A 110783-nucleotide genomic window follows, 5' to 3' on the forward strand; every position below is an offset into this window, starting at 1 on the left:
AGCGCCTCCGAGAGCTCACGGCTCGCGTTGGAGGTGAGGACGACGAAGGGGCGGCGCGTCGCGGTGATGGTGCCCAGCTCGGGGACCGTGACCTGGAAGTCGCTGAGCACCTCCAGTAGCAGCCCCTCCACCTCGACGTCGGCCTTGTCGGTCTCGTCGATCAGCAGCACCGTGGGGTCCTCGCCCCGAATGGCCGTCAACAGCGGCCGGGTGAGCAGGAACTCCTCGCTGAAGATGTCGGTGCGCGTCTCGTCCCATGTCTCGTCGCGGCCCGCGCTGATGCGCAGCAGCTGCTTGGCGTGGTTCCACTCGTACAGCGCTCGGGACTCGTCGACCCCCTCGTAGCACTGGAGCCGTACCAGCCGTGCCTCCGCCACCTCGGCGACGGCCTTGGCGAGCTCCGTCTTGCCGACCCCGGCCGGGCCCTCCACCAGGAGCGGCTTGCCGAGACGGTCGGCGAGGAAGACGGTCGTGGCGACCGCGGGCGAGGCGAGATAGCCGGTCTCGGCCAGACGTGCGGAGACGTCGTCGACGGATGTGAACAACGGGGCCTCCAGCTCGGGGGCGACAGTCGGGGCGTGCAGGACGTGCATATCTAAGCGCTTGTTCACCGATGATGTCACGGGGGTTCCCTGGACCGGAAGGTGGTAGACCGATCGGTTTCCTCTCGTCCCGCGACGCGGTAACCTCGCCGGTATGGCCACCACAGACAAGGCGTCCACCAGGGACCGGCTCCTCGACGCGGCCGGCGAGCTCTTCTACCGCGAGGGCGTCTCCGTCGGCGTCGAGACGCTGTGCCGGACGGCCGGGGTCTCGAAGCGGTCCATGTACCAGCTCTTCACGAGCAAGGACGAGGTGCTCGCGGCGAGCCTGGCCCGTCGGCTGCCGACGTACGAGGCCCAGCTGGCGCCGGACACCCAGGGCGATGCCACGCCTCGCGAGCGGATCCTGCATGTCTTCGAGCGACTGGAGAAGGCGTCCACCGAGCCCGCCTACCAGGGCTGCCCCTACCTCGCCGCGCTGGTCGAGCTGAAGGACCCGGAACACCCGGCGAGTGTGGTCGCCGGCGGGGCGAAGGGATGGATGAAGGAGTTCCTGCGCGCCCGTGCCGAGGAGGGCGGGGCACGGGATCCGGAACTGCTCGCCCGCCAGCTGATGCTGGTCTTCGACGGGGCCAGCGCGCGGGCGGGGGCCCGGGTCGAGACACTGGACGGGCTGACGGTGGCGACGGTGACCACGCTGCTGGAGGCGGCCGGCCTGAAATGAACGGGAGGCGGCCGCCTTAATGACGGGAGGGCCGCCGCCTGCGGTTGCCGGAGCGTCTGCCGTCTCCGGTTGCCGAAGCGTCCGTCCGCCCCCTCCGGCCGCCGCCGCGACCGTCCCCCCAGCTGCCCAGCTGCCCGGCTCACGATGCCACCGCCGCCGCCACCGCCCCCACAGCCGGAGTCCCCAGCATCCGCCGGGCGGTGGCCAGGATCGTGCCCAGCGTCACCGCTGCCGCGACCGCGACGACCGCCGCTCCGATGCCGTAGACCTCACCCGGCAGCACTCCGTCGCTGCGGACCACGGTGAACGGGACGACCCCCGCCAGCGCGGCCAGCGCACCGAAGAAGACACCGGTGACCGTGAGGACCAGTCCCTCGACACCCACCGTCCCGAGCACCTGCCCCGGAGTCGCGCCCGCGAGGCGCTGCTGCCCGAACTCCCGGGCGCGGTAACTGGTCGCCGCATACAGCGAGTTGACCAGCATCACACAGACGAAGACGACGATGATGCCGACGACCGTGAAGTTGAGGGTCTCAAGCGTCTTGTCGTCGACCGACTTGGCGATGCCCCGGGCCTCGACGGTGTCGCTCTCCACCGCCTGCATCGTCAGCGTGGCCGTGGCCACCGACGTGAACAGGATCAGCGACATCAGGATCCCGGCCAGATGACCCGCCCGTTCCCGCAGATTCCGTACCGCCAGCCAGCCGCACGCCCCGTTCAGCGGCAGCCGGTTCAGCACAGCCTCCAGCAGCCGCGGCGCCATCAGCGCGAAGCCCACCGACAGCAGGATCGCCCCGTACGCCGGCGGCGCCATCAGGGCCGCGTCCGACGCCGAGAACGCGAAGGTGGAGGTGACGGAGACCGCACCGGTGAGCAGGGCGCCGTACGCGAGGAACTTCCGTGCCCCGCCCCGCCGTTGGTGCTCCCGTGTCGCACGCCGTACGGCGATGAAGGCGGCGCCCGCCGAGGCGAGCAGCGTGATGTCGATGCCCGTGATGAGCGCGATCGGACCGAAGGAATGATCGACGGACCCGGCGACCTGCCCGGTGTCCCGGAACATCTCCAGCAGTGCCCGGCCACCCAGCATCGCCGGGCCGATCGCCAGGGTCGCGCCCACCAGGGCCACGACCACGGCCTCACCGACGACCATCCGCTTGAGCTGCGCCGGAGTCGCCCCCGAGCAGCGCAGCAGCTCCAACTCCGCCGCTCGCTGACGGACGTTGACGGTCAGCGTCGAGGCGACGGCGAAGAAGACCAGCAGCGTGCCGTAGCCACCGACGACGCCGGCCGCCATGGACAGCGTCTCCGCGCCGGCGGAGTCGACGCCGTCCTGTCCGGCCGTGTCGTGCATCGAGTTGAACGTCATGATGATCGCCGCGCCCAGGAACGCGGACAGCAGCGTCGCGAGGAACCGTCCGGGCCGGTGCCGGATCGACCGCATGGCCAGCATGAACATCGCTCACACCCCCGCTGCCACGTCGTCGCCCAGGTGCGCCAGCCGCTCGGCCACCGCGTCCGGGGTCGGCGCGTCCATCCGCCCGGCCAGCCGGCCGTCCGCCAGGAACAGCACCGAGTCCGCGTGGGAGGCGGCGACCGGGTCGTGGGTCACCATCACGACGGTCCGGCCGTGCACCCGCACCGCCTGCTGGAGCAGCCGCAGCACCTCGCGCGCGCTGCGTGTGTCCAGGGCGCCCGTCGGCTCGTCCGCGAAGATGACCCGGGGTTCGGTGACGAGCGCGCGGGCGATGGCCACGCGCTGCCGCTGCCCGCCGGACAGCTGGCCGGGGAGGTGCCCGAGCCGGTCGCCGAGGCCGACGGAGGTCAGGATCTCCCTGGCCCGGCCGCGATCGACGCGCTGCCCCGCGAGTTTGAGCGGCAGCACCGTGTTCTGCGCGACGGTCAGCGTCTCCAGCAGGTTGTACTGCTGGAACACGAACCCGATCCGACCCCGCCGGAACTTCGTCAACTCCGCCTCGCCGCCCCCGGTCAGCTCGGTGCCGTCCACCCGAACGATGCCGCTGTCGGGCCGGTCGAGACCGGCCGCGCAGTGCAGCAGCGTGCTCTTGCCTGAACCCGACGGCCCCATCACCGCGGTGAAGGTGCCGCGCGCCAGACCGAGCGTGATCCCGTCCAGCGCGGTCACGGCACTGCCGCGCGAGCCGTAGGTCCTGGTGACCTTGACCAGCCGGAGCGCCTCGGCGGCGGGCCCCTGGTCCTGCGTGCGCCGCGAGCCTGCTCGAAACATCGTCATCGTCCTCCGTCCGGCACTCCCTGTGCCCTGCCGACGAAGCTACGGAGGCGGAGGGGGGACCGCATTGGGCGCAGAACCCGTATTGGCGGGTGTACTTGGCGACACCATCGAGGGGGGTCCGACGCCGACGGCCGACGGCGATGTCAGTGGTGGGCTGTACGTTCCGAGACATGGGGATCTATCTGGTGAGTGTCGGTGCGCGGGAGTGGTTCGGCGAGGAGGAGGAAGGCCGTGGGGACGTCGCCGCCGGGCTGAACGAGGAGTTGGAGCGGCGCGGGCTCGCGCCGTACACGAGCGTTCCCGAGGAGACGGGCTTCGCACCCGGTTCGGGGACGGCCTTCGAGGAGAAGCTCGTCCCACCGATGGACGGCTTCACCGCGCTGTGCCGGGCGCACCTGTCGAGGGCGGAGGAGGAGCTGCTCCTCGGCTGGACGGTGCTCGTGCCGGTGTCGCTCGACGAGGCGATCGAGTTGCCCGTCGAGTCCGCCTACGACGTGACGACGACCGTCGCCGGTGGCCCGCAGGTTCTCGCCCTCGCGGAGCGGCTGGCGGCGGCCGTGGAGCTGCCGTACGACGAGATACCGGCGACGTCCGACAATCTGGAGCTGACCGCCTGGTTCCTGGACGGGCCGGCGAAGCGGATCGCGGCGGCCCGGCCGGGACGGTGGGGCGACGACCTCGACGCGGCGTTCTACGTGGCGGTGTATCTGCGCGCCGCCCAGCACTCGATACGACGCGGCTGCCCGATCGTCTACTCCTGACGGTGGACGGCGGACGGCGGACGTCGGACGGCAGGGGGCAGACAGCGGACGCGGATCCGTTAAATCAGTGATCGCGTTAAATCAGCGACCGCGTGAAATCAGTGACCGTACTGGTGCCTTGGGAGACTTCCCCGCAGGGGACCGATGCCGGTACAGCTGTGGCCATGACGGAAAACGGGGGACGCCACCGGACCTGGTGGCGGGGAATGCGGGAGTCGGTCCAGGGGGCGGACACCGAGTTGTGGCCCGAAGGGCTGATGGAGATCGTGCCGGACGGCTTCGACCGTGACTATGTGCAGTTCGGCGAGCTGTATCCGGAACAGCAGCTGCAGTTGCAGCTCCTCTACGGCGCCTCGCAGCGTGCGTTCGAGCGCAGGACGCGCGTCTCGGCCCGGGTCACCGTGGTGCGGGTGCTGGGCAACGCCCTGAGCGACTCACGGCTGCGTGACGCCCAGCCGAACGCGCATCTGACCGAGTATCTCGACCAGGAGATCGCCGACTTGAGGGGTCGGCTCGCGCAGGACAGCGCGACCGCGGTCAGCCGGGGCCTCAACATCGGGCTCGCCATGGGCTCGGCCGCCGGACTGGCGCTGCTGATCGTGCCGCTGCTCTGGGGCGTCGACCTGCTGGGCGCCCTGGATGTGACGCTGAGCTGCACCAACCGCTGGAGCCTGCTCGGCGCGGTGGTGTGCGGTGGCGTCGGCGCGTTCGGGGCCGTGCTCAGCGTGCTGGTACGGCTGCGGGGCAGTGCGGACCAACTGGCGCGCCGGCAGACCAACGGGCGGGAGGGCGTCGTCGTGCCCGGCCAGATGGCCCGCAGCATGCGCCACGAGGGCGTGTACCGGGTGTTCGTCGGCTGGATCCTCGCCCTCGCCGTCTACTTCCTGCTCAGCGGCGGCATCGTCACCGTCTTCGAGCCGCCCGCCACCACGACCGAGATCTGCCCGGCCGCGGGGAGCGCGGGATCGGCCGCCAAGGGCACCGAGTACTGGGGCTTCTGGTGCGCCATCGGCTTCGTGGCGGGCTTCAACGAGCGGTGGGCCTTCGGCATCCTGAGCCGCGACTCCACCAGGAAGTCCAGCAAGAACACCTGATTCCGCTTTTGAACGGTTTCAACTCACCTTCTCCCACTGGGGAGTTCTGTTGGAATCTGCGAGGTGTTCGTCCTGATCCAACCATGGACACCTCTCACTTCTGCCACTAGCTTCAACCTTCGTTCGAGCTGAATCGTTACAACTCCGAAGAACTCCGAGCAGCCGAAAGGGACTACGGCATGAACGACGGAGTCGACAGCACGAAGGGCAGAGGGGTGCGTCGCAGGACCGTGCTCACCACGGCACTCGGCGCCGCACCGCTCGCCGTGGCAGGCGGGATCATCGGCGGCGGGCCCGCGACGGCCGCACCCACCTCGCATCGCACGGCCGTCGAGGGCCTGACGGTCGAGCACAGAACGAACCCCCTCGGCGTGGACGCCGAACACCCGAGGTTCGGCTGGCGCATGGCCTCCCCGGTGCGCGGCCGCCGCCAGTCGGCGTACCGCATCCTGGTGGCCACCACCCCCGACCGCCTGACCCCCGGCCGGGCGGACGTCTGGAACAGCGACCGCGTCACCTCACCGGATTCGGTCGCCGTGCGCTACGCGGGCCCCGCCCTGCACCCCGCCACCCGCTACCACTGGACGGTGACGGTCTGGGACGAGACCGGCCGCACCGTCCCCGCCGCCCCGACCGCACACTTCGAGACCGGCCTCCGCACCACCGACGGCATCGCGGGCTGGGACGGCGCCCAGTGGATCAGCATGGCGGGCAAGCAGCCCAACACCCCCGGTGCCCCGTTGCTGCGCCGACAGTCCCGGCTGACGGGACGTCAAATATCCGAAGCCCGGCTCTACATCACCGCCCTCGGGGTGTACGACGCCTATGTCAACGGCCGTCGCGTCGCCGTACCGCAGGGCGACGGCACCACCCACGAGCTCCTGACCCCGGGCTGGACCAACTACGACAGCACCGTCAACTACTTCACCTACGACGTCACGGACCTGGTAGCGGCGGAGCGGCGCCAGGGGCAGGTCACCCTCGCCGCCGTACTCGGCAACGGCTGGTACAACGGCCGTGTCTCCGACAACAGCGCCTACTACTCGGCCGACGGCAACCGCCTGGCCCTCAAGGCCAAGCTTCTGATCCGGTACGCCGACGGCTCCGAGCAGACGGTCGTCACCGCGACCGGCGGGGACTGGAAGGCCACGGACACCGGCCCCTACCGCGCCGACGACATCTACGACGGCCAGACCTACGACGCGCGCAAGGAACTCCCGGGCTGGACGGCGAACGGATTCGACGCCTCCGGCTGGGCGGGCGTCACCGAACACGACTTCACCTCCAGGTTCCCCGAAGCGAAGCTGGTCGCCTATCCCGCCGAGAGCGCTCGTCTGATACCCGAGTGGGACCGCCGCCCGCACTCCGTCACCGTCTACACGGGTGTGTCAGGCCAGGCCGGCAGCCCCAACGGCAAGGGCCGCATCGTCGTCGACGCCGCCCGCACGGTCACCGACCCGGCCACCGCGGCCACCACACCCGTGACCCTGCGCCCCGGCGACACGGCCGTGATCGACCTCGGCCAGAACATGGTCGGCGTGCCCCGCTACACCCTGCGCGGCCCGGCGGGCGCCCAAGTCGTCCTCAAACCCGGCGAGATGCTCAACGACGACAGCGAGGGCGCCGACGGTCCCGTCGGCTCGGTGTACCGCGCCAACCTCCGGGCCGCGAAGGCCACCAGCACATACGTCCTCAAGGGCGACCCCGACGGCGAGACCCACCAGGACTCGCTGACCTTCTACGGCTTCCGCTATGTCTCCGTCACCGCGACGGACACCGTCACCCTCACCCGGTTCACCGGCCGGGTCGCGACCTCCGCGCTCCGCGACATCGGCACGATCACGACCGACGATGCCGACGTCAACCAGCTGATCAGCAACGTCCGTTGGGGCCAGCGCGGCAACTACCTCTGGGTGCCCACCGACTGCCCGCAGCGCGACGAACGCCTCGGCTGGACCGGCGACACCCAGCTCTTCTCCAACACGGGCCTCTACAACGCCGATGCCGTCAACTTCCTCAGCCACTTCGAGGACATCCTGATCGACTCACAGAAGACCTACGGACAGGACGGCGCTCAGTTCACCTGGGTCGCCCCCGGCTCCCGCTACAACCAGCCGATCCCCGCGAGCGGTTGGGCGGACTGCGGGGTGGTCGTGCCGTGGACCGTGTGGCAGATGTCCGGCGACAGCACAGTGGTCGACCGCAGTTGGGCAGCCATGACGAAGTACATGGACTGGATCCGCGAACGCACCGGCGACACCTACGCCGGCCAGGGCGCGATCTTCGGCGACTGGCTGGCCTTCCAGGACACCAGCACGCAGCTCATCAGCGACCTCTACTACGGCTACAGCGCCCGGCTGATGGCGGACATGGCCCGTGCCACCGGCCGCACCGCCGAGACCGCCGCCTACGAGGACCTCTTCGCCCACATCAAGCGCGCGTTCATCACCAAGTACCTGGCCACCGATGCCGGCGGACAGGTGACCGTACGCTCCAGCCTCGGTGACGCGCCGCCGACCGGCGGCAAGACGGAGGACAACAGCCAGACCGCCCTGCTCTGGGTCCTCAAACTCGGCTTCTACGACACCGAGGCCCAACGCCGCACGCTGCTGGGGCACTTGGCGGACAACATCGGCAACGACGAGGCCTACAAGGAGGCCCACCCCGACAGCACCCGCGTGAGGTACGCCGAGAACACCCTCTCCGTCGGCTTCCTCGGCGTGAACGTCCTCGCCCCCGTGCTCACCGACGAGGGCCGTGTCGACCTGGCGTACAAGCTGCTCCACCAGGACGCCATGCCCTCCTGGCTCTACTCGGTGCGCAACGGCGCCACCACCATCTGGGAGCGCTGGAACTCCTACTCCAAGGAGGACGGCTTCGGCCCGGTCGACATGAACTCGTTCAACCACTACTCCTACGGCGCGATCATGGAGTGGATGTACGAGAGCATGGCCGGCATCGCCAAGGACCCGGCCCACCCGGGTTTCCGGCACTTCTTCCTCCGGCCGCATCTCGACCCGACCGGCAAGGTCACGCGGGTCGGCGGCACCCATCTCTCGCCCTACGGCGAGATCGTGAGCGAGTGGCACAAGGACGACCGGAAGCTGACCTACCGGGCCGCGGTGCCCGCGAACAGCACCGCGACCCTCTCCCTCCCCAGCACCGATCCATCGACCGTCCGTGCGGGCCGGACGCCCCTGGCCGAGGTCGAGGGCGTCGAGTACCTGGGCTTCACGGACGGCGTCGCCTCCTACCGGCTGCCCTCGGGCCGCTACGCGGTGACGTCCGCGCTCGCCTGATCGCCCACCAGCACCACCTCCAGGGTGCGCGGACCGTGCACCCCCTCGACCCGGTCCAGCTCGATGTCGCTGGTCGCCGACGGACCGGAGATCCATGTCAACGGGCGGGTCGGGTCGAGGCGTTCGAGGGCCTGCGGGACGGACGAGACGACCTGCTCCGGGACCCGTACGACACAGATGTGGTGGTCGGGGACCAGGGTGATGCGGCGGCGGCCCTGGTCGGGGGAGGCGTCCAGGACGATGGTGCCGGTCTCGGCCACCGCCACGGCACACGCCGTGACCACGCTGTCCACCTGGTCCAGCTCGTGCGGGGTGCTCTCCACTTGGTCCGGCACCCGCTCGGCGTCGCTCCCCGCCAACCACTCGGGGTTCAGACCGGGCGGCACGAGCACCGTCTTCGCACCGCGCGCCGCGAGCATTCCGGCGATCGTCGCCGCGAGATCGCCGGGGGCGCAGCGATGCACGATCGCCCGGTAGTCCGCCAGATTCTCCGCCAGCAACTCGACGGTCTCCGCGCCACCGCGCTCCCCGTGCTCGCGCAGATAGTCACGCGCAACGGCCTGCTCGTACGGCATCTCGTCACGAGGCACGTCCGCGAGGGCGCGCCGCACCCGGCCCAGGATCCGTTCCCTGCTGCTCACTTGGCGCCGTCCTTTCCGCCCTGCGTGCGCTGCCACCAGTCGCGGAACGGTTCCGCGGGTACCGTGGGGAGGTCGCGGCTGCCGCTCCACGCCTTGCCGGGGCCGGGCAGCGACCGGGGATGGACGCGCCGGGTGCGCGAGGCGAGCCGCTGCCCCGCGCGCAGGGCGCCCGGGTGGCTGAACGCCCAGCGTGCCGCCCGCATCGCCGCCCGCTCGGCGGCGTGTCCCTTCGCGGGCTTCAGCACCACCTTGTTGCCTTTCGTGGTCACCGGCCCGCCCTCGACGACCCGCTCCCGCAGACGCACCAGCACCTCGGGGATGTCGATGGCGACCGGGCACACCTCGTAGCAGGCGCCGCACAGCGACGAGGCGTACGGGAGCGAGGCGTCGATCTCGCTGGTCACGCCCCGGAGTTGAGGACTGAGGATGGCGCCGATCGGGCCCGGGTAGACCGAGCCGTACGCGTGCCCTCCGGCCCGTTCGTACACCGGGCACACATTGAGACAGGCCGAGCAGCGGATGCAGCGCAGGGCCTGCCGGCCGACCTCGTCGGCGAGGGTGTCGGTGCGGCCGTTGTCGAGCAGGACCAGATGGAAGTTCCGCGGCCCGTCGGCCGTCTCCGAGTCCGTCGTGCCGGTCCACATGGTCGTGTACGGGTTCATGCGCTCGGCGGTGGAGGAGCGGGGGAGTGTCTGGAGGAACACCTCCAGGTCCCGCCAGGTGGGCACGATCTTCTCGATGCCGACGACCGAGATCAGCGTCTCGGGCAGGGTCAGGCACATCCGCCCGTTGCCCTCGGACTCCACGACCACCAGCGTGCCGGTCTCGGCGACCATGAAGTTGGCGCCGGAGACGCCGACCTTGGCGCGCAGGAACTTCTCGCGCAGGTGCAGCCGGGCAGCCTCGGCGAGTTCGGCGGGCGTGTCCGTCAGGCCCTCGGGCGCCGGGCGGCCCCACTCGCCCATCTCGCCCCGGAAGATGTCGCGGATCTCGCCCCTGTTGCGGTGGATGGCCGGGACCAGGATGTGCGAGGGCCGGTCCTTGCCCAACTGCACGATCAGCTCGGCGAGATCGGTCTCGTAGGCGCGGATGCCCTCGGCCTCCAGGGCCTCGTTCAGCCCGATCTCCTGTGTGGCCATCGACTTGACCTTGACGACCTCCGACTCACCGGTCGCCTTGACGAGATCGGCCACGATCCGGTTCGCCTCGGCGGCGTCGGCGGCCCAGTGGACCGTGCCGCCCGCCGCCGTGACCGCCTCCTCCAACTGCACGAGATACCGGTCGAGATGACGCAGCGTATGATCCTTGATCTGTCTGCCCGCCTCGCGCAGTTCCGCCCAGTCGGACACCTCCGCGACGGCCTTGGCCCGTTTGGCGCGGATCGTGTGTGTCGCGTGGCGCAGATTGCCGCGCAGGGTCGCGTTGTGCACGGCCTCGTGCGCGGCCTCGGGAAAGGCAGGCATCCCCAGATACGTCCCGCTCATACGGCCGGTTCCTCCTCCGTGCTCGCCAGGATCTCCGCGATGTGCACCGGCCGCATCTCCGTCCGCAGCCGGGACATGGTCCCGCCGATGTGCATCAGACAGGAGTTGTCGGCCGCGCACAGCACCTCCGCCCCCGTCGACTCGGCGTTGCGCACCTTGTCGGCACCCATCGCCGCCGAGACATCGGAGTTCTTCAGGGCGAAGGTGCCGCCGAACCCACAGCACTCGTCGGCCCCCGGCAACTCCGCCAACTCCAGCCCCTTGACGGCCTCCAGCAGGCGCCGGGGCCGGTCGCCGAGCCCCAGCCCGCGCAGCCCGTGACAGGTCGGGTGATAGGTCACCCGATGCGGGTAGTAGGCCCCGACATCCGTCACCCCCAGCACATCCACCAGGAACTCCGTCAGCTCGTACGTCTTCGGCACCACGGGCGCCAGCGTCGCCGCGAGCGTGTCCCCGCGCCCCTCGGCCCGCGCCCGCTCACCCATCCGCGGATACAGCTCCCGCACCATCGCCCCGCACGACCCGGACGGGGTGACGATCGCCTCGTACTCCCCGAAGACATCGGAGAAATGCCGCGCCAGCGGCTCGGCCTCATGCCGATATCCGGTGTTGTAATGAGCCTGCCCGCAACAGGTCTGGTCCATCGGGAAGTCGACTTCGACGCCCAGCCTGGTCAGCAGCTTCACCACGGCACGCCCGGTGTCCGGATAGAGCGTGTCGTTGACGCAGGTCAAGAACAGGGCGACACGCATCGCGGCTCCTTGTGATCGATCATCGGATGAGTGCAGCGTAATGCGGTAACGCGCCCCGGGGGAGCCCCCCTCACGCCCGGGCGAGCCGGGCCTCTGCCTCCCGCCAGCGCTCCGCGTCCCCCCGTGGCTCGTACCGAGTGAGCGGCTGCGTACGGGTGAGCAGGCGCCGCCCCTCGGCGAGATCGCCGACCAGGCCGTGGGCCCGCGCCTGGACCAGCACGTTCCCGAGGGCGGCGGCCTCGGCCGGACCGGCCACCACCGGCAGCCCGCAGGCGTCGGCGGTCAGCTGGCACAGCAGGGCGTTGCGGGTACCGCCCCCTACGACATGCACGACGTCGACGGGATGGCCGGCCAGCGCCTGCGCGTCCCGCACGGCGCGGCGGTGGGCGAGGGCGAGCGAGTCGAGGATGCAGCGGGTGATCTCGGCGGGCGAGGCGGGCACCGGCTGCCCGGAGGCGCGGCAAGCCTCGGCGATCCGCTCCGGCATCCGCCCCGGCGCCAGGAACTCCGCGTCACCGGCGTCCACCACCGAGCGCAGCGCCGGCACCTCGCCGGCTGCCGACAGCAGGGCGCCCAACTCCGGTTCGCCCCAGGACCGTAGGCACTCCTGGAGCAGCCACAGCCCCATGATGTTCCGCAGATACCGGACCGTGCTGTCCAGCCCCAGCTCATTGGTGAAGTTGGCGGCCCGGCTCTCCTCGGTGAGCACGGGGGCGCCCAGCTCCAGCCCCGCCAGCGACCAGGTGCCGGTGCAGATGTACGCGAACCGCTCGCCCTCGGCCGGAACGGCGGCGACGGCCGAGGCGGTGTCGTGCGACCCGACCGCCGTCACCGGCACCGGCCCGGTGAGCCCGGTCTCCTCCAGCACCTCGTCGCGCAGCAGCCCCGCCGGATCGCCGGGCTGTCTGAGCGGAGCGAACAGACGCAGGTCGATGCCCAGCCGGGAGGAGATGTCGTACGACCAGTCACGCGTGCGGGGATCGATGAGCTGGGTGGTGGAGGCGTTGGTGAGCTCGGTGCCCTGCGCGCCCGTGAGCCAGTACGTCATCAGGTCGGGGATGAGCAGGAGCCGCTCGGCTTGGGCCAGTTGGGAGGACTCCCGCGCCGCGGTCAACTGGTACAGGGTGTTGAACGGCGCGTACTGCAACCCGGTCGCGGCATACAGCTCCCGGGCCGGGACGGTCGCCCACACCTTCTCCGCGACCCCTTCCGTCCGGGGGTCCCGGTAGTGCACGGGGTTGCCGAGCAGCGCCCCCTGGCCATCCAGCAGCCCGTAGTCCACGGCCCAGCTGTCGATCCCGACGGAGTCGACCTGCCCCGCCGCCCTGAGCCCCTCCAGCACCCCCGCGTACAGCCCGAGCACATCCCAGCGCAGCCCCTCGGGCACCCGCACGGGCCGGTTCACGAAGCGGTGCGCCTCGCTCAGCTCCAGGCTGTCGGGGCCGACGCGGCCGACCATGACGCGCCCGCTGGACGCGCCGAGGTCGACCGCGGCGTACGACTTCACGGACGCGCTCATCGCAGAAAGGCGGCCGCGACGCCGGCGTCGACCGGGATGTGCAGCCCGGTGGTGTGCGTCAGGTCCCCGCCGGTCAGGGCGAATACGGCGCCGGCGACATGCTCGGGCAGCACCTCCCGCTTGAGGAGGGTCCGCTGGGCGTAGAACTCACCCAGCTGCGCCTCCTCGACCCCGTACACCGCCGCGCGCTTCGCACCCCATCCGCCGGCGAAGATGCCGGACCCGCGCACGACACCGTCCGGGTTGATCCCGTTGACGCGGATGCCGTGCTCGCCCAACTCGGCGGCCAGCAGCCGTACCTGATGGGCCTGGTCGGCCTTGGTGGCGCCGTACGCGATGTTGTTGGGACCGGCGAACACGCCGTTCTTGGAGGCGATGTAGACGATGTCGCCCCCCACCCCCTGCGCGATCATCACGCGCGCCGCCTCCCTCGACACGAGGAAGGAGCCGCGCGCCATGATGTCGTGCTGCAGGTCCCAGTCCCTGGCCGAAGTCTCCAGCAGCGGCTTGGAGATGGAGATTCCGGCGTTGTTGACGACGAGATCGACCCCGCCGAAGGCCAGCACGGCCGCCTTGAACGCGTCGGCGATCTGCTCCTCGGACGTGACGTCCACCGTCACCGCGACGGCCTTGTCGGGACCGCCCAGTTCCTTAGCGACGGCCCGGGCGTTCTCGGCGTCGAGATCCGCGACCACGACACACGCGCCCTCGGCGGCCAGCCGATGCGCGATGGCCTTCCCGATCCCGCTGCCCGCGCCGGTCACCAGCGCGATCCGGGTCGCGAGCGGCTTGGGCCTCGGCATCCGCTGAAGCTTGGCCTCTTCGAGCGCCCAGTACTCGATCCGGAACTTCTCGGACTCCTCGATGGGCGCGTACGTGGAGACGGCCTCGGCCCCCCGCATCACATTGACGGCGTTGACGTAGAACTCACCGGCGACCCGGGCGGTCTGCTTGTCCTTGCCGAAGCTGAACATGCCGACACCCGGCACGAGCACGATCGCCGGGTCGGCGCCGCGCATGGCGGGGGAGTCGGGCAGGGCGTGCCGCCGGTAGTAGGCGGCGTACTCCTCGCGGTACTCGGCGTGCAGCTCCTTCAGCCGCGCGACGGCCCCCTCCAGCGGAGCGGTCGGCGGCAGATCCAGAACCAGCGGGCGCACCTTGGTCCGCAGGAAGTGATCGGGGCACGACGTGCCGAGCGCGGCGAGCCGAGGATGCTCGGCCCGAGCGAGGAAGTCCAGCACCACGTCGGAGTCATTGAAGTGCCCGACCTGAGTCCTGTCCTGCGAGGCGATCGCCCGCACGTACGGCGCCAGCGCAGCCGCCCGCTCCCGCCGCTCGCCCTCGGGCAGCGGCTCGTACCCCTCGATGACGCCCCCGAAGGGCTCGGCCTTCCCCCTGTCCGCCAGGAACTTCTCGGCGGTCCGGATGATGTTCAGCGAGTTCCGCTCGCACTCCTCGGAGCTGTCGCCCCAGGCGGTGATCCCGTGCCCGCCGAGAACGCACCCGATGGCCTGCGGATTGGCTTCCTTGACGGCCGCGATGTCGAGCCCGAGCTGGAACCCGGGCCGCCGCCAGGGCACCCACACCACGGTGTCCCCGAAACACTCGGCGGTCAGCTTCTCCCCGTCGGCGGCACAGGCGAGCGCGATCCCGGAGTCCGGATGCAGATGATCGACATGCGCCGCTTCGACGAGCCCGTGCATGGCGGTGTCGATGGACGGAGCGGCCCCGCCCTTGCCGTGCAGGCAGTAGTCGAAGGCGGCGACCATCTCGTCCTCGCGCTCGACCCCCGGGTAGACGCCCTTCAGGGCGTGCAGGCGGTCGAGGCGGAGAACCGCGAGACCGGATTCCGTGAGCGTCCCCAGGTCGCCGCCGGACCCTTTCACCCACATCAGAGGCACTTCGTGGCCGGTGACCGGGTCGATGTCGTTGCCCTTCGCGGAGGCGTTGCCGCCGGCGTAGTTGGTGTTGCGGGGGTCGGAGCCGAGCCGGTGGGACCGGGCGAGGAGGGCTGCGGCTTCGGGATGGGGGGCCATGAGAATTCAGTCCTAACTGAGTGAGGGTGCGGACACGCCCTCAGGGGCGCGGGGAACTGCGCGACCAGCCACATACAGCCTTGGGCCTGCACCGGTCGAACCTGGCAGACGAGATCCAGTGATCAGGCCCCCCAACCGGCTTGCTGCCCACCGACCCGCTCAGCCACGATCTTCTCGGCCCACCCGGACCGGCGATACGCGGCGATGGGATCGGCATCGAGCCCCATCTCCTCGCGCACCTCGGCAAGCAGCGGCCGCACATCGGTGTTGTACGCATCCATCAGCACGGCATTCGCGTCCAGCACGTCACCGGCGGCCTGCGCCGCGGCCAACGCCTCCCGATCGACGAGCAGCGCCTTGGCCGTGGCCTCCTGCACATTCATCACCGACCGGATGATCGCCGGGATCTTCGCCTCGATGTTGTGGCACTGGTCGAGCATGAACGCCACGTCGGAGGTGAACCCACCCCCACGCACGACCTCGTACATGATCCGGAACAACTGGAACGGGTCGGCCGCCCCCACCATCAGGTCGTCGTCCGCGTAGAACCGCGAGTTGAAGTCGAACCCCCCGAGCTTCCCCTCGCGCAGCAGCGTCGCGACGATGAACTCGATGTTGGTACCGGGAGCGTGATGTCCGGTGTCGACCACGACCTGCGCCTTCTCACCGAGCTTCAGACAGTGCGCGTACGCCGTGCCCCAGTCCGGAACATCCGTCGCGTAGAACGCCGGCTCGAAGAACTTGTACTCCAGCAGCATCCGCTGTCCCTCGCCCAGCCGCTCGTAGACCTCGCGGAGGCCTTCGGCCAGCCGGTCCTGACGCGCCCGGATGTCGTCCTGCCCGGGGTAGTTGGTCCCGTCGGCGAACCACAGCTTCAGATCCCGCGATCCGGTCGCGTCCATGATGTCGACGCACTCCAGCAGGTGATCGAGCGCCTTGCGCCGCACCGCCGCATCCGGATGACAGATGCTTCCGAGTTTGTAGTCGTCGTCCTGGAAGGTGTTGGAGTTGATCGCCCCCAGCTTCACCCCACGCTCCTCGGCGTGCTTGGCCAGCGCCGAGTAGTCGTCGACCTTGTCCCAAGGGATGTGCAGGGCGACGGTCGGGGCCACGCCGGTGAACGCGTGCACCTGAGCGGCATCGTCCAGCTTCTCCCGCGGCGTGCGGGGTACGCCCCGCTGCGCGAAGACCTTGAACCGCGTCCCCGAGTTCGCGTACGCCCATGACGGCGTTTCGACGGCCTGGGTCTTGAGTGCGGCCTTCACCGCGGCGAGCTCGGTCACTTCAGGGCTCCTGTGACGTCGGGAACGGAAGACGGATGGAAGACAGAAGGAAGACGGACGGGGACGGACCGGGATGGACGGTGGACGTCTGAAACGCTTCACTGTGAAACGATTCAAGACGGGAACGTATGGGCCTCCCGAAGGGGTGTCAAGCCCCGTGACCAAGGACGTTGCCTGTGACTCCCGCGTTACCTTGATTCATCGAAACTTTTTCGACACGGACCCATTGACGTGACATCGGCTCCATGTCTAACGTCCCGGCAACCAAGTTGAAACCTTTCACGACGTCGAGAGGCCCGTCCCGCCGGCGTCGTCGAGGAGCCCCCATGACCCACCCGTCCACCACGGGTCCGGCCCCGGTTCTGGCGCTCAGGGACGTCTCCAAGTCCTTCGGCGCGGTCCGCGCCCTGCGGGACGTCTCCCTGGAGCTGTTCCCCGGCGAGGTGCACGCCCTCGCCGGCGAGAACGGCGCGGGCAAGTCGACCCTGATCAAGACGCTCGCCGGCGTGCACCGGCCCGACGCGGGCCAGGTGCTGCTCGACGGCGCGCCCGTCGCCTTCCACGGCCCCGGCGACGCCCGTGACGCCGGCATCGCCGTGATCTACCAGGAGCCGACCCTCTTCCCCGACCTGTCGATCGCCGAGAACATCTTCATGGGCCGCCGGCCGCGCCGCGCCCTCGGCCGGATCGACCACAAGGCGACGCACACCGCGACCCTGGCCCTGATGACACGCCTCGGCGTCGAACTCGACCCCGACCGCCCCGCGCGCGGCCTGTCCATCGCCGACCAGCAGATCGTCGAGATCGCCAAGGCGCTCTCCTTCGACGCCCGTGTCCTGATCATGGACGAGCCGACCGCCGCCCTCACCGGCAGCGAGGTCACCCGCCTCTTCGGCGTCGTGCGCACCCTGCGCGAGCAGGGCGCCGCCGTTCTGTTCATCTCCCACCGGCTGGAGGAGATCTTCCGGATCTGCCGGCGGGTGACGACCCTGCGGGACGGCGCCTGGATCGCCAGTGAGCCGCTGGACGGCATGACCGAGGACGACCTGGTTCGGCGCATGGTCGGCCGCGACCTCGACGAGCTGTATCCCAAGCAGGATGTGAAACCGGGTGAAGTGGCGCTCAGCGTGCGCCGGTTGACCCGTGAGGGCGTCTTCACCGACGTCTCCTTCGACGTACGACGCGGTGAGATCGTCGGCCTCGCCGGGCTCGTCGGCGCGGGCCGTACCGAAGTCGCGCGGGCCGTGTTCGGCATCGACCGCTGGGACGCCGGCGAGGTCTCCGTCGCCGGCAAGGCCCTGACCAACGGCGCCCCGTCCACCGCCATGGCCTGCGGACTCGCCCTCGTCCCCGAGGACCGGCGCGCCCAGGGCCTGGTGATGGACATGTCCATCGAGCGCAACATCGGCCTCACCGGACTGCGTACGACCGTCAAGGCGGGGCTGATGGACCGTGGCGCCGAACGCAGCCGCTCGCTCGACTGGGCCGTCAAGCTCCAGGTCAAGTACGCGCGGATCGCCGACACGGTCAACACCCTGTCCGGCGGCAACCAGCAGAAGGTCGTCCTCGCCAAGTGGCTGGCCACCGGCCCCAGGGTGCTGATCGTTGACGAACCCACCCGGGGCATCGACGTCGGCACGAAGGCCGAAGTGCACCGACTGCTCGGCGAGCTGGCCGCCGACGGCGTGGCCGTCCTGATGATCTCCTCCGACCTGCCCGAGATCCTCGGCATGGCCGACCGTGTGCTCGTGATGCACGAGGGCCGCCTCACCGCCGAGATCCCGCGCTCCGAAGCCACCGAGGAAACCGTGATGGCCGCAGCCACCGGGAGGGCCGCCGTATGACGGTCGTCACTCCCAAGGAGGCTCCCGTGACCGACGTACCCAAGTCCAGCGGCACCCGCCTCGTCGACCGCGTCTTCAAGATGCGTGAACTCGCCATCCTGGCCGTCTTCGTGGCGATGATCGTCGTCACCCAGCTGGGCAACAGCGAGTTCCTCACCGAGCAGGGCATCAAGGACCTGCTGCTGAACGCGACGATCCTCGTCCTGGTCGCCACCGGCCAGTCCCTGGTGGTGATCACACGGAACGTCGACCTGTCGGTCGGCTCGACGCTCGGCATCAGCGCCTTCGCGGCCGGTACGTACCTCCAGGGCGGCGGGAACTCCGTCGTCGCCGTGCTCCTGGCGGTGCTGATGGGCATCGGCTTCGGTCTGCTGAACGGCCTGCTCGTCAGCCTCGGCCAGGTGCCCGCGCTCGTCGTCACCCTCGGCACGCTCTACATCATCCGCGGCATCGACTCCATCTGGGTCGGCTCCCGCCAGATCACGGCGGCCGACCTCCCGGACGGCTTCGTCGACTTCGGCTCCGGCGGCATCTCCGCGGTGCCCTGGCCGGCGTTGATCGCCCTCGTCGTCCTGGTGGCCACGGCTTACTACCTCAAGCACTTCGGCAGCGGACGCGAGCTCTACGCCCTCGGATCCAACCCGGAGGCCGCCCGTCTCGCCGGCATCGCGGTGCGCAAGCGGATCCTCGCCGCGTACACCTTCTGCGGTGCGCTGGCCGGCCTCGCGGGGGCCCTGTACCTCGCCCGGTTCGGCAACGTCGACTCCGGCACCGGCAACGGCTACGAACTCACCGTCGTCAGCGCGGTCGTGGTCGGCGGCGTCGTCTTCACCGGCGGCTCGGGCAGCGTCTACGGCGCGGCACTCGGCGCGCTGCTGCTGACCTCCATCAACAGCGTCCTGCCCGCCCTCGGCGTCAGCTCCGTCTGGGTGCTCGCCATCAACGGCGTCCTGCTCATCCTCGCCATCGCGGTCGACCGGATCGTCGCGCTGCGCGTGGCCAACGCCCTGAAGAAGAGGAACGCCCGTCATGGCTGACTTCTCGCTCGCGCGCGCCGTTCGCTGGGACACGGTGGTCGGCGCCCTCCTCGTCGTCGTGCTCCTGCTGTCGTTCGGAACGGTCGACGGCTTCGGGAACGCGCTCAACCTGTCGTTCCTGATCGGCAACACGCTGCCCATCGCACTGATCGCCCTGCCGATGACCCTGCTCGTGGTCTCCGGGGAGATCGACCTGTCGGTGGCCTCGACGGCGGGCCTGTCGGGCGCGGTCATGGGCGCCCTGTGGAACCAGGGCATGACGATCGAGACGATCATCCCGATCTGTCTGCTCCTCGGTGTGGTGTGCGGCCTGATCAACGGTCTGCTGGTGACCAGGCTGGGCCTGCCCTCCCTCGCCGTCACCATCGGCACCCTCGCCGCCTACCGCGGCATCGCGCAGATCGTGCTCGGCTCGGACGCGGTGACCGACTTCCCCACCCAGTACCTCGACTTCGCGGCCGGACGCATCGGCGACACCTTCATCCCGTACGCCTTCCTGCCCTTCCTGGTGCTGTTGGCCATCGCCGTGGTCGCGCTGCACGCCACGCCGTTCGGGCGGTCGCTGTTCGCGATCGGGGCGAGCGAGGAGGCGGCGAGGTTCGCCGGGATCCGGGTCAAGCGGCAGAAGTTGATCCTGTTCACGGTGACGGGGCTGATGGCGTCGCTCACCGGGATCTTCTGGGCGTTGCATTACGCGAGCGCCCGCTACGACAACGCCACCGGGCTCGAACTCTCCGTAGTGGCCGCCGTGTTGCTGGGCGGTATCGACTTCGACGGCGGCAAGGGGACGTTGGGCGGTGCCATCGCCGGAGTGTTCCTGCTCGGTGCGTTGCAGAACGTCATGAGCCTTCAGGACGTCTCCGCGCAGTCGCAGATCGTCGTCACGGGTGTGTTGCTCGTTCTTTCCGTCCTCGGGCCGCGGGTTGCGCGGCAAATCGCCGTTGCGCGGGCTCAATCGTCCGGCTAGAGGCCGCATGCGGCTGGTCGCGCACACGCGGCGGTAGCCGCATATCGAAACAGTCCCGCCCCCTGACGGGGCGCGTCCCTCAACCTCGTTCAAAGGAAACCGTCATGCGTAAGTCATCCCTCCGGCGTGCCTCTGTGACCCTCGCCGCCGTCACCTCCCTCGCTCTCGCGGCCACCGCCTGCGGCGGCACCACCAAGGAGGACGTCAAGAACGAGGGCGCCTCGGCCGCCACGGCCGGCAAGGCCGACCCGAACGCCGAGCTGAAGAAGGGCCTGACCGTCGGCTTCCTGCCCAAGCAGGTCAACAACCCCTACTTCACCTCCGCGGACAAGGGCGGCGAGGCGGCGCTGAAGGAGCTGGGCTCCGGCTACAAGGAGGTCGGGCCGTCCAGCGCGACCGACACCGCCGGGCAGGTCAGCTACGTCAACACGCTCACCCAGCAGCAGGTGGACGCGATGGCCGTCTCCGCCCAGGACCCGGGCGCCCTGTGCACCGCGCTCAAGCAGGCCATGAAGAACGGCATCAAGGTCGTCACCTACGACTCCGACACCACCGCCGACTGCCGCAACGCCTTCGTCTCGCAGGCCTCCGCCGAGGACCTCGGCCGCACCGAGGTGCAGCTGCTCGCCGAACAGATCGACTACAAGGGCGAGATCGCGATCCTGTCCGCCGCGCAGACCGCGACGAACCAGAACACCTGGATCGACTTCATGAAGGACGAGCTCAAGGACCCCAAGTACAAGGACATCAAGCTCGTCAAGGTGGCCTACGGCGACGACGACGCCCAGAAGTCCTTCCAGCAGACCCAGGGCCTGCTCCAGGAGTACCCGAACCTGAAGGGGATCATCTCCCCGACCACCGTCGGGATCAAGGCCGCCGCCCAGTACCTGTCGGGCTCGAAGTACAAGGGCAAGGTCAAGCTGACCGGCCTCGGCACCCCCAACGACATGCGCAAGTACGTCAAGAACGGCACCGTCGAGGCGTTCGAGCTGTGGGACCCGGCGAAGCTCGGCGACCTGGCCGCCCGCGCCGCCGTCGCCCTGGTCTCCGGTCAGATCACCGGCAAGGAGGGCGAGACCTTCAAGGCCGGCGACACCACGTACACGATCGGCAAGGACGGCGTGATCAGCCTCGGCAAGCCGACCGTCTTCGACGCGAAGAACATCGACCAGTTCAACTTCTGACATCCGGAGGGTCGTTGATGCAGCGCGTGTGCTTCCTGCTGAAGGTCAGGGCGGACCGCCTCGACGAGTACCGCGAGCGGCACGCCGCCGTGTGGCCCGAGATGCTCGAAGCGCTCTCGGCCACCGGCTGGCACAACTACTCGCTCTTCCTGCGTGACGACGGTCTGCTCGTCGGCTATGTGGAGACCGAGGACTTCGCGGCCGCCGTGGCCGGTATGGAAGCCACCGACGTCAACGCCCGCTGGCAGGCGGAGATGGCGCCGTTCTTCGAGTCACTGGACGGCGCCCGGCCCGACGAGGCCATGAAACCGCTCACGGAAGTGTTCCACCTCGCCTGAACCGCCCCTCCGCGCCGACCATGGAGCCCCCGAGATGAAGAGACGTACGCTGCTGGGCGCCGCCCTCGCTGGAGCCGTCATGACCCCCGCCCTCACCTCGGGCACCGCCCGTGCCGCCGACCCCGGCCCGTCCCTCACCCTGACCGGCACCACCACACTCGACACACAGGCCCTCTTCTTCGTGTCGTACGACGGCCTGGTCAACAACAACGCCTTCCAGAAGAACGGCCTGCTGACCTACAAGGGCTACCAGTACGCCGTCTGGTACACCGCCGACCGGGGCGCCGTCGTCGGCCGCCGCGCCCTCGGCGCCACCACCTGGTCCACGGTCAAGATCGGCCACACCCTGCGCTACGACGACTCCCACAACGTCATCTCCATGGGCGTCTCCAAGGTCGACGGCCGCCTCCACCTCAACATGGACTCGCACAGCGACGGCTTCACCTACGTCAAGTCGGTCGCCGGGCTGATGGACAACCCCGCCGGCCTCAGCTGGACCGCGAGCCGGTTCGGCGCGCCCCGGTCCACCCTGGACGGACTCGCGCTCACGTCGCAGTTCACCTACCCGCAGTTCGTCTCGACCCCCGACGGCAAGCTCCAGCTCAGCTATCGGGTCGCAGTCTCCGGAAACGGCCGCAACGCCCTGGCCGAGTACGACGGTTCGACCTGGACCGACCTCGGCGAGTGGAGCAGCTCCACGGGGACGTACACCAGCGAGCACGGCTCCTCGACGGCCCGCAACATGTATCTGCACGGCATCGACTACGACAAGAACGGCCGCCTGCACTCCTTCTTCACCTGGCGCGAGCAGAACGGCGCCGTGATGTGCAACGGCGGCGGCATCACCAACCACGACACCGGCTACGTCTACTCCGACGACCGCGGGCGCATCTGGCGCAACAACGCCGGCGCCGTCGTCGGCACCACCGGCGGCTCCGACAAGGTGGCCGTCACCGACAGCGGCCTGGTGATCGACGCGCTGAACCCGGACCACTCCCTGATGAACCAGGAGAGCCAGTTCACCGACTCCGCCGGCCTGCCGCACGCGATCATCAGTTACGTCCCCGGCCGATTCGGCCAGTGCACGACCGACTACGTCGCCGACCGCACCGCCAACGGCCGCGCCTTCCATGTGCGCAAGAACTCCTCGGGCGGCTGGCAGAAGACGGAGATCCCGGTTCCGCTGAACTCCAGCCAGCGCACCAAGCTGATCCTCGACAAGTACGACAACGCCTACGCGATCTTCCCGTTCTGCCGGATCGCCGGCGCCTCCAAGGCCTCCGGGTACACGGACTGGACCATGCTGTACGACGGCGTCACCGCCGGTCTGAAGGCTTTCGGCGAGGTCGTGATCGACGAGACGCGCGTCGGGCAGGACAACTTCCTGTCGATCATGTACCAGGAGAAGTCCAGCGGTACGACTCCGTCGGCGCTGCGTAACCTCAACTTCCGCCTGCCTGCCTGATCGAAGCCGTTGTGGGCGGCTTGACGGTAATGTTCCGTCCCGCCGTCCCCACGCTGTACGAGTCTTCCTGGAGGTCCCTGACCGATGACCCAGTCGGTGGGTATCAAGGACGTCGCCCGCGCCGCCGGAGTCTCCGTCGGCACGGTCTCGAACGTCATCAACCGTCCGGACACGGTCGCGACCGAGACCCGGGCGCGGGTGCAGTCCGCGATAGACCGGCTGGGCTATGTCCGCAGCGAGTCCGCGCGCCAACTGCGCGCGGGGCGCAGCCGGATCATGGGACTGCTCGTCCTCGACATGGGCAACCCCTTCTTCGTCGACGTGGCGCGCGGCGCCGAGCGGACCGCGCGTGACGCCGGTCTCGGCGTGATGGTCTGCAACAGCGCGCAGAGCGCGAGCGAGGAGGCCGACTACCTGTCGCTCTTCGCCGAACAGCGGGTCCGGGGCGTCCTGCTGACCCCGGCCGACGCGACGGGCCGCAACATCGAGACGTTCCGCCGGCACAACATCCCCTTCGTCCTCGTCGACCGGGTCGCCGAGGGCACCACCGAGTGCTCGGTCTCCGTCGACGACGTCGCGGGCGGCGCGCTGGCCGTGCGCCATCTCGTGGACGCCGGGCACCGCTCCATCGCGTACGTCAGCGGCCCGCCCGGCCTCAACCAGGTCCGCGACCGCCGCACCGGCGCCCTGAACGCGCTGGAGGAGGCCGGCCTCGGCCCCGAGAACCTGCGCGAACTGCCGACCGAGCGGCTCGACGTCGCCGCCGGGAGGGACGCCGGCGCCCGCCTGCTCGGCCTCGCCGAGCGCCCCACCGCCGTCTTCTGCGCCAACGACCTGCTCGCCCTCGGCGTCCTCCAGGCCATGTACGCCGCGGGCGTCGGCGTCCCCGACGACCTCGCGATCGTCGGCTACGACGACATCGAGTTCGCCGCCGCCGCGGCCGTCCCCCTCACCTCCGTACGGCAGCCCGCGGTCACCATGGGCACCCTCGCGGCGGAGATGCTGCTGGAGGAGACGGAGGCGGAGACCGGCGGGAAGAGGCACGAGCACCGGCGTGTCGTGCTCCAGCCGGAGCTGGTGGTGCGGCGGTCCAGCCTCTCGGCCCGCTGATCGACGATTCAGTACGATTTCATGATCCCAGGGCTCGGTCGGCGGACGAACATGTGCTGAACTGGGACGCGGCCCGAAAACCATTCGTCCCGGGAGCCCTGTTGACCGTCAGCTACCGCCAGCCCGGCGTCGTCCTCACCGACCGCCACTTCACCGTGCCCCTCGACCACGACGACCCGGCGGGGGAGACGATCGAGCTCTACGCCCGTGAGGTCGTCGCCGGCGACAAGGCGCACCAGGAACTGCCGTGGCTGGTCTACCTCCAGGGCGGCCCCGGCTTCGGGGCGAACCGTTTCGTCGGCAAGGGCGCCTGGCTCGGCCGCGCGCTCAAGGAGTACCGCGTCCTGCTGCTGGACCAGCGCGGCACCGGGCACTCCACGCCCGCCAACCGCCAGACGCTCCCGCTGCGCGGCGGTCCCGCCGCACAGGCCGACTACCTGACGCACTTCCGCGCCGACTCGATCGTCCGCGACTGCGAGGCGATCCGCCGCGAGGTGACCGGCGGCGCCCCCTGGACCGTCCTCGGCCAGAGCTTCGGCGGCTTCTGCACCGTCAACTACCTCTCCACCGCCCCCGAGGGCCTGACCGCCGCCGTCGTCACCGGTGGCCTGCCCTCCCTCGACGCACACGCCGACGACGTCTACCGCGCGGCCTACCCGCGCATCGAGCGCAAGGTCGCCGCGCACTACGCCCGCTACCCGCAGGACGTCGAGCGCGCCCGCCGGATCGCCGACCACCTCCTCGCGAACGAGGTGGTCCTGCCGAACGGCTACCGCCTCACCGCCGAGGCCTTCCAGTCCCTCGGCATCGTCCTCGGCGGCAGCGAGGGCAGCCACCGCCTGCACTACCTGCTGGAGGACGCCTTCGTCCGCACCCCGCAGGGCCTGGCCCTCTCGGACGCCTTCCAGGAGGAGGTCCAGGGCCTGCTGTCGTACGCGAGCCACCCGCTGTACGCCCTCGTGCACGAGGCGATCTACGGCCAGGACACCCGCCCCACCGCCTGGTCCGCCGAGCGGGTGCGCGCCGAGTTCCCGCAGTTCGACGCGGCCAAGACGCTGGCGGGCGACGGGCCGCTGCTGTTCACCGGCGAGACCATTCACCCCTGGATGTTCGACTGCGACCCGGCCCTGCGCCCGCTGCGGGAGACCGCCGAACTCCTCGCCGCCCGCACCGACTGGACGCCCCTGTACGACCCGGCGCGCCTCGCGGCCAACGAGGTGCCGGTCGCGGCGGCGATCTACCACGACGACATGTACGTCGACACGGCCCACTCCCTCGCCACCGCCCGCGCGATCCGCGGACTGCGCACCTGGGTCACCGACGAGTTCGAGCACGACGGCGTACGGGCCGGCGGGCCCCGTGTCCTGGACCGGCTGCTCGCGCTCACCCGTGACGAAGCGTGATGTCAGTGTCACGGGTTAGTGTGCGGGCATGACCGAGCCGACGATCACTCAGCTCCAGCCCATGCCGGACGACTGGCAGCGCGCGCTCGCCGTCGTCGCGCACCCGGACGACCTCGAGTACGGCTGCTCGGCCGCGATCGCCGCCTGGACCGACGCCGGCCGTGAGGTCTCCTACGTCCTGGCGACCCGCGGCGAGGCCGGGATCGACACCCTGGAACCCGCCCAGTGCGGCCCGCTGCGCGAGCGCGAGCAGCGGGCCAGCGCCGCTGTCGTCGGGGTGACGGCGGTGGAGTTCCTCGACCACCAGGACGGTGTGATCGAGTACGGCATCGCCCTGCGCCGCGACATCGCCGCCGCGATCCGCCGGTACCGACCCGAGCTGGTGATCACGCTGAACCACCGGGACACCTGGGGCGGCGTCGCCTGGAACACCCCGGACCACGTGGCGGTCGGCAGGGCGACGCTGGACGCGGCCGGCGACGCGGGCAACCGCTGGATATTCCAGGACCTGGCCGAGCAGGGCCTGGAGCCCTGGAACGGCGTCCGCTGGGTCGCCGTCGCCGGCTCCAGCACACCCACACACGCGGTCGACGCGACACCGGGCCTGGAGCGCGCGGTGCACTCGCTGCTCGAACACCGCACCTACATCGAGGTGTTGACGGACGAGGACCCGGAGACGTACGTCCGTGGCTTCCTCACGGCGAACGCCGAGACGACGGGGGAGCGGTTCGGCGGGAGGCCGGCCGTGGCGTTCGAGCTGTTCAGCAGGTAGTCCCGAGCGGCTGACGGAGAAAGACGGGGCATGGTGAAGGACACGGAACTGCTGGCGGACCGCTTCGAGGAGCACCGCGGCCGTCTCAAGGCGGTCGCCTACCGCATGCTCGGCTCACTGGCCGAGGCGGAGGACGCCGTCCAGGAGACCTGGCTCAAGCTGAGCCGGACCGACGCGGACGACATCGACAACCTCGGCGGCTGGCTGACCACCGTCGTCGGCCGGGTCTGCCTGGACATGCTCCGCTCGCGGACCCGGCGCCACGAGGAGCCGCTCGACGACACCTTCGTCCCCGACCCCGTGATCCGGCCCCTGTCGCAGATCGACCCGGAACAGGAGGTGCTCCAGGCCGACTCGGTGGGCCTGGCCCTGCTGGTGGTGCTGGAGACGCTGGAGCCCGCCGAGCGGATCGCGTTCGTGCTGCACGACATGTTCGCGGTGCCGTTCGACGACATCGCGCCGATCGTGGAGCGCTCCTCGGCCGCCACCCGGCAGCTCGCCAGCCGTGCCCGGCGCCGGGTGAAGGGCGCCACGCCGTCGACCGAGCCGGAGCTCGGCAGACAGCGGCAAGTGCTGGACGCGTTCATGGCCGCCGCCCGCGCGGGGGACTTCGAGGCGCTGCTCGCGGTCCTCGACCCCGGCATCACGCTGCGGGTCGACTCCGGACCGCTGGTCGGCGGTGTGGCGGCGTCCAAGGTCGTGCGGGGCGCGAAGCCGGTGGCCGAACAGGCGATGCTGTTCCGGCAGTTCGCGCAGTACATGCAGCTCGTGTTCGTCAACGGCACGGTCGGGGTGCTCAACGCCCCCGACGGGCGGCCGCAGTCGGTCATGGGCGTCACCATCGTGGACGGCCGGATCACCGAGATGTACATCCTGGCCGACGCCGAGCGGCTGGCCGGCCTCGATCTGCCGGACCTCGACGGCTGAGTCAGGCGGCCACGACCAGCGCGCCGACCGTGCGGTGCGGGCCGACCACCCGTCCGTCGGGCAGGAGCTCACCGGTGTCGTCGAAGACGATGGTGCCGTTGCACAGCAGGGTCCAGCCCTGTTCGGGGTGGGCCGAGACGATCACGGCGTCGCGGTGGTCCGGGCTGTCGGCGGCGGGGCACGGGGGCTGGTGGCTGCACATGACGTCTCTCCTCGGATTCCTCGATGCGGTGGCGCTCCAGCTTTCGCCGGCTCGTATCCCAGTGGTAGCGCAGCTTGTTTTCCGTTGTATGAGACGACGCCCACAGCGCCGGAAACCCATCGGTGAGTTCTGTCCCCGGGGCGGACATTAGGCTTATGACATGCAAGATCACCCCGGCCGTCTCACCGACCTGCGCGGAGACTGCGCGAACTGCTTCGGGCTGTGCTGTGTCGCGCTGCCCTTCACCGCCTCGGCGGACTTCGCGTTCGACAAGGACGCCGGGACGCCCTGCCGCAACCTCCAGGACGACCACCGCTGCGGCATCCACGCCCGGCTCCGGCAGAGCGGCCTCGCCGGCTGCACGGTCTACGACTGCTTCGGCGCCGGGCAGAAGGTCTCGCAGGTCACCTTCGCCGGGAAGGACTGGCGCACGGGCCCCCGGGAGCAGGCCCGGCAGATGTTCGACGTCTTCCCGGTCGTCCGCCGCCTCCACGAACTGCTCTGGTACCTGACCGAGGCGCTCACCCTGCCCGCCGCCCGTCCCGTCCACGCCGATCTGCGCGAGCTGCTGGAGAGGACCGAGGCGATCACCCGCCGGACCCCGGAGGAACTGGCCGCGCTGGACGTGGCCGCTCACCGGCAGGAGGTCAACGTCCTGCTGCTGAAGACCAGTGAGCTCGCCCGTGCGGGCGTACGCGGACGCAAGAAGGACCGCCGCGGCGCGGATCTGATGGGCGCCCGGCTCAGGGGAGCCGACCTGCGCGGCGCGAACCTGCGGGGCGCCTATCTGATCGCCGCCGACCTGACCGGAGCCGACCTGCGCGGGGCGGACCTCATCGGCGCCGACCTGCGCGACACCGACCTCACGGACGCCGATCTGACCGGCGCCTTCTTCCTGACCCAGCCGCAGCTGAACGCTGCCCGGGGCAGCGCGGGCACCCGGCTGCCCGCCTCAGTCGGCCGCCCCGCGCACTGGACAGCGGACCTCTGAGGACGGCTCCTCCGCGACGGATCCCGGCGTGGCGACGGGGGAGCGCCGCTCCAGACGCAGCCGCAGCCCCTCCGGCATCAGCGTCAGCCGCTCCGTCACCCGCAGCCGATAGGCGGGGTCGCTCCGGAACTCGTACCGGCGCAGCAGCAGCCCCAGCACCAGCGTGGCCTCGTGCAGCGCGAACTGGCGCCCGATGCACGCCCGCGCCCCCGTCCCGAACGGCTTGAAGGTGTGCGGCGCACGCGTCCGTACGGCCTTCGGATCGAAGCGGTCCGGGTCGAACCGCTCGGCGTCCGCGCCCCACACCTCGGGATCACGGTGCAGCATCGCCGCGAGCACCAGCGCCCAGGCGCCCCGCCGCATCGGATGGGCCCCGCCCAGCACGGTGTCCTCGCGGGCCTCCCGGGCGAAGGCGGGCGCCGTCGGCCACAGCCGCAGCGACTCGTCGAGCACGCGGCGTACATAGCGCAGCCGCGCCACCTGGTCGTAGCCGGGCGTCGCGGTGCCGCCCCAGACCTGGTCCACCTCGGCGCGGGCGCGAGCCGCGACGTCCGGGTGGCGCGAGAGGTAGTGCAGGGCGAAGGAGAGCGCGCCCGAGGTGGTCTCATGGCCGGCCACCAGGAAGGTGATCACCTGTCGGCGGACGTTCTGCGCGGACAGCCGCTCGCCCGTCTCGGGATGGGCCGTCTCCAGCATCCGGTCCAGCAGGTCGCCGTCCCCGGGCCCGTTCGCCGTACGGGCCCGGACCAGGTCGTCGACCGTGCGGTCGAGGTGGGCGATGTCGGCCTGGTTGCGGCGCGCGGCACGCCGGAGCAGAAACGGCGCCGGCACGGTGTTGAGGCGCTGCGCGTAGGTGAGCGTGCCGACCATCGCCGATACGAAGGGATGCGGCCGGGCCCGCTCGAAGGAGCCGAAGTCATGCCCGAACCCGGTGCGCGCGATGGTCTCCAGGGTCAGCTTGGTCATGTCACCGGGCACGTCCACAGCCCGTCCCGCCGCCAGCGCACGGTCCCAGTGGTCCATGAGCCGGTCGGCCACGGCCAGCATCATCGGGTGATAGCCCGCCATGGCCTCACGGCTGAACCCCGGGGCGAGTACGTCGTGCGCCAACTGCCAGTTCGGCTCGTGGTTGTACGCCGTGAACAGCCCGTCCCCGACGACCGGCCGCAGATTGGCGATGCCGAGCCCGACATGCTTGGCGAATCGGGACTCGTCCGCCATGTCGGCCGCGAGTCCGGCGCCCCACACGAACACGAACTCCTTGTTGAACGCCCGGCGCCGGAAGATCGGCCCCAGCTCCCGGGCGAACCGCAGGGAGTCCTGCAGCGGTGTGCGCCTGCTCGCGCCCAGCACATCGCCGAGCAGCGGGAGCCGGTGCGGGGGATGAGGTATGCGGAACAGCTCCGGCCAGCCCTGCTCGGCGCTGCGGAAGCCCTTGGGCAGTCCGGTCCCGGTCATCGTCTCCACCATGACGCGATCTCCCTTGCACCAGCGGCAGGTTGAGCTCGTTGTACGTGAGTTCAATAACGCGGTTCAGTCTGGTCCGGCTGTTGAACTCACGTCAAGTAAAGTGCGGGCATGGCCGCGAAACAGGGTGGGCGCACACGCCGTCGGCTCAGCACCGAGGAGCGTCGTGAGCAGCTCCTCGCGGTCGGGGCGCGGCTGTTCTCGGAGAGTCCGTACGACGATGTGTGGATCGAGCAGGTCGCCGAGATCGCCGGTGTCTCGCGCGGGCTGCTCTACCACTACTTCCCGACCAAGCGGGACTTCTTCGCGGCCGTGGTCGAGCGGGAGAGCGAGCGCATGCTGCGGATGACGGCCGCGGTGCCCGGGCTTCCGGTGCGCGAGCAGCTCCCCGCGGGGCTCGACGCCTTCCTTGAGTACGTCCACGCCCATGCCCACGGCTATCGCGCCTTCCATCGCGCCGACGCCGCCGGCGACCAAGCCGTGCGCAAGGTCTATCAACGGGCCCTGGCCGCACAGGAGAAGCAGATCCTGGCGGCGATGGCGGCGGACCCCGAGTTCGGGCCGGCCTTCGAGGAGCGGCCGGACGTCCGGCTCGCCGTACGTGGCTGGCTGGCGTTCACCACCGCCGTCTGTCTGGAGTGGCTGAGGGGCGCGGACCTCTCCCGGGAGCAGGTGCGCGACCTGTGCGCCCGCGCCCTCCTGGGCGTCATCGCACCCTGAGCACCCTGAGCCTCCGCAAAGAGATCGCATGGTGTCGGCCGGGCTGGTTGGCGTGCAGCCCGATCTTCGATAGGTTAGGCAAGGCTTACCTAAGGAGGTTTGGGATGGGTGACAGCGAAGCCTGGACGGCCGCGCCTTCCGCGGCGGAACGAGCCCGGTCGGTGCTCGCCGGCGCATGGTCCTGCGGGGTGACCGCGGAGAGCTGCCGCGAGGAGCTCGTGGGCGCGCACACCGTGACCGAGGACGGTCGTGTCCTGCTGGAGGTGCCGGAGGACAGTGTGCTTGTCACGGCGGCGATCTGCGCACCGCGTGGCGAGCCCTCCGCCGTCCTGGAGTTCGCCGATGTCGCTCCCGTTCCCGTACGCAAGCGGATCCGCACCCGGCTGTGGCTGTCCGGCTGGTTCACCCCGCAGGAGGGCAAACTCGCCTTCCAGCCCACGCGGGTGGTGCTGCGGCAGTCGTCCGGTGCCGTCGTCGTCGACCTCGACGAGTTCGCCGACGCCGCGCCCGACCCGCTGGCCACCGCCGAGGCCCGGCTGCTCACCCACCTCGCCGACTGCCACCCGGACGCCGTCGAGCGGCTCACCCGCCTCGTCGACTCCGACAGCCTGCACGGCGCCGTGCGCGTCCAGCCCCTCGCCGTCGACCGGCACGGACTCACGCTGCGCATCGAGCGCGCCCGCTCCCACGGCGACGTACGACTGCCGTTCCACCGGCCCGCCGACGACGTCGCACAGCTCACCGAGCGCATGCACATCCTGCTCGCCCAGGCCAGTGCCGCCTCCTGCCCGCGCGCCCTACAGCGGCAGCGCACAGACGGCGACGGGTGACGCGAACGGCTCGCCCGCGAGCCGCAGTTCACCGCTGCTGTCGTCGACATGGAAGACGCTGACGGTGCTCGACCGCTGGTTGGCCGCGAACAGCAGCGCCCCGTCCGGCGAGAGGGCGATCTGCCGGGGGAAGTCCCCGGTCACCGGCACCGTGTCGAGCAGACTCAGCCGGGCGCCCTTCGCCTCCACCGCGTAGCGTGCGAGGCTGTTGTGGCCCCGGTTGGCCAGATAGGCGTAACGGCCGTTCGGCGTCACCACGATCTGCGCCGGATAGCTGGTGCCCGAGCCCGTGCCCGTGTCCTGCTCCGCGCCGATGGTCAGCCGGCCCGAGCCGGGGTCGTAGGCGCAGACCGCGACGCTGTTGTCGACCTCGTTGGCCAGATACGCGTACCGGCCGCCCGGGTGGAAGGTGAGATGACGCGGGCCCGCGCCCGGCTTCGTCTGCGCTCGCGCGACCTCGGTGAGCGTGCCGCCCTTCTGGTCGAGGCGGTAGGTGTACACGGTGTCCGTGCCCAGGTCGACGGCGAGGACATGGCGGCCGTCGGGACTGGTGATGATCTGATGGGCGTGCGGGCCCTCCTGACCCGGACCGGGCGCCGGACTGGAGTGCGTGACCAGGTCGGTGCGCTCGCCGAGCATGCCCGAGGCGTCGATCGGATGCACGGCCACACTGCCCGTGCCGTAGTTGGCGCTCAGCAGCCAGCGCCCGCTGTGATGCACCGACAGATGGCAGGGCGCCGCCCCACCGGTGCCGCGGCTCCCCAGAACCCTGCGGTCGGCGAGGCGCACGGCGGTCACGGCGCCGTCCTCGCGCTCGTCGACCGCGTACAGCGTCCGGCCGCTCGGATGCAGCGCCAGATACGACGGGTCGACGACGTCCGTGATGGTTCCGGCGCCGGTGATCGCGCCCGAGGCCGGGTCGTACGTGGCGAGGCCGATGCCCTGGCCGCCGCCCTCGACCGAGGTGTAGGTGCCGAGGTAGAGAGGGCGCGGGCCGGACGGCGCACGGCTCTCGGCCTGGGCGCTGGGACGGGACTCGGGGCCGGTGGCCTCGGAGGTCGCCGTGTCGGCCGTGTCCGCGGGGGCGGGCGCGTCGTCGCACCCGGTGGCCGCCGGAAGTGTCGCACCGGCGGCCGATCCCGCGAGGGTCCCGACGAATCGGCGCCTGCTCAGCCCACCACTGCCCATGTCCACACCTCAGGTCGTCGGTCGTCGTGGTCGCGACAGCAACCTTCGCGTGGATCACCCGTCAAACGCAAGAACTCAAACGCAAGAACAGCAACACCTGTTGCATCCTCTGCAATAGTGGGCTGCTTCGCGCCGTCTACCAGTCGCCGTCCTCCACCGGCTTGCCCTGCGCGTCCTTGAGCGGCACGACCTGGCCCGGCGTGGGTGCCTGCCAGGGCTCGTGGTCGTCGCCGAGCCAGTCACCGACCGGCTGCACCGACTCAAGCGTGTCGGTCGGGGCGAGATCCCCGGCGTCCTGGTCGTAGTAGTCGAACCAGGGCAGCCCCGCTCGCGTGTACGCCGCCCGGTCGACCGGCGACGGCGGGGGAGCCTCCCCGGTGATACGGCGCCACTCCGGAGGCGTCACGAGATGGACGAAGACCCGGCCACCGGGACGGTCGGCCCAGTCCTTCAGCGGCCGGTCGTCCTCGTAGACCTCCTGGCGCATCGACCCGCCGACGCCCAGACCCATCGCCGCGGCGGCCCTGGGCGCCCCGCCGGCCGGAGCGGCCGCCGGCGCCGGGACCCCGCCCTGGGGCGCCGGTGCCGACATGGGCATGGCGGCGCCATAGCCGCCGAACTGCGGCATCGCCCGCGCCCGCTCCGCCCGGCGCCGCTCCTCCTCGCGCCATTTCGCCAGCTGCGGCTCCTTCAGCGCGAAGGACTGCAGCTGTACGCCGCCCCAGACCTCCTCGCCGGTGACCTGACCCTCGACGGTCGCGCCCAGCCCCAGGGGCACCGCCACGAACTGGCGGACCGTGCCCTTCCCGGAGTTGATGCCGTCCAGCCACGGCTGGCGGGGGAGTACGACATAGTTCTGCGGCCTGCGCGACAGCCGGTCGCTCCACGGCTTCCCCGACACCGCGCACACCTTGCCGACGCCCACCTGCAAGGCGGCCGGCTCCGTCGTACCCCCGAAGCTCAGCCACATCGCCTCGCGCAGGTAGACCGGCAGCATCACACCGCCGCGCGCCCGCCACGCCTCCGGCACCGTGTCCGCGTAGTCCGCCACCCGCCGGACCGGGAACTCGCCGAGCCCCGGCGGCAGCGCGTGCGTGCCCGTCTCGGGCAGCCGCAGCGTACGGATGAACCGCACCGCCACTCCACCCGGCAGCCGCAGGGTGTTTCCGTCGATCCGTACGGTCGTGTCGGTCATCGGCCCGCTCCCTCGCGTCCGGCGCCGGCCCCGACCCGGCGTCCCCTATCGAGAACGCTCGCCCATCCCCGTACGGTTCCGCCACAGCTGCTCCTGGACGCCCATGCGTTCGCGCAGCCTGGTCAGCCCCGGCATCCGCACGCGCTGCTCCTGCGACACCCGGTCCAGCTCCTCCAGCAGCCGCCGCGAGCGGTGCTCGGTGTCGAGCTCGTCGATGATGCGGTTCACCTCGGTCAGGACCGCGCCGAACAGCTGCCAGTGCCGGCTCTCGCGCTCTGCCTCCTCGCGCAGCAGCAGGGCGAGCTTGTCGCGGGTGCCCGCCGCCGTGCGCAGCTCCGCCGACAGCCGGGTCTCCGCGGCATCGGCGTTGCTGCTGACATGGGTGGTGACCAGCACCGAGAAGCTGACCACCGCGTCGGCGATCTCCGACAGCTGCTGCTCCAGGACGGCGCCCGTCTCCTTCGCGAACAGCGGCTCGGGCTCCCGCTCCTTCGTGAGGTCGGTGAGGGTGCGCGCGAGCACCCGCAGGACCACCGTGCAGATCTCCAGCGTGTCCAGTCCGGTGCGCAGCACCACGCGGTGCAGCAGGCTGTCGCGCACGCGCGGATTGAGCCGCAGGCTGTCCTCGGCCTGTCTGAGCGCCGCGTCCACCTCCACGATGTCGTGGTCCAGCCGGCGCGCCTCGTGCAGCCGGGCCGCCGCCTGCTCGACCGGCTGGCGGCCTGCGGCCTCCTCACCGATGCGCAGCATCAACTGCCGCAGCCGACGGGCCAGGTCCTCCATCGACTCACCGGCCTCGTCCACCCACACCGGCGGCGCGAGCAGCAGGTTGAAGCCGAGCCCCACCACCGCGCCGATCAGTGTCTCCAGGATCCGCGCCCACGCCGTGTCCCCGACGGTCGTGACCCCGAGGACCAGCATCGCGCTGATCGCCACCTCGGGAACGTACTCGTTCACACGCACGAGATGCCCGACCCCCAGCGCGGCCACGATCAGCAGGGCAAGGCTCCACCAGGTCAGACCGACCAGGAGGCTGAAGGCGATGGCCACCAGCACGCCGGCCACCACGGAGTTCACCCGGCGGATGCCGTTGGTGAGAGTGGCGTAGAAGGTGACCTGGACGACCAGCAGCGCGGTCAGGGGCGCGGTCAGCGGTGCGGCCTCCGGGCTGAGGCGCAGCGCGATGACATACGCGATCGTCGCCGCGGCCGCCGACCGCAGCGTCTGGACCACCACCGGGTCCCGGCTCAGCTTCGTCAGCCGCTCCCGGGCCGGTGTCCCCTCACGTCCCTCTCGCATCCTCGGGCTGTTCCCTTTCCACCGTTGCTTCCCGCGCAGCGCTTGCGGAACGTAACGGTCCGCAAGGAACCCCAGATTGATCGCCGCGGCCACGGTACGGCAAGGGGCTGCGCTGGTGATCGTCGACACCCGAGCGAGACGGGCCTGCCGACCGGGTCCGGCGCTGAGGAGAACCCCCGCCCTCACCCCGTGGTTGTCCGCACCCGGGAACGGAGGACCGCCGGATGGTCCCCGCCCGCCCGGAGCGCAAGCCTTGGATCATGAATCGGCATCGGACCGGATTACTGCTGACCCTGTTCATCATCCTCGCCGCCCTGACGACCGGCATCCCGGCCACGGCGGCATCCACCCCCACCCCGGTGATCGACGCGCTGGATCGCGCGGCCCGCCGACTGCGCACCGTCGAACCGGGCGGCGACACCGGTGACCTGCGCTCGCTGGACCGGATGATCGGCACCGCTCGTGTGGTCGGCCTGGGGGAGGCCACCCACAGCTCCCACGACTTCTTCGCCCTCAAGGACCGCGTCCTGCGCCATCTCGTGGAGGAGAAGGGCTTCCGCACCTTCGCCCTGGAGGCCCCCTGGAGCACCGGCCTGCGCCTCGACGCCTATGTGCGGTACGGCAAGGGGGACCCCCGGCGCATCATGCGCGAGGAGTTCCAGCGGGACTACCTGTGGTGGAACAACACGGACTACCTCCGCCTCGTCGAGTGGATGCGGGCGTACAACATCCGCCACCCCGGGGACCCCGTGCGCTTCATCGGCGACGACATCGCCTGGACCGGACCCGAGTTGTACGACGCCGTCGAGGACCACGCGGCCGACGCGCACCTCGAGCTCAGCGCCCGGCTCGCCGAGCTCTATCGCGGGCTGCGGCCCACCGTGCAGACCGGGGCGTACATAGAGCGGTACCTCGCGCTGCCGTACACGGAACGAAAAGGGCGGGCGGCCCGTACGGGTGAGGCGCTACGGCTGCTCCGTCGGACGGACCCCGGTGCCCACCGCGCGGCGCACGACTGGGCGATCCAGCAGGCGACGGTCATCGACCGGACAGCCCGGCAGTACGCCTTCGACGTCGAGGACCCCGCCCAGATCGCCGCCGCCATGCGCTATCGCGACGGGGCGATGGCGGCCAACGTGGTGTGGTGGCAGAAGCACACCGACACCAAGGTGCTGCTGTCGGCCCACAACAACCACGTCGGCTATGTGCCGGAGGAGCCCGCCCATAACCCGAAGGTGCAGGGCGCGTTCCTGCGCGAGAGCCTCGGCGCGGGCTATGTGAGCGTCGGCCTGACGTTCGACCACGGCTCCTTCAACGCCACCGGCTGGGACGACGACACGGTCCGCCGCTGGACACTGGGACCGGCGGGTCCGGACAGCAACGAGCGGACCCTGGACCGGGTGCGCCACCACGACTACGTGCTCGACATGCGGTCCGTCGGGGCGCCGGCCCGGGACTGGCTGCGCCGGGCCCGGCCGACGCGCAGCATCGGCACGGCCTACCCGGACGGCCCGCACGACATCGCACTCGCCCGTAGCCACGACATCCTGATCCATCTGCACCGGGTGGAGGCGGCCCGGCTGCGGGACGACCGGCCGCAGTAGGACCCGGGTGCCTTCTCAGCCGGCGTGCAGGATCCGGAAGCGATCGGGCTCCGCCGGGTCCCGGTCGACGACTTGGACCGGCGGCCAGGCCCATTGCCGAACGCTGATGCCCGGCGTGCGGGAGAACCGGATCGGCCCGCGGGTCCCCTCGACCGCCACCCGCGGCCATGACCCGGCGATGGCCGCCCGGTCGGTGCCGTGGGAACGCAGCACCTCGGCGAGGACGGCGACGGTGTCCCAGCCCTCGAACGCGACGAAAGAGGGCGCCTCGCCCAGGCGCTCGCGGAGCTCCTTTCCGACGCGTTCGCCGAGCGGACCGAGGCGCTCGGGCAGGTAGCGCAGGAACGGGATCCCGGCGCCGTCGTCGCCCAGCATCGCGGCCCACTCGGCGAACTCCGGCTGTCCGGCCGGAGCGCCGATCAGGACGTCCGCGAGCCGCCGGTCTCCCCGGACGGCCCTGACGAGCGGGACCGCCGGCTTCGGATGGCCGACCAGCAGCAGGAGTGCCGTAGCGCCGTGATCGACGAGCGCGTCGCAGAGGGCCTCGGGGTTGAGTGCGTTCGTGTCGAGTTCTACGACGGTGCCGCCGCGGGCAGCGAGGTGCTCCCGCAGGACGCGGGTCCCGGTCGCCCAGTAGACGCTCGGCTGGGTTGCCACGGCGATCCGACGGCGGTCCGCGCCGAGGAGGAAGTCGGCGTAGATCCGCCAGCCGTGGGACTGGGCCGGGGGCAGGCGCGCGACCCACTCCGTCGGCTCCTCGGTGAGCGCGTCGAGCACGGCGGACGAGCAGAGGAACGGCACGCCGAGGGCGTCGGCCCGGGCAGCGGCGGCGCGGGCGACGACGCTGTGGTACTCGCCCGCTACGGCGGCCACGCCCAGGCCGGCCAGTTCTTCCACGGCCGCCGCGGCCCGCTCCGGATCGGCCGCGGTGTCCCGGACCACCAGCTCCAGTGGTCTGCCGTCGATCCCACCGGCGTCATTGACCTCGCGAACGGCCAGCTCGAGTCCCGCGAGCAGGTGTCGACCCGCCTCGACCCAGCCGGGCCGCATCAGCGGGACGAGAGCGCCCAGGCGGACGGGCGACTTGTCCCCGTCAGGCATAGAGCTTGTCGAGGAAGGCGGACAGATTGCCCGTGGTCCGGGCGATCTGCTCCGCCAGGGTGAGGCTCTCCTCGAAGCGGCCGCCCGACTCCGGGACCTTCTTGCCCCGGACGTAGAGCGAACACGCCAGGTCGGTGCACATGTACAGACCGACCGAGTTGCCCTCACGCCCCGCCGGGCCCGCCTTGCGGGCGGTCATCAGGGAGACACCGCCGCCCGGATGGGTCGTCAGACACAGGGAGCACATGCTGCGGTGCAGGAATCCGCGCCGCGAGGACGGGAAGCGGAGGCTGAGGCCCACCGGGCGTCCCTCCCGCTCGGTCACCAGATAGCTGCGATCGGGCGCCCCGGGATCCCGCCAGCCCAGGAAGTCCAGGTCCTCCCAAGGGCGTTCGTCGAGATCGCGGGGGAGGGAGACGCGCTTGGCCTCGCCTTTCGAGCAGTTGATAAATGAGTTGCGGATGTCCTGCTCGGTGAGTGACCTCATGGGGAGTCTCCTGGGCTCGATCGATCGATGATGCAGAACCTAGGGGCTCTAGGTTAATGGCTAGGTTAGGCAGGCTGAGTGAAGGAGAGCCAGTGGATTTCGACGATGCCGGGTCACCGCGCGCCTGGGCGGCACTGCGGCATGTCGCGGCTGCCTCCGCGGGACCCGCAGTCGACCGCGAGGTGCGCGTCACCCTCAACTTCCATCCGGACCGGCTGGTCAGAGGGGTGCCGATCCTGCGCGCGCTCGCCGAGGACGGCACGTACCACTCCCAGTTCGTCACCGGCACCAGCAACGGCGGGCTCACCGCACACCCGGGCGGCGACCGTTGGCGCTGGGAGAGCCGGATCTTCGGCCGGGTCTACGACGACGCGCCCGCGCGCGAGCGGCCGGTGTACGGCGCGCTGAACTTCCGGCGCCAAGTGGTGGGCGCCGCCCCGAGGTTCGGCTCCTCGCACTTCCGGCTGACCGCTCCGGCGCTGGCCCGCGCCACCTTCTGCTACCCCGACAGCGCCGCCGGTCCGACCGACTTCGGGGTCGCCGCCGGCATGCACCTCGTCGCGCTCGCCGAGGCCGACGAACAGGACGCCCTCAACGACTACATCGAGACCCAGGTCCACGGGGGAGTCGTGCTCGCCCGGGACATGGAGGCCGTCGTCCTGGACGCCTGCTATCGCGGCACCCCCGTGGAGACCGCGGCCCGCCTGCTGCCCTGCCCCGTCGAATGGCACCCCGGCTACCGGATCACCGTGCCGGAACTGCGCCGCCACGCGGACTACCGTGGCCAGGAGTACGTCGACCTGGGCGCCCGGATCGCCGACGACGGCCGCATCGACCCGCGGGTCATCGGGGACGCCGCCCGCACCGGCCGCTACGAGCTCCAGGACCTGAAGATGGTGTGGCACACCCTGGCCCGTTTCGGTGCCCCGGAGGGCGCGGGTACGGCCTGCTCCGGTCCCCCCGGGGCGGCGGCCGGCGTCGGTGGCCACACGCCGGGGGTGAGCACGCCCAGCGCGTAGGCCCTCGCCACCAGCTCCGTACGGTTCGACGCTGCCCAACGCGCGGACAGGCGCCGCAGGTGGTAGTTGACGCCGTCCACCGTGAGGTCCGTCTCCCGGGCGGCCCGCGCTGTCGTGGCGCCTCCGGCGAGCAGGGCCAGGATGCGGGCCTCCACCGGGGTGACCGGCGCGGGCGGTGTCCCGGTGACCGGCTCGCGGTCACCGAGGACACGCAGCATCACCAGCAGCGCCGGCGTCTCCTCCACGGTGTCGCTCACCGGGTCCGCCGTGAGCTCCCCGTAGCGTTCCGCACCGCCGGGAGCCCGCCAGCGCACCGACACCTGGTAGCGCGAGCGGTGCCGCAGCCGCAGTGCCTCGGCGATGCGCTCGACCTGCGTCGCCTCCTGCGGCCGGAACAGCTCCAGTACGTCCCGGCCGCGCAGCCGCCCCGGTGTCGTACCGCACTCCGTCGCCATCGCCGGATTGGCCAGCCGGACCGCGCCGTACACATCGCAGACCGCGACCGGCACCACGACGCGGTCGAAGACCATCAGGGCGCGGTTGCGCCACACCACCGCCTCCGGGTGGGTCCGGTCCACGAGCACCTCCGCTCACCTGACGCAAGAGCGACGTACGTCCGGGCACTACACAATCATGTAGTGCCGGGGCGCCGGCGGCCGGGACCCGTCGATCAACCTGGATCGCAGTACTCCCGTACCGCGAAAGGCAGTTGTCGCGCCATGCCCCCCACCGCGCCGGCCCCACAGACCCTGGACGCCCTCCCCGTCGCCGACATCTCCGCCACCGGACCCGGCGGCACCCCCGTGCAGCAGGCCATGGGGCTCATGCGTGAGCACGGGCCCGTGTTCGTACGGCGGCTGTACGGGCGGGACTCGCTGTTCGTCGGCGACCTGGACCTGGTGACCGAACTCGCCGACGAGCAGCGGTTCGCCAAGCACATCGGGCCCGGTCTGGAGAACGTCCGAGAGTTCGCCGCCGACGGCCTGTTCACCGCGTACAACGACGAGCCCAACTGGGCCAAGGCGCACGACATCCTGATGCCCGCCTTCGCGCTCGGCTCGATGCGCACCTACCACCCCGTGATGCTGAAGGTGGCGCGCCGGCTCATCGAGTCATGGGACCGTGACGCCCGCGCCGGCCGGCCGGTGAACGTACCCGACGACATGACCCGGATGACCCTGGACACCATCGGACTCGCCGGGTTCGACTACGACTTCGGTTCCTTCGAGCGGCCCGAGCCGCACCCCTTCGTCGAGTCGATGGTCCGGTGCCTGGAGTGGAGCATGACCCGGCTGGCCCGGGTACCGGGCCGCGACTACTCGACGGCGGACGCGGCCTTCCGTACTGACGCCGCCTACCTCGCCCAGGTCGTCGACGACGTCATCGCCGCCCGCACCGGCACAGACCAGAGCGCCGCCGAGGACCTCCTCGGCCTGATGCTCACCGCCCGGCACCCGGCCGACGGCACCGCCCTCGACGCAGCCAACATCCGCAACCAGGTCATCACCTTCCTGATCGCCGGCCATGAGACCACCTCCGGTGCGATGTCCTTCGCGCTGTACCACCTCGCCAAGCACCCGACGGCGCTGGAGCTGGTGCGGCGCGAGGTCGACGCGCTGTGGGGCGACCAGCGCGACCCGGAGCCGACGTACGACGAGATCGGCAGGCTGACGTACACCCGCCAGGTCCTCAACGAGACGCTCCGGCTGTGGCCGACGGCCGCCGTGTTCGCCCGGCACGCCCGTGAGGACACGCTGCTCGGCGGGCGCATCCCGCTGCGCGCTGGACAGTCCGCCCTGGTGCTCACGCCGATGCTGCACCGGCAGCCGGTCTGGGGCGACAACCCCGAGCTGTTCGACCGCTCCCGCTTCACGCCCGAGGCCGAGGAGGCCCGGCCGGTACACGCCTTCAAGCCGTTCGGCACCGGTGAACGCGCCTGCATCGGGCGGCAGTTCGCGCTGCACGAGGCGACCATGCTGCTGGCGATGCTCGTCCACCGCTACCGGCTGCACGACCACGCCGACTACCGCCTCACGGTCAAGGAGACCCTCACCCTCAAGCCCGAGGGCTTCACCCTCGCCCTGACCCCGCGCACCACCGCCGAGCGCAGGCACGCTCCGCTGCCCGGAAGCACGCCCACCGAGGCACCCCGGACCACCGACACGACGTCGCTGCCCGCCCGCGTCCGCCCCGGCACCCGTGCTCTCTTCCTGCACGGCAGCAACTACGGCACCTGCCGAGAGTTCGCCGCGTCCCTCGCCGACGAGGCCGCCGCCGTCGGCTGCGAGACCGAGGTCACCGCCCTGGACACCTACGCGGGCGGCCTGCCCACCGACCGCCCCGTCGTGATCACCGCCGCCTCCTACAACGGCCGCCCCACCGACGACGCCACCGCCTTCGCCGCCTGGCTGGAACAGGCCACCGACGCCTCGGACGTCACCTACGCCGTCCTCGGCGTCGGCGACCGCAACTGGGCCGCCACCTACCAGCAGGTCTCCACCCGCATCGACGACCGCCTCGCCGAGCTCGGCGCCACCCGGCTCCTCGATCGCACGGCCGCCGACGCCTCCGGCGACCTGACCGGCGCCGTCCGTGACTTCACCGCCCGACTGCGGACGGCCCTCCTGGAGCGGTACGGCGACCCCGACGCGCAGGCCCCGGGCGACGAGCCCTCGGCGGCGTACGAGGTCCGCACCCTGACCGGCGGCCCCCTGGACGCCCTCGCCGAACGGCACGGACTCGTCCCGATGACGGTCACCGAGGCCCGCGACCTCACCGCCCCGGACCACCCGCGCCGCAAGCGCTTCGTCCGCCTCGCCCTCCCGGACGGCGTCACCTACCGCACCGCCGACCACCTCACCGTCCTGCCCGCCAACGCCCCGGCCCTGGTCGAGCGGGCCGCCGCCGCGCTCGGCGTCGACCTCGACACCGTCCTGGACATCCGGGCCACCCGCCCCCGCCGGGACGGCCTCGCGATCGACCGGCCGTTGACCGTACGCCAACTCCTCACCCACCACGTCGAGTTGCGGGAGCGCCCGAGCGCGGCCCAGCTGTCCGTGCTCGCCGCCGCCAACCCCTGTCCGCCGGAGCGCCTCGCGCTGACGGGACTGCGTGACGACCCGCGCACCCTGGTCGAGCTGATCGAGGACCACCCGGCCCTGCGCGGCGCCCTGGACTGGCCGACCCTCCTCGACCTGCTCACCCCACTGCGCCCCCGCCATTACTCGATCTCCTCCTCGCCCGCCGTCGACCCCGGCCACGCGGACCTGATGATCTCCCTGCTCCAGGCGCCCGCGCGCTCCGGCAAGGGCATCCACCGGGGCACCGGATCCGGCTATCTGACCGACGTCGAGCCCGGCGACACGGTGTACGCCCGTGTCCAGCCGTGCCGCGAGGCCTTCCGGATCGACGCCGCCGCGCCGGTCGTCATGGTCGCCGCGGGCACCGGCCTCGCCCCGTTCCGCGGTGCCGTCGCGGACCGTACGGCGGCCCTCGCGGCCGGCGCCGAACTCGCCCCGGGCCTTTGCTACTTCGGCTGCGACGCCTCCGACGCCGACTTCCTGCACGCCGAGGAACTGCACGCGGCGGCCGCGGCCGGAGCCGTCTCGCTCCGTCCCGCCTTCAGCACCGCCGGGACCTTCGTCCAGCACCGCATCGCCGCCGAGGCCGACGACGTCTGGGAGCTGCTCGCCGCGGGCGCCCGGGTGTACGTCTGCGGCGACGGCTCCCGTATGGCGCCGGGCGTACGGGACGCCTTCCGTACGCTGTACCGGGACCGCACCGCGGGCGCCGACGACGCGGCGGCCGAGCGGTGGCTGGACGCGTTGATCGCGGACGGTCGCTATGTGGAGGACGTCTACGCGGCGTAGGTCACAATGGGAGGCGGTCCGAACACGGCGGGGGACCAGGGCTGATCCGGAGGGAGCCAGATGGCGGGGCGTAAGGGGCGCACGGTACGGGACCTCAGGCGGGGCAACCGTACCGCGGTACTGCAGCGCCTCTACTTCGACGGTCCCCTCAGCCGCTTCGAACTCGGCCCGGCGACCGGCCTCAGCTCCGGCTCCGTCAGCAATGTCGTCGCCGAGCTGATCGCCGACGGCCTGGTCGAGGAGGCCGGCAGCGTCGACTCCGACGGCGGCCGCCCCCGCATCCTGCTGCGCGTCGCGCCCGCCAGCGGCCACATGATCGGCGTCGACGTCGGCGAGACCCGGGTACGGATCGGCCTGTTCGACCTGACTCTCACCGAACTCGCCCGCGCGGAACGCCCGTTGACGCAGCAGCGGTACGAGGTGGAGGGCATCGTCGGCCATGTCCGCGAGGGCATCGCCGAGGTGCTCGCGGAGGCCGGCATCGCACCCGAGCGGCTCCTCGGCGTCGGCATCGGCGTCCCCGGCATCGTCGAGGACACCGGGGAGCTCGGCGCCGTGGTGCACGGGCAGACGATCGGCTGGGACGCCGTACCGCTGGAGAAGCTGCTGCGCGACGGCTCCCAACTCCCCGACGGGGTCCCGTACTTCATCGACAACGGCGCCCGGACCCTGGGCCAGGCCGAGATGTGGTTCGGCGGCGGACGCGGCGCCCGCAACGCCGTCGTCGTGCTCTTCGGCTCCGGCGTCGGGGCGTGCCTGGTCACGCCCGAGGTGGAGCACGGCCGGGCCGTCGAGTGGGGGCATCTGACGGTACGGGTCAGGGGGCGCCGCTGCCGGTGCGGTGCCCTGGGCTGTCTGGAGGCCTACGCGGGCGCCGAGTCGCTGCTGGACCGCTGGCGCGAGCAGGGTGGGAGCGTGCCCAAGGGGGCCGACGAGGAGACCGCGCTGACGGCGATGCTGGCCGGCGCCTATCCGGCCGAGGGCGGCGCGCCGGACCCGGTGGCGGTCGTCGTGCTGGAGGAGACCGCCGAGTACGTCGGCGCGGGCCTGTCCGACCTGATCAACCTCTTCCAGCCCGAGCGCATCCTGATCGGCGGCTGGGCCGGTCTCCAGCTCGGCGCCCGCTTCCTGCCCGCCGTACGCCGGCACGCGGCCTCGTACGCCCTGCGGCATCCGGCCCACAAGGTCACCATCGACCTGGGCAGGCTCGGCCCGGACGCGGTCACCGTCGGGGCCGCGATCCTGCCGCTCGCGGACTTCTTCGCCCACGGCGGCAGACGCGCCGAGCCCGTGTCACAGACCCCGTCCCCGACCCCGCGCACGGCGGTGGCGGAGCGGGTGCCGCACTGACGTTTCGCCGTCGGCGGGGACGGTACTCGCGGTGACCTTGGACGACGCGAGAGAGGTGCACCATGAACGACAAGCGTCGCGAGGCGCCGGGCGAGACCCCGGAGCCGGTACCAAGGGACCTGCCCGACCAGCAGGCGGACGCGGGCGAGGACCCCTGGGAGGTGCCCGTCGAGTCCACGGACGACGCGACCGAAGCGGACGATGTCCCGGACACGGACGAGGCGGGCACCGGCCGGCAGGGTTCACCGCGGTCGGACACGGTCCACCCCGAGCATCCGGCGCCCGAGGAGCCGTCCGCCTGAGAGGGCGTCCGAGGCGAGTCAGCCCACCTTCCGCCCCCGCATGGGCGCCGTGGCCGCGCCCTCGCCGCGCTGGAGGCCCTGGAGGAACTCCTTCAGCACCTCGGGCGCGGTGCGCTCCGGACGCCAGCGCAGTTCCGTACGCGCCCGCGTGCAGTCCATCAGGGGCACCCTGAGGACCGCGTCGAACAGGTGCGGGGAGGCCGGCAGCAGATGCAGCCCCCACGCCGCGGCGATCGCCGAACGGGCCGCCGAACGCGGGAGCCGTACCGGGCGCGCTCCGAGCATCTCGCCCAGCAGTTTCGCGTCGACCGGAGGGTCGGCGGCCAGGTTGAAGGCGCCCCGCACGTCGGACTTCACCGCGAGCAGATACGCCGCGGCCGCGTCGTCGGTGTGCAGGGCCTGCACCCGCAGTCCCGGGATGTCGGGCAGGAGCGGCAGCAGCTCGGGGCGCGCGAGCGGGCCGGGCAGGAACCGGCCGCCGAAGATGCGGCGCTGCTCGCTGGCGGACTCACGCTTGAACAGGAACGCCGGCCGCATCCGCACCACACGCACCCTGGGATGGGCCCGGTCGAACGTGTCCAGCGTCCGTTCCAGATAGGCCTTCTCCCGGCAGTACGCGGCGTCGGGCCAGCCGTGCGTGGGCCACGACTCGTCCACGGCATGGTCCTTCGGACCCGGCGAGTACGCGCCGACCGACGAGGCGTGCACCAGCGTCGGGACCTTCGCGGCGGCCACCGCCTCGAACACGCGGATGCCGCCCAGCACATTCGTCCGCCAGGTCGTCGCCGGATCATGCGTCGGCTGGAACGCCCAGGCCAGATGGATGACGGCGGCCGCGCCCTCGAAGAGATGCGCCAGGCCGGCCTGCTCGGACGTCAGGTCGACCGCCGCCCAGTCGGTTTTCGGAGGGGACCAGTCGGGAGTGCGGCGGGCCAGCCCCAGGACGGAGTCGACCTCGGGGTCCTCCGAGAGGAGCCGCACCACGCTGGTACCGACATTGCCCGTGGCTCCGGTGACCACGACCCTGCGGGCCGGTTCGCTGCTCACCTGCGGCTCCTCCCGGAGATGGGGACGGGGCGTTCGAGTACCCCCTCCGGGGCGCTCGAACGCGTCGAGTCCCCGCTAGACGGCGAACGCGTTCACGCCCGTCAGCTCCGCCGACAGCTCCCACAACCGCGCAGCCTGCTCCGGGTCCGTCGCCCAGTCCTTGACGCCGCCGCGCTGGTCGCCCTCGACAGCGCGCTCGGCGATGTCGCAGTCCTCCAGATAGACGCCGCCCATGCCGCTGAGCTGCGGAGAGGTCGCCGCCCACACCTGCGTGGCCGCGCCCTGCGCCGGGGACTTGAAGCCCTCGGGGTTGAGCGGGTTGCCCTGCTCGTCGATCCAGCCGCGCTCGACCATCTCCGCCTTCGGGAGGTGGCGCTGCAACGGGGTGAGGATGCCGCCGGGGTGGAGCGAGAAGGCCCGTACCCCGCCCTCGGCCCCGAGCCTGTCGAGATGGACCGCGAACAGGACGTTCGCCGTCTTCGCCTGCCCGTACGCCTCCCACTTGTCGTAGCCGTGCCGCCAGTGCACGTCGTCCCAGCGGATGCCGGAGAAGTGGTGGCCGCGCGAGGACACGGAGACCACACGGGCGCCACCGGGCTCGATCGCCGGCCACAGGCGGTTGACCAGCGCGAAGTGACCGAGGTGGTTGGTCGCGAACTGCGCCTCCCAGCCGGGCCCGACCCGGGTCTCCGGGCAGGCCATGATCCCGGCGTTGTCGATCACGAAGTCGACCGTGCGGCCGGAGGCGAGGAACCGCTCGGCGAAGCCGCGCACGCTCTCCAGGTCGCCGAGATCCAGCTCGTCCACCTCGACGTCGGCGAGTCCGGCCAGCGCCTCCTCGGCGGTGGCGGGGCGGCGGGCGGGGACGACGACGTGGGCGCCGGCCTTGGTGAGGGCCCGGGTGGTCTCCAGGCCGAGTCCGGAGTAGCCGCCGGTGACGATCGCGAGCTTTCCGGTCAGGTCGAGGCCCTGGAGGACGTCGTCGGCGGTGCTGGTCGCTCCGAAACCGGAGCCGATCTTGTGCTGTGCAGTGCTCATGTCCGGAACGCTACGAATTGGAGTGCTCTCGAAGTCAAGCCGACTCGTGAGCGCGCGGCCCGAACAAGAGGAAGCCCCGGCCGGACGGGGGATTCCGGTCGGGGCGGTCAGAGGTGTGGGTGCGGATGGCGGTCGCCTCTCGGCGAAAGGCTCCACAGGGCTTCAGCCGAACGATCGTCCCTGTGGGCAAAAGGTGAGGCCCGGGGACACTGTCCCATCCACACCCACGGCTGGTTCAACGGGAAACTACCGGTGGGTGTTCCTGAGACTGCCGCGCGGGGCGGTGATCTGTGTCACGGAGTCGGTCGCGCCGACTTCTCGCGCGTCCAGGCCAGCAGCTCGTCCGCCGTCCAGGTGGTGAGGACCCGCTCGGCGGGCACCCCGCACTCCTCCGCCCGCGCACAGCCGTACCGCTGCCAGTCCAGCTGTCCGGGCGCGTGCGCGTCGGTGTCGATGGAGAACAGCACACCCGCCCCGACGGCCCGGCGCAGCAGCCGCCGCGGCGGGTCCAGTCGCTCGGGCCGGCTGTTGATCTCCACCGCCGTACCGGACTCGGCACAGGCCGCGAACACCTCGTCGGCGTCGAACTCCGACTCCGGCCGCCCCCGCCCGGTGATCAGCCGCCCGGTGCAGTGGCCCAGGACGTCCGCGTGCGGATTGCGTACGGCGGTGACCATCCGGCGGGTCATCGCGCGGGCGTCCATGCGCAGCTTGGAGTGCACGGACACCACCACGACATCGAGCCGCTCGAGCAGCCCGGGTTCCTGGTCGAGGGAGCCGTCCTCGAGGATGTCGCACTCGATACCGGTGAGCAGCCGGAACGGCGCCCAGGTCGTGTTCAGCTCCGCCACCACGTCCAGCTGCTCGCGCAGCCGGTCGGCCGACAGCCCGCGGGCGACGGTCAGCCGGGGCGAGTGATCGGTCAGCACCGCCCACTCGTGCCCGAGCTCGGCCGCCGTCCGGCCCATCTCCTCGATCGGGCTGCCGCCGTCCGACCAGTCGGAATGCAGATGGCAGTCCCCGCGCAGCAGCTCCCACAGCGCCCGGCCCCCCTCGGGCGGCCCGGCCGCGGGGCGGCTCTCCAGGTCAGTCAGATAGCCGGGCACCTGACCGGCCAGCGCCTCCCGCACCACCTGGGCCGTCTTCGGTCCGACGCCCCGCAGCGACTCCAGCGTCGCGGCCCGCGCCCGCTCTCGCACCTCGTCCTCGGGCAGCTCCGCGAGCACCCGGGCCGCCGTACGGAAGGCACGTACGCGATACGTCGGCTCCAGGGACCGCTCCAGCAGAAAGGCGATCCGGTTCAGCGCCTCCACGGGATCCATCGCCACCTCCACCTCCAGGGTTCCCCGGCGCTGCCGCGCCCGCACGGCGGTGACGACAGGGCGGGGTCCCGGATCCGAGATGCCCCGATGGTCTGAAGCATCCCTTTACGCGGGTAGCGCTCTACGCTCTATTCATGACCGAAAGCGCGAGCCCGCATATGTCACACCCGCGGATCATGGTGCTCGGGGTTCAGCCGGGCACGCCTCCGTTCCGGATCATGGAGATCGACGGTGCCGTGGTCGGGTTTGCCAGGGCGATCACCGACGTCCTGGAGACCGCCGCCGCCTTCGGCATCACCGTCCATGATCTCGACGACCCGGACGTGGTCCGCTGGGTCGGCGGCGACAAGTTCACCTGGCACCACCACTAGCCGGCCGGGTCAGCCGACCGTCCACTTCTGGTTGCTGCCGCCCGTGCACGTCCAGATCTGCAGCCGGGTGCCGTTGGCCGAGTTGTTCCCGGTCAGGTCGAGGCACTTGTCGGCCTGTGGATTGACGATGTCGTGCGCCGCGGTGACGGTCCATCTCTGATTGGGGCCGCCGCCGCAGTCCCACAACTGCACGGTCGTGCCGTCCGCCGTGCCGTTGCCGGTGGCGTCCAGGCACTTGCCGAGCGCGCGGAGCGTGCCGTCCGAGCCGACGGACCACTGCTGGGCGGCGGTGCCGTTGCAGTCGTAGAGCTGTACCGGCGTGCCGTTGGCGGAGCTCGCCCCGGCCACGTCGACGCACTTGCCGGCGAGGCCCTTGATCGCCGTCCCGGCGGCCGTGTCGCCGGTGGTCACCGAGACGTGGTCCACCACCAGCTGCTGCGGGAACACCGTGGAGCCGTCGGGGTCGCCGGGCCAGTAGCCGCCCACCGCGAGGTTCAGGATCAGGAAGAACGGCTTGTTGAACACCCACTGCCTGCCGCCCAGGTCGGCCGGCGTGCGCCGCTGGTAGACATTGCCGTCCACGGACCAGGTGATGGAGTCGGGTGCCCAGTCGACGGCGAAGGTGTGGAAGGCGTCGGCGAAGGCCTGTCCGTTCGGCAGGGAGTAGCCGGCCCCTATGCCGCCCGAGCCGGAGTAGCCGGGGCCGTGGATGGTGCCGTGCACGGTCGACGGCTCGAAGCCGACGTTCTCCATGATGTCGATCTCGCCCGAGTCGGGCCAGTTGACCGGTGTGCCGAGCATCCAGAACGCCGGCCACATGCCCTGCCCGCGCGGTACCTTCATACGTGCCTCGATGTGCCCGTACTGGGCGGTGAACTTGCCGGAGGTGTTCAGCCGGGCCGACGTGTACTGACAGGTCCCGTACCAGCACTGGTAGTTGGCCGGGTTCTCCCGCCGGGCCGTGATCACCAGGTGGCCCTGGCCGTCCAGCGCGGCGTTCTTGTTGCCCGATGTGTAGTACTGCCGCTCGTGGTTGTTGACGTTGTCGCCGGTCTCGATCTGCCACTTCGACGAGTCGACCGCGGCGCCCGCGGGCCCGTCGAAGTTGTCGGAGAACGTGACTGCCGCCGCCGAGACGTCCGCCTGTTCCGCGTGTGCGGGGCCGATCGCGGCGGACGCGACCAGGACGGCCGACAGCGCGGCGAGCAGAGCGGCGCGGAGCGGGCGTGGGGAGGCCATAGTGCTCCCTTCCGTACGGCGACCCGATGGACGGGATGCGCCGACCGTGGTGGGGGGTGAGGATGTCGCCACTTGATTTAAGAAGTGAGATAAGAGGTCGTCAATACCTAGGTACGGACCAGAAGTTGACCGTGCCTCCGGAGCGGGGGAGTCGGCCCGATCCGTCCGGTTCGTGCGGCGCGTGGCGCGGTCACGACCGGTTGACCGGCTCACGCGCGACGTCCGTGACACTTCGTCCGCCGCCGCACTGTTGAATTCCTAGGCTTCTCGCCATGAACGCCGCACACATAGGTGAGCTGCTCGCCGTCCTGGGCGCCGGCATCGCCGCCGGCGCAGTCAACGCCGTCGTCGGCTCGGGGACGCTGATCACGTTCCCGGTACTGCTCGCGACCGGCCTGCCGCCCGTCACCGCCACGGTCTCCAACGCGCTCGGCCTGATCCCCGGCTCGATCAGCGGGGCCATCGGGTACCGGCGCGAACTGAGCGGCCAGCGCCGGCGCATCCTGAAGTGGAGCGCCGGTGCCCTGGCCGGCGGTCTCACGGGGGCCACGCTGCTGCTGGCCCTGCCCGCCTCCGCGTTCGAACGGATCGTGCCGGTCCTGGTGGGGCTCGCCCTCGTGCTGGTCGTGCTCCAGCCGCTGATCAGCCGGCGACTGCGTGACCGCCGGGCCAGGACAGGGCGGCCCGCACACCCCGACGGCGGCCCCCTGCTGCTCGCCGGACTGACCCTGGCCAGCGTCTACGGCGGCTACTTCGCGGCCGCCCAGGGCATCATCTACGTCGCCCTGATGGGCATGCTCCTGGACGACGGTCTGCAACGCCTCACCGCGGTCAAGAACGTCCTCGTCGCCGTCGTCAACTCCACCGCCGCGCTGTTCTTCCTCCTCGTCGCCGACTTCGACTGGACGGCCGTGGCCCTCCTCGCGATCGGGTCCGCGGCCGGCGGCCACCTCGGAGCCACCGTGGGCCGCCGGCTGCGTCCCGCCGTACTGCGCGCCTTCATCGTCGTGGTCGGCACAGTGGCGATCGTCCAGCTCGTGGCCCGCTAGGCCGTGTCCGCAAAGTCCCGCCTGCCCCGCGAAGCCCGGCACATGCTCTCGCCGCACCGGGCGGAAGCCCAAGTACGTCCAGTACGAGGGCTTCCGCCCGGCACGCCGAGAGCACGCACCAGACGCCGCGGGGCCCGCCCTCCGGGCGGACGACGGGATTTTGCGGACACGGCCTAGGAGGCGCGGGGCTCCCGGGCGTGCACCGCGCGGCTCAGCCGCCGTCCCAGCAGGACGTAGCCGACCAGGGCCCCGGCGGTGTTGAGGATGACGTCATCGATGTCGAAGGCGCGCCCCGTGACCAGCGCGCCCTGCGCGAACTCGACGAGGAGCATGACGGTCGCCGTCAGCAGCAGGACGCGCAGGACGCCGCGTGTCCGCGGAGCGACGACGGGGACGAGGATGCCGAAGGGAACGCCCAGCAGCACATTGCCGCCGATCTGCCGTACGGCGTCGCGCAGTTCGGGCTGGTCCAGATAGGCCTGCAGGGTGCTGCCCGGCCGCAGGTTGGTGTGTGTCAGGGCCTCCGAGGCGGGCGAGGGCAGCAGGGTGAGCTTCGCCAGTACGACGGCGAAGGCGACCATGAACGCGAAGGCGCACAGCATCGCCACCAGCCGGGCGAGCACGCGCAGGGGGCTTCGCCCGGATCGCGGGGGGCGCCCGGCTTTGGCGGGCCGCTCTGCCTTGGAAGGGCCCTTGGACTTACCGGACCCCTTCGACCTGCCGGCCCCCTTCGACTTGGCGGCACCACCGGACTTCGCGCCGCTCGCCGACTTGCGGCCGCTCGCGGACGATTTGGCGGTGCCTGCGGGTTTGGGAGTGCCGGGGTGCGACGCGGCACGGGAATGTGGGGTTCCACGGGCCATGCGGTCCTCCAGTCTTCAACTTCCCATTGTTGTAAGGGGATTACCCCGGTACCGCGATGCGATGCCCACCGTGCCGCCGACCGGACGCGATCCTGACCGGTTTCCCCTCACGCTGTCGGGGCACTCCTGCGGGGACCCGCGCGTGCCGCCGCCCCTGTCACCGGGGGCGGTGCTTGGATGACGCGGAGCGAAAACGGACATCTGGCCCGCGGAGGTGGCGTATGAACCGGCGTACGGCGCTCTTCAGGACGGCCGAGTTCCTGGCCTGGTGGGCCGCGCTCGCTCTGCTGTGGCTGGTCCTCATCAGCGCCGTGGACACCTTGGAGCTCGCGGTCGGCGCGGGCGTCGCCGGCCTGGCAGCGCTCGCCGCGGCCGCCGCACGCCGGGCGGTGACCGGACGATGAACGGCTGGCTCCTCGCGGCGACCGTCGTGCTCGGCGGGGGAGTGGGCGCCGCCCTCTGGGGCGTCGCCACCGGCCCGCTGCGCCGCCGCGCCGTGGCCCAGAACCTCTCCACCGCCCTGGCCTGCCCCGGACTGCTCCTGCTGGCCCAGGGCTACGACCGCCCCGCGTATGTCGATGTCGCCCTGGTGCTCGCCCTGCTCGGCCCGGTGGGCACCCTGGTCTTCGCCCGTCTGCTCGCCGACGAACTCGCCGACGAACTCGCCGACGAACTCGCTGGCGACCCCCCGCGCGCCTGGGGCCTGACCTGGGCGGTCGCGGGGCTCGGCGCGGTGGTGGTCCTGGCGCTGTGCGCGGCGACCGGACCGAGCCGGGCGATGGTGAAGCTCCTCGTCACCGGCACGCTGTTGATCGGCGGAAACGTCGTCGCCTCCCGCGCGCTGTCCGGCGGTTTCGCGGGGGTGCGCGGTGGCTGACGCGGTGATCGTCGTCGCGCTGCTGCTGGTCGCCGTCGTCGCGACCGTGGCCGTACTGGTCCGCGACCCCGTGCGCCAGGCCCTGGTGCTGGCCATCCTCGGCGTGGCGCTCGCCGTGCTGTTCACCGTGCTGCAGGCACCCGACGTCGCCCTGTCGCAGTTGGCGGTCGGCAGCGCCCTCACCCCGCTGTTGCTGCTCCTGGCGGTCCGCAAGGTCAAGCGGCGCAAGGGGCGTGAGCGGTGAACCCGCGCACCCGGCTCGGGCTCGTCGCCATCGGCCTCGCCGGCCTCGCCGCGCTCTTCGTCGCGGCCTGTCTGCGGCTGCCGGACTTCGGCGGCGACCGCCACCCGTACGGCGACCGCGCGGTGTGGGCATCCCTCGACCGGCACACCGCGAACGCCATCGCCTCCGTCAACTTCGACCAGCGCGCCTTCGACACCCTCGGCGAGATGACCATCCTGTTCGCGGCCGTCGTCGGCTGTGTCGTCCTGCTGCGCCAGGCCCGCGACGAGCACCGCGCCCGGCCCGAACCCGCCGACGTGGCCCCACCCGTACGCCGCTACGCCCTCCTCGTCCTGCCGATCGCCCTGGTGGTCGGCCTGTACGTCATCGCACACGGACAGCTCAGCCCCGGCGGCGGCTTCCAGGGCGGCGTCGTCACCGCGACCTCCCTGCACCTGCTCTACCTCGGTGCCGACTACCGCGCCCTGGAACGCATCCGCCCGATCGGCCTGTACGAGGTCGGCGACGCCCTGTCGGCCTCGGCCTACCTGGTCACCGGCCTGGCGGGCCTCATCGGCGGCACCGCGTTCCTCGCCAACACCCTGCTGCCGTACGGCACGTTCAACACGCTGTCCTCCGGCGGCACCGTGCCGCTGCTGAACGCGGCCGTCGGCATGGAGGTCGCCTGCGCGGTCGTCGTGCTGCTCGCCCGCTTCCTGGACCAGGCCGTCGAGATCGAGGAGGAGAACGCGAAGTGAGCGCCGTGATGGACGTCGTGCCGTACCTGGTCGCCGCGTGGGTCTTCCTCGTCGGCTGCTACGGCCTCGCCACCAGCCGCAATCTGATCCACGCCGTCGGCTGTCTGTCCGTGTGCCAGAGCGGCACCTATGTGCTGCTGCTGGCCGTCGGCTACCGCGACGACGCCACCGCCCCCGTGTTCTCCGACATCGAGCCCGGCTCACGCCCCGTCGTCGACCCGGTCGTCCAGGCGCTGGCCCTGACCGACGTCGTCGTCGGCGCCACCGTCACCGCCCTGCTGCTGGCCCTCGTCATCCAGGTCGCCAAACGGCACGGCACTGTCGACCCCGACGAACTCTCGGAGCTGCGCGGCTGATGAACGACCTGCTGCCGCTGCTCGTCGCCGTACCGCTCCTCGGGGCCGCCCTGCTGGTCGCGGGCGGACGCCTCCTGCCCCGTGTCCTCGCCGAATCGCTGGGCTGCGCCGTCTCGGCGGGCACCGCGGGGCTCGCGCTCGTGCTGCTGCTGAACTCCTCGCCGCCGATGGCCGAATGGGTCGGCGGCTGGACGCCCGTCAACGGCCGCAGTGTCGGGATCGTCCTGCTCGGGGACGGCCCGGGGCTCGGCATGGCGGCCCTGGCCTCCCTGCTCACCCTCGCGGCCCTGGTGTACTCCTGGCACTACTTCGACGAACCCCCGCGCCGGCACGCCGGCTCGTTCCCCGCGCTGATGCTGCTGTTCCAGGCCGGCATGTGCGGATTCTCGATCGCGGGCGACCTGTTCAACGCGTTCGTGTGGTTCGAGCTGATGAGCGTCGTCGCCTACGCGCTGACCGGCACCCGGGTCGAGGAGGCCAAGGCCGTGCAGGGCGCGCTGACCTTCGCGGTCGTCACCTCCCTCGGCGCGTACGCCATGCTGATGGGCATCGGACTGCTCTACGCCCGCACCGGCGAGCTCGCCATGGCGCAGATCGGCCGCGGCCTGGACGCGCACGGGCCGCCGGACGCGCTGGTCCTCGCCGCCTTCGTCCTCGTCCTGACCGGTCTGCTGGTCAAGGCGGCCGCCGTCCCCTTCCACTTCTGGCTCCCGGACGCCCACGCCGTCGCCCCCACCCCGGTGTGCATGCTGCTGTCAGGGGTCATGGTCGAACTCGGCGTCTACGGCGTCTGGCGCGCGTACGGCACGGTCTTCGCCGGACCCGGTGGCATCCCGGCGGCCGACCTGGAGCGGGTGCTCCTCGTGCTGGGTGCGGTGACGGCGGTGATCGGCGCGGTGATGTGCTGGTACCAGCGGCATATCAAGCGGCTGCTGGCGTACTCGACGGTCGCCCACACCGGGCTGTTCCTGATCGGCATCGGCGTGCTGAAGCCCGAGGCCGACGACGGGATCGCGCTGTACGTCCTCGGACATGCCGGAGTGAAGGCCGCGCTGTTCGCCTGTACGGGCATCCTCCTCGACCGGTACGGCAACGTCGACGAGCACGCCCTGCACGGCCGGGCCCGGGAACTGCGCGGCGTCGCCGTGCTGTACGCGGTCGGCGGGCTCGCGCTCGCCGGGCTCCCGCCCTTCGGCACCGGGTTCGGCAAGGCCGTCACCGAGGAGGCCGTGGGCGGCCCGCTCACCGTGCTGTATGTCGCCGCGTCCGCCGTCACCGCGGGGGCGGTGCTTCGGGTCGCGGCCCGGGTGTTCCTCGGGCTCGGCCCGACGCCCGAGGAGGGCACCCAGTTCGAGACGACCGGGGTCGCGGACCGGCCCGAGACCCGGCACCGGCTCGGCCGGATCCCCGACACCATGACCGCCGTCCCGGCCGTGCTGCTCGCCGGGGCGCTGGCTGTCGGCGTGGGCCCCGGCCTCGGCGAGGTGGTGTCGCGTGCCGTCAACGAGGCCGGGTCCGGCGGTGCCGTGGTCCCCGCACCGCACTGGAGCCCGGCCGGTGTGCTGCTGGACCTCGCCTCGACGGCACTGGCCCTGGGGCTCGCCGCCGTGGCGGTCACCCGGCCGGGGCTGCTCGCCGCCCCGGACCGGGCAGCGCCGCTGAGGCGCCTGCAGTCCGGGCACGTCGGGGACTACGTGGCCTGGCTGCTGGTGGGCGCGACCGTGCTCGGGGCACTGGCCCTGCCCGGGCTGCTGACCTGAGGGATCAGGCCGCGTAGGTCACCTTCACCTCCTTGAAGCCGAGGGAGTGAAGCAGTCCTTCGAGCATGTTGGTGGTGTTGGTCTCCGCGCGTTTGGTCAGCCCGCTCTGCTTGGCGGCGTCGCCGATGTGCCGTACCGCCAGCTTCTGCACGGCCTGCTCGCTGTTCGGGTTGTCCGAGAAGAGGTCGCCGAGCCGGTCGAGGAGACCGCGCTGCTTGGAGACGGCGTAGGAGCGGTCGGGGTCGAGGGACGGTTTGCCGAGGGCGGCGTGCGGCAGGCGGAGGGTGGCGGACGTACGGTCGCCGTTGACCGTGACGTCGTCCTCGCCGAGCTTTCCGAGGTCGACATAGGCGTCCACGGTGCCCGCGCCGACGTACAGCGTGCGGGAGCCGCGGATCGCGTCGGGCAGGAACTTGGCGTCCTTCTCCAGATCCACGACGATCTGGAAGTTGCCGGAGGCGGCGTCGTAGCGGCTCATGTCCTGGATGGACTGGAGCAGCGCGGGACCCGAGCGGTCGTTGGTCTCGGTGCCGAACAGGTCCTTGAGGCCGGGAATCACGCTCAGCCGGATCCCGGCGAAGAAGACGACGAGCACGAGCACGAGAGCGCTCACCGCCTTCGCCCAGCCGGGCATGCGCTTGTTGATGCGCTTGATGGGAGTCGTCATGTCGACGTTCCTCCTTCCCTGCTGTTCGGATACCCCCAAATCCCTTGTCGGACCGATTCGTTGGCCGAATTGCCGCCCCCTGACCGGAGCGGGGGCGGCGCACCAGGGTGGTGATCAGGGCGGAGAGCACCTCCCGGCGGGCTTCCGCCCATGCATCACACACCGTGCCCGGCCATGAGCCGCAACGTTTCTGCAGACGTCAGTAGCATGAGTCCGCCAGCCGGAATGATCATGCGAGGAGCGGATCGTGCGAGAGATCGCCGTGTTCAGCGGTAGTGCCCACCCCGAACTTGCGGCGGAGGTCTGCTCTCACCTTGGGGTGCCGCTCAGCCCGACCCGGGTCAGCCGGTTCGCCAACGACTGCCTGGAGGTACAGCTTCAGGCGAACTGCCGGGAACGGGATGTCTTCCTGATCCAGCCCCTGGTCCGGCCGGTCCAGGAGCACCTGGTCGAGCTGCTGCTGATGTGCGACGCCGCACGCGGGGCGTCCGCGCGCCGGATCACCGTCGTCATGCCGCACTACTCCTACGCCCGCTCCGACAAGAAGGACGCGCCGCGTATCTCCCTCGGCGGCCGGCTCGTCGCCGATCTGATGGTCGCGGCCGGCGCGAGCCGCGTCCTTGCCATGACCCTGCACGCCCCTCAGGTGCACGGCTTCTTCACGGTGCCGGTCGACCACCTGCACGCGCTGCGCGAGCTCGCCGCGCACTTCCGGCAGTACGACCTGAGCCGTACCACCGTCGTCTCGCCGGACCTCGGCAACGCCAAGGAGGCCGCCGCGTTCGCGCGGCTGATCGGCGCCCAGGTGGCCGCCGGGGCCAAGCAGCGGTTCGCGGACGACCGGGTCAGCATCAGCTCGGTCATCGGCGATGTGACCGGCCGGGACGTCATCATCCTCGACGACGAGATCGCCAAGGGCAGTACCGTCCTCGAACTCCTCGCCCGGCTGAGGGAGTTGGGTCCGCGCTCGATCAGGGTCGCCTGTACGCACGGCCTGTTCGCGTCCGGCGCGCTGAAGCGGATCGGTGAGCAGCCGGACGTACTGGAGATCGTGTGCACCAACACGGTGCCGATCCCGGCGGAGCAGCGCATCGAGAAGCTGCGCGTGCTCTCCATCGCCCCGGCGCTCGCCGAAGCGGTGCGCCGTATTCACAACGGGGAGTCCGTCAGCGCCCTGTTCGACGCGCCGGGAACCGAATAGACAGCCCCCTCATAACGTGCCGGACCTGGCCTCGGGCCGGCCCAGGGCCGCGTCCGGCGTCGGATGCGGGGGCAGCAGCCGGGACAGGCCGGTGATCTTCAGGACGCGCAGGGTCAGCGGGTGGGTGCAGACCAGGTGCAGCTGCCCGCCGTGGTCGAGCACCCGGCTGCGGGCCCGGTACAGCAGGCGCAGCCCCGAGCAGTCGAAGAACTCGACGCTCCTGAGGTCGATCACGATCCGCGCGTCCGGGTGCGTGGTCACCCGGTCCAGATACGGGGCTATCTCCACCGCTGCCGCGATGTCGATCTCGCCGAGGAACTCCAGCACCGTGTGGTCCCGGTGCCGGTGGACGCGCAGATGCCGGCTGAACGGCGCAGGATCCTGCTGCACGACGACATCGCCTCCAACCTGTCCACTTGGGGCGGGCTGCTCAACACCAGTCCCCGCACTGCAAGTTACCCTCGATCGAGCGAATCTGAGCATGTTCGATTGACATATGTCTTTGAATTGCGACAGATGATTCGCCGGATGTTCGGAAGGTGACTACGACAGCGCGTGCCACGCCTTGGACAGCGCCTGACGAAACTGTTCCGTCTGGTGGGCCGTGAGGTCGCGCACCATCCGTTCCTCCAGTTCCCGTACGGGACCTTCGTGCCGGGTGAGCAGCTCGCGGGCCGCGTCGGTCAGCAGGATCAGCAGCTCCCGGCGATTGCGCGGATTGCGCTCCCTGCGGACCAGTCCACGGCTCTCCAGGCTGCGCAGGAGATCGGCGATCGACTGCGCCGTGACGAAGGAGTCGCGGGCCAGCTGTGCGGCCGACAGTCCGTCGTGCCGCTGGAGGACGGTGAGCGCGGTGTACTGCAGCGCCGTGATCCCGGACGGTTTGACCAGCTCGTCCAGGTGGGAGCGGACGACGAGCTCCACCTGCTTCACCATGTAGAGCAGCGACGGTGGTGCCTTGGTTGCCTTGGTGTCGAGCATGCGTTCAGCCTAGAGCATTGACAGGAAACCTGTCTGTAATGAGACTGCGAACACACAGGAATCCTGTTTGTTGAAATCTTGGCGATAAGGCTGAGGAGTGGCGATGACCACCTTCGAGATCGAACCCGGTCGGCTGTTCATCGGGGGCCGGTGGCACGAGGCCGCCGACGGAGCGCGCACCGAGGTGGTCGACCCGTCCCGCGGTACGGTCGTCACCACCGTCGCGGACGCCGGCGCCGCCGACATGGACGCGGCCGTGCGCGCCGCGCGGGAGGCCTTCGACGACGGCGCCTGGTCCGGGCTGAGCGGCCGCGAGCGCGGCAGGGTGCTGCACCGCGTCGCCGAGCTGATCCGGGAGAACGCCGACCGGATAGCCGAGCTGGAGAGCCGTGACGTCGGCAAGCCGATCACCCTCGCGCACGCCGTGGACGTCACCAACGCGGCCAACGACTACGAGCACTTCGCCGCCCTCGCCCACACGCTCGACGGCTCCGTCCGCGACACGCCCATGAACGCCCTCGCCTACGTCCGTCGCCGGCCGATCGGCGTGGTCGCGGCGATCACGCCGTACAACTTCCCGCTGATCCTGGCCGGTTCGAAGATCGCCCCGGCGCTCGCGGCCGGCAACACGGTGGTGCACAAGCCGGCCGAGGAGACCCCGCTCAGCGCCCTCTACATGGCCGAACTCTTCAAGAAGGCGGGTGTCCCCGACGGCGTCGTCAACGTCGTCACCGGCGGCCCCGCGGCCGGCGAGGCGCTGCTGCGGCACTCCGGCGTCGACAAGGTCGCCTTCACCGGCTCGACCTCGGTCGGCCGGAAAGTCGCGGCCGTCGCCGGTGAGTCGCTCAAGCCGGTCACCATGGAACTAGGCGGCAACGCGGCCCACGTCGTCTTCGAGGACGCCGACCTGGAGAAGGCCGTCGGCGCGATCATCAAGGGCTTCGTCTTCAACACCGGGCAGTTCTGCATGGGCGGACCCCGGCTGCTGGTGGCACGCCAGGCCTACGGCACCCTGCTCGGCATCCTCGCCGACGCCGTGCCCGGCGTGCCGATCGGCGACCCCCGCAAGCCCGAGACCGTGATCGGCCCGATGGCGGGGGAGCGGCATCTGCGCAAGGTCGAGGAGTACGTCGAACTGGCCCGCAAGGACGGCGGCCGCATCGTCTGCGGCGGTGAGCGGCTCGACCTCGACGGCGGCTACTACTACCAGCCCACCGTGATCGCCGACCTGCCGAACGACTCCCGGGTCATCCAGGAGGAGATCTTCGGCCCCGTCCTCACCGTCCAGCCCTTCGACTCCGAGGACGAGGCGATCGAGCTCGCCAACTCCACGCCGTACGGACTGGCCTCGGGCGTCCAGACCGGCAACCTGGCCCGCGCGCACCGCGTCGCCGACCGGCTGGACGCCGGCATCGTCTGGGTCAACGACTGGGCGATGCTCGACCCCGCCGTCCCCTTCGGCGGCGTCAAGGCATCCGGGTTCGGCCGTGAGTACGGCCCCGAGGCGCTCGACGCCTACACCACCACCAAGTCCGTCGTCGTCTCGCTCGACTGAGCGCCCCCGCCAAGGAGTTCGTAGGATGCCCATCCCCACCCGCGCTGCCGTCGTCGAGTCCGGCGGAGCCCCGTTCACCCTCTCCGACGTCGAGCTCGACGAGCCCGGACCGCACGAGACCGTCGTCCGCATGGTGGCGACCGGCCTGTGTCACACCGACCTCGGCGTGGCGAGCGGCGGACTGCCCTTCCCCCTCCCCGGCGTCCTCGGGCACGAGGGCGCGGGCGTCGTCGAGGCCGTCGGCTCGGCCGTGACCGGCGTCGCGCCGGGCGACCATGTCGTGCTGTCCTTCACCTCGTGCGGGGAATGCCGCAACTGCCGCGGCGGCCACCCGGCGTACTGCGCGACCTGGCTGCCGCTGAACCTCATCGGCGGGCGCCGGGCCGACGGCAGCAGCACGATCAGCCGGGACGGCGCGGAACTCGGCGGCCACTTCTTCGGACAGTCCTCCTTCGCCGAGCGGGCGCTGGTGGACGAACGCAGTCTGGTGAAGGTCGACCCGGATGTGCCGCTCGCCTCGATCGCCCCGCTGGGCTGCGGAGTGCAGACCGGTGTCGGCGCCGTCTGGAACGTACTGAAGCCGGTCACCGGCAGCACCGTCGTCGTCCTCGGCGCCGGAGCCGTCGGCCTGTCCGCCGTCATGGCGGCCGCCCTCACCCCCGCCACCAACATCGTCGCCGTCGACCGGGTCGGCGAACGCCTCTCGCTGGCCCAGGAGTTGGGCGCCACCCACACCGTCAACGCCGCCGAGGCCGACCTCGCCGAGACGCTCGCCGAGATCACCGGCGGCCAGGGCGCGGACGGCGTCGTGGAGACCACGGGCAACGTCGGCGTACTGCGCCAGGGCGTCGACGCGCTCGCCGCCCGCGGCACCCTGGTCGTCGTGGGCGCCCCGCCGTTCGGCACCGAAGTCGCCCTGGACATCAACGGGTTGCTCGGCGGCAAGCGGATCGTCGGCCTCACCCTCGGGGACGCGGAGACCCAGACCTTCATCCCGGCCCTGGTCCGGCTGGTGAAGGAAGGCCGGCTCCCGCTGCACCGCCTGGTCAGCACCTATCCGTTCACGGACATCGACCAGGCGGTGCGGGACATGGGCGCGGGCAAGGCGATCAAGCCCGTGCTCACGTTCTGACTCAGTCGACCGTCAGGACCAGCTTCCCCGCCGTCCGGCCGGTGTCGCCCAGCGCATGCGCCTTGGCGGCATCGGCCAGCGGGAACGTACCGGCGATCGTGGGGCGCAGCTTCCCCGTCTCGACAAGCTCCGCGATCGCCTTCATGCCGCTGTGCGAGGCGTCGACGAGCATCCGCAGCGCCCGGACGCCGAGCCGCTCGGCCTCCGCGTAGAAGTCGTCAGAACCCACCGGCAGGATCGAGACGACGACGCCGCCCGGCCGCAGCACCCGCAGCGAGCGCGTGGCGTTGTCGCCGCCGATCGTGTCCAGGACGACGTCGACGTCCTTCACCGCCTCGACGAAGTCCGTCTCCCGGTAGTCGATCGCCTCGTCGACACCGATCTCCCGCAGGAAGTCGTGCTTGCCCGCGCTCGCCGTGCCGATCACGTAGGCGCCCCGCGCCTTGGCGATCTGCACGGCCACATGCCCGACGCCGCCGGCCGCCGCGTGGATCAGCACCCGCTGACCCGGCCGCAGATCGGCGTACTCGACCAGGGCCTGCCACGCGGTCAGGGAGACCAGCGGCAGCGCGCCGGCCTGGGTGTGGTCGATCGAGGCAGGCTTGTGCGCGAAGGTACGCGCCGGGGCGGTGACGTACTCGGCGTGCGAGCCGTGGCCGAAGGGGTAGGACAGCATCCCGAAGACCTCGTCGCCGGGCTGGAACCGGGCCACGCCGATCCCGACCGCCTCGACCACGCCGGACACGTCCCAACCCAGGACGAAGGGCGGCTCGCCCAGGAAACCGCCGGTCGCGCGGTGCTTCCAGTCGGTCGGGTTGACGCCCGCGGCGCGTACCCGCACCAGGACCTCGTTCGGGCGCGGCTCCGGCCGCTCCAGTTCCACTTCCTTCAGGACCTCGGGACCGCCGAGGACGTCCTGGCTGATGGCTCGCATGGTGTTCACAGTGCTCATGGTGAACCAGCCTGCCGGGAGCCGCCGCGCAAGAAAATGGCACGATTGCCAAGCTTCGATAGGATCGTGCCATGAGCGGTGAACTGCATGTGGAACGGGTCGTGGTGCTGGCGCTGGACGGCGTCTACCCCTTCGAGCTGGGCATCCCCAGCCGGATCTTCGGCGCGGCCGACGGCCGGTACGAAGTGCTGACGTGCAGCGTCGACGGCCGGCCGGTGCGCAGCAACGCGGACTTCACGATCGGCGTCCAGCACGGCCCGGAGATCCTCGCCACGGCCGACACCGTGGTGATCGCCTCCGTCGCCGACGCGTACATTCCCGTCGAACTGTCCGCCGAGGTCGCCGCCGCGCTCACGTGGATCCGCCCGGACGCGCGCATCGTGTCCATCTGCACCGCCGCCTTCGTGCTCGCCGAGGCGGGCCTCCTGGACGGGCGGAGGGCAACCACGCACTGGCGGGTGACCGGCCTGTTCCGGCAGCGGTTCCCGCAGGTCGACCTGGACCCGGACGTCCTCTTCGTCGACGACGGCCGCGTCCTCACCTCGGCCGGCGCCGCGTCCGGCGTCGACGTGTGCCTGCACATCGTCCGCAGCGACCACGGCAGCGAACTGGCCAACACCGTGGCCCGGCGCTGCGTCGTGCCGCCCTTCAGGGACGGCGGCCAGGCCCAGTACATCGAGCAACCGGTCCCGCAGAGCGGCGCCGCGAGCACCGCCGCCACCCGCGCCTGGGCCCTGGAGCACCTCGACGAGCCCCTCACCCTGACCGACCTAGCGAGCCATGCCCGGATGAGCCTGCGCACCTTCGCCCGCCGCTTCAACGAGGAGGTCGGCCTCAGCCCCGGCCGCTGGCTGATCCAGCAGCGCGTCACCCGCGCCCGCCACCTGCTGGAGTCCAGCGACCTTCCGGTCGACCGGATCGCCGGCCAGGTCGGCTTCGCCACCGCCGCCTCCCTGCGCCAGCACCTGCACGCCGCGATCGGGGTGTCACCCCAGGCGTACCGTCGCACGTTCCAGACGGCCGCCGTCCACTAGCCGCGAAGGTCCGGCGGCGGGTGGTCGATTTGGTCAACTGTTCAGGTCTGTAAAGGCATTTGTCGATGTACGTGCCCTTGGCTGACAGTGATGGAACCCTCACTTCCGTCAAGGCTCGAGGTTGATCCTTTTGCGTTCAAACCCGATAAGCTCCCGTTCGGCGCTGCGAGTTGACTCGGTCGTGAACGGTCATCTCGCGGTGCGTACTCATGAGTGCGATCGCCTAGCACACCCCCCTTGTTCGATCGTCGCCTCGAAGGATGCAGATGGAACTCGCCACACCGCCGCCGGCGGCGCGGCCCCCTGTCGCCTGGTACAGCTGGTGGCTCATGCCACTCGCTTTAGGAGGTGGGACCGTTGCCGCCACGTTCATGAGCTCGGAGCGAATAACCACCGCCGTCGCCGGCGCCGCCGCCACCGCCGCCAGCTCCGTGTGTGTACGCCTCCTGCTCCGCACCCGGACGCAGCTGCGCCGGACCGAGGGCGACTTCCGCACCTCGCAGGCCGAGCACTCCCAGCAGTGGCAGCAGCATGTGGTGGGCCTGGAGCGGAAGTACAACGCCGAGCGCGCCGCACTGGAAGGCCGTCTGGCCGAACAGTCCGGTGCCTACGAGGCCCAACTGGCCGAACAGGCCCGCGCGTACGAGGAGCGACTGGCCGAGGAGAGCGGCTCCTACGAGGAGCGGATCGCCGCCCAGGCCCGGTCCTACGAGGCCCAGCTCGCCGACCAGGCCGAGATCTGGCAGGAGCAGCTGGCCCACCAGCTGCAGGCCGTCACACGCCTCGCCGACGAGCAACTGCCCGACGCGCTGCGCCGACTGCGCGAGGGCGACTCCATCGACGACGTCCTGCCGAGCGTCAACCAGTGCGCCAAGGTCAGCGCCGAGCTCCAGACCAACCTGCGCAAGGTCCTGCGCACCTCACTGATCGGCGTCGAGGAGGAGTTCAACCGCTCCACCTCCGCCGAGCAGGCCGTGGTCGGCATCGGCAACCGTATCCACGTGCTGACCAGCAAGCTCCGCGGCCGGCTGCACGACCTCCAGGGCGAGCACGGCCGGCTGCCGGCCGTCGCCCGCGGCCTGATGGAGCTCGACCAGGCGATCGGCCCCGCCGACTGTCTCGCCGCCAGCATCAGCGTCCTCGGCGGCTCGGACCGGCCCGGCCGCCAGTGGCAGGAGCCGCAGCGCCTGCTCAGCGTGGTCCGCGGCGGTATCGGCCGGATCAAGGACTTCCACCGGATCGACGTACGCCATCTGCCCGAACTCGGCGTCGACGGCGGCCTGGTGGACCACCTCACGCTGATCTTCGCCCACCTCCTGGACAACGCCGCCCGCTACTCGCCGCCCACCGAGCCGGTGGTCGTCTCCGGCAAGGAGGTCCCGAACGGCGTCGGCATCGAGATCCAGGACTCCGGCAAGGGCCTGAGCGAGGAGAAGAAGCGCGAGGCCGAGCACGCCCTCTCGGGCACCGCGCAGGGCGCGGGCCTCGGCGGTATCTCGGAGGACGCGAACATCGGTCTGCGCGTCGTCGGTATCCTCGCCCGCCGGTACGGCATCCGCGTCACCTTCGCGGACTCGCCGTGGCTGGGCACCTCGGTGGTGGTCGTGGTCCCGCACAAGTACTTCAGCCCGCTGCCCGCGGCCGCCTCCGCCACCCCGGCGGCGACCGCACCGACGGCACAGGCCGGCGCCTCCGCCCCGGCCCGCGAGCCGGACGTCGTCACGACGACGGCCCCGGCCGACCCCGCCGACGCCGTGGACACCACGCCGGGCGGCCTGCCCCGACGCCGCAGCAAGCGGCACGAGGCGGGACGCCACGAGCCGGCCGAGCGCCTGGAGCGGACCGAGGAGACGACAAGTGTCGTCGCCGTGCCGCCCGACGCGTCCTTCGCCGGCCTGGCCGCCTTCGCCACCGCGGGCCGCGAGGCCGGCGAGGAAGGCGCGACGGCCGACGGCCGCGAGTCCACCGAGCAGCACCGCACTGAAGAGAGCGACTAGTCCCCATGACGCAACAGGGAACCGACGTGAGCTGGGCGCTCCGCGACCTGGTGGAGAGCATCCAGGAGATCAATTTCGCCCTCGTGGCCTCCAGCGACGGCAAGGCCATCACCTCCTACGGTGCCGAGGACCCCGACGACGTGGACCGCTTCGCGGCCGTGGTGGCCGGCCTCCAGGCGCTGGCCCAGCCGGTCGCCGAGCAGTTCCCCAAGTACGCGGGGCAGCTCAGGCTGGCGATGATCGAGGTCGACGGCGGCCACCTCTTCGTCGTGCGGGCCGGTGTGGAGACCTATCTCGGCGTCCTGGCCCGGGAGGGCCTCGACCAGGGCCTGCTCGGCCATCAGATGAGGGACCTGGCGCGCAGGATGGGCGAGTTGCTCGGCACCACTCCGCGCCTGGAGGAGCACTCTGGATGAGTGCTCCCCGCCGGCCCACGAATCCGTCCGGTCTTGAGCGCTACTACGTCCTCACGCGGGGCCGTAGCGGGCCGGGCGGTTCGGCGTCGAGTCTCGACGTGGCGACCCTCATCGTCTCCCGCACCGCCCCCGGACCGGGGATGCAGCACGAGCACGAGGAGATCCTCCGGCGCTGCCGCGATCCGCTGTCGGTGGCCGAACTCGGCGCCCACCTCGGACTGCCCTTCAACATTCTCGCGGTGCTGCTGACGGATCTGCTGGAGGCAGGCCGTGTCGAAGCCCGTGATCCCATCCCGGCGCACGGCGTCGGTCGCGGGCCCGACCTCGCGCTCCTTGAGGAGGTACTCAGTGGACTTCAAAGGCTTTGACCAGCCCGGCGGGCCCGGTGCCGGCGGCACCCGCTCGGTGAAGGTGATGATCGCCGGCGGCTTCGGCACCGGGAAGACCACCATGGTGCGCTCGGTGAGCGACATCAAGCCGCTTACCACCGAGGAGACGCTCACCCAGGCCAGTGCCGACGTCGATCACCTCATCGGCGTCGCCGACAAGACGGAGACCACCGTCAGCCTGGACTTCGGCAAGATCAGCCTCAACGACAGCCTGATGCTGTACCTGTTCGGCACCCCCGGGCAGGAACGCTTCTGGTTCCTGTGGAACGGCCTGTTCAAGGGCGCCCTCGGCGCGGTCGTCCTGGTCGACACCCGCCGGCTCGCCTCCAGCTTCCGGGCGATCGAGGAGATGGAGCGGCAGGACGTGCCGTTCGTCGTCGCGCTGAACGTCTTCCCCGACTCCAAGGACTACCCGGTCGAGGAGATCAGGGACGCCCTCGACATCTCCCCGCACATCCCGGTCGTGGCCTGCGACGCCCGCGACCGGGCCTCCAGCCGTGACGTCCTCGTCGCCCTGATACGCCACTTGAAGGATCGCTCAGCCGTCGCCCTGGAGTCCCGATGAACGCCCAGCCCTTAAACGATCCCGATGCGCCCCGCGGTTGCCCCTTCGGTCATGGGACCGACGTCACCAGGCTGTTCGGCCCGGAGGCGGCGACCGACCCGGCCGGCATCTATGAGCGGCTGCGCAAGGAGCACGGCTCCGTCGCGCCGGTGCTGCTGGAGGGCGACATCCCCGCCTGGCTGGTACTGGGCTACCGGGACAGCCGGCGAGTGCTCAACAATCCCCTCCAGTTCCCCCGGGACGCGCGGATCTGGCGGGACTGGCGGGAAGGCCGGGTCGCGGAAAACTCTCCACTGGTTCCCATGCTCGCCTGGCGCCCCGACTGTGTGTCCCAGGACGGCGAGGCTCACCGCCGACTGCGCGGTGCCGTCAGCGACGGGCTGCAGTCCGCCGCCGGCCGCGGTGTCCGGCGCCACGCCACGCACTTCGCCAACAAGCAGATCGACGCGTTCGCGGACTCCGGCCGCGCCGATCTGGTGGCGGACTACGCCGACTATCTGCCGATGCTCGTGATCGCCCGCGTTCTGGGGCTTGCCGAGGCGGAAGGGCGTCGCCTGGTCGAGTCCTGCGCCCAGGTGATGAAGGGCGGCGAGGACGCCGTCATGCACGACGGTGTGATCAGGGAGATCTTCGGTGAACTCGCCGAGCGCAGGCGGTCCGAACCCGGTTCCGACCTCGCCACCGGCCTGCTGGAGCATCACGCGGCACTCGACCACGACGAGGTCGTGGCCCACCTGCGCGCGGTGCTGATCGCTGCGCACGTCACGACCAACCTGCTGGCCCGGGTGCTGGAGCTGGTCCTGACCGACGCCTCCCGGCTCGCCGGGCTGATCAGCGGTGAGCTGAACATCTCGGCGCTGATCGAGGAGGCCATGTGGAACTCTCCGCCGTTGGCCGTCCTGCCGGGGCGCTTCGCCGCCAGCGATGTCGAACTGGGCGGGCACCGCATCGAGGAGGGCGACCTGCTCGTGCTCGGTCTCGCCCCGGGCAACCTTGACCCCGCGATCCGGCCCGACCCGGGTGTCTCGGTGCACGGCAACCAGGCACACCTGGCTTTCGGCGCGGGCCCGCACGAGTGCCCCGGGCAGAACATCGGGATGTCCATCATCGAGATCGCGGTGGACGTCCTGCTGCACCGTCTGCCGCGCCTGCGCCTGGCCGTGCCGCCGGAGGAGCTCACCTCGACCGCGTCCACCTGGATGTCCCTGCTGGACAGCCTGCCGGTCGAGTTCGAGGTATAGCCCTCAGACGCCGCTGCCCGGACGGGTAACCCGTCCGGGCAGCGGCATCTACTGGTTTCTGGAACAGGATTGAGGCGTCAGCCGTCGAGCCAGTCGCCTGCGAGGTCCGTGGGACGGTATCCCGTGGCGTTCCAGAGGAAATGCGGGTGGGCACAGCCGAACATGTAGGCGAGCAGTGCGGTGTCCTCCCTCCCGGTCTCACGCTCGTGCAGGGCGTAGAAGAACTCAGATCCGACTGCGCCGGAGTCTTGTTGGACATCACGAGCGCGGGCCGTGGACGGTGCGGCGCTGGATGCCTCCACGGCGGCGATGTACGTGCGGCGCAGGATCTCCCATGTGCTGTCGGTGTTGCCGTGCCAGGGGCCGTGCAGTGCTTCGAAGGCATGGAGCTCGGCGTCGAAGAGGGGCCATGTCTCGGGGTATTGGGCTTGGCAGCGAGCGGACAGCTCGGCGGTCCGGGGGCTCAGAGCTGGTGCGGTGGGCCGCGGGGCGATGGTGAGGGTGGTGCCGTGGGTGAGGATGCCGGTGCATGCGTTGGGCTGAAGGTCGCACAGCGGGCAGTCCTGGGCCGGGGGGAGGCTCTGGGTGATGCCGTCGAACCACAGGGCGTGGCGGCCCGTGAGCCCCAACCAGACGATGGTGCTGGTCATCAGCCACGTGTTCCACATCGGGGGATGCGCCTCGGGCATGCAGCCGTACTTGATGAGGGCAATGGCGCTGGCAGCGTAGAGGGCCTTGGTGTGGGAGGGCATGTCGGCGAGCCAGAAGTTGCTGATCTCGCCGGTGAGGGCGTCTGCTCGTACGTCGACCATGTCGTCGACGACGCGGCACAACAGCAGGGAGGCGAGGTGTTCTTCCTGCCAGAGTTCGGTGTCGGGCGAGACATGCCAGAACAGGCAGTCCATCATCTGCAGGAGCGAGTAGGTGCTCTGGCTCAGTGGGTTGGTCTGGGGGAGTACGACGCTGCCCGCGTGATGCTGTTGGAGCCAGTACTCGTCGACGGAACGCTTATGGGCTGCGTAGAGTCCGCAGACGAGGGCCCGTGCGGTGTTGGTGCTGAAATTCTCGGCCAAGCGGCCTTCGATGAGTTGGGTGAGGTGCGTGGTGTCTATGGTGTCGATCACGCGTTTGTATTCGTGGAAGAGCAGGATGTCGTCCTCGAAGCGGTGGCGGTAGCCAAGGTCTCGTTCAAGGTCGTTCATCTGGCGGGCCAAGACCCATCCACCGGTCAGGACGCTGTCGAGTTCCCGGTGGTACGGCCAGGTCTTGACGGTGAGGGGACGACCGGCGCTCTGCCGCCAACCGTAGTCAGCCAGCGTGCGTGCGGGGGGCGTGGGCAGCCGGCGGCACAGGGGGCACGTGCAGGCGGTTGTTTGCTCCTCCTCGCGCGGCGGGGTGAGTGCCCGGCTCCTCCAGGCCCCTTCCAGCATCATGCAGGTCAGTCGGCAGACCTCAATATCGGTGCTGACTTGGGGGAAGGCCGCTTCGATCACGCGCAGGCTGGTGTCGAGTCGCCTCAACCTGGCGTAGCCCTCCTCGTCGGGCGGGAGGAACGCGCGCGGCGCCATATGGAGGGCTCCCTCCACATGCAGCGTGGTGCTGGAGTGGGGGGATCCGAGTGCGTCCAGCCGCTGCTGAGCGGCGTTCTGGCAATCTCGGTACTGCTCCGTGCACCCATTGACGTGTTTCGCAAAGAGGCGGGCCAGGTTGTTCCCCGCCTCCGCCGGCTGGAGCTGGGCGCTTGGCTGCGCCGGGAGCAAGCTGTCGGTGGACGTCTCCGGACCACCGCCTACGACTCGAGAATTCACACCGGTCTCCCTTCAAGCTGTGGTCCTGGCAACGGAATCGATCGGCCGTGGTTGCCCGCCCGGTTCTCGAACGCGGCGAGCCGCTCGTCCACGGCAGATTCATCCGCGACACCGCCGGCGGCCTCCCATGAACGGCCCGCCCTTGTCGAAGGGGAGATCGAACCGGACGTCCTGCGGCATGTGTTTCCTTTCGGGAGAGGGCAGCGCAAAGTCCCCCCGCTCCTGCGCGCGGGCGGTCACCGTGACCGCCCGCGCACTCGAACTGGGTTTCGTGATACGAAAGTTGAACCGCAAAGCGCTACGAGACTGCCCAGAGCGTAAATGATCTACGCGTAACCGGACCGTGATGTCCGTTACTGCTCAAGCCTCTTGAGCTGCGTATACTCGCGCGCCCCCGATGTAAGTGAGAGATACACGGGTTTCCGCGATCGCCTCGACCGGCCCGTCGAACGGATCGCGGTCCAGGACCACGAGGTCCGCCAGCGCTCCCGCGCGCACCTCGCCCGTGTCGTCGAGGTGGTTCACATACGCCGAGCCTGCCGTGTAGGCCGTGAACGCCTCGGCGAGTCCGATGCGTTCGCCGGGCAGGAACACCGGCGTGTCGTCGGCGTCGGGTGTCATGCGGTTGACCGCGACATGGATCCCCTGGAGCGGATCCGGGCTGCTCACCGGCCAGTCGCTGCCCGCCGCCAGCCGCGCGCCGGAGCGCAGCAGCGTGCCGAACGGATACTGCCACGCGGCCCGTTCGGGCCCCAGGAAGGGAATCGTCAGCTCGTCCATCTGCGGCTCGTGCGCGGCCCACAGTGGCTGGATGTTCGCCGTCGCCCCGAGCCGGGCGAACCGCGGCACGTCGGTGGGCTGGACGACCTGGAGATGTGCCAGGTGGGGCCGCGTGTCGCTCGGTCCGTTCACGGCGCGCGCGGCCTCGATCGCGTCCAGCGCGTCGCGTACCGCCCGGTCGCCCAGGGCATGAAAGTGGCACTGGAAGCCGAGCGCGTCCAACTCGGTGACGTACTTGGGCAGTTGTTCGGCGTCGATGAAGGCGGTGCCCCGGTTGGCGGTGGCGCAGCCGCACTTGTCGAGATAGGGGTCAAGGAGCGCCGCGGTGCCGGTCTCGGCGACGCCGTCCAGCATCAGCTTGACGCTGCCCGCCCGGAAGCGGCCGTGGCTCAACGCCTCGCGCCGCTCGACCAGTTCGGGAATCTGCTCCGCGCCACGCTCCCGGTCCCACCACAGCGCGCCCACGACACGCGCGGTCAGCGAGCCGTCCCGGGCGGCGGCCAGATACGCCTGCGACGGGTCGTCCATGCCGAGGAACTCCCCGACCAGCGCGTCCTGCCAGGCGGTGATGCCGAGCGCGTGCAGATGCCGCTGGGCGTGCAGCAGGGCCGCCACCCGGTCCGCCGGCGTGGCGGCCGGGGTGAGCCGCCCCACCAGCTGCATCGCCCCCTCCTGCAAGGTCCCGCTCGGCTCACCCGAGGCGTCCCGGTCGATCCGCCCGTCGGCCGGGTCGGGCGTGTCGCGCGTGATGCCCGCCAGCGCGAGGGCACGGCTGTTGACCCAGGCGCCGTGATGGTCACGGTTGGGCAGATACACCGGCCGGTCGGACACCACCGTGTCCAGCAGCTCCTTCGTCGGCGTACCGCCCTCGAATGCCTCCATCGACCAGCCGCCACCGTTGATCCACTCCCGCTCGGGGTGCGCGTCGGCGTAGGCGCGCACCGCGGCGAGGGTGTCAGCCGCCGTCTTCGTCTCTGTCAGGTCGCACTGGCTGAGCTCCAGCCCGGCCGGCACCGGATGCACATGCGCGTCCTGGAACCCGGGCAGCAGCAGCCGCCCGGCGAGGTCCACCACCTCGGTCCGCGGTCCGGCGAGATCGTGCACCTCCTGGTGTCCTACGGCCGTGATGCGGTCGCCGGTGACGGCCACGGCGGTCGCGGTGCGGCCCTCGGGGGTGAGTACGGGGCCGCCGGTGAAGAGGAGATCTGCGTGCATGTTCCGTTTCCTGGTAGGGAGTTATCGGGAGGTGGCGAGAAGCCGCGGCGCGTCGGCGTCGGTGCCCTTGCCGGTGCGGAAGTACGGCGACCTGCGCACCCACCGGGCCCACGCGGCTGCCACGAAGCCGGACGCGATCATCGCCAGGGGAGTGACGAGCAGGAACCAGCCGTTGTCCGCGCTGACTTCGAAGTGGTCCGCGGAGGTGTAGAACGACCAGCCGAGATACCCGCCCAGTCCGAGCAGCACGGCCGCGCTCAGCGTCGGCAGGACCACCGCGCGCACCCCCTGCCGCCAGTCCTCGCGCAGCAGCGCGCGGAACCGCACGGCTGCCGCGAGGGCCGTGAGGGCGTACGACAGGGCGACCACGATGCCCACCGCGCTCACCGTCGCCATGATCATGTCGGCGAGCCGGGGGATGACCAGCGCCAGCCCCGCCACCGCCGCCGCCAGCGCGCCGATCAGCACCGTCCCGGCGGCCGGAGTCCCGTACCGGGGGCTGACCTTGGACCACACCGGCCCGAGCGTACGGTCCCGGCTCATCGCGAACATCGCCCGGGCCGTGGGGATCACTCCGGCCTGCAGCGAGGCGACCGCCGAGAACATCAGGGCGATCAGGGGGAGCGCGGCCCACGGCTGGGACGCCAGCCGGTCGCCGAAGAAGGCGAGGCCCTCGGCGCCGTGGCCGACCAACTCCTCCTCGGACAGCACGCGTTGGAAGGCGAGTGAGCCGAGCAGGAACAGCGCCAGCATGGTGAACAACGTGGTGGTTCCGGCCCGGGACGCGTCGCGCGGGTCGCGCACCTCCTCGTTGACGCTGAACGCGGACTCGAAGCCCCAGTAGCAGAACACCGACAGCAGCATCCCTTGCGCGAGCGCGGTCGCCGAGGGGATCGCGAACGGGTCGAACCAGCTCAGGCTGAAGTCGTGCGGGCCGGTGACGATGCCGTATCCGCAGAAGCCCAGCAGGACGACGTACTCGAAGACCAGCAGTCCGGCCTGCAGTCGCGCGGCGGTGCGGATTCCGGTCACGGCGGTCAGCGTCACGGCCGCCAGGACCAGGATGCCGAGCGCCGTGGTCTGCGCGGTCGAACCGGCGTCCAGCGCGAGCCCGCCCACCCGGTGCAGCCCGGCATCGCCCGCCAGCTGGATCAGGGCCGAGCCGGTGACCGCCGTGGTGTACGCGAGGAACGCCACCACGGCCACGATGTTCACCCAGCCGACCATGAAGCCCAGCCAGGGGGTGAGTGAACGGCCCACCCACACATAGCCGTTGCCCGCGTTGGGCTCGACCTTGTTGAGCCGGGAGTAGGCGCCCGCGATGCCGAGGACCGGCAGGAACGCCAGAAGCATGATCGCCGGCAGGTGCAGACCGACCACGCCCGCGGTGACCCCGAGGCCGATGCCGATGCTGGTGGTCGCGGCCGTGCTCGACGCGGCGATGGCGACGCCGTCCAGGACACCGAGGGTCTTGCGCAGCTCGGGCCGCGCTGGGGGATCGACGCTGTGGGGCTGCTGATCGGACATGACCGGTCTCCGCTCGCACCGGGGGCCTGGACGGCCCCGATGAGCGGACATGAAACTGAACGGGGGCTTAACAGGTCAACGGTGTTGTCATAAGGTGCGGGCACCGGCCCGAGGGAGGCAGTCCATGAGCGAGCGCGTCGTCCCGTCCGCCGCCCGGCAGCGCAGACGCCCCACCAAGCAGGGTGTCGTGCTGTCCGAGGACCTGATCGTCGAGACCGCCCTCAGACTCATCGAGGAGCACGGCGCCGACGCCCTCTCGGTGCGCCGGCTCGGCCGCGCCCTCGGCGCCGACCCCAGCTCGCTGTACCGGTACTTCCGGCACACCGACGACCTGATGCTCGCCATCGCCGACGAACTCATCGGCCGTACTCTGCGCACCTGGCGGCCCAGCGGCGACTGGCGCGCCGACCTGCGGGATCTCGGCCTGCGCATGCACGCCGGCGCCCTCGCCCACCCCCGGGCGGCGGTGCTGAGCTCGTACCGGGTGACGGGGCGGGCGTACGAGATCCAGGCCGTCGAGACCATCCTCGGCGTGCTGCGCGGCGCGGGTTTCCCCGACGCGGAAGCGGTGCGGATCTACCACGCCTTCGTCGACCAGGCCCTCGCCTACGGTGCCCTCGACTCCGCGAGCGCGGCCATGCCGAAGGCGGCGCGGGAGGCGGAGGCGGCCGTCTGGCGGGGGACGTACGCGCGGCTGCCCGCCGACACCCACCCGCACATCGCCGCTACGGCCCGCCATCTCGTGGCGGACATGCCGCGCAGCTCCTATCCGGCTGCCCTGGACCTGCTGTTGAGCGCCGCCTCGGCCCGGCTCGGGGAAATCCGGTCCCGGGCCGGACACCCGAACCGGACGGTCGGGAGCTGATGCGGGACGGGGCGTCGCTGGTGGCGGACTGAAACGGCCTGGCCGGGACACCCGTGGGGGTACAGGGCGGCGGGACAGGACCGTGCCGTGCCCAGGACCCTTCGGAGGAGCCATGCCCATGGTGAAAGCGGGCTTCGTGGTGCTCGACTGTGCCGAGCCCGAGAAGCTCGCCGTGTTCTACACGGAACTACTGGAAGGCGAGCAGACCGACGCCGCCGCCAACCGCGTCGAGATCAGGGGCGCCGACGGAACCCGGCTCGCGTTCCGCCGCGACACGAACGCGACCCCGCCGAGCTGGCCGCGCCCCGAGAACTCCCTCCAGGCCCATCTCGACTTCGTGGTGGAGGACCTGGACGAGGTGGAGCGCAGGATCGTCGGACTCGGCGGCCGTCCCCTGGAGGCGAAGGACGCGCCGGGCCCGTACGAGGAGCGCGGTTACTCCGACCCGGCCGGCCACTCCTTCACCCTGCGCCGCACCACCGCCGCGGCACCGAAGCAGGGCTGAGGCCTCCAGAGGCCGGCCGGGGCGTGCGCTCGGTCTCCAGACCGGCCGGGGCGGGCGCTCAGTCCCGCCCGCCCTTGTCGGAGACCGGCCACACGCCCGTCGAGCGCTCGATCGCCTTCGCGCCGGTGCGGTCCGCCAGGCTGCGGGCCATCGCGAACAGCGCGCCCTGGACCGCGGCCGCCAGCAGGACCTCTCCCCAACTGCGGTCGCGGTCCAGCGCGTCGGGGGCGTCCTCCTCGTGCCGTATCGCCATCCAGGTCTTGCGGAAGGCGAGCCCCGCCAGTGCCCCGCTCGCCCAGCCGAGCGCGAAGCCCAGGGGCTTGTAGGCGAGGGGGAGCTTCAGCTTCTTCTTGTCGGTCTTCTTGGCCACGTGCGCCTCCTTGGTGTCAGGGCCGCCCTTGAGCAGGAACTTCCTCGGCCTGCGGAACCGGCCCGGGCGGTGTCCCGTCGCCGAACGGCCTGCCGCCGAGCTCCTCACGGTGGTGCGGCGTCAGCCAGCCCGCCAGATCCGGCCCGAGGGGAACGATGCCGGTCGGGTTGATGCCGCTGTGCACCTGGTAGTAGTGCCGCTTGATGTGGTCGAAGTCGACGGTGTCACCGAATCCGGGCGTCTGGTAGAGGTCGCGGACGTACGCCCACAGGACCCGGTTCTCCGTCAACTTCCAGCGGTTGCACTTGAAGTGGCCGTGATAGACGGGGTCGAAACGTACCAGCGTGGTGAACAGCCGGATGTCCGCCTCCGTGATCGTGTCGCCGACCAGATAGCGTTGCCCGGCGAGCCGCTCCGCCAGCAGCTCCAGCCGCCGGAACAGACGCGCGCACGCCCCCTCGTACGTCTCCTGGTCGGTGGCGAAGCCCGCCCGGTACACACCGTTGTTGACGTCCTCGTAGACGTCGGTCATCACCTCGTCGATCTCGTCGCGCAGCGGCGCCGGGTAGAGATCGGGCGCGCCCGCGCGGTGCAGGGCCGTCCACTCGGTGGCGAGGTCGAGGGTGATGCGCTGGTAGTCGTTGGTGACCAGTTCGCCGCTCGGCACGTCCACGATCGCGGGGACGCTGACGCCGCCCGGGTAGTCCGTCTCCCGCCGGTCGTAGGCCTCGCTGAGGAAGCGGATGCCGAGCACCGGGTCGCGATCGTCCGGGTCCAGCGTGAAGCGCCAGCTGCGGTCGTCCTGGATCGGGTCGGCGATCGCCATGGACAGGGCGTCCTCCAGGCCGAGCAGCCGCCGCGAGATCACCGCCCTGCTCGCCCACGGACAGGCGCGGCTGACCACCAGACGGTAGCGGCCCGCCTCCACCGGTCGGCCGTCCCGGCCGTCCGCCGTGATCCGGTCCGTGAAATGGGCCTTCGACCGCTGGAACGACTTCCTTCCGTAGGCGGTGTTGCCCCCGCCGCTCATGACCGCGCTCCTCTCTTCGGCAGACCGCGCTTTCCGTCTCACCGAGTCCCCCGATTTCCGCCGTCGGCACCGTGTGAGCCCGACCGATCGGGGCAGTCGGCGTTAAATGAGCAGGACGACCGAGGCACCACAAGCGGACCGCAAGACCCGGGTCACCGTCCTGGTGGCTCTCGCGGCCAACCTCGTCATCGCGATCGCCAAGGCGGTCGGCGGTCTCATCGCGCACTCGCCGGCGCTGCTGTCGGAGGCGGCGCACTCGGTGGCGGACAGCATGAACGAGATCTTCCTGCTGGCCGCGCTGCGCCGCAGCCGCCGCCCCGCCGACTCCCGTCATCCCTTCGGCTACGGCAAGGAGCGCTTCTTCTGGTCGCTGCTCGCAGCCGTCGGCATCTTCGTGATGGGCGGCTGCTTCTCCTTCTTCCAGGGCGTCGAGGCGCTCCGCAACGGCTCCGAGGAGACTTTCGGCGGCTATGTGGCGGGCATGATCGTGCTCGGCGTCGCGTTCGTCGCCGAGGGCCTGTCGTTGGTGCGGGCGCTCCATCAGGTGCACCGACAGGGCGGCCTCGCGAGCGGACTGCGCGACCCGGCCCTGCGCACGGTCGTCGCCGAGGACGCCACGGCCGTGCTGGGCGTGACCCTCGCCTTCGCGGGCATGGCGCTGCACATGGTCACCGGGCAGGTCGTATGGGAGGCGTCCGCCTCGCTCGCGATCGGCGCGCTGCTGGTGTTCATCGCCTACCGTCTGGGCCGCGACGCCCGCGACCAGCTGATCGGGGAGGCCGCCGATCCCGAGGCCGACGCCCGGATCCGCGCGCTGCTGGCGGCACAGCCCGAGATCGACAGCGTGGAGGCGCTGTTCACGATGAAGACGGGCCTGGAAACGGCCCTGGTGGCGGCCCGCGTCGACCTGGTGCCTGGCCTGGACAGCGAACAGGTCGAGGAGGTCGCCGTCCGCATCAAACGGTCCATCGGCCACACCGTCGCCGAGGCGGACCAGATCTTCCTCGACGTGACCGAACGCACCGCGCGGGAGGCACAGGGAAGCCCCGCCGCGACGGGGGAACGCGGCGGGGCCTGACGCACGTGTGCCCGGCGAAGGCCGGTTCATGCGTTCCGGGCAGAAGATATTTCCGGAACCCCGCTGAGCCGGCGCCGAGGCCCCGACCGCGAGTCCTCGGGCCCCCGGGTCAGCTCTCCTCGACGGGCTCCAGCACGAACACGGGGATGGTCCGGTCCGTCTTCTTCTGGTAGTCCGCGTACGGCGGATACGCCGCGACGGCCCGCTCCCACCACTCGTCCTTCTCCGCGCCGGTGACCTCGCGGGCCCTCATGTCCCGCAGCACGGTCCCGTCCCGGAGCTCCACACGGGGATCGGCCTTGACGTTGTGGTACCAGACCGGGTGCTTGGGCGCCCCGCCCAGCGAGGCCACGACGGCGTAGCGCCCCTCGTGCTCGACGCGCATCAGCGGCGTCTTGCGGAGCTTGCCGCTCTTGGCGCCCCGGGTGGTGAGCAGGATCACGGGCATCCCCGTGTCCATCAGGGTCGTGCCCTGGGTGCCACCGGAGCTCTCGTACAGCTCCACCTGCTTGCGCACCCAATCGGTCGGGCTGGGCTCGTACTCGCCCTCAAGAGGCATGACATCGGTCCCATCGTCGTGTCCTGGTGATCACTGACGCCCCATTCAACACCGGCACATGCTCGAATCATCCGCACGATGCCGACCGGTCCGGCCACTACAGCAGCATCCGCACCGCCAGCGCCAGAATCACGCCGCTCGACACCAGCGCCGTCACCAACCGGCCCCGACGCCCCGTCAGCACCCGCCCCAGCAGCGCCCCGCCCCCTGCCAGTAGCAGCTGCCAGCTCGCCGACGCGGTGAACGCGGCCAGGACGAACACGCCCTGTTCCAGGGGCGATACGGCATCCGCCGCGCGGGTGCCGAGGACCAGGGCCGCGAAGTAGATCACGGTGGTCGGGTTGAGCAACGTGATGCCGAGCAGCGCCACGTACGCGCGCGCCGGGCTCGGGGGAGGGGGAGCGGAGCGGGTGGCGAGCCGGTGGTCGCGGTGGTGGCGTACGGCGATGACCGCGCCCCGTGCCGCGAGGGCCGCGAGCACCAGGGCGGAGGCCCAGCGCAGCGGCACCAGGACCGGTCGCAGCGCGGCGGCCAGTGCGGAGCCGCCGAGGGTGGCCACGAGGGCGTAGAGCCCGTCCGCGGTGGCGACGCCCAGGGCGGCGCAGACCCCGGTCCGCAGAGACGTACGGGCGGTGAGGGAGACGAGATAGGTCGCGACCGCGCCGACCGGGACGGCGATGCCGTAGCCCGCGAGCAGCCCCGCGACGAGCGCGGCGGTCACGACGTGGGAAGCGTGGGCCTCCCGGATCGGCCGGGCTGCTGCTGGGACCGCACCGGACGAACGGCGGCGGTCGGCGGCAGGAAGGCGATGGTCGTAGACATGGCCGGATTCTGCGGGTGGGGACGGCCCGGCGGCCATCGAATTTCGCCGGAGCGGCGGTTCGTCCACGCCAGGGGACCCGTCGGCCACCTCCGAACCCGAAGCTCTGTGCGACCATCCCCGGCCAGATTGCCCGCGTATCTGATCTGGCCGAACTTGGCGTCGCCCGTCTAGATGCCCCAGGCATCTAATGAAGATCTGCATGACGCACCCTTCGTCTGCGAGGACTTCCATGACGGACATGACGGAATCGCACACCGTCGCCTTTCCGCAGGACCGCACCTGCCCCTACCACCCACCCACCGCCTACGCCCCGCTCCGCGACACCCGCCCGCTGGCCCGAGTGAAGCTCTACGACGGCCGCCTGGTCTGGCTGGTCACCGGCCACGGCCTCGCCCGGACCCTGCTGGCCGACCCGCGGCTGTCCACCGATCCCACCCGGCCCGACTTCCCCGCGCCCACCGCGCGCTTCGCGGAGGCACGCCGTCGCAAGAGCGCGCTGCTGGGTGTGGACGACCCCGAACACCGTGTCCAGCGACGGATGATGATCCCCAGCTTCACGCTCAAGCGCGCCGTGGAACTGCGTCCGTGGATCCAGCGGATCGTCGACGAGCGGCTCGACGCGATGATCGACCGGGGGGCGCCCGCCGAGCTGGTGAGCGCCTTCGCGCTGCCCGTGCCCTCGATGGTGATCTGCGCCCTGCTCGGCGTTCCCTACGCGGACCACGAGTTCTTCGAGGGCCAGTCCCGCCGGCTGCTGCGCGGCCCGACTGCGGCCGACACCCTGGAGGCGCGCGCCCGCATGGAGACGTACATCGACGAACTGATCGACCGCAAACAGAAGGACCGCGAGGCCGGCGACGGAGTCCTGGACCAACTCGTCCACCAGCAGCTGCGCGACGGCGAACTGGACCGCGAGGAACTCATCGCCATCGCGATCATCCTGCTGGTCGCCGGCCATGAGACCACGGCCAACATGATCTCCCTGGGCACCTTCACCCTGCTTCAGCACCCCGACCAGCTGGCCGAGTTGCGGGCCGATCCCGGGCTGCTGCCCGCCGCGGTCGAGGAGCTCATGCGGATGCTGTCGATCGCCGACGGGATGCTGCGCGTCGCCGTCGAGGACATCGAGGCGGGCGGCGAGACGATCCAGACGGGTGACGGGGTGCTCTTCTCCACCTCGGTCATCAACCGCGACGAGTCCGTCTACCCCGACCCCGACACCCTGGACTGGCACCGCCCGGCCCGCCATCACGTCGGCTTCGGGTTCGGCATCCACCAGTGCCTCGGCCAGAACCTGGCCCGCGCCGAGATGGAGATCGCCCTGCGCACCCTCTTCGACCGCCTGCCGACCCTGCGACTTGCCGTCCCTGCGGAGGAAATCCCCTTCAAACCCGGCGACACGATCCAGGGGATGCTGGAACTCCCCGTGACCTGGTAAGAGGCTCCGGTCATGCACAAAGAAACGCACGAAACACACGAATCAGGTCACATGGACATCGACATCGACCACAGCCTCTGTGTCGGGGCCGGCCAGTGCGCCCTGGCCGCCCCCTCCGTCTTCACCCAGGACGACGACGGCTTCAGCGTGCTGATCCCCGGCCGGGAGGACGGCGGCGGGGACCCGATGGTGCGGGAGGCCGCGCGGGCCTGTCCGGTGGGCGCCATCACCGTGTCCGAGACGGGGAGTTGACGCAGGGCCCCTCGCTCGGCGTCCTGAGCGGCGGGCGGGTTCGCACCTGGTGCCGGGCCCGCCCGCCGGATCTCAGCGCGCAGTGACCGTGCCGCTTCCCGTGCCTCTGGGGCCGTCGTGTTTGCCGTGGGCGACGGCGGCTTCAGTGTTCTGACTCCCGGCCGGGAGGACGGTCGCGGGGACCCGATGGTGCGGGAGGCCGCGCGAGCCTGTCCGGTGGGTGCCATCACCTTGCCCGAGGCGCGGAGTTGACGCGGGTCCCCCTCGCTCGGCGTCCTGAGTCGCGGGCGGGTTCGCACCTGGTGCCGGGCCCGCCCGCCGGATCTCAGTGCGGCGCGACTGCGCCGATTCCCGTGCCTCTCTGGGGCCGACGACGGCTTCAGCGTGCTGATCCCGGGCCGGGAGGCCGGCGGCGGGGACCCGCCGATCTCAGCGCGCCGCCAGCAGCGTCCGTGCCGCCTCCCGTGCCTCTGCGGCCGGTCGCGTGCTGCCCGTTATCCCCGCCGTGACCATGGCGCCCTCGGCCAGCAGATACAGCGGCCCGGTCAGCGCGTCGGGCAGCCCGGCCCCGGCCACCAGTGAGGCGAGGTACTCCCGGAAGGCTGCCTTGTGCGTCCGCACCTGCTGCGCCACCCGATCCGACCGGGCGCCCAGCTCGCCGTACGAATTGATCCAGGCGCACCCGCGGAAGTCCTCCTCGCCGAACCACTCCTCCAGCCAGTCGAAGACGGCGAGGATCCGCCGCTCGGGGTCCCCCTGTCGCTCCACATAGGCCGCGAGCCCACCGCGCCAGCGCACATCGCGCCGTTCCAGATACGCCTCGACCAGCTGTTCCTTCGCCGGGAACAACTGATACAGCCGCTTCAGCGAGACCCCGGACGCGCCCCGGATGTCGTCCATGCCGACGGACTGGATGCCGCGCCCGTAGAACAGGCTCTCGGCGGCGTCCAGTGCGTGCTCCCGGGCGGTAGCGCTGTCCATGTACGACCACTCCTTGACGCGAGAACGAGCGTTCTCCTACGGTAGCAGCCATCGTGAGAACGCTCGTTCTCCCTTGCTTCGACCGTCGATCCGTCCCCGGAGGACGCCATGAACGACCGCCCGCCCCTCCCGCCGTTCACCCGAGAGACCGCCGCGCAGAAGGTGCAGGCCGCCGAGGACGCCTGGAACACCCGCGACCCGCACAAGGTGGCCCTCGCCTACTCGGAGGACTCGGTGTGGCGCAATCGCGGCACCTTCGTCACCGGCCGCGCCGAGATCGTCGAGTTCCTCACCGCGAAGTGGGCGCGCGAGCACGAGTACGCGCTGCGCAAGGACCTGTGGGCCTTCGACGGCAACCGCATCGCGGTCCGCTTCCAGTACGAGTGCAAGGATGCCGACGGCCAGTGGTGGCGGTCCTACGGCAACGAGCTGTGGGAGTTCGACGAGCACGGGCTGATGACCCGGCGCGAGGCGAGCATCAACGACGTGCCGATCGAGGAGAACGACCGCCGCATCCTCGGCCCGCGACCGGAGAACGAGCGCGGACTGTCCTTCCCGCTGCGTTAGCCCCTTTCAGTAGGGTTCCCAAGTGACCGAACAGGCAGCGAATGAACAGGCTCGGAGACCCTTCCTCTACGTCGTCGTCTGTGCCGCCGGGATCGCCGTGGACGTCAGCAAGCTGATCACCGCCGCGCAGGAGCGGGACTGGGAGGTCGGCGTCATCGCGACCCCGGTCGCCGTGAACGGCTTCTTCGACACCGCCGCCGCACAGGCCGTGACCGGCCGCCCCATCCGCTCCGCCTGGCGCACCCCCGCCGATCCGCGCCCCTTCCCGCCACCGGACGCCGTCGTCGTCGCGCCGGCCACCTTCAACACGATCAACAAATGGGCGGCCGGCATCGCCGACACCCTCGCCCTGGGCACCCTGTGCGAGGCATACGGCCTCGGCGTCCCCATCGCCGTCCTGCCCTGCGTGGCCGACGCGCTCGCCGCCCATCCCGCCTACCAGGACAGCCTGATACGGCTGCGAGGGATGGGCGTGCGCTTCGGGGAGCCGTACACCGGCGAGGCGGGGGAGGACGGCCGACGCCCGGAGTTCGGGTGGGAGCGGGCGCTGGACATGCTGGAGCGTCACCGGGCGCCGTAGGCTCGCCTGGTACCCCACCCCGAAGGCAGGAGCAGCAACGATGCAGTACGTGAAGCTCGGTTCGACGGGCCTGGACGTGTCGCGGATCTGTCTGGGTTGCATGACCTACGGCCTCCCCGACCGTGGCGTGCACGAGTGGACGCTCGACGAGGAGGCGTCGCGGCCGCTGATCCGGCAGGCGCTGGACGCCGGGATCAACTTCTTCGACACCGCCAACGTCTACTCCGACGGCACCAGCGAGGAAATCGTCGGCAAGGCGCTGCGCGACTTCGCCCGCCGGGACGAGATCGTCCTCGCGACCAAGGTGCATGGCCGGATGCGTTCCGGACCCAACGGCGTCGGGCTCTCCCGCAAGGCCATCATGACGGAGATCGACCACAGCCTCGCCCGCCTCGGCACGGACTACGTCGACCTCTACCAGATCCACCGCTTCGACCCGCACACGCCGGTCGAGGAGACGATGGAGGCGCTGCACGACCTGGTGAAGGCGGGCAAGGTGCGCTACATCGGGGCGAGTTCGATGTACGCGTGGCAGTTCTCCAAGATGCAGTACACGGCCGAGCGGCACGGCTGGACCAAGTTCGTCTCGATGCAGAACCACTACAACCTCCTCTACCGCGAGGAGGAGCGCGAGATGCTGCCCCTGTGCGCCGACCAGGGCGTCGGCGTACTGCCCTGGAGCCCGCTGGCACGCGGCCGCCTCACCCGGGACTGGGGCACGGTGACCGACCGCAGCGCCAACGACAACTTCGGCAGCCGCCTGTACGTGGACAGTGACCAGGTCGTGGTCGAGGCCGTCACCCGAGTGGCGAACGAACGCGGCGTCCCCCGCGCCCGGATCGCCCTGGCCTGGCTCCTGCACCAGAGCCCGGTGACGGCCCCGATCATCGGCGCGGCCAAGCCCCAGCACATCGATGACGCGGCAGCGGCGGTGGAACTGGAGCTCACGGAGAAGGAACTGGAGGAACTGCAGCAGCCCTACGCTCCGCACCCGATCATCGGCCACTGAAACGCCTTCCCGGGGCGCGGGGAGTCGTGCGACCAGCCCCACCCCGCAGCCGACGTACTAGTGGGGCCCGTACGGCGCGAACTCGTTGCCGCACGGGCCCGCCCCCTCGCTCTCCGGCAACGGAGCAGGATCGCCACCCATCGTCAGCGTCCGGTAGAAGCGGCCGATCCGCTCGGCCGAACGCCCCACGTAGTGACTGATGAACGACCGCCGAAACCGATCCTCCGTACGGTTCGGCTGCGACCCGTGCACCAGACTCCCGTTGAAGAACAGAACATCCCCCGGCGCCATGTCGACGGGTACGGGCCGCAGACCCCCGGGCGGCGGTACGTACTCCCGCGCGAAGGACACCTCGGCGTCGGCCAGTTCAGGGCAGAACAGGTCCATGGCATGGGTGCCGGGCACGACTTCGAGCCCGCCGTTGTCCCGGTCGATCACATCGCAGGCGATCCACGCCGCGACACAGGTGCCCGGCTCGACCCGCAGATAGAAGTTGTCCTGGTGCAGCGCCTGCCCCCGGGCCCCCGGTGGCTTGAAGTAGAACATGCTCTGCGCGGCCAGCACCTCCTCCCCGAGCAGCGCCTCCAGCACGCCGCGCAGCCGGGGATCGAGCAGCACCCGCAGCGACAGATCGTCGATCTCATGCGGATGCATCACGCGCGGATACGCACGCAGCGGGTCGGCATCGCCCGGCCGCGGCTCGAAGTGGCCAGCCACCGGCCCGGCCGCGTGCAGCGCCGCGAACCCGTCGCACAACCGGTCGATCTCGTCGTACCCGAACAGTCCGCGTACGACGGTGAAGCCCTCGTCGCGGAACCGGCGGAGCCCGGCCTCGGGCAGGATGGGGGCGCCGGCGGCGCCGATGTCCGTGGCTGTCATGCGTCCACTCCTTCATGAGACTCCATGAGACGTCCTCGGCCTGTCACGCTAGGCCGGTACGCGCATCAGGAGGATGACCGTGAGCGCTGACGGATTGCCCGAGGCTGCCGCGCCCGGCGACCCCGCACCGCCGCCCGGCCTGGTGGTGGTCGGGCACTTCGACCAGCCGCCGGGGTACGGGGTCGACAGGCCGCGCGGAGCGGACAGCTGGCTCTTCACCTGGACGACCGGAGGTCGGGGCCGGCTGCGGCACGGGGACGGCGAGGCGCGGGCCGGGGCCGGGGACCTGGTGGTGCTCGCGCCGGGTGTCCCGCACGGCTACGGGGTCGAACCGGGCGCGCCCCGCTGGGAGTTCTGGTGGGTGCACTGCCAGGCCCGCCCGACCTGGCGGTCGTGGCTGCGCCCGTACGACACCGGTGAGGGGATGTACGTCGTCACGCCGACGCCGGACGCCGCGCACGGCCGCATCGAGACGGCGTTTCGCCGGATGCTCGCCGACGCCCGCTGGACGGGCACCGAGGCGCCGCCCGTCAGGGCGCCGGGGGAGGAGCAGGTCGCCGTGGCGCACGGCAGCGCGGCCCGTGAACTCGCCCTGTGCTCACTGGAGGAGGTCGTCCTGCTCACGGCCGGCACCGCGCGGCCGCCCCTCCGGCCCGGGGTAGACGCCCGGGTGCGCCGTGCGCAGGCGCTGATCGACGCCGACCCGTCGGCACCGCACACCGTCCGCTCGCTCGCCGAACACGTCGCGCTCTCGCCCTCCCGGTTCGCCCACCTCTTCACCCGGCAACTCGGCCAGTCACCGATGCGCGCCCTGCGCGAGGCCCGACTGCGGCACGCCGCCCGGCTGCTGGAGAGCACGGGGCTGTCCGTGGAACGCGTGGCCGCCGCCTCGGGCTTCGTCAGCCCCTATCACTTCAACCGGGTGTTCCGGGAGCGGTACGGGAGGCCGCCGGGCGCGTATCGGACGGGCGGGCCAATGGTTGGCGTGTGACTTGTAAAGGGTCGGTGAAGGCGCGGACATCCGTATGACCAGGCAAAAAGGTCCCAGTGCGGCCGCTCAATGGTTCGCGCCGAGGCTCGGAGCCGGTCCAGTGAATACCGTTTCCAATTACCATTGCCGATATCCGGCAATGGCGGCGACCGCGTTATTGACCATTCGTCAAACAGTGACCGGCGCACACGCAAAGCGCAGAAGCCGGAATCGCTTGTTCTCTGCCCCTGACCTGTGCAAAGGTGTGCCTCGCTCCCCTAAGCCCCATGCTTCACCAGAGCTGCTCCCGGAGCATACCCCTTGGTATGGACCTTCAATGCCGCATGCCCTCCGGAGGAATGCCGCCGTGCAAGACGCAGGCCTGTCGAATTCCCCGAGCGACGCCCGCATCTTTGACGTCACGGACGCTCAACTGAGCGCCGAACTCAAGAAGTGGACGGGGGTGTCACCGGCCCTGCACCCGGTCGGTGAACTTCTCGACCGGCACTGGGAAGCGGGCTTCGCCTACGCACGGCTCTGCACGGCCGACGCCCGGTCGGCGGGGATGCTCACCACCGCGGCGTTCACCCGGCTCTTCGGCGAGACACTGCGGCAGACCGGCCCGACGGCCGCCTGGCGTCCCCAACTGCTCGTCACCGTGCGCCGTATAGCGGCGGAGTGGGACATCGACCGCAGACGGGAGCTGCTCCACCCCGAGCTGAGATCCGAGGCGGACGGCGCGGAGCGCGCGGCCGCCCGGCTGCTGCCGCCGGCGAGCCGGCGCCTGCTGTCCGGCGCCTTCCAACGGCTTCCCCAGTCGGCCCGCTGCCTGCTGTGGCACACCGAGGTCGAAGCCGAACCGCTGTCCGTACCGGCCGCCCTCCTCGGCCTCGACGAGGAGTCCGCGCGGCTCGAACTGGGCCGTGCCTGCGAGCGGTTGCGCGAGGAATGCCTCCAGGTCCACCGCGAGCTCGCCCCCGAGCAGGAGTGCCGTCAGTACCTCCGGATGCTGGATGTGACGTACCGGCGCGGCGGTGTCGACGTCGACCCCGACCTGCGCGATCACCTGAACCGCTGCGAGCACTGCAGCGACACCGCCTGCCAGCTCACCTTCTTCAACGAGGGGCTCGGTGTCGCGCTGGCCGAGGCGGTGCTCGGCTGGGGCGCCGGTGAGTATCTGGTGTCGAGAGCGACCCTCACCGAGGAGACGGCCCAGGCGAGGCCGACGCCGCCGGCCTCGATCGCGGGCGAGTCCTTCTTCGCGGACACCTACGCGGCCGCCCCCGCACCCGCGGTGGACGCGGGCGAGGCCCCCGCCCCCGCCCCCGCGCCGGAGACCTTCTTCGCCCCCGGCGGCGAGATGCGAGCCCCCCTGGGACAGGCCGGGCCCCTCCCCGCGGAGCAGTCCTTCGCCGCCCCTGCCGACGTGGTCGGCTCATCCGCCGAGCCCGGCCCCCGACGCGCCCGCCGTGCCACCCGCCGGGCGCGCCCCGCCACCGCTCCCGATGCCGGCGCCGCCCGCACCTGCTCCGGCCGTGCGGCGCTCAAGGCCGCCCGGCGCGCCACCCGGCGCCGTAACCTCACCGCCGCCGTCGCGACCGTCAGCGCCCTCGTCGTCCTGCCGCTGGTCATCTGGTCCATCACCGGATCCGGCGACGGTTCCGCACCGCCGGCCGGCGACCGCCCCTCCGAGGTGCCCGGCCCGGGCGAGGGCTCCGCCACCAGCAACCCGTCCTGGGCCGGCGCCGCCGAGGCCGCGAAGGGCGATCTGCGGGGCCGGCTGCACAACATCGGGTCCGGGCTGTGCGTCGGCATCGTGGGCGAGAAGGCCGTCGAGGGCGCGGAGACCGAACTCGCCGCCTGCGCCTCGGTGCCGGGCCAGCAGTGGGCGTACGAGACCGACGGACTGATCCGCAGCGGCGCCGACCCCGGCCTCTGCCTCGACTCCCACCTCGGCTACTCGGTCCGGCTCGCCCGCTGCACCGGTTCCGCCGACTCCGCGACCAAGAACATCCGCTACGACTTCACCCTCCAGGGCACCCTGGTGCCCCGCTTCGACCAGGACCTGGCCCTGAGCCCCGCCGCCACCGACGGCTCGGGCGCCCTGGTCCTCAAGTCCCGCGAGGACGAGGGCGACTCCCAGCACTGGGTCATCGACACCTCCCAGCCGGACCTCCAACTGGAGGTGGTGAACTGGGACTCGGCGACGCAGGTGCCCGAGACACCGACCCCGTCCCCCGAGCCGTCGAGGACACCGACGCCCACACCCACCCCCTCCGCGACCCGGTCCGGCTCGCAGCCGACGTCCGCGAGCCCGTCCCCGACCGACGAGTCCTGCTCCCACAACCCGTACGCCTGCTCCTGGGACGACAGCGGCGGCTGGTCCGGTGGCGGATACGGGGGCGGGTACGGCGGGGGATACGGCGGCCACGGATACGGCCGCCGCTGAGCGGTCGGGTCGGATCAGCCCCCGGTGCCGGGCTGGACCACCGTCAGGAAGACCGAGGACTCGTTCCCGGCCACCGGCACCTCACCGGCCGTCCAGGCCACCTTGAGCGGATCCCGCTCGTCGGGCGGCGTCACGAGCAGCGCCACCGGCCGCGCCGTACGGGCGCCGCTGATCTCGGGGCTGGCGAACGTGAGCCCCGCCCATGCGCTCCGACCCGGCGTCAGCGTGACGGTCGTGGGTGTGTCCGGGGAACGCTTCGGATCGGGGCCGAGCTGCTTGCCGGACCCGTCCACGAAGGCGGCACCGGGGTAGCCGCGCACGCTGCAGGTGTGGTCGCTGGTGTTGGTCAGCACGATCGGGAAGTTCCGCTGACCCGCTCCCGGACTGGGCCGGCCGATCGACGCGCGCAGCTCGGAGGTGTGGCAGCGCGCACCGGGGCCGCCCGACTGGGTGGCGGGGCTGGCGGTGTCGACTGCGGGAGGTCCCGTCGTGCCCGGCCCGGTCGAGTCGGGCCCCGTCGTGGGGCTCGCGGTGCCGCCCGTGGCCGTTGCGGTCGTACGGCTGCTCGTGTCGGTCGGTGTCCTGACGGCGCCCGTGGAATCGCCGCCGTCTCCGCATGCCGTCAGCACGCTCAGCAGCGCGACGGCGCTCAGAAGGGGAATCGCTCGGTGTAAGGAGGGGAATACCCGCGCACGTCCCATGTCTCACGACTCCCCGTTCTGGCGCCGAGTACTCACCCCTCGCCGAGCAGCCCGATCTCCGCCCAGATCGTCTTGCCGTCGGACGTGTGCCGGCTGCCCCAGCGTTGGGTCAGCTGGGCGACCAGCAGCAGGCCGCGGCCGCCCTCGTCGAAGATCTTGGCGCGACGCAGGTGCGGTGCGGTGTGGCTGGTGTCGGACACCTCGCAGATCAGCGTCGCCGTGTCATGGATCAGACGGAGCCGGATGGGGTGGCTGCCGTACCGGATGGCGTTCGTCACCAGCTCGCTCACCACCAGCTCGGCGGTGAAGGACGCCTCGCTCAGGCTCCAGACGTCGAGCTGCTCCACGACCTGCTTGCGGATCGGTGCGACGAGCGCCGGGTCCGCCGGGATGTCCCAGGTGGCGACCCGGGAGGCGGGCAGCCCCTGGGTGCGGGCCAGCAGCAGGGCCACGTCGTCCGCGACGCCGCCCGGGGGCAGCAGGGTGTGCAGGACGCGGTCGCAGGTCTCGTCGAGCGAGTCGGACAGGGATGCCAGCGCGGTGCGCAGCAGCGCGTGGCTGGCGTCGACGTCGCGCTCCCGGGTCTCGATCAGACCGTCGGTGTAGAGGGCGAGCACGGTGCCCTCGCGCAGTTCGATCTCGGCGGACTCGAACGGCAGGCCGCCCAGGCCCAGCGGCGGCCCGGCGGGCAGCTCGATCTCCTGTGCCGCACCGCCGGGCGGGACCATGACGGGCGAGGGGTGCCCGGCCCGGGCCAGTGTGCAGCGCCGGGAGACCGGGTCGTACACCGCGTACAGACAGGTGGCGCCGACCTCGCCGGGGCCGGCCTCGCTGCCCGCCTCCTCGGACAACCGCACGACCAGGTCGTCGAGGTGGGTGAGCAGCTCGTCGGGCGCGAGGTCGATGTCGGCCAGGGTGCGCACGGCGGTGCGCAGCCGGCCCATGGTGGCCGAGGCCTGGATGCCATGGCCGACGACGTCCCCGACGACCATCGCCACCCGCATTCCGGACAGCGGGATCACATCGAACCAGTCACCGCCCACCCCCGAACGCGCCGCCGGGAGATAGCGGGAGGCCGCGTCCAGCGCGGCGGTGCGCGGCAGGGACCGGGGCAGGAGGCTGCGCTGCAGGGCGAGAGCGGTCTCACGTTCGCGTGAGTAGCGGCGCGCGTTGTCGATGCAGACGGCCGCGCGGGCGGTGATCTCCTCGGCCAGCAGCGCGTCGTCCTGGGTGAACGGCTGGGGGTTCTTGAACCGGGTGAGCACGGCGACGCCGAGGGTGGCGCCGCGGGCCTGGATCGGTACGGACATGGTGGTGTGGATGCCGTAGGCCTTGATCCGCTCGGCGCGTGCCGGGTCCCAGGCGAGCCACTCCTCCAGGTCGCCGTTCGAGAGCGAGGCCACGATGGTGTGGCCCGCCACCATCGCGTCGGCCTGGGGCGAGGGGCTCGGGTACACGTCCTGGTTTCCGGGCTTGACCACGGCTTCGGGGTTGCCCGCGTTGATGGACCGGTGCGCCACCCGGCGCAGGCTGATCGGTGCGGTCAGCCCGCCGGTCGGCGGCTCGCCGCCGTGCTCCGGAAGGTCCACCAGGTCGACGCTGACGAAGTCGGCGAGGGCGGGGACGCAGACGTCGGCCAGCTCCTGCGCGGTGCGGGTGACGTCGAGAGTGGTGCCGATGCGGACGCTGGCCTCGTTCACCAGCTGGAGCCGCTCCCGGGCCAGGTACTGGTCGGTGAAGTCGTGCGCCGCGACACTCACGCCGCGCACCCGCCCCTTGGCGTCGGTGATCGGAGCCATCCGGGCCAGCCAGGTATGGGTCCGGTCCCCGCCGACCGGAACGTACGTCCGTACGTCGGTGCCCCGGCCCGTGGTGAGCACGCGCAGGAGCTGCCGCTCGATGTCCTGGCTCTGCCGTCTGCCGGTCAGCTCGGAAGCCCGCAGCCCGCGCACATGCTCCTCGGAGAGACCGAGGATCTCCGACATGACGGAGTTGATCCTGCGCAGCCGGAGCCGTTCGTCGTAGATGGCGATGGGGCAGGGCGACTCCAGGAGCCCGACGGCGTCCAGTGGATCGCCGGGCGGACGCGTGCCGCCGTCCAGCGGCGTGACCACGAGCCACTGATGCGGACCGTCGTCCCGGGGCCGCACCCGATGGGCGAGCAGCCACACGGGCAGCGTGCCGCCGTCGTGTCGGCGCAGGGTGACGATGCCGTGCCAGCGCGCGCCGTCCTGGGTGACGGAACCCCGCTCCGCCTCGCCGACCAGCAGATCCGCGGCGGGACGCCCCACCACTTCGGTGGCCGGATGGCCGAGCAGTCGCTCGGCGCCGGCGTTCCAGTCGACGAGCACGCCGTTGGCGTCGACGACCGCCCGGGCCGTCGCGGCCTCGTCGAACGGATACTCCGGGCTCATGGGCGCCACTCCCACGCGCACACTCACGGTGAACGAGCGTGTCACTTGGGCTCCAGCCTAGTGCTTCGGTGACGTGCACGTAGCGAACCCGCACTCCGCACTCTTGACTGCTCCGCGGACCAGCCCGTCAGAATCTGTTTGTTCACGATCAGTTCTGAGTACTTCTGGGTCCTGATGAGGGAGAGCCGCCATGACAGTCTCTCGAAGATCGTTACTGCTCGCCTCCACCGCCGCCCCGGCCGCCGGGGCGCTGCTGAGCACTCCGACGGCGCATGCCGCCGAGGCCGCCGGGGCCGCGTCGGGCCGCCGCACCGTGCCACTGCGCGACGGCTGGCGCTTCGCCCTGGTGAACCCGGGCGGCATCACCGACCCCACCGGCGCCTACTCCGAGGCCGCCGCGCCCGGCTACGACGACTTGGACTGGCGCGAGGTCGCGGTGCCGCACGACTGGAGCATCGAGTTCGCCCCGACCACCGAGCACGGCACCACCAGCGGCACCGGCTTCTTCCCGGGCGGCCTCGGCTGGTACCGCCTCGCCTTCACCCTGCCGCGCGCCTTCGCGGGCAAGCGGATATCGGTGGAGTTCGACGGCGTCTACATGGACGCCTACGTCTACTGCAATGGCACGGAGGCCGGCCGCCACCCCTACGGCTACACCGGCTTCGCCCTCGACCTCACCGACCTGCTGCACACCGACGGCAGAACCGAGAACGTGCTCGCGGTCAAGGTGCACAACCGCCTGCCCAGCAGCCGCTGGTACTCGGGCAGCGGCATCTACCGCGAGGCCCGCCTCGTCGTCACCGAGCCGGTGCATGTCGAGCGCTGGGGCACGTATGTCACGACGCCGGAGATCAGCGAGGAGCGGGGCGTCGTACGGGTGCGGACCGGCGTGGTGAACGCCTCCGGCGGTGGCACGGACGCCGAGCTCGTCTCGCGGATCGTCGACCCCAGGGGCCGTACGGTCGCCCGTACGTCATCCACCCTCGCCCTCACCGAAAGGGCGACCGAGACCCATGAACTCACGGTCCCCGAGCCGAAGTTGTGGGACTTCGCGACCCCGCACCACCGCTACACCCTGAGGACCGAAGTACGCGTCGGCGGCGCCACGACCGACACCCATGACACGACCTTCGGCTTCCGCACCTTCCGCTTCGACCCGGACGAGGGTTTCCACCTCAACGGCCAGTACACCAAGATCAAGGGCGTCGACCTCCACCACGACCTCGGCGCCCTGGGCGCCGCCGTCAGCATCGACGCGATCCGGCGGCAGATGACCATCATGAAGTCGATGGGCGTCAACGCCCTGCGCACCTCGCACAACCCGCCCTCGCCGGAGATGATCCGGGTCTGCGAGGAACTGGGCATCGTGATGCTGGTGGAGGCGTTCGACTGCTGGCGGACCGGTAAGACGCGCTACGACTACGGCCGCTTCTTCGACGAGTGGGCCGAGAAGGACGCCACCGAGATGGTGCTGGCGGCCCGCAACTCGCCCGCCGTCCTCATGTGGTCGATCGGCAACGAGGTCCCCGACTCCACGTCCACCGCCGGGCTCGCGATGGCCGACCGGATCATCGACGCTATCAAGGCCGCCGACGACACCCGCCCCCTCGTCATCGGCTCGGACAAGTACCGCAGGCTGCCGGCCAAGGGCTCGGCGGCCGATCTGATGCTGGCCAAACTGGACGGCCTCGGCCTGAACTACAACACCGCCAAGTCGGTGGACCAGCTGCACGCCGCCTACCCGCACCTGTTCCTCTTCGAGTCCGAGTCGTCCTCCGAGACGTCCACCCGCGGCGTCTACCAGGAGCCCGAGCGCCTGAACACCGGCGAGAACCACACGCCGGGCGGGCGGGCCACCTCGTCGTACGACAACAACCTCGCCTCCTGGACCATGAGCGGCGAGTACGGGCACAAGAAGGACCGGGACCGGAAGTGGTTCGCCGGGCAGTTCCTGTGGTCGGGCATCGACTACATCGGCGAGCCCACGCCGTACGACGTCTTCCCGGTGAAGGCGTCCTTCTTCGGCGCGGTCGACACGGCCGGCTTCCCCAAGGACATGTACCACCTGTTCCGCAGCCAGTGGATCCGCGAGCCGATGGTCCATCTCCTGCCGATGACCTGGAACCACCGGGCGGGCGACACGGTCGAGGTGTGGGCGTACTCCAACATCGACACCGTGGAGCTGCTCCTCAACGGAAAGTCCCTGGGTACGCGGACCTTCGACACCAAGAAGACCCTCGACGGCCGGACCTATCTCGAGACCACCGAGGCCACCGGCGACGACAAGACCTTCACCGACGGCCCCTACCCCGGCAGCTACACCAGCCCCAACGGCAGCGCGGGCAAGCTGCACCTGACCTGGAAGGTGCCGTACGAGCCGGGGGAGTTGAAGGCGGTGGCCCGTCGGGGCGGCAAGGCGGTCGCCACCGACGTGCTGCGTACGGCCGGTGCGCCGCGTGCCGTGCGGCTCACCGCCGACCGCGAGTCCCTGGCCGCCGACGGCCGTTCGCTTCTCTTCGTGACCGCCGAGGTCGTCGACGCGCGCGGTGTCGTGGTGCCCGACGCCGAGGACCTGATCGCCTTCGAGGTGACGGGCGGCTCGCTCGCCGGGCTGGACAACGGCCGCGAGGAGAGCGCCGAGCGCTACCAGGCGAGCACACGTACGGCTTTCCACGGCAAGGCGCTGGCGATCGTGCGGTCCGGCACGAAGGCGGGCTCGCTGAAGGTGATCGCTCGGGCCGAGGGGCTGCGGGCGGGGAGCGTGACCGCGCGGACGACTCCCGCCCGGTCGGCCGCGCTCACCCCGGCCCCGCTCTTCGAGCCCGATCACCCCGCCCCGCCGAACCACCCCTACGCGGACGCCAGTTATTCCGGCCGACCGGACACCCTCCCGGCCGCGATGCTCGACGGAGACCCGGCCACCGGCTGGTCCAACGGTTTCTCCAAGGCGGCGACGGCTCTGCTGCCCGCCTTCGACGGGGCCCGGCCGGGGGACTGGGTGTCCGTCGACTTCGGACGGGCACGGACCTTCGACCGGGTCGAGGCTTCCTTCACCGTGGACGCGACCCACACCCTCCCCGCGGCCATCGAGGCCGAAGTCTGGGACGGGCGACGGTACGCGCCGGTCGAGGGGGCGGCTGTGGAGTGGGCCGTCGCCTCGGATGCGCCGACCGTCATCACCTTCGACGCCGTACGCGGCTCCCGGGTGCGGCTCAACCTGGTCAGTGCTCATCCCGGGGAGGCCCGCGGGGCGGTACGGATCAGCAAGCTGGAGGTGCCGACGAGCTGAGCCGGTGAGCGGTCCGGACGGAACAGGTCCCGCCAGTCCCGTCCGGACCGTTGACGGAATGTCATGTCGCCAACAAGCTTGGCTGCGTCCGCCTCTGGGAGCGCTCCCATAGCGAGCGTCACCCGCACCTCACCCGAGGAGCCCAGACGTGAAACGACGCAGAATCACCCTGTTGTCCCTGACGGCCCTGCTGGCGGCCGGACTCACCGCACTCCCGGCCGCACCGGCCGGCGCCGAAGAGGTCGAGCAGCTCAGGAACGGCACCTTCGACACCACCACCGAGCCGTGGTGGACGACCAGCAACGTCACCGCGGGCCTGTCCGACGGGCAGCTCTGCGCCGATGTGCCGGGCGGCACCACCAACCGCTGGGACGCCGCCGTCGGCCAGAACGACATCACGCTGGTGAAGGGGGAGTCGTACCGCTTCTCCTTCACCGCGAACGGCTCGCCCGAGGGGCATGTCGTGCGGGCGATCGTCGGCTTGTCGGCGGCGCCGTACGACACCTACTTCGAGGTGACGCCGGAGCTGAGCGTCTCCGGGAACTCGTACGCGTACACCTTCACCTCACCCGTCGACACCCCGCAGGGCCAGGTCGGCTTCCAGCTCGGCGGCAGCGCGGACGCGTGGCGCTTCTGCATGGACGACGCCTCGCTGCTGGGCGGTGTCCCGCCCGAGGTGTACGAGCCCGACACCGGGCCCAGGGTGCGCGTGAACCAGGTCGCCTATCTGCCCGCCGGGCCGAAGAACGCCACACTGGTCACCGCCGCCACCGAGAGGCTGCCCTGGCAGCTGAAGAACGCGACCGGGACCGTGATCGCCCACGGCTGGACCGTGCCGCGCGGCACCGACGCCTCCTCCGCGCAGAACGTCCACTCCATCGATTTCGGCGCCTACCGCAAGCACGGCAAGGACTTCACGCTCGTCGCCGACGGACAGGCGAGCCGCCCCTTCGACATCGGGACGGCCGCCTATGAGCGGCTGCGCCTGGACGCCGTGAAGTACTACTACACACAGCGCAGCGGCATCGCGATCCGCGACGATCTACGCCCGGGATACGCCCGCCCCGCCGGTCACGTCGGCGTCGCCCCCAACCAGGGCGACGGCGCCGTGCCCTGCCAGCCGGGCGTGTGCGACTACCGGCTCGACGTCACCGGCGGCTGGTACGACGCGGGTGACCACGGCAAGTACGTCGTCAACGGCGGTATCTCCGTGTGGGAGCTGCTGAGCACCTACGAACGCGAACTGCTCGCGCGCACCGGGGAGTCGGAGAGGCTGGGCGACGGCACGCTCGCCATCCCGGAGAGCGGCAACAAGGTGCCGGACATCCTGGACGAGGTCCGCTGGGAGCTGGAGTTCCTGCTGAGGATGCAGGTGCCGGCGGGGCAGCCGCTGGCCGGCATGGCACACCACAAGATCCACGACGAGCAGTGGACCGGCCTGCCCCTGCTGCCGAGCGACGATCCGCAGAAGCGCGAGCTGCATCCGCCGTCCACCGCGGCGACCCTCAACCTGGCGGCGACGGCCGCGCAGGCGGCGCGCCTGTACAGGCCGTACGACAGGCAGTTCGCGGCGAAGGCGCTGTCCGCCTCCCGCAAGGCATGGTCGGCGGCCCTCGCACATCCCGACCTCCACGCCTCCGAGAGTGACGGCATCGGCGGCGGTGCGTACGCCGACGGCAATGTCACCGACGAGTTCTACTGGGCCGCGGCCGAGCTCTATCTCAGCACGGGCGAGCGGCAGTTCGCGGACCACGTCCTGAACTCGCCCGTCCACACGGCCGACATCTTCGGTCCCCTCGGCTACGACTGGGCGAGGACGGCCGCCGCGGCCCGGCTGGACCTGGCGACCGTGCCGAGCGGCCTGCCCGGCCGGGACCAGGTGCGCCGGTCCGTCGTCCAGGGCGCCGACCGCTATCTGGCCACCCTGAAGGCACAGCCGTACGGCATGCCCTACGCCCCCGACGGCAACCTCTACGACTGGGGCTCCAACCACCAGATCCTGCACAACGCCGTGGTCATCGCCTCCGCGTACGACATCACGGGCGCCTCGAAGTACCGCGACGGCGCGGTGCAGAGCATGGACTACCTGTTCGGGCGCAACGCGCTGAACATCTCGTACGTGACCGGCTACGGCGAGGTCAACTCCCACAACCAGCACGCCCGTTGGTACGCGCACCAGCTGGATCCGAACCAGCCGAACCCGCCGCTCGGCACGCTCGCGGGCGGACCGAACTCGGGTATCCAGGACCCCTACGCACAGAGCAAACTCCAGGGCTGCGTCGGTCAGTTCTGCTACATCGACGACATCCAGTCCTGGTCGACGAACGAGCACACGATCAACTGGAACTCGGCCCTGACCCGGATGGCCTCCTTCGTGGCCGATCAAGGATAGTCACCGGCCGGGGGCAGACACGGGAGGCCCGCTGCCGATGGGTGCGGCAGCGGGCCTTCCCTGTGCCGGGCGCCCGGGCTACGGGGTGACGTTCTTGACCGGGAGGTCCTTGCTCGCGCCCGCCATGTAGTAGTCCTTGGGCGCGGAGAAGACCGCGAACTCGTTGTCATAGTCCCGGATCTTGGCGCGGACGGTGAAGTTGCCGCGTGCGTCGGTGGTGGTCTGCGCGTTGTAGGCGCTCTCGAAGTACGTCCGCAGGAACACTCGGGTGCCCGCGACCGGGCCGTGCCCGGCCGGCCAGGTGACCTTGCCCTTCACGATGAGCGTGTCGCCCTCGCGCACCGTGGTCTTGTTCACCCGGTAGGTGAGGGCGCTGGTGACCGGCTTCGCCTTGACCGTGGTGTCCGCGAAGGCCATGTGGATGTCGGTGGGGTCGGTGTCGTAGATCGCCCGGAACATCACCTGGTGACGCGGGAACAGGTAGGGGCTGGGCTGGGTGTCCACGCGGTCCGCGGGAACGTCCTCCAGGGTGAACCGCCCCGCCGCGTCCGTGTGGACGGTGCCCACGCTGCGGGTCTCCCACTCGGTCGGGTCGATCGGGTCGCCCCACGGGTTCCAGGTGTCGAACAGAACCGATTCTTCGAGCTGGACCGGCGCGTCCGCGACGGGAGTGCCGTCGGGGCGGGTCAGGGTGCCGGTCAGATCGACCGTGCGGTTCTTGTAGTCGGTCGTGGCCCTGCTGCTGGTGAGCGTCACCTGGTAGTCGTCGCCCTCCGCCGCATGGGCGGGCGGTACGACCACCGCCGCGGCGGCCAGGGCGAGAAAGGCGACTGCGGCCGGACGAGCGGCCGTTGAGTGCATGTGCACGTGAACTCCGTTGGTGATGTGAGGGGTTGTCATGGTGTGTGACCGCGGGACATCACCGGGGGTTGTAGGGGCCGTCGGGACGGTACGGCCCCAAGACATTCCGTTTGGCTGCTTGTCGCCTGCCGGTTGGCTACGGTTCGCGCTCCATGAGCTCGCCGGGCCGCTCGTGAGCGGTGAGAGTGTGGAGTTCGGCCTGGCTGAGCGGCTTGTGCACCTCGACGTACTCACCGTGCGGAAGCCGCCTGATCACGCCCGTCTCCCGGCCGTGCGACACCAGTTCCCGGTCGCGGAGTCGGAGCCCCAGGCAGATGCGACGGGTGACTACGAACACGGCCACCGGGACGACCAGCGCGGCGACGCGGATCGTCCAGGTCACCGTGTTGATCGACAGATGCAGCCGGGTCGCCACGATGTCGTTGCCGCCTCCCGCCAGCAGGATCAGGTACAGGCTGATCCAGGCCGCGCCGATCCCCGTGCGCACGGGGCGGTTGCGGGGCCGGTCGAGGATGTGGTGCTCACGCCGGTCGCCCGTGAACCGGGCCTCCAGGAACGGATAGACGCCGATGAACACCAGCAGGAGCGGGAAGACCACGACCGGGATCAGCACCCCGAGGACCAGCGTGTGGCCCCACAGGTTGATCTCCCACCCCGGCATGACACGGACCAGCCCCTCGGCGAAGCCCAGATACCAGTCGGGCTGGGCGCCGGTGGAGACCTGGTCGGCACGGTAGGGGCCGTAGGACCAGACCGGGTTGATCGCCGCCACGGCCGCCATCAGGGCGAGGGCGCCGAAGACCAGGAAGAAGAAGCCGCCCGCCTTCGCCAGGTACACCGGCATGAACGGGGCGCCGACCACGTTGCGTTCGGTGCGTCCGGGACCCGCGAACTGTGTGTGCTTGTGGTACACGACCAGCAGGATGTGCGCGACGACCAGCGCCGCCATGATGCCGGGGATCACCAGGATGTGCAGCGAGTAGAAGCGGGCCACGATGTCGGCGCCCGGGAACTCGCCGCCGAACAGGAACATCGACAGATACGTTCCGACGACCGGGACGGACAGCAGCGCGCCGTTCACGAACCTGAGGCCCGTCCCCGACAGCAGATCGTCCGGCAGCGAGTAGCCGAAGAGGCCCTCGAACAGGCCGAGGAACAGCAGGGTCCAGCCGAACAGCCAGTTGATCTCCCGCGGCTTGCGGAACGACCCGGTGAAGAAGTGCCGCATCATGTGCGTGAGCATCCCGGCGACGAAGACCAGCGCCGCCCAGTGGTGCACCTGCCGCATCAGCAGCCCGCCGCGCACATCGAAGCTGATGTCGAGGGTGGAGGCGTAGGCCTCGGACATGCGGACGCCGTTCAGCGGCACGTAACTGCCGTGGTACGTCACCTCGTTCATCGACGGATGGAAGAACAATGTGAGGTACACGCCCGTCAGGACCAGCACGACGAAGCTGTACAGGCAGATCTCGCCGAGCAGGAAGGACCAGTGGTCCGGGAAGACCTTGCGCAGATACTTCCGGCCGAGCGAGTGGATGCCGAGTCGGCCGTCGAACCAGTCCGCGATCCGCTCGCCCCTGCCGGGCAGCTCCCGGGCGGCGCTCATGCCTGCCCCCGGTGCACATGGGTGAGCTTCTCGGGGCCGCTCTCCACGTAGACGCCGGGTACCCGCTCGCCGCCCGGTGTGAGATCCAGGACCAGGTCGGCGTACGGCTCCTCGCCCTGGAACAGCACGGCCGCCTCGTCGCCGTTGACCCCCCGGTAGCGCAGGTCCAGGTGGCCTCCGCCTCCGCCGCCCCGGCGCGCGAACGAGTCGAAGAGCCGGACCGCTTTGTCACGGCCGTGCACGGGACGCAGCCCCGCCCGCTTCCGCCTGCCGCCGCCGTCGGTCCACACCGTCATGTCCGGGGCGAGGATCTCCAGCAGCTCGGCGATGTCCCCGTCCACCGCGGCCCGTACGAACCGCTCGGTCGCCTCCCGCCGCACCCGAGGATGTGCCTTGTACCGCGGCCGCCGCGCATGCACGTGCTCGCGGGCGCGATGGGCGAGCTGTCGTACGGCCGCCAGCCTGCGGTCGATGATCTCCGCGATCTCGGGGTGCGCGGAGCCGAAGACCTCGTGCAGCACGAACACCGCGCGCTCCAGCGGTGTCGGCGACTCCAGGACGACCGGCATCGCGAGCGACACGGACTCGGTGCGCGGCGCCGGGGCGTCGGCGCCGTCGTCCTCGCCCGGTGCGACCAGCGGCTCCGGTAGCCACGGGCCGACGTATGTCTCCCGCGGCCGGCTGATCGCGGCCCGCCGCGTCGGCGCGTGGTTGACGGCCGTCCGCACGAGATACGCCCGCGGGTTCATGACGCCGTCGAGCGGGGCGCCAGCCTTGCGCGCCGTCCACGACAGCCAGGTCTCCTGAAGTACGTCCTCGGTGACGGGTACGGGGGTGTCGGACATGAGTGGGGCCTCCCAATGCGCGCTCTCACCACTGCGAGGGCCGACGGGGGGCGGAATGTGACATCCCGCGACCCGGATGTGACCTACGTCTCGCCGGGGGCGCGCGCCCGACCGTGCCTTCCACGCCTCCCGGTACCGTCGTATATCCCACTTGACCTGCGCGTATTTACGAGTAAGTACCCGAGCGGTACCGTGAGAGACATGCCAGCTCTCAACGTGGAGTTCAGCGACCGCGAGCTAGAGGACCTCCGGCAGATCGCCAAGGAACGCGGTACGTCGATGAAGGCGCTCGTACGGGAGGCCGCCGCGGCCGACATAGCCCGGCATCGGGCGCTGCAGGAGGGCGCCGAGGCGTTCCGCCGGTTCTTCTCGTCGCACGCCGACGAGTTCGCGGCCGCCTTCCCCGACGACGAACCATCCGCCAAGGGCGAGGGGCGGGCCGCCTGAGCGATGGCACCCGTCATCCATATCGACGTGCCCTGGCTCCTCCAGCGGCACGAAGAGGTCCTGCCCGACCAGCCCACGGTCAACGACTTCTCCGCGTTGGTCGCGGCCGTCGCCCGCCATCGAGTGGATCCGCCCCGGCTGGGCGTCGACTCCGACCCGGCCTGGCGGGCCGCCGCGCTGCTGCACACCCTCGCCCTGCTCAAGCCGCTTCCCTCGGCCAACGCCCGCTTCGCCTGCGCCTCCGCCGTGGCCTACATGTTCGTCAGCGGCGTCGGCATCGACCCGCCCTACGGCGCCCTCGTCGACCTGGCCCGTGACCTGATCTCCGGCAAGGTCGACGTGTACGGCGCGGCCGACCGGCTGCGCTCCTGGCAGATCTGAGGAATCGCGCACGGGCGCCGGGCCCGCCGGCTCGGCGGTCCCCGTCTCACCCACCCCCCCCGGGCCGCCGACCGAGGGCGGGAGGAACGGGGTCGGCGGCCCATGGCGCGCAGGAGAGCCGCCGTCCTGCGCGGGGCCCTTCCGAGAGGGCCGGTCCCAGTGGACTACGCCGGAGCGTGCGCCGGGGAGCGTGCGTGGTGCTCCGGCGCGTGCGTGGGTTTCACACGGGGCGCATGGAATGCCGAAAGGTCGTGCCGGTACGGCGAGTTGCGGCCGTTTCTGACTTTCTTTCAAAGGGGCAGATGTTGCCCAAGCGCCTTGTTGGTCATGAGTGTGCTGTGCAAGGGTGAACTTACCCGTGGGGGGTGGAAAAGGCCGGCTCTCATTCGCTCCGAGGGGGAACCGGAGCGGAAGGACGCTGGTGAATTCGTGCTCCCCGCGCTAGTGCCGAAGAGGTACACACCAAGTCACCCGGTCCTTTTCGGCGATCAGAACTTCTGTGACATGCGCGTGGGAAGGAATCCGTTCAGTGTCCACCCCCCACCCCCCTCGCCCTCCTTACCCCCCGCCCGGCGGGATTCCGGAGGAATCCGACGAAGGCCTCGCCGCCAGACTTCGGGGTCGTCCGGATGGTGATGCCGCTCCGTCCGTCGCGCTGCTCATGGCGCGGCACTGGCAACCGGCCCACGAATACGCGGTGATCTGTCTCGCCTCTCCGGCCGGTGCCGCCGACTTGGTCACCGCCGCCGCGTTCCATCAGGTCCTTGACCGGCTCGCGCTCGGCGAACCTGCCGCCGCGCTGCGCCCGAGGCTTCTCGTCGCCGTTCGGGACACGGTCCGGCAGTGGTCGGCCGACGAGCGAATAGCGGGCGTTCTGCCGGAGCTGGGGAAACCCGCGGGCGGTCGCGGTATGCGTACCGCGAAGTCCATGACGCCCGAAAATCGGAAGCTTGCCGATCGGTCATTCCAGTCGCTTCCGGGACTTGCCCGATGTCTGCTCTGGCACACCGAGGTCGAAGCCGAGCCGATAGGCGTCCCCGCCGGTCTGCTGGGCATGGATACCGTTACCGCCTCGGCCGCGCTCGAACAAGCGCGTGATAAATTCCGTGAAGGTTGTGTACATGCCCATCGGGAACTCGCGCCGACGAAGGATTGCCGGTTCTACAACCGCCTCCTCGACGTCCCGATTCGCCGGGGTGGTGCCCTGCTGCCGGATGTGCAGCAGCATCTGACGAAGTGCCGCTACTGCCGGAATGCCGCCGAACAACTGAGTCATTTCGAGGGCGGGTTGGGCGTGCTCATCGCCGAGGCGGTGCTCGGCTGGGGGGCGCGCCGGTATCTGGAGACGCGTCCGGCCCGTACGCCGGGGGGCGCACACCGCTCGCGGGGCGCCGCCCGGCACGGCGCCGGACGCCGTCGGTTCCTGCCGCGCATCCCCGCACAGGTCCGCAGATCGCCGGGCGGTCCCCGCTCCTCACGGACGCTGCTCACGGGGGTGGGCGTGGCCTCGGCCGGACTGATCGCGATCATGCTCGCCGCCGGCCTGCTGTCGGACGACGACGGCGTCGACCCGGCCGCCTCGGCCACCGGAGGCGGCACGAGAACCCGGATGCCTCCTGCGGTGTCCTCCTCGCCTCCGGGCACGGCCCAACTCCCCAACGCACCGCGGCAGACCAGGCTGCGCAACGCCGACGCAGACCTGTGCCTCGACATCAGGGGCGACGCCAAGGCCGGCGCCGGGACCGAGCTGGCAGAGTGCTCGGACGACGGCACCCAGCAGTGGTCGTACGAGAAGGACGGCCTGTTGCGCAGTGTGGCGGAGCCCGACCTGTGTCTGGACTCGCACATGGACGCCGGCGTGGTCATCCTCGGCAAATGCGCCGACGGCGGCTCGAAGCGGGCCGACGATGTGCGCTACGACCTCACCGTGCAGGGCGAGTTGCTGCCCCGCTGGGACGAACTGCTCGCCCTGGCGGCCACCACCGCGGACACGGGCGCTGACATCGTAGTCAAGGTCCGCGACGGCTCCGAAGGACAGCGCTGGCTGACCGATCCGGTGACCTCGGCGAGCCCCGGCTCGCTGTCGAGCGCCGAGGTGCAGACGCCGGGGGCGCGGGCGGTGGGGTTGGGGGAGGAGAACGCGTAGTTCCTTGCCGGGTACGGCGAGTTGTGCGCCCGGTTCCGCACGGGGCCGGTCGGCGGCCTTGGTGAGGGCGTAGACGCTGTGTCCGGCGCTGCCCCGCGGTCGGCGTCGACACCGCCCGCCCGCGCACGGCCCGCCGCACGCCGGTCGGAGCTGCCCGCCGGCCTGTCCGAACAGGAGGCGCAGGTGCTCCGGCTGGCGGGCCGGGGAGCTGAGCAATCGGGAGATGGGCATGCCACTGTCGACCTCGGCCCGGACCATGGGGCACCGTCTCGCCCACATCCACGACAGGACCGGACGGCGGACCCGGACAGGTGTGACGCGGTTCGCCATCGTCGTCGGCCGAGGAGCACGGCGCCTCTTCCCATGAGGCGCCCGATGCCTAGTTCACGACGTCCCGCGGTTCCCCGCCCGTGAGGAAGCCCCGCACGTTCTGCACGGCGGCGAGTGCGATACGGACCAGGGTCTCGCGGGTGACGCCGCCCGCGTGCGGGGAGAGCACCACGTTCGGGGCGCGGAGCAGACGCAGGGCCGGGGTGGGTGGTTCGGGGTCGAAGACGTCGATCCCCGCCCCGGCCAGGGCGCCCTTCTCCAGCGCGTCCGCGAGGGCGTCCTGGTCGATCAGGGCGCCCCGGGCCGTGTTGACGACGAACGCCGTCGGCTTGAGCAGCGCCAGCCGCTCGGCATCGAGCAGATGCCGGGTCTCGTCGGTGAGCGGGGTGTGCAGGGAGACGTAGTCGGCGGTGCGCAGCAGTTCGTCGAGCGGGACATGGCGGGCACCGCCGAACTCGGCCTCCGTCTCCGGCGGCAGCCGACGGCGTCCGGCGTAGACGACGCTCATGTCGAACGCGACCGCCCGCCGGGCGACCTCCCGGCCGATCTGGCCCAGGCCCACGATGCCGAGTGTCTTGCCGCACAGCTCGGTCAGTGAGTTCTGCAGCCGGGGGAGCGCCCAGTCGGCATCGACGAGCGCGGTGTGGGCGGGGATCAGCTGCTTGGCCAGGGCGAGCATGAGGGCGAAGGTCTGCTCGGCCACGTTCTGCGCCTCGGCGCCGCTGGAGCCGATGTTGCACACCCGCACTCCGCGCTCACGGGCCGCGTCCACATCGACGTAGTCGAAGCCGTGGCTCGCGCACTGCACCAGCTCCAACTCCGATGCGATGGCGAGGTGTTCGGCGGTCATGGGGGCGAGCGCGGTGATGACGACATGCGCGGAGCGCAGCGCCGCCGGGTCCTCGTCGGCCGTCTCGACGACGGTGACCCGCGCGTCCTCGGGGAACAGCGAGGCGAGGCCGGCTCCGATGCCACGGCCGCCCACGTGGGGCGAGACGACGGCGAGGACGTTCTTCGTGGCGGTCATGCGGATTCCTCGATGAGGTCGGCGAGGCCGATCGTGGCGGGGGTGGCGTGCCCGGACAGGGCCAGGGTCAGGTCGAGTTCGGCGAGCAGACAGCGGATGACGTGCTCGACGCCCGCCTGTCCGTCCAGGCCGAGCCCGTACGCGTACGGCCGTCCGAGGAGCACCGCACGCGCGCCGAGGGCCAGCGCCTTGAAGACGTCGTCGCCGGTGCGGATGCCGCTGTCGAACAGCACCGTCAGCCGGTCGCCGACCGCCGCCACGACCTTGGGCAGCGCGTCGGCCGCCCCGACGGCGCCGGCCACCTGGCGGCCGCCGTGGTTGGAGACGATCACCCCGTCCATCCCGGCGTCGGCGGCCGCGCGGGCGTCGTCCGGGTGCAGGATGCCCTTCAGGACGACCGGGCCGTCCCAGTTCTCCCGCAGGAACGCAAGGTCCGGCCAGGTCTTGGCGGGGTCGGAGAACATGCCGACGAAGTGCATGACGGCCGCGTTGGGATCCTCGTGCACCGGCTTCGCCAAGCCGGCTTGGAAGGCCGGGTCGGAGAAGTAGTTGGCGGTGCCCACACCGTGCAGGAACGGCAGATACGCCTGGTCGAGATCGCGCGGGCGCCAGGCCAGCAGGGGTGTGTCCAGCGTGACCACCAGCGTGCTGAACCCGGCCGCCTTCGCGCGGGTCAGGAAACTACGGGCCACTTCCGGGTCCTTCGGCCAGTACAGCTGGAACCAGCGCTCGGCGTCGCCCATCGCCTCCGCGACCTGCTCCATGGGCGTGCTGGACGCCGAGGACAAGGTGAACGGCACGCCCTGCGCGGCGGCGGCGCGGGCGGCCGCGCACTCGGCGTCCGGGTGCATGATCGACAGCACCCCGATCGGTGCCAGCGCCAGCGGGGCGGGCAGGGCGCGGCCCAGCACCTCGACGGACAGGTCCCGTTCGTGCACGTCCCGCAGCATGCGCGGCACGATCCGGTGGCGGTGCAGGGCCGCCCGGTTGGCGCGGGCGGTGCTGCCGTCGCCCGCGCTGCCCGCCACATAGCCGACGGGGCCGGGACCGAGGCGCTGCTCGGTCAGCTCCTCCAGCCGGGTCAGATCGGTGGGGAGGCGGGGTACGGCCCCCGACATCCCGTTCAGATAGATCTCGTACTGGAAGTCCGCCCAGTGCTTGCCCATGGGTAGGCCCCGCCTCTCGTCACTGAGAACGCGCTGTAGGCAGACCATACCGACCGGTAGGCGGGTGAGTGGATCAGGGGGCCGTCACGGATTCGTGGAGTATGCGGGCCAGTTCGCGCGGCTGCGAGAACATCGGCCAGTGGCCGGTGTCCATGGTCACCAGTTCCCAGCGGTCGCTCTTGAGGAGTTCGGCGACGTCGTCGCTCGGCTCTGGCCAGTCCAGCAGACACTTGACGTAGGTCGTCGGTATCTCGGCGAGCGAGCCGGTCAGGACTGCCGGTTCGGTGAGCGTGGCGCCGGGGTGGGGCGTCGCGCCACGCACGATCCGGGCGATCTGCTCGTCCGTGAGGCCCTGGTCCGCCAGATCCTCGGCGGAGAAGGGGGCCCAGAAGCCGCCGTTCGCCTCGATCGCCGTCCGCACCCCGTCGCTCGGCCAGCCCCACAGGAACGACTTCCCCTCGGCCGGGACCTTCGCGTCGACGTACACCACACGCGTCAGCCGGTCACCGATCCGCTCGGCGGCCTGTCCGACCGGTAGGCCCGAGTAACTGTGCCCGACCAGCACCACGTCCCGCAGGTCGAGCCGCTCCACCTCCTCGACGATGTCCCGCACATGGGTCTGCTGCCCGGCCGGTATGCCCCGCTTCTCGGCCAGCCCGGACAGGGTCAGCGCATACGCCTCGTGCCCGGCCGCGCGCAGCTCGGGCACCACCTCGTCCCACGCCCACGCACCCAGCTTCGCCCCCGCCACCAGAACGTAATTGGTCATGAGTGCAAGGTAGTCGAGGCCACTGACAACGCCCCCGGCCCACTGATCGGCCGCACCGGCACCTCGACGGTCCGGGTCAGCCGCGCACCCTCGGGCCCGTACACCGCCCGCGGCTCCGGGAACAGCCGCAGCAGCGCCAGGAACAGCACGGCTGCGACGACCAGCGACAACGGCAGACTGATGTCGACCCCGCCCGCGAGATCACCCAGCGGCCCGACGAACTGAAGCAGGGACAGGAACGAGCCGACCACGCGCCCGTGCACACCGAGGTGCGCGGACGACGAGACGGCGTTGTTGGTGCCGTTGACCGGTCCGAACACGGCCATGGGGCACAGGATCAGCGCGCCCGCGACGACTCCGAGCAGCGTGGCCGTGAGGCCCTGCCAGAAGGAGAGGCCGAACAGGATCGGGAAGGCGCCCAGGACGCAGGTGGAGAAGGTGTTGGCGCCGCCGAAGGCGAGGCGGAACAGGTCCAGCGGGGTCGCGGTGCGCTCGGCGTCGGGGATGCGGTCGACGCCGTGGGACTCGACCTCGGTGAGGGAGGCGGCGGGGGAGGGGAGCTCGGACTGAACGGACGGATCCGGCTGAGGGGACACGGAAGGCTCCAGCGTGGGCGGGGCGTTGGAGCGCGTTGTGGCGCGGCGTGGGCAACAGCCGGGGCCTGCCGCTGGGGTGTGCGGGCAGCGCGGATGCCGTCCTGACGGGGATCAGCAGACCGTACGGCGGTGTGCGAGATCCGCACCAGTGGACGGTTCATCCATCTTCGGTGCCGTGGGTGTATGAATCCTCCATCACTCGGTGTCCGAGGGGTCGTCCTCGGGCTCGGTGTCCGGCCCCTGCGCCCGCACCCGCTGGAGCTTCTCCAGTGACTCGCGCAGTTCGGCGAGCCAGTCGTCCGTGTGCCGCTGGACCAGCCGTACGCACCAGGCGAGGGCCTCGCTGCGGCTGCGGGCGACACCGCCGGCGATCAGGGTGTCGAGTACCTGGCGCTCGGGCTGCCGCAACCGGGTCATCACGGGCGCGGCGACATGCGTGAACAGGGCGCGCTCACCATCGCACTCCACGCCCCAGGAGACCTTCCTGCGGAAGCGGCGCTCCGCCTCGCGGGCCACCTCGATCCGGGTCTCCCGGGTGCGCTCCCGGAACTCCTGGATCCGGCCCTCCACGGCCGCCTCCCGCTCGGCGGCCGAGACGCCCTCGGCCAGGTGAGGTTCGGGGATGCGGCCGATCACCGTGATCTCCTCGCGGTCGACCGTGATCTCGGTCAGCTCCTCGAAGAGGTCGTCCGGCAGGCGGCCGGCGAACCAGCCGCGCAGCTTCTCTCGTTGTTCGCTGGTAATCATGTAATCACGATTACTCCGTCTCGCGAGGAACACAAGAGCGTGGCGGGCGTGTCAGCCGAGGGCTCAATCGGAATGTTTCAGGCCGATTAATCAACGTGCGGAATCGCGCCACTCGGCGCGTTGGAACGATCAAGGGGCGCCAAGTTTCGGCGTTGGAACGTTCGAATTCCGTCACTTCACGCCACTGATTCAATACGCAAGGTTACTGAAACCAGTGGTGTCGATGTGAGTTTCGGAGCCGGACTCGGCAGACTCCCGCTCGTCGTTCCGGCACCGATCGCGCCGGAGCCGACACACCCTCGACTCAAGCGGAAGGATGCACACAATGCGGAACACCGCGCGCTGGGCAGCGACCCTCGCTCTCACGGCCACCGCCGTCTGCGGACCCCTCACCGGATCCGCCCTCGCCACCCCGGACGCCGCCCCCGCCTCTCTCTACGCCCCCTCGGCCCTGGTGCTCACCATGGCCCACGGCGACAACTCCACCATGGCCACCCCGGCGCGGGCGGTCACCCTCAGCTGCGCCCCGACGCCCTCGGGCACCCATCCCGCCCCCGGCTCGGCCTGCGCCGAACTGCGTGGGGTGAATGGGGACTTCGACGCCCTGAGAGCCAGGGAGGGCGTGATGTGCACCAAGCAGTACGACCCCGTGGTGGTCACGGTCGACGGGGTCTGGCAGGGGCAGCGCGTCTCCTATGAGCGCATCTTCGCCAACGAGTGCGTGAAGGGCTCCTACGGGGCCAGCCTCTTCGCGTTCTAGGGACCGGGATCGCACGGTCCCGTGCAGTTCGGCAGCGGCTCGCGGATGGGGAGTGCGAGCGCTGGCGAGGAGACCCTGCGATCTCGCATCGGGGGTCGGTCGGGCGGAGTGGGGCCGCCCGGCCGGCACCTCGTCTCACCTTGGCGTCACCCCTCCTCCCCGGGAATCCCGGGCAGGAGAGGGAAACGCCCCAGCAGTCCCGCACCGCGCAACAGCCGCCGTATCCGCGGCGCGTCCGACACCACCCGCAGCCGGCCGCCGTGGTCCCTGGCCCGTGTCTCGGCCCGGCACAGGACGCGCAGCCCCGAGCAGTCGAAGAAGGTCACCCGCCGCAGATCGACCAGCACATCCGCCTCCGGTCTCATGGTCGCGGCATTCAGGTGCTCGGCGAGGAACACCTCCGTCGCCAGATCGATCTCACCCGCCACCTCGACCACGGTGAACGCGCCGCGTCTGCGGGTGCGGGCATGGTCGTTCGCCGCGGGCGGCGCGGACCGGAAGAGGTCCGCGGCCGGGTCCTCGGTCGAATGGGGGGCGCGGTCGTCGGCGTCCGGCGTCATGTCCGCTCCACCTCGGCAGGGGCGCATTTGATCCGGGTTGTTACCCGGGGGCGGGGCCAAGCATCCCTGCGGTGCCGCGCGCAAGATCTAGTTCACTCGACCTGGTGAATTTCGCCCACCATGACTTGACGCTTCGGTGGTGAGGTGGGCGGCCCGGCTCAGTCGCCCTCGGACTCCTCCTGGGCGTCCGTGTTGGGGGTGATGGCCTCGCCGGACTCCCCCCGATGACGCCGCTCCTCTGCGGAGTCGCTGGTGCGGCGTTCGGCGTCGGTGATCTCTTTCATGACCTCTTCGAGCGCCGTGTCGGGGCGCTCCTCGTGTTGCTTCCTGTCGTCGGGCACGACGATCTCCTTTCCTCGCCGGGCGGCCGCCCGTATGCCCTCGCGTGTACCTGCTGGGGGCAGGAGCAAACAGCCGGTGCCCCTGACCATTCACCTGACCAGTCCGTATTCCTTGACTGGCATATAACCGTCGAGGCATATTGGAGTCATGTCCGACGACGCCCCCCTCTGGAGCGCTCTCGTCGACCCCCATCGGCGGGCCATCGTCGCGCTGCTCATGGAGCGGCCGAGGTCCGTCGGGGAGATCGTGGAGGAATGCGGGCTGAGCCAGCCGAGTACCTCGAAGCATCTGAAGGTGCTGCGGGAGGCCGGCCTGGTGCGGGTACGGCAGGACGCGCAGCGACGCGTCTACGCCCTCGATCCCGCCCCGATCGCCGTGCTCGACGCCTGGCTGGCCCCGTACCGCAAGCTCTGGAACCGCAGCCTGGACGCGCTGGGCCGCCGCCTCGACGAGACGGCGCGGGAGACGTCGGAGGACACCTCGTACGACCCCGAGGGACCCACCACGAAGGACTGATCCACCATGAGCGCCGACCTCACCGGCACCTACCTGACGCTGGACGACGGCCGCCCGGCCGTCCGCTTCAGCCGTACCTACGACCACCCCGTCGAGCGGGTCTGGCAGTTCGTGACCGATGTCGACGAACTGGCCCACTGGTTCCCGTCCCGAGCCGAGATCGAGCTGCGCCCCGGCGGCACGATCAAGTTCGGCGGCGACCCGAACATGGAGGACTCCACGGGCCGGGTCATCGCCGTCACCGAACCCCGGCACCTGTCCTTCGAGTGGGGCGGCGACGAGCTGCACTTCGACCTGGAGGCCCTGGACGAGCGGCGCACCCGCTTCACGCTCACCAACGTCCTCGTCGCCGAGAACACCGCCGCCCGCAACGGCGCCGGCTGGGAGGTGTGCCTGACCGCTCTGGACGCACACGCGCGCGGGGAGCGTTTCGAGGGACCCCACGCCGGGGGCGAGGCACCCTGGAAGGGGCTCTACGACGGCTACGTCGCCGCCGGTTTCCCCTCCGGCGCCCCCATCCCGGGCGTGGACGCCTGACGGTTCAGGCCAACTGGCGCCGCACCAGCTCGTGCAGCCGCCCGTTCGTGTCCGCGAGCAGCTGCGCGGGCGGGCCCTGCTGGGCGACCTTGCCCTCCTCCATCACGATGACGCGGTCGGCGTCCAGCACCGTGGACAGACGGTGCGCGATGACGATGCGGGTGGCGTTGAGGGCCTTGGTGGACTCGATGACCACGCGCTGCGTCTCGTTGTCGAGGGCGCTGGTCGCCTCGTCGAAGAAGAGGATGCGGGGCCGGCGGATGAGCGCGTGGGCGATCATCAGGCGCTGGCGCTGACCGCCGGAGACCGCGCCGCTGCCCGAGACGATGGTGTGCAGGCCCATCGGCATCCGCTTGATGTCCTCGGCGAGGCCCGCCATCTCGGCCGCCGCCATGACCTCCTCCGGCGTGTACGGCTCGGTGCCGCAGATGACGTCCATGATCGACCCGGTGAACGGCTGCGCGTGCTGGAGCACGACCCCGCACTGCCGGCGCACGGCCGACTGATCCAGCGCCGCCAGGTCCTGACCGTCGTACAGCACACTGCCCGAGACCGGCTTGTCGAAGCCGATCAGCA

General features: G+C 71.0%; 104 protein-coding genes and 2 pseudogenes (2 of these 106 only partly in view). 58 read left to right on the forward strand and 48 right to left on the reverse strand.

All coding sequences use genetic code 11. From position 1 onward, the window contains the following. Nucleotides 1-545 carry the 5' portion of an AAA family ATPase gene (locus ACZ7NC_RS17590; protein WP_471489401.1) on the reverse strand. Its footprint begins 313 nt before the window's first position, so only the first 545 of its 858 coding nucleotides appear in the window; its start codon is at nucleotides 543-545; its stop codon lies off the left edge, out of view. A gap of 151 nt (nucleotides 546-696) precedes the next feature. Between ACZ7NC_RS17590 and ACZ7NC_RS17595 the strand changes: the two genes are divergently transcribed. Next, nucleotides 697-1266, forward strand: a complete 570-nt coding sequence (locus ACZ7NC_RS17595; protein ID WP_471489170.1) for a TetR/AcrR family transcriptional regulator — start codon at nucleotides 697-699, stop codon at nucleotides 1264-1266. A gap of 139 nt (nucleotides 1267-1405) precedes the next feature. On the opposite strand, the gene ACZ7NC_RS17600 is transcribed toward ACZ7NC_RS17595, so the two are convergent. Beyond that, complete coding sequence (locus ACZ7NC_RS17600) at nucleotides 1406-2722, reverse strand: FtsX-like permease family protein (RefSeq protein WP_471489171.1); 1317 nt, start codon at nucleotides 2720-2722, stop codon at nucleotides 1406-1408. Between the two features lie 3 nt (nucleotides 2723-2725). Then, complete coding sequence (locus ACZ7NC_RS17605; RefSeq protein WP_471489173.1) at nucleotides 2726-3517, reverse strand: ABC transporter ATP-binding protein; 792 nt, start codon at nucleotides 3515-3517, stop codon at nucleotides 2726-2728. 170 nt (nucleotides 3518-3687) lie between these two features. Between ACZ7NC_RS17605 and ACZ7NC_RS17610 the strand changes: the two genes are divergently transcribed. From ACZ7NC_RS17610 to ACZ7NC_RS17620, 3 genes are all read left to right on the forward strand, one after another. Continuing rightward, nucleotides 3688-4278, forward strand: coding sequence for a hypothetical protein (locus tag ACZ7NC_RS17610; RefSeq protein WP_471489175.1), 591 nt, complete (start codon nucleotides 3688-3690; stop codon nucleotides 4276-4278). 164 nt (nucleotides 4279-4442) lie between these two features. Next, nucleotides 4443-5372, forward strand: a complete 930-nt coding sequence (locus ACZ7NC_RS17615) for a hypothetical protein (RefSeq protein ID WP_471489177.1) — start codon at nucleotides 4443-4445, stop codon at nucleotides 5370-5372. Nucleotides 5373-5551: 179 nt separating this feature from the next. Then, a complete protein-coding gene (locus tag ACZ7NC_RS17620; protein ID WP_471489178.1) occupies nucleotides 5552-8671 on the forward strand; it encodes a family 78 glycoside hydrolase catalytic domain in 3120 nt (1039 codons plus the stop codon). Here ACZ7NC_RS17620 and ACZ7NC_RS17625 read toward each other — a convergent pair. From ACZ7NC_RS17625 to rhaI, 6 genes are all read right to left on the reverse strand, one after another. After that, on the reverse strand, nucleotides 8644-9312 hold the full coding sequence (locus ACZ7NC_RS17625) for a LutC/YkgG family protein (RefSeq protein ID WP_471489180.1): 669 nt from the start codon (nucleotides 9310-9312) through the stop codon (nucleotides 8644-8646). The two genes, ACZ7NC_RS17620 and ACZ7NC_RS17625, sit on opposite strands and share 28 nt — an antisense overlap. Next, nucleotides 9309-10796, reverse strand: a complete 1488-nt coding sequence (locus ACZ7NC_RS17630; protein ID WP_471489182.1) for a LutB/LldF family L-lactate oxidation iron-sulfur protein — start codon at nucleotides 10794-10796, stop codon at nucleotides 9309-9311. The genes ACZ7NC_RS17625 and ACZ7NC_RS17630 overlap by 4 nt, the downstream gene beginning before the upstream one ends. Continuing rightward, complete coding sequence (locus tag ACZ7NC_RS17635; RefSeq protein ID WP_471489184.1) at nucleotides 10793-11548, reverse strand: (Fe-S)-binding protein; 756 nt, start codon at nucleotides 11546-11548, stop codon at nucleotides 10793-10795. Before ACZ7NC_RS17635 ends, ACZ7NC_RS17630 begins: the two co-directional genes overlap by 4 nt. A 70-nt stretch (nucleotides 11549-11618) precedes the next feature. After that, entirely contained in the window at nucleotides 11619-13067 is a 1449-nt protein-coding gene (locus tag ACZ7NC_RS17640; protein WP_471489185.1) for a rhamnulokinase, read from the reverse strand. Next, nucleotides 13064-15103 (reverse strand): bifunctional aldolase/short-chain dehydrogenase, encoded by a 2040-nt coding sequence (locus ACZ7NC_RS17645; RefSeq protein ID WP_471489187.1) that lies wholly within the window; start codon nucleotides 15101-15103, stop codon nucleotides 13064-13066. Before ACZ7NC_RS17645 ends, ACZ7NC_RS17640 begins: the two co-directional genes overlap by 4 nt. 122 nt (nucleotides 15104-15225) lie before the next feature. Then, nucleotides 15226-16386, reverse strand: a complete 1161-nt coding sequence (rhaI, locus tag ACZ7NC_RS17650; RefSeq protein WP_471489189.1) for an L-rhamnose isomerase — start codon at nucleotides 16384-16386, stop codon at nucleotides 15226-15228. Between the two features lie 326 nt (nucleotides 16387-16712). Between rhaI and ACZ7NC_RS17655 the strand changes: the two genes are divergently transcribed. From ACZ7NC_RS17655 to ACZ7NC_RS17700, 10 genes are all read left to right on the forward strand, one after another. Beyond that, a complete protein-coding gene (locus ACZ7NC_RS17655; protein WP_471489191.1) occupies nucleotides 16713-18230 on the forward strand; it encodes a sugar ABC transporter ATP-binding protein in 1518 nt (505 codons plus the stop codon). Beyond that, complete coding sequence (locus ACZ7NC_RS17660; RefSeq protein WP_471489193.1) at nucleotides 18227-19267, forward strand: ABC transporter permease; 1041 nt, start codon at nucleotides 18227-18229, stop codon at nucleotides 19265-19267. Before ACZ7NC_RS17655 ends, ACZ7NC_RS17660 begins: the two co-directional genes overlap by 4 nt. Continuing rightward, nucleotides 19260-20234: an ABC transporter permease gene (locus ACZ7NC_RS17665; protein WP_471489195.1), complete on the forward strand. Its 975-nt coding sequence runs from the start codon at nucleotides 19260-19262 to the stop codon at nucleotides 20232-20234. The genes ACZ7NC_RS17660 and ACZ7NC_RS17665 overlap by 8 nt, the downstream gene beginning before the upstream one ends. Before the next feature lie 104 nt (nucleotides 20235-20338). Further along, entirely contained in the window at nucleotides 20339-21418 is a 1080-nt protein-coding gene (gene rhaS, locus ACZ7NC_RS17670) for a rhamnose ABC transporter substrate-binding protein (protein ID WP_471489197.1), read from the forward strand. 17 nt (nucleotides 21419-21435) lie between these two features. Continuing rightward, complete coding sequence (locus ACZ7NC_RS17675; RefSeq protein ID WP_471489199.1) at nucleotides 21436-21756, forward strand: L-rhamnose mutarotase; 321 nt, start codon at nucleotides 21436-21438, stop codon at nucleotides 21754-21756. 34 nt (nucleotides 21757-21790) lie between these two features. Further along, nucleotides 21791-23221 (forward strand): BNR repeat-containing protein, encoded by a 1431-nt coding sequence (locus ACZ7NC_RS17680; protein ID WP_471489200.1) that lies wholly within the window; start codon nucleotides 21791-21793, stop codon nucleotides 23219-23221. 84 nt (nucleotides 23222-23305) lie between these two features. After that, nucleotides 23306-24331 carry a LacI family DNA-binding transcriptional regulator gene (locus ACZ7NC_RS17685; RefSeq protein ID WP_471489202.1) on the forward strand — a complete coding sequence of 342 codons (1026 nt, stop codon included), beginning with the start codon at nucleotides 23306-23308 and terminating at the stop codon, nucleotides 24329-24331. A gap of 101 nt (nucleotides 24332-24432) precedes the next feature. Next, nucleotides 24433-25734, forward strand: a complete 1302-nt coding sequence (locus ACZ7NC_RS17690) for an alpha/beta fold hydrolase (protein WP_471489203.1) — start codon at nucleotides 24433-24435, stop codon at nucleotides 25732-25734. Between the two features lie 28 nt (nucleotides 25735-25762). Beyond that, entirely contained in the window at nucleotides 25763-26506 is a 744-nt protein-coding gene (locus tag ACZ7NC_RS17695; RefSeq protein WP_471489205.1) for a PIG-L deacetylase family protein, read from the forward strand. 30 nt (nucleotides 26507-26536) lie between these two features. Further along, entirely contained in the window at nucleotides 26537-27433 is an 897-nt protein-coding gene (locus ACZ7NC_RS17700) for a sigma-70 family RNA polymerase sigma factor (protein WP_471489207.1), read from the forward strand. Between the two features lies 1 nt (nucleotide 27434). On the opposite strand, the gene ACZ7NC_RS17705 is transcribed toward ACZ7NC_RS17700, so the two are convergent. Beyond that, a complete protein-coding gene (locus ACZ7NC_RS17705; RefSeq protein WP_471489209.1) occupies nucleotides 27435-27635 on the reverse strand; it encodes a DUF5999 family protein in 201 nt (66 codons plus the stop codon). A 160-nt stretch (nucleotides 27636-27795) separates the two neighbouring features. Here ACZ7NC_RS17705 and ACZ7NC_RS17710 point away from each other — a divergent pair, with 160 nt between their 5' ends. Beyond that, the gene (locus ACZ7NC_RS17710) at nucleotides 27796-28626 is read left to right on the forward strand and encodes a pentapeptide repeat-containing protein (RefSeq protein WP_471489210.1); all 831 of its coding nucleotides are present in this window, start codon (nucleotides 27796-27798) and stop codon (nucleotides 28624-28626) included. Here the strand turns inward: ACZ7NC_RS17710 and ACZ7NC_RS17715 are convergent. Then, nucleotides 28588-30096 (reverse strand): cytochrome P450, encoded by a 1509-nt coding sequence (locus tag ACZ7NC_RS17715; protein ID WP_471489212.1) that lies wholly within the window; start codon nucleotides 30094-30096, stop codon nucleotides 28588-28590. The genes ACZ7NC_RS17710 and ACZ7NC_RS17715 overlap by 39 nt on opposite strands. 108 nt (nucleotides 30097-30204) lie before the next feature. On the opposite strand from ACZ7NC_RS17715, the gene ACZ7NC_RS17720 reads away from it, so the two are divergent. Together ACZ7NC_RS17720 and ACZ7NC_RS17725 are read left to right on the forward strand one after the other, a co-directional pair. Beyond that, nucleotides 30205-30813, forward strand: a complete 609-nt coding sequence (locus tag ACZ7NC_RS17720) for a TetR/AcrR family transcriptional regulator (protein ID WP_471489214.1) — start codon at nucleotides 30205-30207, stop codon at nucleotides 30811-30813. A 104-nt stretch (nucleotides 30814-30917) separates the two neighbouring features. Next, nucleotides 30918-31643: a DUF2470 domain-containing protein gene (locus ACZ7NC_RS17725; RefSeq protein WP_471489216.1), complete on the forward strand. Its 726-nt coding sequence runs from the start codon at nucleotides 30918-30920 to the stop codon at nucleotides 31641-31643. Here ACZ7NC_RS17725 and ACZ7NC_RS17730 read toward each other — a convergent pair. The 3 genes from ACZ7NC_RS17730 to ACZ7NC_RS17740 form a co-directional block, all read right to left on the reverse strand. Continuing rightward, nucleotides 31611-32831 (reverse strand): lactonase family protein, encoded by a 1221-nt coding sequence (locus ACZ7NC_RS17730; protein ID WP_471489218.1) that lies wholly within the window; start codon nucleotides 32829-32831, stop codon nucleotides 31611-31613. The two genes, ACZ7NC_RS17725 and ACZ7NC_RS17730, sit on opposite strands and share 33 nt — an antisense overlap. A 136-nt stretch (nucleotides 32832-32967) precedes the next feature. Then, nucleotides 32968-34026: a hypothetical protein gene (locus tag ACZ7NC_RS17735; protein ID WP_471489220.1), complete on the reverse strand. Its 1059-nt coding sequence runs from the start codon at nucleotides 34024-34026 to the stop codon at nucleotides 32968-32970. A 45-nt stretch (nucleotides 34027-34071) separates the two neighbouring features. After that, nucleotides 34072-35325 (reverse strand): FUSC family protein, encoded by a 1254-nt coding sequence (locus ACZ7NC_RS17740; protein ID WP_471489221.1) that lies wholly within the window; start codon nucleotides 35323-35325, stop codon nucleotides 34072-34074. Nucleotides 35326-35585: 260 nt separating this feature from the next. Between ACZ7NC_RS17740 and ACZ7NC_RS17745 the strand changes: the two genes are divergently transcribed. After that, nucleotides 35586-36929 (forward strand): erythromycin esterase family protein, encoded by a 1344-nt coding sequence (locus ACZ7NC_RS17745; protein ID WP_471489223.1) that lies wholly within the window; start codon nucleotides 35586-35588, stop codon nucleotides 36927-36929. A 15-nt stretch (nucleotides 36930-36944) separates the two neighbouring features. Here the strand turns inward: ACZ7NC_RS17745 and ACZ7NC_RS17750 are convergent, their stop codons facing one another. Next, nucleotides 36945-38030: an ABC transporter substrate-binding protein gene (locus tag ACZ7NC_RS17750; protein WP_471489225.1), complete on the reverse strand. Its 1086-nt coding sequence runs from the start codon at nucleotides 38028-38030 to the stop codon at nucleotides 36945-36947. Further along, entirely contained in the window at nucleotides 38023-38517 is a 495-nt protein-coding gene (locus tag ACZ7NC_RS17755) for an FBP domain-containing protein (RefSeq protein WP_471489227.1), read from the reverse strand. Before ACZ7NC_RS17755 ends, ACZ7NC_RS17750 begins: the two co-directional genes overlap by 8 nt. Before the next feature lie 92 nt (nucleotides 38518-38609). Between ACZ7NC_RS17755 and ACZ7NC_RS17760 the strand changes: the two genes are divergently transcribed. Then, entirely contained in the window at nucleotides 38610-39536 is a 927-nt protein-coding gene (locus ACZ7NC_RS17760; RefSeq protein ID WP_471489229.1) for a DUF3626 domain-containing protein, read from the forward strand. Here the strand turns inward: ACZ7NC_RS17760 and ACZ7NC_RS17765 are convergent. Continuing rightward, a pseudogene (locus tag ACZ7NC_RS17765) lies at nucleotides 39491-40066 on the reverse strand (helix-turn-helix transcriptional regulator); the annotation flags it as partial. The gene ACZ7NC_RS17760 and the pseudogene ACZ7NC_RS17765 sit on opposite strands and share 46 nt — an antisense overlap. A gap of 189 nt (nucleotides 40067-40255) precedes the next feature. Between ACZ7NC_RS17765 and ACZ7NC_RS17770 the strand changes: the two are divergent. From ACZ7NC_RS17770 to ACZ7NC_RS17780, 3 genes are all read left to right on the forward strand, one after another. Beyond that, nucleotides 40256-43405 carry a cytochrome P450 gene (locus ACZ7NC_RS17770; protein WP_471489231.1) on the forward strand — a complete coding sequence of 1050 codons (3150 nt, stop codon included), beginning with the start codon at nucleotides 40256-40258 and terminating at the stop codon, nucleotides 43403-43405. Between the two features lie 60 nt (nucleotides 43406-43465). After that, on the forward strand, nucleotides 43466-44755 hold the full coding sequence (locus ACZ7NC_RS17775) for an ROK family protein (protein ID WP_471489233.1): 1290 nt from the start codon (nucleotides 43466-43468) through the stop codon (nucleotides 44753-44755). A 62-nt stretch (nucleotides 44756-44817) separates the two neighbouring features. Then, the gene (locus ACZ7NC_RS17780; RefSeq protein WP_471489235.1) at nucleotides 44818-45057 is read left to right on the forward strand and encodes a hypothetical protein; all 240 of its coding nucleotides are present in this window, start codon (nucleotides 44818-44820) and stop codon (nucleotides 45055-45057) included. A gap of 18 nt (nucleotides 45058-45075) precedes the next feature. On the opposite strand, the gene ACZ7NC_RS17785 is transcribed toward ACZ7NC_RS17780, so the two are convergent. From ACZ7NC_RS17785 to ACZ7NC_RS17795, 3 genes are all read right to left on the reverse strand, one after another. Then, on the reverse strand, nucleotides 45076-46104 hold the full coding sequence (locus tag ACZ7NC_RS17785) for an SDR family oxidoreductase (protein WP_471489237.1): 1029 nt from the start codon (nucleotides 46102-46104) through the stop codon (nucleotides 45076-45078). A 75-nt stretch (nucleotides 46105-46179) separates the two neighbouring features. Then, complete coding sequence (locus ACZ7NC_RS17790; protein WP_471489238.1) at nucleotides 46180-47142, reverse strand: SDR family NAD(P)-dependent oxidoreductase; 963 nt, start codon at nucleotides 47140-47142, stop codon at nucleotides 46180-46182. Between the two features lie 293 nt (nucleotides 47143-47435). Then, nucleotides 47436-48464, reverse strand: coding sequence for a PHP domain-containing protein (locus ACZ7NC_RS17795; RefSeq protein WP_471489403.1), 1029 nt, complete (start codon nucleotides 48462-48464; stop codon nucleotides 47436-47438). A gap of 134 nt (nucleotides 48465-48598) precedes the next feature. Between ACZ7NC_RS17795 and ACZ7NC_RS17800 the strand changes: the two genes are divergently transcribed. Continuing rightward, nucleotides 48599-48835, forward strand: a complete 237-nt coding sequence (locus tag ACZ7NC_RS17800; protein WP_403450894.1) for a hypothetical protein — start codon at nucleotides 48599-48601, stop codon at nucleotides 48833-48835. A 9-nt stretch (nucleotides 48836-48844) separates the two neighbouring features. On the opposite strand, the gene ACZ7NC_RS17805 is transcribed toward ACZ7NC_RS17800, so the two are convergent. Next, on the reverse strand, nucleotides 48845-50074 hold the full coding sequence (locus tag ACZ7NC_RS17805) for a ricin-type beta-trefoil lectin domain protein (RefSeq protein WP_471489240.1): 1230 nt from the start codon (nucleotides 50072-50074) through the stop codon (nucleotides 48845-48847). Nucleotides 50075-50346: 272 nt separating this feature from the next. On the opposite strand from ACZ7NC_RS17805, the gene ACZ7NC_RS17810 reads away from it, so the two are divergent. Continuing rightward, nucleotides 50347-51123, forward strand: coding sequence for a sulfite exporter TauE/SafE family protein (locus ACZ7NC_RS17810; RefSeq protein WP_471489242.1), 777 nt, complete (start codon nucleotides 50347-50349; stop codon nucleotides 51121-51123). A gap of 173 nt (nucleotides 51124-51296) precedes the next feature. Here ACZ7NC_RS17810 and ACZ7NC_RS17815 read toward each other — a convergent pair whose 3' ends face one another. Further along, nucleotides 51297-51986 carry a VanZ family protein gene (locus ACZ7NC_RS17815; RefSeq protein ID WP_471489244.1) on the reverse strand — a complete coding sequence of 230 codons (690 nt, stop codon included), beginning with the start codon at nucleotides 51984-51986 and terminating at the stop codon, nucleotides 51297-51299. 221 nt (nucleotides 51987-52207) lie between these two features. Here ACZ7NC_RS17815 and ACZ7NC_RS17820 point away from each other — a divergent pair, with 221 nt between their 5' ends. From ACZ7NC_RS17820 to ACZ7NC_RS17845, 6 genes are read left to right on the forward strand one after another with little or no spacing between them, the layout of a single operon-like run. Then, entirely contained in the window at nucleotides 52208-52390 is a 183-nt protein-coding gene (locus tag ACZ7NC_RS17820) for a hypothetical protein (protein ID WP_471489246.1), read from the forward strand. Beyond that, nucleotides 52387-52863, forward strand: coding sequence for an MrpF/PhaF family protein (locus ACZ7NC_RS17825; RefSeq protein WP_471489248.1), 477 nt, complete (start codon nucleotides 52387-52389; stop codon nucleotides 52861-52863). The genes ACZ7NC_RS17820 and ACZ7NC_RS17825 overlap by 4 nt, the downstream gene beginning before the upstream one ends. Further along, nucleotides 52856-53107 carry a Na(+)/H(+) antiporter subunit B gene (locus tag ACZ7NC_RS17830; protein WP_471489250.1) on the forward strand — a complete coding sequence of 84 codons (252 nt, stop codon included), beginning with the start codon at nucleotides 52856-52858 and terminating at the stop codon, nucleotides 53105-53107. The genes ACZ7NC_RS17825 and ACZ7NC_RS17830 overlap by 8 nt, the downstream gene beginning before the upstream one ends. Further along, nucleotides 53104-53844: an MnhB domain-containing protein gene (locus ACZ7NC_RS17835; protein ID WP_471489252.1), complete on the forward strand. Its 741-nt coding sequence runs from the start codon at nucleotides 53104-53106 to the stop codon at nucleotides 53842-53844. The genes ACZ7NC_RS17830 and ACZ7NC_RS17835 overlap by 4 nt, the downstream gene beginning before the upstream one ends. Before the next feature lie 8 nt (nucleotides 53845-53852). Next, entirely contained in the window at nucleotides 53853-54200 is a 348-nt protein-coding gene (locus ACZ7NC_RS17840) for a sodium:proton antiporter (RefSeq protein ID WP_471489404.1), read from the forward strand. Beyond that, nucleotides 54200-55960, forward strand: a complete 1761-nt coding sequence (locus tag ACZ7NC_RS17845) for a complex I subunit 5 family protein (protein WP_471489254.1) — start codon at nucleotides 54200-54202, stop codon at nucleotides 55958-55960. The genes ACZ7NC_RS17840 and ACZ7NC_RS17845 overlap by 1 nt, the downstream gene beginning before the upstream one ends. 4 nt (nucleotides 55961-55964) lie before the next feature. Here ACZ7NC_RS17845 and ACZ7NC_RS17850 read toward each other — a convergent pair whose 3' ends face one another. Beyond that, nucleotides 55965-56627, reverse strand: a complete 663-nt coding sequence (locus ACZ7NC_RS17850) for a DUF4230 domain-containing protein (protein ID WP_471489256.1) — start codon at nucleotides 56625-56627, stop codon at nucleotides 55965-55967. 247 nt (nucleotides 56628-56874) lie between these two features. On the opposite strand from ACZ7NC_RS17850, the gene ACZ7NC_RS17855 reads away from it, so the two are divergent. Then, complete coding sequence (locus tag ACZ7NC_RS17855; protein ID WP_471489258.1) at nucleotides 56875-57828, forward strand: ribose-phosphate diphosphokinase; 954 nt, start codon at nucleotides 56875-56877, stop codon at nucleotides 57826-57828. Between the two features lie 9 nt (nucleotides 57829-57837). On the opposite strand, the gene ACZ7NC_RS17860 is transcribed toward ACZ7NC_RS17855, so the two are convergent. Both ACZ7NC_RS17860 and ACZ7NC_RS17865 read right to left on the reverse strand, forming a co-directional pair. Further along, nucleotides 57838-58218, reverse strand: coding sequence for an anti-sigma factor antagonist (locus ACZ7NC_RS17860; protein ID WP_471489260.1), 381 nt, complete (start codon nucleotides 58216-58218; stop codon nucleotides 57838-57840). Nucleotides 58219-58371: 153 nt separating this feature from the next. Further along, nucleotides 58372-58809 carry a MarR family winged helix-turn-helix transcriptional regulator gene (locus ACZ7NC_RS17865; RefSeq protein ID WP_471489262.1) on the reverse strand — a complete coding sequence of 146 codons (438 nt, stop codon included), beginning with the start codon at nucleotides 58807-58809 and terminating at the stop codon, nucleotides 58372-58374. A 103-nt stretch (nucleotides 58810-58912) separates the two neighbouring features. On the opposite strand from ACZ7NC_RS17865, the gene ACZ7NC_RS17870 reads away from it, so the two are divergent. Together ACZ7NC_RS17870 and ACZ7NC_RS17875 are read left to right on the forward strand one after the other, a co-directional pair. Beyond that, nucleotides 58913-60364 (forward strand): aldehyde dehydrogenase family protein, encoded by a 1452-nt coding sequence (locus ACZ7NC_RS17870; protein WP_471489264.1) that lies wholly within the window; start codon nucleotides 58913-58915, stop codon nucleotides 60362-60364. A 25-nt stretch (nucleotides 60365-60389) separates the two neighbouring features. Beyond that, on the forward strand, nucleotides 60390-61496 hold the full coding sequence (locus ACZ7NC_RS17875; RefSeq protein ID WP_471489266.1) for an NAD(P)-dependent alcohol dehydrogenase: 1107 nt from the start codon (nucleotides 60390-60392) through the stop codon (nucleotides 61494-61496). A gap of 1 nt (nucleotide 61497) precedes the next feature. Here ACZ7NC_RS17875 and ACZ7NC_RS17880 read toward each other — a convergent pair whose 3' ends face one another. Continuing rightward, entirely contained in the window at nucleotides 61498-62448 is a 951-nt protein-coding gene (locus tag ACZ7NC_RS17880; RefSeq protein WP_471489268.1) for an NADP-dependent oxidoreductase, read from the reverse strand. A gap of 71 nt (nucleotides 62449-62519) precedes the next feature. On the opposite strand from ACZ7NC_RS17880, the gene ACZ7NC_RS17885 reads away from it, so the two are divergent. The 6 genes from ACZ7NC_RS17885 to ACZ7NC_RS17910 all read left to right on the forward strand — a co-directional run bounded on the left by ACZ7NC_RS17885 (nucleotide 62520) and on the right by ACZ7NC_RS17910 (nucleotide 68090). After that, nucleotides 62520-63482, forward strand: a complete 963-nt coding sequence (locus tag ACZ7NC_RS17885; RefSeq protein WP_471489270.1) for a GlxA family transcriptional regulator — start codon at nucleotides 62520-62522, stop codon at nucleotides 63480-63482. Nucleotides 63483-63748: 266 nt separating this feature from the next. Further along, complete coding sequence (locus ACZ7NC_RS17890) at nucleotides 63749-65479, forward strand: ATP-binding protein (protein WP_471489272.1); 1731 nt, start codon at nucleotides 63749-63751, stop codon at nucleotides 65477-65479. A 5-nt stretch (nucleotides 65480-65484) separates the two neighbouring features. Continuing rightward, the gene (locus ACZ7NC_RS17895; protein WP_031485587.1) at nucleotides 65485-65895 is read left to right on the forward strand and encodes a roadblock/LC7 domain-containing protein; all 411 of its coding nucleotides are present in this window, start codon (nucleotides 65485-65487) and stop codon (nucleotides 65893-65895) included. Beyond that, nucleotides 65892-66263, forward strand: a complete 372-nt coding sequence (locus ACZ7NC_RS17900) for a DUF742 domain-containing protein (protein WP_471489274.1) — start codon at nucleotides 65892-65894, stop codon at nucleotides 66261-66263. The genes ACZ7NC_RS17895 and ACZ7NC_RS17900 overlap by 4 nt, the downstream gene beginning before the upstream one ends. Next, entirely contained in the window at nucleotides 66244-66849 is a 606-nt protein-coding gene (locus tag ACZ7NC_RS17905) for a GTP-binding protein (protein WP_471489276.1), read from the forward strand. Before ACZ7NC_RS17900 ends, ACZ7NC_RS17905 begins: the two co-directional genes overlap by 20 nt. Then, entirely contained in the window at nucleotides 66846-68090 is a 1245-nt protein-coding gene (locus tag ACZ7NC_RS17910; protein WP_471489278.1) for a cytochrome P450, read from the forward strand. Before ACZ7NC_RS17905 ends, ACZ7NC_RS17910 begins: the two co-directional genes overlap by 4 nt. 77 nt (nucleotides 68091-68167) lie before the next feature. Here ACZ7NC_RS17910 and ACZ7NC_RS17915 read toward each other — a convergent pair whose 3' ends face one another. From ACZ7NC_RS17915 to ACZ7NC_RS17925, 3 genes are all read right to left on the reverse strand, one after another. After that, a complete protein-coding gene (locus ACZ7NC_RS17915; RefSeq protein WP_471489280.1) occupies nucleotides 68168-69658 on the reverse strand; it encodes a hypothetical protein in 1491 nt (496 codons plus the stop codon). Between the two features lie 600 nt (nucleotides 69659-70258). Continuing rightward, nucleotides 70259-71893 (reverse strand): amidohydrolase, encoded by a 1635-nt coding sequence (locus ACZ7NC_RS17920; RefSeq protein WP_471489282.1) that lies wholly within the window; start codon nucleotides 71891-71893, stop codon nucleotides 70259-70261. A 21-nt stretch (nucleotides 71894-71914) separates the two neighbouring features. Further along, nucleotides 71915-73420 (reverse strand): APC family permease, encoded by a 1506-nt coding sequence (locus ACZ7NC_RS17925; protein ID WP_471489284.1) that lies wholly within the window; start codon nucleotides 73418-73420, stop codon nucleotides 71915-71917. Between the two features lie 124 nt (nucleotides 73421-73544). Here ACZ7NC_RS17925 and ACZ7NC_RS17930 point away from each other — a divergent pair, with 124 nt between their 5' ends. Both ACZ7NC_RS17930 and ACZ7NC_RS17935 read left to right on the forward strand, forming a co-directional pair. Further along, nucleotides 73545-74285 (forward strand): TetR/AcrR family transcriptional regulator, encoded by a 741-nt coding sequence (locus ACZ7NC_RS17930; protein WP_471489286.1) that lies wholly within the window; start codon nucleotides 73545-73547, stop codon nucleotides 74283-74285. A gap of 112 nt (nucleotides 74286-74397) precedes the next feature. Further along, nucleotides 74398-74790, forward strand: a complete 393-nt coding sequence (locus tag ACZ7NC_RS17935) for a VOC family protein (protein WP_471489288.1) — start codon at nucleotides 74398-74400, stop codon at nucleotides 74788-74790. 58 nt (nucleotides 74791-74848) lie between these two features. On the opposite strand, the gene ACZ7NC_RS17940 is transcribed toward ACZ7NC_RS17935, so the two are convergent. Further along, nucleotides 74849-75160 carry a DUF4235 domain-containing protein gene (locus ACZ7NC_RS17940; RefSeq protein WP_471489290.1) on the reverse strand — a complete coding sequence of 104 codons (312 nt, stop codon included), beginning with the start codon at nucleotides 75158-75160 and terminating at the stop codon, nucleotides 74849-74851. A 16-nt stretch (nucleotides 75161-75176) separates the two neighbouring features. Next, entirely contained in the window at nucleotides 75177-76190 is a 1014-nt protein-coding gene (locus tag ACZ7NC_RS17945; protein WP_471489292.1) for a glutathione S-transferase family protein, read from the reverse strand. A 106-nt stretch (nucleotides 76191-76296) separates the two neighbouring features. On the opposite strand from ACZ7NC_RS17945, the gene ACZ7NC_RS17950 reads away from it, so the two are divergent. Then, nucleotides 76297-77268: a cation diffusion facilitator family transporter gene (locus ACZ7NC_RS17950; protein ID WP_471489294.1), complete on the forward strand. Its 972-nt coding sequence runs from the start codon at nucleotides 76297-76299 to the stop codon at nucleotides 77266-77268. 109 nt (nucleotides 77269-77377) lie between these two features. Here the strand turns inward: ACZ7NC_RS17950 and ACZ7NC_RS17955 are convergent, their stop codons facing one another. Continuing rightward, complete coding sequence (locus ACZ7NC_RS17955) at nucleotides 77378-77827, reverse strand: nitroreductase family deazaflavin-dependent oxidoreductase (protein ID WP_471489296.1); 450 nt, start codon at nucleotides 77825-77827, stop codon at nucleotides 77378-77380. Between the two features lie 97 nt (nucleotides 77828-77924). Then, nucleotides 77925-78548: a LysE family transporter gene (locus ACZ7NC_RS17960; protein ID WP_471489298.1), complete on the reverse strand. Its 624-nt coding sequence runs from the start codon at nucleotides 78546-78548 to the stop codon at nucleotides 77925-77927. Nucleotides 78549-78879: 331 nt separating this feature from the next. Between ACZ7NC_RS17960 and ACZ7NC_RS17965 the strand changes: the two genes are divergently transcribed. The 3 genes from ACZ7NC_RS17965 (at nucleotide 78880) to ACZ7NC_RS17975 (ending at nucleotide 80592) form a co-directional block, all read left to right on the forward strand. Beyond that, complete coding sequence (locus ACZ7NC_RS17965) at nucleotides 78880-80088, forward strand: cytochrome P450 (RefSeq protein ID WP_471489300.1); 1209 nt, start codon at nucleotides 78880-78882, stop codon at nucleotides 80086-80088. A 51-nt stretch (nucleotides 80089-80139) separates the two neighbouring features. Further along, a complete protein-coding gene (locus tag ACZ7NC_RS17970) occupies nucleotides 80140-80340 on the forward strand; it encodes a ferredoxin (protein WP_471489302.1) in 201 nt (66 codons plus the stop codon). A 69-nt stretch (nucleotides 80341-80409) separates the two neighbouring features. Next, nucleotides 80410-80592 (forward strand): ferredoxin, encoded by a 183-nt coding sequence (locus ACZ7NC_RS17975; RefSeq protein WP_471489406.1) that lies wholly within the window; start codon nucleotides 80410-80412, stop codon nucleotides 80590-80592. A 177-nt stretch (nucleotides 80593-80769) separates the two neighbouring features. Here the strand turns inward: ACZ7NC_RS17975 and ACZ7NC_RS17980 are convergent, their stop codons facing one another. Next, complete coding sequence (locus ACZ7NC_RS17980; protein WP_471489304.1) at nucleotides 80770-81321, reverse strand: TetR/AcrR family transcriptional regulator; 552 nt, start codon at nucleotides 81319-81321, stop codon at nucleotides 80770-80772. A 108-nt stretch (nucleotides 81322-81429) separates the two neighbouring features. Between ACZ7NC_RS17980 and ACZ7NC_RS17985 the strand changes: the two genes are divergently transcribed. From ACZ7NC_RS17985 to ACZ7NC_RS17995, 3 genes are read left to right on the forward strand one after another with little or no spacing between them, the layout of a single operon-like run. Then, a complete protein-coding gene (locus tag ACZ7NC_RS17985) occupies nucleotides 81430-81888 on the forward strand; it encodes a nuclear transport factor 2 family protein (protein ID WP_471489306.1) in 459 nt (152 codons plus the stop codon). A gap of 22 nt (nucleotides 81889-81910) precedes the next feature. After that, the gene (locus ACZ7NC_RS17990; RefSeq protein WP_471489308.1) at nucleotides 81911-82468 is read left to right on the forward strand and encodes a flavoprotein; all 558 of its coding nucleotides are present in this window, start codon (nucleotides 81911-81913) and stop codon (nucleotides 82466-82468) included. A gap of 40 nt (nucleotides 82469-82508) precedes the next feature. After that, nucleotides 82509-83477, forward strand: a complete 969-nt coding sequence (locus ACZ7NC_RS17995) for an aldo/keto reductase (protein ID WP_471489310.1) — start codon at nucleotides 82509-82511, stop codon at nucleotides 83475-83477. Nucleotides 83478-83534: 57 nt separating this feature from the next. Here ACZ7NC_RS17995 and ACZ7NC_RS18000 read toward each other — a convergent pair whose 3' ends face one another. Next, nucleotides 83535-84356, reverse strand: a complete 822-nt coding sequence (locus ACZ7NC_RS18000; RefSeq protein ID WP_471489312.1) for a phytanoyl-CoA dioxygenase family protein — start codon at nucleotides 84354-84356, stop codon at nucleotides 83535-83537. A 73-nt stretch (nucleotides 84357-84429) separates the two neighbouring features. Between ACZ7NC_RS18000 and ACZ7NC_RS18005 the strand changes: the two genes are divergently transcribed. Both ACZ7NC_RS18005 and ACZ7NC_RS18010 read left to right on the forward strand, forming a co-directional pair. Beyond that, the gene (locus ACZ7NC_RS18005) at nucleotides 84430-85347 is read left to right on the forward strand and encodes a helix-turn-helix domain-containing protein (RefSeq protein ID WP_471489314.1); all 918 of its coding nucleotides are present in this window, start codon (nucleotides 84430-84432) and stop codon (nucleotides 85345-85347) included. A 346-nt stretch (nucleotides 85348-85693) separates the two neighbouring features. Beyond that, the gene (locus ACZ7NC_RS18010; protein ID WP_471489316.1) at nucleotides 85694-87775 is read left to right on the forward strand and encodes a ricin-type beta-trefoil lectin domain protein; all 2082 of its coding nucleotides are present in this window, start codon (nucleotides 85694-85696) and stop codon (nucleotides 87773-87775) included. 14 nt (nucleotides 87776-87789) lie between these two features. Here the strand turns inward: ACZ7NC_RS18010 and ACZ7NC_RS18015 are convergent, their stop codons facing one another. Together ACZ7NC_RS18015 and ACZ7NC_RS18020 are read right to left on the reverse strand one after the other, a co-directional pair. Continuing rightward, entirely contained in the window at nucleotides 87790-88476 is a 687-nt protein-coding gene (locus ACZ7NC_RS18015) for a DUF4232 domain-containing protein (RefSeq protein WP_471489318.1), read from the reverse strand. Nucleotides 88477-88508: 32 nt separating this feature from the next. Next, nucleotides 88509-90890 carry a SpoIIE family protein phosphatase gene (locus ACZ7NC_RS18020; RefSeq protein WP_471489320.1) on the reverse strand — a complete coding sequence of 794 codons (2382 nt, stop codon included), beginning with the start codon at nucleotides 90888-90890 and terminating at the stop codon, nucleotides 88509-88511. A 190-nt stretch (nucleotides 90891-91080) separates the two neighbouring features. Between ACZ7NC_RS18020 and ACZ7NC_RS18025 the strand changes: the two genes are divergently transcribed. Both ACZ7NC_RS18025 and ACZ7NC_RS18030 read left to right on the forward strand, forming a co-directional pair. Further along, nucleotides 91081-94179, forward strand: a complete 3099-nt coding sequence (locus ACZ7NC_RS18025) for a glycoside hydrolase family 2 TIM barrel-domain containing protein (RefSeq protein ID WP_471489322.1) — start codon at nucleotides 91081-91083, stop codon at nucleotides 94177-94179. Between the two features lie 148 nt (nucleotides 94180-94327). Further along, nucleotides 94328-96571, forward strand: coding sequence for a glycoside hydrolase family 9 protein (locus ACZ7NC_RS18030; RefSeq protein ID WP_471489324.1), 2244 nt, complete (start codon nucleotides 94328-94330; stop codon nucleotides 96569-96571). Nucleotides 96572-96649: 78 nt separating this feature from the next. On the opposite strand, the gene ACZ7NC_RS18035 is transcribed toward ACZ7NC_RS18030, so the two are convergent. From ACZ7NC_RS18035 to ACZ7NC_RS18045, 3 genes are all read right to left on the reverse strand, one after another. Then, on the reverse strand, nucleotides 96650-97432 hold the full coding sequence (locus ACZ7NC_RS18035) for an acyl carrier protein (protein WP_471489326.1): 783 nt from the start codon (nucleotides 97430-97432) through the stop codon (nucleotides 96650-96652). A gap of 136 nt (nucleotides 97433-97568) precedes the next feature. Then, on the reverse strand, nucleotides 97569-99038 hold the full coding sequence (qcrB, locus tag ACZ7NC_RS18040; RefSeq protein WP_471489328.1) for a cytochrome bc1 complex cytochrome b subunit: 1470 nt from the start codon (nucleotides 99036-99038) through the stop codon (nucleotides 97569-97571). After that, a complete protein-coding gene (locus ACZ7NC_RS18045; protein ID WP_471489329.1) occupies nucleotides 99035-99883 on the reverse strand; it encodes a sigma factor-like helix-turn-helix DNA-binding protein in 849 nt (282 codons plus the stop codon). The genes qcrB and ACZ7NC_RS18045 overlap by 4 nt, the downstream gene beginning before the upstream one ends. Nucleotides 99884-100084: 201 nt before the next feature. On the opposite strand from ACZ7NC_RS18045, the gene ACZ7NC_RS18050 reads away from it, so the two are divergent. The 3 genes from ACZ7NC_RS18050 to ACZ7NC_RS18060 all read left to right on the forward strand — a co-directional run bounded on the left by ACZ7NC_RS18050 (nucleotide 100085) and on the right by ACZ7NC_RS18060 (nucleotide 102857). Beyond that, entirely contained in the window at nucleotides 100085-100330 is a 246-nt protein-coding gene (locus ACZ7NC_RS18050; protein ID WP_383402891.1) for a hypothetical protein, read from the forward strand. 3 nt (nucleotides 100331-100333) lie between these two features. Continuing rightward, the gene (locus tag ACZ7NC_RS18055) at nucleotides 100334-100711 is read left to right on the forward strand and encodes a hypothetical protein (RefSeq protein ID WP_062715807.1); all 378 of its coding nucleotides are present in this window, start codon (nucleotides 100334-100336) and stop codon (nucleotides 100709-100711) included. Between the two features lie 529 nt (nucleotides 100712-101240). Continuing rightward, the gene (locus tag ACZ7NC_RS18060) at nucleotides 101241-102857 is read left to right on the forward strand and encodes an RICIN domain-containing protein (RefSeq protein ID WP_471489331.1); all 1617 of its coding nucleotides are present in this window, start codon (nucleotides 101241-101243) and stop codon (nucleotides 102855-102857) included. Between the two features lie 379 nt (nucleotides 102858-103236). Here the strand turns inward: ACZ7NC_RS18060 and ACZ7NC_RS18065 are convergent, their stop codons facing one another. The 5 genes and pseudogenes from ACZ7NC_RS18065 to ACZ7NC_RS18085 all read right to left on the reverse strand — a co-directional run bounded on the left by ACZ7NC_RS18065 (nucleotide 103237) and on the right by ACZ7NC_RS18085 (nucleotide 107492). Next, nucleotides 103237-104214, reverse strand: a complete 978-nt coding sequence (locus ACZ7NC_RS18065; protein ID WP_471489333.1) for a 2-hydroxyacid dehydrogenase — start codon at nucleotides 104212-104214, stop codon at nucleotides 103237-103239. Next, a complete protein-coding gene (locus ACZ7NC_RS18070; RefSeq protein ID WP_471489334.1) occupies nucleotides 104211-105380 on the reverse strand; it encodes a lactate 2-monooxygenase in 1170 nt (389 codons plus the stop codon). The genes ACZ7NC_RS18065 and ACZ7NC_RS18070 overlap by 4 nt, the downstream gene beginning before the upstream one ends. Nucleotides 105381-105453: 73 nt before the next feature. Continuing rightward, nucleotides 105454-106149, reverse strand: a complete 696-nt coding sequence (locus tag ACZ7NC_RS18075) for an alpha/beta fold hydrolase (protein WP_471489336.1) — start codon at nucleotides 106147-106149, stop codon at nucleotides 105454-105456. A gap of 128 nt (nucleotides 106150-106277) precedes the next feature. After that, nucleotides 106278-106745: pseudogene (locus tag ACZ7NC_RS18080) on the reverse strand (cytosine permease); the annotation flags it as partial. Nucleotides 106746-106940: 195 nt separating this feature from the next. Then, entirely contained in the window at nucleotides 106941-107492 is a 552-nt protein-coding gene (locus ACZ7NC_RS18085) for a hypothetical protein (protein WP_471489338.1), read from the reverse strand. 325 nt (nucleotides 107493-107817) lie between these two features. On the opposite strand from ACZ7NC_RS18085, the gene ACZ7NC_RS18090 reads away from it, so the two are divergent. Then, complete coding sequence (locus tag ACZ7NC_RS18090; protein ID WP_471489340.1) at nucleotides 107818-108252, forward strand: protease inhibitor; 435 nt, start codon at nucleotides 107818-107820, stop codon at nucleotides 108250-108252. A 146-nt stretch (nucleotides 108253-108398) separates the two neighbouring features. Here the strand turns inward: ACZ7NC_RS18090 and ACZ7NC_RS18095 are convergent, their stop codons facing one another. Beyond that, nucleotides 108399-108812, reverse strand: a complete 414-nt coding sequence (locus tag ACZ7NC_RS18095) for an STAS domain-containing protein (RefSeq protein WP_471489341.1) — start codon at nucleotides 108810-108812, stop codon at nucleotides 108399-108401. Between the two features lie 158 nt (nucleotides 108813-108970). Next, a complete protein-coding gene (locus ACZ7NC_RS18100; protein WP_471489342.1) occupies nucleotides 108971-109153 on the reverse strand; it encodes a hypothetical protein in 183 nt (60 codons plus the stop codon). A 148-nt stretch (nucleotides 109154-109301) separates the two neighbouring features. Between ACZ7NC_RS18100 and ACZ7NC_RS18105 the strand changes: the two genes are divergently transcribed. Further along, nucleotides 109302-109670 (forward strand): ArsR/SmtB family transcription factor, encoded by a 369-nt coding sequence (locus tag ACZ7NC_RS18105; RefSeq protein ID WP_471489343.1) that lies wholly within the window; start codon nucleotides 109302-109304, stop codon nucleotides 109668-109670. 6 nt (nucleotides 109671-109676) lie between these two features. Beyond that, a complete protein-coding gene (locus ACZ7NC_RS18110) occupies nucleotides 109677-110207 on the forward strand; it encodes an SRPBCC family protein (protein WP_471489344.1) in 531 nt (176 codons plus the stop codon). A gap of 4 nt (nucleotides 110208-110211) precedes the next feature. On the opposite strand, the gene ACZ7NC_RS18115 is transcribed toward ACZ7NC_RS18110, so the two are convergent. Beyond that, on the reverse strand, nucleotides 110212-110783 hold the final stretch of the coding sequence (locus ACZ7NC_RS18115) for an NHLP bacteriocin export ABC transporter permease/ATPase subunit (protein WP_471489345.1). It continues 2245 nt past the right edge of the window; only the last 572 of its 2817 coding nucleotides appear in the window; the start codon falls outside the window, past its right edge — the gene reads right to left on this strand; it ends in the stop codon at nucleotides 110212-110214.

It is taken from the genome of Streptomyces sp. NPDC111802 (assembly GCF_055634335.1).

Excerpts from the sequence above, each read along its gene's own strand:
- ACZ7NC_RS17595 (WP_471489170.1), top strand. The coding sequence starts at position 697 with ATGGCCACCACAGACAAGGCGTCCACCAGGGACCGGCTCCTCGACGCG.
- ACZ7NC_RS17600 (WP_471489171.1), bottom strand. The coding sequence starts at position 2,722 with ATGTTCATGCTGGCCATGCGGTCGATCCGGCACCGGCCCGGACGGTTC.
- ACZ7NC_RS17605 (WP_471489173.1), bottom strand. The coding sequence starts at position 3,517 with ATGACGATGTTTCGAGCAGGCTCGCGGCGCACGCAGGACCAGGGGCCC.
- ACZ7NC_RS17610 (WP_471489175.1), top strand. The coding sequence starts at position 3,688 with ATGGGGATCTATCTGGTGAGTGTCGGTGCGCGGGAGTGGTTCGGCGAG.
- ACZ7NC_RS17615 (WP_471489177.1), top strand. The coding sequence starts at position 4,443 with ATGACGGAAAACGGGGGACGCCACCGGACCTGGTGGCGGGGAATGCGG.
- ACZ7NC_RS17620 (WP_471489178.1), top strand. The coding sequence starts at position 5,552 with ATGAACGACGGAGTCGACAGCACGAAGGGCAGAGGGGTGCGTCGCAGG.
- ACZ7NC_RS17630 (WP_471489182.1), bottom strand. The coding sequence starts at position 10,796 with ATGAGCGGGACGTATCTGGGGATGCCTGCCTTTCCCGAGGCCGCGCAC.
- ACZ7NC_RS17635 (WP_471489184.1), bottom strand. The coding sequence starts at position 11,548 with ATGCGTGTCGCCCTGTTCTTGACCTGCGTCAACGACACGCTCTATCCG.
- ACZ7NC_RS17640 (WP_471489185.1), bottom strand. The coding sequence starts at position 13,067 with ATGAGCGCGTCCGTGAAGTCGTACGCCGCGGTCGACCTCGGCGCGTCC.
- ACZ7NC_RS17645 (WP_471489187.1), bottom strand. The coding sequence starts at position 15,103 with ATGGCCCCCCATCCCGAAGCCGCAGCCCTCCTCGCCCGGTCCCACCGG.
- ACZ7NC_RS17655 (WP_471489191.1), top strand. The coding sequence starts at position 16,713 with ATGACCCACCCGTCCACCACGGGTCCGGCCCCGGTTCTGGCGCTCAGG.
- ACZ7NC_RS17660 (WP_471489193.1), top strand. The coding sequence starts at position 18,227 with ATGACGGTCGTCACTCCCAAGGAGGCTCCCGTGACCGACGTACCCAAG.
- ACZ7NC_RS17665 (WP_471489195.1), top strand. The coding sequence starts at position 19,260 with ATGGCTGACTTCTCGCTCGCGCGCGCCGTTCGCTGGGACACGGTGGTC.
- rhaS (WP_471489197.1), top strand. The coding sequence starts at position 20,339 with ATGCGTAAGTCATCCCTCCGGCGTGCCTCTGTGACCCTCGCCGCCGTC.
- ACZ7NC_RS17675 (WP_471489199.1), top strand. The coding sequence starts at position 21,436 with ATGCAGCGCGTGTGCTTCCTGCTGAAGGTCAGGGCGGACCGCCTCGAC.
- ACZ7NC_RS17680 (WP_471489200.1), top strand. The coding sequence starts at position 21,791 with ATGAAGAGACGTACGCTGCTGGGCGCCGCCCTCGCTGGAGCCGTCATG.
- ACZ7NC_RS17685 (WP_471489202.1), top strand. The coding sequence starts at position 23,306 with ATGACCCAGTCGGTGGGTATCAAGGACGTCGCCCGCGCCGCCGGAGTC.
- ACZ7NC_RS17695 (WP_471489205.1), top strand. The coding sequence starts at position 25,763 with ATGACCGAGCCGACGATCACTCAGCTCCAGCCCATGCCGGACGACTGG.
- ACZ7NC_RS17700 (WP_471489207.1), top strand. The coding sequence starts at position 26,537 with ATGGTGAAGGACACGGAACTGCTGGCGGACCGCTTCGAGGAGCACCGC.
- ACZ7NC_RS17705 (WP_471489209.1), bottom strand. The coding sequence starts at position 27,635 with ATGTGCAGCCACCAGCCCCCGTGCCCCGCCGCCGACAGCCCGGACCAC.
- ACZ7NC_RS17710 (WP_471489210.1), top strand. The coding sequence starts at position 27,796 with ATGCAAGATCACCCCGGCCGTCTCACCGACCTGCGCGGAGACTGCGCG.
- ACZ7NC_RS17715 (WP_471489212.1), bottom strand. The coding sequence starts at position 30,096 with ATGGTGGAGACGATGACCGGGACCGGACTGCCCAAGGGCTTCCGCAGC.
- ACZ7NC_RS17720 (WP_471489214.1), top strand. The coding sequence starts at position 30,205 with ATGGCCGCGAAACAGGGTGGGCGCACACGCCGTCGGCTCAGCACCGAG.
- ACZ7NC_RS17725 (WP_471489216.1), top strand. The coding sequence starts at position 30,918 with ATGGGTGACAGCGAAGCCTGGACGGCCGCGCCTTCCGCGGCGGAACGA.
- ACZ7NC_RS17730 (WP_471489218.1), bottom strand. The coding sequence starts at position 32,831 with ATGGGCAGTGGTGGGCTGAGCAGGCGCCGATTCGTCGGGACCCTCGCG.
- ACZ7NC_RS17735 (WP_471489220.1), bottom strand. The coding sequence starts at position 34,026 with ATGACCGACACGACCGTACGGATCGACGGAAACACCCTGCGGCTGCCG.
- ACZ7NC_RS17740 (WP_471489221.1), bottom strand. The coding sequence starts at position 35,325 with ATGCGAGAGGGACGTGAGGGGACACCGGCCCGGGAGCGGCTGACGAAG.
- ACZ7NC_RS17745 (WP_471489223.1), top strand. The coding sequence starts at position 35,586 with ATGAATCGGCATCGGACCGGATTACTGCTGACCCTGTTCATCATCCTC.
- ACZ7NC_RS17750 (WP_471489225.1), bottom strand. The coding sequence starts at position 38,030 with ATGCCTGACGGGGACAAGTCGCCCGTCCGCCTGGGCGCTCTCGTCCCG.
- ACZ7NC_RS17755 (WP_471489227.1), bottom strand. The coding sequence starts at position 38,517 with ATGAGGTCACTCACCGAGCAGGACATCCGCAACTCATTTATCAACTGC.
- ACZ7NC_RS17770 (WP_471489231.1), top strand. The coding sequence starts at position 40,256 with ATGCCCCCCACCGCGCCGGCCCCACAGACCCTGGACGCCCTCCCCGTC.
- ACZ7NC_RS17775 (WP_471489233.1), top strand. The coding sequence starts at position 43,466 with ATGGCGGGGCGTAAGGGGCGCACGGTACGGGACCTCAGGCGGGGCAAC.
- ACZ7NC_RS17780 (WP_471489235.1), top strand. The coding sequence starts at position 44,818 with ATGAACGACAAGCGTCGCGAGGCGCCGGGCGAGACCCCGGAGCCGGTA.
- ACZ7NC_RS17790 (WP_471489238.1), bottom strand. The coding sequence starts at position 47,142 with ATGAGCACTGCACAGCACAAGATCGGCTCCGGTTTCGGAGCGACCAGC.
- ACZ7NC_RS17795 (WP_471489403.1), bottom strand. The coding sequence starts at position 48,464 with ATGGATCCCGTGGAGGCGCTGAACCGGATCGCCTTTCTGCTGGAGCGG.
- ACZ7NC_RS17800 (WP_403450894.1), top strand. The coding sequence starts at position 48,599 with ATGACCGAAAGCGCGAGCCCGCATATGTCACACCCGCGGATCATGGTG.
- ACZ7NC_RS17805 (WP_471489240.1), bottom strand. The coding sequence starts at position 50,074 with ATGGCCTCCCCACGCCCGCTCCGCGCCGCTCTGCTCGCCGCGCTGTCG.
- ACZ7NC_RS17810 (WP_471489242.1), top strand. The coding sequence starts at position 50,347 with ATGAACGCCGCACACATAGGTGAGCTGCTCGCCGTCCTGGGCGCCGGC.
- ACZ7NC_RS17815 (WP_471489244.1), bottom strand. The coding sequence starts at position 51,986 with ATGGCCCGTGGAACCCCACATTCCCGTGCCGCGTCGCACCCCGGCACT.
- ACZ7NC_RS17820 (WP_471489246.1), top strand. The coding sequence starts at position 52,208 with ATGAACCGGCGTACGGCGCTCTTCAGGACGGCCGAGTTCCTGGCCTGG.
- ACZ7NC_RS17825 (WP_471489248.1), top strand. The coding sequence starts at position 52,387 with ATGAACGGCTGGCTCCTCGCGGCGACCGTCGTGCTCGGCGGGGGAGTG.
- ACZ7NC_RS17840 (WP_471489404.1), top strand. The coding sequence starts at position 53,853 with ATGGACGTCGTGCCGTACCTGGTCGCCGCGTGGGTCTTCCTCGTCGGC.
- ACZ7NC_RS17845 (WP_471489254.1), top strand. The coding sequence starts at position 54,200 with ATGAACGACCTGCTGCCGCTGCTCGTCGCCGTACCGCTCCTCGGGGCC.
- ACZ7NC_RS17850 (WP_471489256.1), bottom strand. The coding sequence starts at position 56,627 with ATGACGACTCCCATCAAGCGCATCAACAAGCGCATGCCCGGCTGGGCG.
- ACZ7NC_RS17865 (WP_471489262.1), bottom strand. The coding sequence starts at position 58,809 with ATGCTCGACACCAAGGCAACCAAGGCACCACCGTCGCTGCTCTACATG.
- ACZ7NC_RS17870 (WP_471489264.1), top strand. The coding sequence starts at position 58,913 with ATGACCACCTTCGAGATCGAACCCGGTCGGCTGTTCATCGGGGGCCGG.
- ACZ7NC_RS17875 (WP_471489266.1), top strand. The coding sequence starts at position 60,390 with ATGCCCATCCCCACCCGCGCTGCCGTCGTCGAGTCCGGCGGAGCCCCG.
- ACZ7NC_RS17880 (WP_471489268.1), bottom strand. The coding sequence starts at position 62,448 with ATGAGCACTGTGAACACCATGCGAGCCATCAGCCAGGACGTCCTCGGC.
- ACZ7NC_RS17885 (WP_471489270.1), top strand. The coding sequence starts at position 62,520 with ATGAGCGGTGAACTGCATGTGGAACGGGTCGTGGTGCTGGCGCTGGAC.
- ACZ7NC_RS17890 (WP_471489272.1), top strand. The coding sequence starts at position 63,749 with ATGGAACTCGCCACACCGCCGCCGGCGGCGCGGCCCCCTGTCGCCTGG.
- ACZ7NC_RS17895 (WP_031485587.1), top strand. The coding sequence starts at position 65,485 with ATGACGCAACAGGGAACCGACGTGAGCTGGGCGCTCCGCGACCTGGTG.
- ACZ7NC_RS17900 (WP_471489274.1), top strand. The coding sequence starts at position 65,892 with ATGAGTGCTCCCCGCCGGCCCACGAATCCGTCCGGTCTTGAGCGCTAC.
- ACZ7NC_RS17910 (WP_471489278.1), top strand. The coding sequence starts at position 66,846 with ATGAACGCCCAGCCCTTAAACGATCCCGATGCGCCCCGCGGTTGCCCC.
- ACZ7NC_RS17915 (WP_471489280.1), bottom strand. The coding sequence starts at position 69,658 with ATGGCGCCGCGCGCGTTCCTCCCGCCCGACGAGGAGGGCTACGCCAGG.
- ACZ7NC_RS17920 (WP_471489282.1), bottom strand. The coding sequence starts at position 71,893 with ATGCACGCAGATCTCCTCTTCACCGGCGGCCCCGTACTCACCCCCGAG.
- ACZ7NC_RS17925 (WP_471489284.1), bottom strand. The coding sequence starts at position 73,420 with ATGTCCGATCAGCAGCCCCACAGCGTCGATCCCCCAGCGCGGCCCGAG.
- ACZ7NC_RS17930 (WP_471489286.1), top strand. The coding sequence starts at position 73,545 with ATGAGCGAGCGCGTCGTCCCGTCCGCCGCCCGGCAGCGCAGACGCCCC.
- ACZ7NC_RS17935 (WP_471489288.1), top strand. The coding sequence starts at position 74,398 with ATGCCCATGGTGAAAGCGGGCTTCGTGGTGCTCGACTGTGCCGAGCCC.
- ACZ7NC_RS17945 (WP_471489292.1), bottom strand. The coding sequence starts at position 76,190 with ATGAGCGGCGGGGGCAACACCGCCTACGGAAGGAAGTCGTTCCAGCGG.
- ACZ7NC_RS17950 (WP_471489294.1), top strand. The coding sequence starts at position 76,297 with ATGAGCAGGACGACCGAGGCACCACAAGCGGACCGCAAGACCCGGGTC.
- ACZ7NC_RS17955 (WP_471489296.1), bottom strand. The coding sequence starts at position 77,827 with ATGCCTCTTGAGGGCGAGTACGAGCCCAGCCCGACCGATTGGGTGCGC.
- ACZ7NC_RS17965 (WP_471489300.1), top strand. The coding sequence starts at position 78,880 with ATGACGGACATGACGGAATCGCACACCGTCGCCTTTCCGCAGGACCGC.
- ACZ7NC_RS17970 (WP_471489302.1), top strand. The coding sequence starts at position 80,140 with ATGGACATCGACATCGACCACAGCCTCTGTGTCGGGGCCGGCCAGTGC.
- ACZ7NC_RS17980 (WP_471489304.1), bottom strand. The coding sequence starts at position 81,321 with ATGGACAGCGCTACCGCCCGGGAGCACGCACTGGACGCCGCCGAGAGC.
- ACZ7NC_RS17985 (WP_471489306.1), top strand. The coding sequence starts at position 81,430 with ATGAACGACCGCCCGCCCCTCCCGCCGTTCACCCGAGAGACCGCCGCG.
- ACZ7NC_RS17995 (WP_471489310.1), top strand. The coding sequence starts at position 82,509 with ATGCAGTACGTGAAGCTCGGTTCGACGGGCCTGGACGTGTCGCGGATC.
- ACZ7NC_RS18000 (WP_471489312.1), bottom strand. The coding sequence starts at position 84,356 with ATGACAGCCACGGACATCGGCGCCGCCGGCGCCCCCATCCTGCCCGAG.
- ACZ7NC_RS18005 (WP_471489314.1), top strand. The coding sequence starts at position 84,430 with ATGACCGTGAGCGCTGACGGATTGCCCGAGGCTGCCGCGCCCGGCGAC.
- ACZ7NC_RS18015 (WP_471489318.1), bottom strand. The coding sequence starts at position 88,476 with ATGGGACGTGCGCGGGTATTCCCCTCCTTACACCGAGCGATTCCCCTT.
- ACZ7NC_RS18020 (WP_471489320.1), bottom strand. The coding sequence starts at position 90,890 with ATGAGCCCGGAGTATCCGTTCGACGAGGCCGCGACGGCCCGGGCGGTC.
- ACZ7NC_RS18025 (WP_471489322.1), top strand. The coding sequence starts at position 91,081 with ATGACAGTCTCTCGAAGATCGTTACTGCTCGCCTCCACCGCCGCCCCG.
- ACZ7NC_RS18035 (WP_471489326.1), bottom strand. The coding sequence starts at position 97,432 with ATGCACTCAACGGCCGCTCGTCCGGCCGCAGTCGCCTTTCTCGCCCTG.
- qcrB (WP_471489328.1), bottom strand. The coding sequence starts at position 99,038 with ATGAGCGCCGCCCGGGAGCTGCCCGGCAGGGGCGAGCGGATCGCGGAC.
- ACZ7NC_RS18045 (WP_471489329.1), bottom strand. The coding sequence starts at position 99,883 with ATGTCCGACACCCCCGTACCCGTCACCGAGGACGTACTTCAGGAGACC.
- ACZ7NC_RS18050 (WP_383402891.1), top strand. The coding sequence starts at position 100,085 with ATGCCAGCTCTCAACGTGGAGTTCAGCGACCGCGAGCTAGAGGACCTC.
- ACZ7NC_RS18055 (WP_062715807.1), top strand. The coding sequence starts at position 100,334 with ATGGCACCCGTCATCCATATCGACGTGCCCTGGCTCCTCCAGCGGCAC.
- ACZ7NC_RS18065 (WP_471489333.1), bottom strand. The coding sequence starts at position 104,214 with ATGACCGCCACGAAGAACGTCCTCGCCGTCGTCTCGCCCCACGTGGGC.
- ACZ7NC_RS18070 (WP_471489334.1), bottom strand. The coding sequence starts at position 105,380 with ATGGGCAAGCACTGGGCGGACTTCCAGTACGAGATCTATCTGAACGGG.
- ACZ7NC_RS18075 (WP_471489336.1), bottom strand. The coding sequence starts at position 106,149 with ATGACCAATTACGTTCTGGTGGCGGGGGCGAAGCTGGGTGCGTGGGCG.
- ACZ7NC_RS18085 (WP_471489338.1), bottom strand. The coding sequence starts at position 107,492 with ATGATTACCAGCGAACAACGAGAGAAGCTGCGCGGCTGGTTCGCCGGC.
- ACZ7NC_RS18090 (WP_471489340.1), top strand. The coding sequence starts at position 107,818 with ATGCGGAACACCGCGCGCTGGGCAGCGACCCTCGCTCTCACGGCCACC.
- ACZ7NC_RS18095 (WP_471489341.1), bottom strand. The coding sequence starts at position 108,812 with ATGACGCCGGACGCCGACGACCGCGCCCCCCATTCGACCGAGGACCCG.
- ACZ7NC_RS18105 (WP_471489343.1), top strand. The coding sequence starts at position 109,302 with ATGTCCGACGACGCCCCCCTCTGGAGCGCTCTCGTCGACCCCCATCGG.
- ACZ7NC_RS18110 (WP_471489344.1), top strand. The coding sequence starts at position 109,677 with ATGAGCGCCGACCTCACCGGCACCTACCTGACGCTGGACGACGGCCGC.